This is a genomic window from Providencia sp. Je.9.19 (assembly GCF_051129765.1).
Taxonomy (GTDB): domain Bacteria; phylum Pseudomonadota; class Gammaproteobacteria; order Enterobacterales; family Enterobacteriaceae; genus Providencia.
Map to the genome: position 1 here is coordinate 173,015 of NZ_JBCPSS010000003.1, position 115,343 is coordinate 288,357.

The 115,343-nt window shown below is 38.5% G+C and carries 107 protein-coding genes, 2 tRNA genes, 1 pseudogene and 1 riboswitch (2 of these 111 running past the window's edge); of the genes and pseudogenes, 33 read left to right on the forward strand and 77 right to left on the reverse strand.

Annotation, left to right across the window (positions count from 1 at the left end; all coding sequences use genetic code 11):
- Nucleotides 1-126, forward strand: partial view of a YbaK/prolyl-tRNA synthetase associated domain-containing protein gene (locus AAZR93_RS13355; protein ID WP_434720246.1) — the end only. Its footprint begins 351 nt before the window's first position; 126 of the gene's 477 nt are visible here — the last part of the coding sequence; the start codon falls outside the window, past its left edge; the stop codon is at nt 124-126.
- 208 nt (nt 127-334) lie between these two features.
- Here the strand turns inward: AAZR93_RS13355 and AAZR93_RS13360 are convergent, their stop codons facing one another.
- The 10 genes from AAZR93_RS13360 to gndA form a co-directional block, all read right to left on the reverse strand.
- Nucleotides 335-976 (reverse strand): CatB-related O-acetyltransferase, encoded by a 642-nt coding sequence (locus AAZR93_RS13360; protein ID WP_434720076.1) that lies wholly within the window; start codon nt 974-976, stop codon nt 335-337.
- Between the two features lie 292 nt (nt 977-1,268).
- On the reverse strand, nt 1,269-3,392 hold the full coding sequence (locus AAZR93_RS13365; RefSeq protein ID WP_336428543.1) for a metallophosphoesterase family protein: 2,124 nt from the start codon (nt 3,390-3,392) through the stop codon (nt 1,269-1,271).
- A gap of 31 nt (nt 3,393-3,423) precedes the next feature.
- Nucleotides 3,424-4,131, reverse strand: coding sequence for an oligogalacturonate-specific porin KdgM family protein (locus AAZR93_RS13370; protein WP_434720077.1), 708 nt, complete (start codon nt 4,129-4,131; stop codon nt 3,424-3,426).
- Between the two features lie 229 nt (nt 4,132-4,360).
- Nucleotides 4,361-5,917, reverse strand: coding sequence for an HPr family phosphocarrier protein (locus AAZR93_RS13375; RefSeq protein WP_434720078.1), 1,557 nt, complete (start codon nt 5,915-5,917; stop codon nt 4,361-4,363).
- 18 nt (nt 5,918-5,935) lie between these two features.
- Nucleotides 5,936-8,521 carry a glycoside hydrolase family 38 C-terminal domain-containing protein gene (locus tag AAZR93_RS13380; RefSeq protein WP_434720079.1) on the reverse strand — a complete coding sequence of 862 codons (2,586 nt, stop codon included), beginning with the start codon at nt 8,519-8,521 and terminating at the stop codon, nt 5,936-5,938.
- Between the two features lie 96 nt (nt 8,522-8,617).
- Complete coding sequence (locus tag AAZR93_RS13385) at nt 8,618-9,733, reverse strand: PTS fructose transporter subunit IIC (RefSeq protein WP_294101257.1); 1,116 nt, start codon at nt 9,731-9,733, stop codon at nt 8,618-8,620.
- Nucleotides 9,720-10,040: a PTS fructose transporter subunit IIB gene (locus tag AAZR93_RS13390; protein ID WP_294101260.1), complete on the reverse strand. Its 321-nt coding sequence runs from the start codon at nt 10,038-10,040 to the stop codon at nt 9,720-9,722. The genes AAZR93_RS13385 and AAZR93_RS13390 overlap by 14 nt, the downstream gene beginning before the upstream one ends.
- An 18-nt stretch (nt 10,041-10,058) precedes the next feature.
- A complete protein-coding gene (locus tag AAZR93_RS13395) occupies nt 10,059-10,508 on the reverse strand; it encodes a hypothetical protein (RefSeq protein WP_434720080.1) in 450 nt (149 codons plus the stop codon).
- A gap of 499 nt (nt 10,509-11,007) precedes the next feature.
- Entirely contained in the window at nt 11,008-12,195 is a 1,188-nt protein-coding gene (locus AAZR93_RS13400; protein WP_434720081.1) for a multidrug effflux MFS transporter, read from the reverse strand.
- Between the two features lie 264 nt (nt 12,196-12,459).
- Nucleotides 12,460-13,866, reverse strand: coding sequence for an NADP-dependent phosphogluconate dehydrogenase (gene gndA / locus AAZR93_RS13405; protein ID WP_294101266.1), 1,407 nt, complete (start codon nt 13,864-13,866; stop codon nt 12,460-12,462).
- A gap of 274 nt (nt 13,867-14,140) precedes the next feature.
- On the opposite strand from gndA, the gene AAZR93_RS13410 reads away from it, so the two are divergent.
- Together AAZR93_RS13410 and AAZR93_RS13415 are read left to right on the forward strand one after the other, a co-directional pair.
- The gene (locus AAZR93_RS13410; RefSeq protein WP_294101269.1) at nt 14,141-15,724 is read left to right on the forward strand and encodes a TerC family protein; all 1,584 of its coding nucleotides are present in this window, start codon (nt 14,141-14,143) and stop codon (nt 15,722-15,724) included.
- A 181-nt stretch (nt 15,725-15,905) separates the two neighbouring features.
- The gene (locus tag AAZR93_RS13415) at nt 15,906-16,592 is read left to right on the forward strand and encodes a hypothetical protein (RefSeq protein ID WP_434720082.1); all 687 of its coding nucleotides are present in this window, start codon (nt 15,906-15,908) and stop codon (nt 16,590-16,592) included.
- A 62-nt stretch (nt 16,593-16,654) separates the two neighbouring features.
- On the opposite strand, the gene asmA is transcribed toward AAZR93_RS13415, so the two are convergent.
- The 6 genes from asmA to apbC all read right to left on the reverse strand — a co-directional run bounded on the left by asmA (nt 16,655) and on the right by apbC (nt 23,108).
- Nucleotides 16,655-18,499: an outer membrane assembly protein AsmA gene (gene asmA / locus AAZR93_RS13420; RefSeq protein WP_434720083.1), complete on the reverse strand. Its 1,845-nt coding sequence runs from the start codon at nt 18,497-18,499 to the stop codon at nt 16,655-16,657.
- Between the two features lie 133 nt (nt 18,500-18,632).
- Nucleotides 18,633-19,214: a dCTP deaminase gene (dcd, locus tag AAZR93_RS13425; protein WP_336428562.1), complete on the reverse strand. Its 582-nt coding sequence runs from the start codon at nt 19,212-19,214 to the stop codon at nt 18,633-18,635.
- A gap of 114 nt (nt 19,215-19,328) precedes the next feature.
- A complete protein-coding gene (udk, locus tag AAZR93_RS13430; protein WP_294101276.1) occupies nt 19,329-19,973 on the reverse strand; it encodes a uridine kinase in 645 nt (214 codons plus the stop codon).
- A 172-nt stretch (nt 19,974-20,145) separates the two neighbouring features.
- Entirely contained in the window at nt 20,146-21,102 is a 957-nt protein-coding gene (gene htpX, locus AAZR93_RS13435; protein WP_434720084.1) for a zinc metalloprotease HtpX, read from the reverse strand.
- A 105-nt stretch (nt 21,103-21,207) separates the two neighbouring features.
- Nucleotides 21,208-21,768 carry a LemA family protein gene (locus tag AAZR93_RS13440; RefSeq protein WP_294101282.1) on the reverse strand — a complete coding sequence of 187 codons (561 nt, stop codon included), beginning with the start codon at nt 21,766-21,768 and terminating at the stop codon, nt 21,208-21,210.
- A 227-nt stretch (nt 21,769-21,995) separates the two neighbouring features.
- A complete protein-coding gene (gene apbC / locus AAZR93_RS13445) occupies nt 21,996-23,108 on the reverse strand; it encodes an iron-sulfur cluster carrier protein ApbC (RefSeq protein ID WP_434720085.1) in 1,113 nt (370 codons plus the stop codon).
- A gap of 249 nt (nt 23,109-23,357) precedes the next feature.
- On the opposite strand from apbC, the gene metG reads away from it, so the two are divergent.
- From metG to cdd, 4 genes are all read left to right on the forward strand, one after another.
- On the forward strand, nt 23,358-25,385 hold the full coding sequence (metG, locus tag AAZR93_RS13450) for a methionine--tRNA ligase (protein ID WP_294101287.1): 2,028 nt from the start codon (nt 23,358-23,360) through the stop codon (nt 25,383-25,385).
- 298 nt (nt 25,386-25,683) lie between these two features.
- Nucleotides 25,684-26,151 (forward strand): CidA/LrgA family protein, encoded by a 468-nt coding sequence (locus AAZR93_RS13455; RefSeq protein WP_294101289.1) that lies wholly within the window; start codon nt 25,684-25,686, stop codon nt 26,149-26,151.
- Complete coding sequence (locus AAZR93_RS13460; RefSeq protein ID WP_294101292.1) at nt 26,151-26,846, forward strand: CidB/LrgB family autolysis modulator; 696 nt, start codon at nt 26,151-26,153, stop codon at nt 26,844-26,846. The genes AAZR93_RS13455 and AAZR93_RS13460 overlap by 1 nt, the downstream gene beginning before the upstream one ends.
- Nucleotides 26,847-27,035: 189 nt before the next feature.
- Nucleotides 27,036-27,923, forward strand: coding sequence for a cytidine deaminase (gene cdd / locus AAZR93_RS13465; RefSeq protein ID WP_434720086.1), 888 nt, complete (start codon nt 27,036-27,038; stop codon nt 27,921-27,923).
- A 156-nt stretch (nt 27,924-28,079) separates the two neighbouring features.
- Here the strand turns inward: cdd and AAZR93_RS13470 are convergent, their stop codons facing one another.
- From AAZR93_RS13470 to AAZR93_RS13515, 10 genes are all read right to left on the reverse strand, one after another.
- Entirely contained in the window at nt 28,080-28,736 is a 657-nt protein-coding gene (locus tag AAZR93_RS13470; protein WP_294101297.1) for a hypothetical protein, read from the reverse strand.
- 10 nt (nt 28,737-28,746) lie between these two features.
- Nucleotides 28,747-29,388 (reverse strand): hypothetical protein, encoded by a 642-nt coding sequence (locus AAZR93_RS13475; protein ID WP_434720087.1) that lies wholly within the window; start codon nt 29,386-29,388, stop codon nt 28,747-28,749.
- A 156-nt stretch (nt 29,389-29,544) separates the two neighbouring features.
- On the reverse strand, nt 29,545-30,273 hold the full coding sequence (locus AAZR93_RS13480; RefSeq protein WP_434720088.1) for a hypothetical protein: 729 nt from the start codon (nt 30,271-30,273) through the stop codon (nt 29,545-29,547).
- Between the two features lie 117 nt (nt 30,274-30,390).
- On the reverse strand, nt 30,391-31,596 hold the full coding sequence (locus AAZR93_RS13485; protein ID WP_434720089.1) for a hypothetical protein: 1,206 nt from the start codon (nt 31,594-31,596) through the stop codon (nt 30,391-30,393).
- Nucleotides 31,589-32,338 carry a hypothetical protein gene (locus tag AAZR93_RS13490; RefSeq protein WP_294101312.1) on the reverse strand — a complete coding sequence of 250 codons (750 nt, stop codon included), beginning with the start codon at nt 32,336-32,338 and terminating at the stop codon, nt 31,589-31,591. The genes AAZR93_RS13485 and AAZR93_RS13490 overlap by 8 nt, the downstream gene beginning before the upstream one ends.
- Before the next feature lie 72 nt (nt 32,339-32,410).
- Complete coding sequence (locus tag AAZR93_RS13495; protein WP_434720090.1) at nt 32,411-33,016, reverse strand: hypothetical protein; 606 nt, start codon at nt 33,014-33,016, stop codon at nt 32,411-32,413.
- 602 nt (nt 33,017-33,618) lie between these two features.
- Nucleotides 33,619-35,727, reverse strand: coding sequence for a hypothetical protein (locus tag AAZR93_RS13500; RefSeq protein ID WP_434720091.1), 2,109 nt, complete (start codon nt 35,725-35,727; stop codon nt 33,619-33,621).
- Nucleotides 35,728-35,740: 13 nt separating this feature from the next.
- Nucleotides 35,741-36,457 carry a hypothetical protein gene (locus tag AAZR93_RS13505; RefSeq protein WP_434720092.1) on the reverse strand — a complete coding sequence of 239 codons (717 nt, stop codon included), beginning with the start codon at nt 36,455-36,457 and terminating at the stop codon, nt 35,741-35,743.
- A 116-nt stretch (nt 36,458-36,573) separates the two neighbouring features.
- Nucleotides 36,574-37,290: a hypothetical protein gene (locus AAZR93_RS13510; RefSeq protein ID WP_434720093.1), complete on the reverse strand. Its 717-nt coding sequence runs from the start codon at nt 37,288-37,290 to the stop codon at nt 36,574-36,576.
- Between the two features lie 72 nt (nt 37,291-37,362).
- The gene (locus AAZR93_RS13515; RefSeq protein WP_434720094.1) at nt 37,363-37,968 is read right to left on the reverse strand and encodes a hypothetical protein; all 606 of its coding nucleotides are present in this window, start codon (nt 37,966-37,968) and stop codon (nt 37,363-37,365) included.
- A 428-nt stretch (nt 37,969-38,396) separates the two neighbouring features.
- Between AAZR93_RS13515 and AAZR93_RS13520 the strand changes: the two genes are divergently transcribed.
- Nucleotides 38,397-40,094, forward strand: a complete 1,698-nt coding sequence (locus tag AAZR93_RS13520; RefSeq protein ID WP_294103203.1) for an NAD-dependent malic enzyme — start codon at nt 38,397-38,399, stop codon at nt 40,092-40,094.
- 72 nt (nt 40,095-40,166) lie between these two features.
- Here AAZR93_RS13520 and AAZR93_RS13525 read toward each other — a convergent pair whose 3' ends face one another.
- From AAZR93_RS13525 to AAZR93_RS13545, 5 genes are all read right to left on the reverse strand, one after another.
- Nucleotides 40,167-40,949, reverse strand: coding sequence for a sulfite exporter TauE/SafE family protein (locus AAZR93_RS13525; protein WP_294103205.1), 783 nt, complete (start codon nt 40,947-40,949; stop codon nt 40,167-40,169).
- Complete coding sequence (locus AAZR93_RS13530) at nt 40,949-41,794, reverse strand: MurR/RpiR family transcriptional regulator (RefSeq protein WP_294103207.1); 846 nt, start codon at nt 41,792-41,794, stop codon at nt 40,949-40,951. Before AAZR93_RS13530 ends, AAZR93_RS13525 begins: the two co-directional genes overlap by 1 nt.
- A 15-nt stretch (nt 41,795-41,809) precedes the next feature.
- Entirely contained in the window at nt 41,810-43,174 is a 1,365-nt protein-coding gene (locus AAZR93_RS13535) for a PTS transporter subunit EIIC (RefSeq protein WP_434720095.1), read from the reverse strand.
- A 24-nt stretch (nt 43,175-43,198) separates the two neighbouring features.
- Entirely contained in the window at nt 43,199-44,119 is a 921-nt protein-coding gene (gene murQ / locus AAZR93_RS13540) for an N-acetylmuramic acid 6-phosphate etherase (protein ID WP_434720096.1), read from the reverse strand.
- Between the two features lie 205 nt (nt 44,120-44,324).
- The gene (locus tag AAZR93_RS13545) at nt 44,325-45,017 is read right to left on the reverse strand and encodes a carbohydrate-binding family 9-like protein (RefSeq protein WP_294103211.1); all 693 of its coding nucleotides are present in this window, start codon (nt 45,015-45,017) and stop codon (nt 44,325-44,327) included.
- Between the two features lie 486 nt (nt 45,018-45,503).
- Here AAZR93_RS13545 and sanA point away from each other — a divergent pair, with 486 nt between their 5' ends.
- Nucleotides 45,504-46,208, forward strand: a complete 705-nt coding sequence (gene sanA / locus AAZR93_RS13550) for an outer membrane permeability protein SanA (protein WP_294103213.1) — start codon at nt 45,504-45,506, stop codon at nt 46,206-46,208.
- Between the two features lie 51 nt (nt 46,209-46,259).
- On the opposite strand, the gene yeiB is transcribed toward sanA, so the two are convergent.
- Both yeiB and folE read right to left on the reverse strand, forming a co-directional pair.
- Nucleotides 46,260-47,435, reverse strand: coding sequence for a DUF418 domain-containing protein YeiB (gene yeiB / locus AAZR93_RS13555; protein WP_294103214.1), 1,176 nt, complete (start codon nt 47,433-47,435; stop codon nt 46,260-46,262).
- A gap of 3 nt (nt 47,436-47,438) precedes the next feature.
- Nucleotides 47,439-48,098, reverse strand: a complete 660-nt coding sequence (gene folE / locus AAZR93_RS13560; protein ID WP_294103216.1) for a GTP cyclohydrolase I FolE — start codon at nt 48,096-48,098, stop codon at nt 47,439-47,441.
- A 456-nt stretch (nt 48,099-48,554) separates the two neighbouring features.
- Between folE and moeA the strand changes: the two genes are divergently transcribed.
- The 3 genes from moeA (at nt 48,555) to AAZR93_RS13575 (ending at nt 51,071) form a co-directional block, all read left to right on the forward strand.
- Nucleotides 48,555-49,796, forward strand: coding sequence for a molybdopterin molybdotransferase MoeA (gene moeA, locus AAZR93_RS13565; RefSeq protein ID WP_434720097.1), 1,242 nt, complete (start codon nt 48,555-48,557; stop codon nt 49,794-49,796).
- 5 nt (nt 49,797-49,801) lie between these two features.
- The gene (gene moeB, locus AAZR93_RS13570; RefSeq protein WP_434720098.1) at nt 49,802-50,563 is read left to right on the forward strand and encodes a molybdopterin-synthase adenylyltransferase MoeB; all 762 of its coding nucleotides are present in this window, start codon (nt 49,802-49,804) and stop codon (nt 50,561-50,563) included.
- 172 nt (nt 50,564-50,735) lie between these two features.
- Nucleotides 50,736-51,071, forward strand: coding sequence for a zinc ribbon domain-containing protein YjdM (locus AAZR93_RS13575; RefSeq protein ID WP_294103222.1), 336 nt, complete (start codon nt 50,736-50,738; stop codon nt 51,069-51,071).
- Nucleotides 51,072-51,163: 92 nt separating this feature from the next.
- Here AAZR93_RS13575 and AAZR93_RS13580 read toward each other — a convergent pair whose 3' ends face one another.
- From AAZR93_RS13580 to AAZR93_RS13590, 3 genes are all read right to left on the reverse strand, one after another.
- Nucleotides 51,164-52,762, reverse strand: a complete 1,599-nt coding sequence (locus tag AAZR93_RS13580) for an ABC-F family ATPase (protein ID WP_434720099.1) — start codon at nt 52,760-52,762, stop codon at nt 51,164-51,166.
- A 494-nt stretch (nt 52,763-53,256) separates the two neighbouring features.
- Entirely contained in the window at nt 53,257-53,718 is a 462-nt protein-coding gene (locus AAZR93_RS13585; protein ID WP_434720100.1) for a GNAT family N-acetyltransferase, read from the reverse strand.
- A gap of 34 nt (nt 53,719-53,752) precedes the next feature.
- Entirely contained in the window at nt 53,753-54,328 is a 576-nt protein-coding gene (locus AAZR93_RS13590; RefSeq protein WP_434720101.1) for a TIGR00730 family Rossman fold protein, read from the reverse strand.
- A 414-nt stretch (nt 54,329-54,742) separates the two neighbouring features.
- Between AAZR93_RS13590 and rhtA the strand changes: the two genes are divergently transcribed.
- On the forward strand, nt 54,743-55,630 hold the full coding sequence (gene rhtA, locus AAZR93_RS13595; protein WP_294103230.1) for a threonine/homoserine exporter RhtA: 888 nt from the start codon (nt 54,743-54,745) through the stop codon (nt 55,628-55,630).
- A 322-nt stretch (nt 55,631-55,952) separates the two neighbouring features.
- On the forward strand, nt 55,953-56,456 hold the full coding sequence (gene dps, locus AAZR93_RS13600; RefSeq protein ID WP_294103232.1) for a DNA starvation/stationary phase protection protein Dps: 504 nt from the start codon (nt 55,953-55,955) through the stop codon (nt 56,454-56,456).
- 210 nt (nt 56,457-56,666) lie between these two features.
- Here the strand turns inward: dps and AAZR93_RS13605 are convergent, their stop codons facing one another.
- Complete coding sequence (locus tag AAZR93_RS13605) at nt 56,667-56,996, reverse strand: DHCW motif cupin fold protein (protein ID WP_294103236.1); 330 nt, start codon at nt 56,994-56,996, stop codon at nt 56,667-56,669.
- A gap of 3 nt (nt 56,997-56,999) precedes the next feature.
- Nucleotides 57,000-59,111 (reverse strand): ATP-dependent DNA helicase DinG, encoded by a 2,112-nt coding sequence (gene dinG, locus AAZR93_RS13610; RefSeq protein WP_434720102.1) that lies wholly within the window; start codon nt 59,109-59,111, stop codon nt 57,000-57,002.
- 229 nt (nt 59,112-59,340) lie between these two features.
- Between dinG and AAZR93_RS13615 the strand changes: the two genes are divergently transcribed.
- A complete protein-coding gene (locus tag AAZR93_RS13615) occupies nt 59,341-59,511 on the forward strand; it encodes a hypothetical protein (RefSeq protein WP_434720103.1) in 171 nt (56 codons plus the stop codon).
- Nucleotides 59,512-59,543: 32 nt separating this feature from the next.
- Nucleotides 59,544-60,383 carry a 3-mercaptopyruvate sulfurtransferase gene (sseA, locus tag AAZR93_RS13620; RefSeq protein WP_434720104.1) on the forward strand — a complete coding sequence of 280 codons (840 nt, stop codon included), beginning with the start codon at nt 59,544-59,546 and terminating at the stop codon, nt 60,381-60,383.
- A 116-nt stretch (nt 60,384-60,499) separates the two neighbouring features.
- On the opposite strand, the gene AAZR93_RS13625 is transcribed toward sseA, so the two are convergent.
- The 3 genes from AAZR93_RS13625 to rhlE all read right to left on the reverse strand — a co-directional run bounded on the left by AAZR93_RS13625 (nt 60,500) and on the right by rhlE (nt 63,209).
- On the reverse strand, nt 60,500-60,748 hold the full coding sequence (locus AAZR93_RS13625; RefSeq protein WP_294103247.1) for a GlsB/YeaQ/YmgE family stress response membrane protein: 249 nt from the start codon (nt 60,746-60,748) through the stop codon (nt 60,500-60,502).
- A 134-nt stretch (nt 60,749-60,882) separates the two neighbouring features.
- Nucleotides 60,883-61,842 carry a tRNA dihydrouridine(16) synthase DusC gene (gene dusC / locus AAZR93_RS13630; protein WP_434720105.1) on the reverse strand — a complete coding sequence of 320 codons (960 nt, stop codon included), beginning with the start codon at nt 61,840-61,842 and terminating at the stop codon, nt 60,883-60,885.
- Entirely contained in the window at nt 61,842-63,209 is a 1,368-nt protein-coding gene (gene rhlE / locus AAZR93_RS13635) for an ATP-dependent RNA helicase RhlE (protein ID WP_434720106.1), read from the reverse strand. The genes dusC and rhlE overlap by 1 nt, the downstream gene beginning before the upstream one ends.
- A gap of 285 nt (nt 63,210-63,494) precedes the next feature.
- On the opposite strand from rhlE, the gene cecR reads away from it, so the two are divergent.
- The 5 genes from cecR to AAZR93_RS13660 all read left to right on the forward strand — a co-directional run bounded on the left by cecR (nt 63,495) and on the right by AAZR93_RS13660 (nt 69,283).
- Nucleotides 63,495-64,193: a transcriptional regulator CecR gene (cecR, locus tag AAZR93_RS13640; RefSeq protein WP_434720107.1), complete on the forward strand. Its 699-nt coding sequence runs from the start codon at nt 63,495-63,497 to the stop codon at nt 64,191-64,193.
- 93 nt (nt 64,194-64,286) lie between these two features.
- Nucleotides 64,287-65,282, forward strand: a complete 996-nt coding sequence (hlyD, locus tag AAZR93_RS13645; protein WP_434720108.1) for a secretion protein HlyD — start codon at nt 64,287-64,289, stop codon at nt 65,280-65,282.
- Nucleotides 65,283-65,291: 9 nt separating this feature from the next.
- Complete coding sequence (locus tag AAZR93_RS13650) at nt 65,292-67,031, forward strand: ATP-binding cassette domain-containing protein (protein ID WP_434720109.1); 1,740 nt, start codon at nt 65,292-65,294, stop codon at nt 67,029-67,031.
- Complete coding sequence (locus AAZR93_RS13655; protein WP_434720110.1) at nt 67,028-68,167, forward strand: ABC transporter permease; 1,140 nt, start codon at nt 67,028-67,030, stop codon at nt 68,165-68,167. Before AAZR93_RS13650 ends, AAZR93_RS13655 begins: the two co-directional genes overlap by 4 nt.
- Nucleotides 68,168-68,176: 9 nt before the next feature.
- Complete coding sequence (locus tag AAZR93_RS13660; protein ID WP_434720111.1) at nt 68,177-69,283, forward strand: ABC transporter permease; 1,107 nt, start codon at nt 68,177-68,179, stop codon at nt 69,281-69,283.
- Between the two features lie 156 nt (nt 69,284-69,439).
- Here the strand turns inward: AAZR93_RS13660 and AAZR93_RS13665 are convergent, their stop codons facing one another.
- The 8 genes from AAZR93_RS13665 to AAZR93_RS13700 form a co-directional block, all read right to left on the reverse strand.
- Entirely contained in the window at nt 69,440-70,147 is a 708-nt protein-coding gene (locus tag AAZR93_RS13665; RefSeq protein ID WP_294103261.1) for a Bax inhibitor-1/YccA family protein, read from the reverse strand.
- Nucleotides 70,148-70,279: 132 nt separating this feature from the next.
- Nucleotides 70,280-70,732: a molybdopterin synthase catalytic subunit MoaE gene (moaE, locus tag AAZR93_RS13670; protein ID WP_294350789.1), complete on the reverse strand. Its 453-nt coding sequence runs from the start codon at nt 70,730-70,732 to the stop codon at nt 70,280-70,282.
- A gap of 3 nt (nt 70,733-70,735) precedes the next feature.
- The gene (gene moaD, locus AAZR93_RS13675) at nt 70,736-70,981 is read right to left on the reverse strand and encodes a molybdopterin synthase sulfur carrier subunit (RefSeq protein WP_294103265.1); all 246 of its coding nucleotides are present in this window, start codon (nt 70,979-70,981) and stop codon (nt 70,736-70,738) included.
- Complete coding sequence (gene moaC, locus AAZR93_RS13680; protein WP_434720112.1) at nt 70,981-71,457, reverse strand: cyclic pyranopterin monophosphate synthase MoaC; 477 nt, start codon at nt 71,455-71,457, stop codon at nt 70,981-70,983. The genes moaD and moaC overlap by 1 nt, the downstream gene beginning before the upstream one ends.
- A 25-nt stretch (nt 71,458-71,482) precedes the next feature.
- Nucleotides 71,483-72,463: a GTP 3',8-cyclase MoaA gene (moaA, locus tag AAZR93_RS13685; RefSeq protein ID WP_294103268.1), complete on the reverse strand. Its 981-nt coding sequence runs from the start codon at nt 72,461-72,463 to the stop codon at nt 71,483-71,485.
- A riboswitch (molybdenum cofactor riboswitch) is annotated at nt 72,453-72,593 on the reverse strand. Its footprint overlaps the gene before it by 11 nt.
- A 907-nt stretch (nt 72,594-73,500) precedes the next feature.
- On the reverse strand, nt 73,501-76,176 hold the full coding sequence (locus AAZR93_RS13690) for a TonB-dependent receptor (RefSeq protein ID WP_294103270.1): 2,676 nt from the start codon (nt 76,174-76,176) through the stop codon (nt 73,501-73,503).
- A gap of 135 nt (nt 76,177-76,311) precedes the next feature.
- On the reverse strand, nt 76,312-77,271 hold the full coding sequence (locus tag AAZR93_RS13695; RefSeq protein WP_434720113.1) for a FecR family protein: 960 nt from the start codon (nt 77,269-77,271) through the stop codon (nt 76,312-76,314).
- 2 nt (nt 77,272-77,273) lie between these two features.
- A complete protein-coding gene (locus tag AAZR93_RS13700) occupies nt 77,274-77,771 on the reverse strand; it encodes an RNA polymerase sigma factor (protein ID WP_434720114.1) in 498 nt (165 codons plus the stop codon).
- A gap of 354 nt (nt 77,772-78,125) precedes the next feature.
- Between AAZR93_RS13700 and AAZR93_RS13705 the strand changes: the two genes are divergently transcribed.
- From AAZR93_RS13705 to glsA, 3 genes are all read left to right on the forward strand, one after another.
- Nucleotides 78,126-79,034: a gluconeogenesis factor YvcK family protein gene (locus tag AAZR93_RS13705; RefSeq protein WP_294103277.1), complete on the forward strand. Its 909-nt coding sequence runs from the start codon at nt 78,126-78,128 to the stop codon at nt 79,032-79,034.
- Nucleotides 79,035-79,302: 268 nt separating this feature from the next.
- Nucleotides 79,303-80,265 (forward strand): AEC family transporter, encoded by a 963-nt coding sequence (locus AAZR93_RS13710; RefSeq protein WP_434720115.1) that lies wholly within the window; start codon nt 79,303-79,305, stop codon nt 80,263-80,265.
- 46 nt (nt 80,266-80,311) lie between these two features.
- The gene (glsA, locus tag AAZR93_RS13715; protein ID WP_434720116.1) at nt 80,312-81,247 is read left to right on the forward strand and encodes a glutaminase A; all 936 of its coding nucleotides are present in this window, start codon (nt 80,312-80,314) and stop codon (nt 81,245-81,247) included.
- A 90-nt stretch (nt 81,248-81,337) separates the two neighbouring features.
- On the opposite strand, the gene uvrB is transcribed toward glsA, so the two are convergent.
- From uvrB to bioB, 5 genes are all read right to left on the reverse strand, one after another.
- Complete coding sequence (uvrB, locus tag AAZR93_RS13720) at nt 81,338-83,353, reverse strand: excinuclease ABC subunit UvrB (protein WP_434720117.1); 2,016 nt, start codon at nt 83,351-83,353, stop codon at nt 81,338-81,340.
- A gap of 637 nt (nt 83,354-83,990) precedes the next feature.
- A complete protein-coding gene (bioD, locus tag AAZR93_RS13725; RefSeq protein WP_434720118.1) occupies nt 83,991-84,665 on the reverse strand; it encodes a dethiobiotin synthase in 675 nt (224 codons plus the stop codon).
- Entirely contained in the window at nt 84,658-85,443 is a 786-nt protein-coding gene (bioC, locus tag AAZR93_RS13730; protein WP_434720119.1) for a malonyl-ACP O-methyltransferase BioC, read from the reverse strand. Before bioC ends, bioD begins: the two co-directional genes overlap by 8 nt.
- Nucleotides 85,421-86,578 carry an 8-amino-7-oxononanoate synthase gene (gene bioF, locus AAZR93_RS13735; RefSeq protein ID WP_434720120.1) on the reverse strand — a complete coding sequence of 386 codons (1,158 nt, stop codon included), beginning with the start codon at nt 86,576-86,578 and terminating at the stop codon, nt 85,421-85,423. Before bioF ends, bioC begins: the two co-directional genes overlap by 23 nt.
- The gene (gene bioB, locus AAZR93_RS13740; RefSeq protein ID WP_434720121.1) at nt 86,579-87,616 is read right to left on the reverse strand and encodes a biotin synthase BioB; all 1,038 of its coding nucleotides are present in this window, start codon (nt 87,614-87,616) and stop codon (nt 86,579-86,581) included.
- A gap of 92 nt (nt 87,617-87,708) precedes the next feature.
- Here bioB and bioA point away from each other — a divergent pair, with 92 nt between their 5' ends.
- Complete coding sequence (gene bioA, locus AAZR93_RS13745; RefSeq protein WP_434720122.1) at nt 87,709-88,977, forward strand: adenosylmethionine--8-amino-7-oxononanoate transaminase; 1,269 nt, start codon at nt 87,709-87,711, stop codon at nt 88,975-88,977.
- 315 nt (nt 88,978-89,292) lie between these two features.
- On the opposite strand, the gene pgl is transcribed toward bioA, so the two are convergent.
- Nucleotides 89,293-90,270 (reverse strand): 6-phosphogluconolactonase, encoded by a 978-nt coding sequence (gene pgl, locus AAZR93_RS13750; protein WP_434720123.1) that lies wholly within the window; start codon nt 90,268-90,270, stop codon nt 89,293-89,295.
- Nucleotides 90,271-90,616: 346 nt separating this feature from the next.
- Between pgl and AAZR93_RS13755 the strand changes: the two genes are divergently transcribed.
- Complete coding sequence (locus tag AAZR93_RS13755) at nt 90,617-91,435, forward strand: pyridoxal phosphatase (protein ID WP_434720124.1); 819 nt, start codon at nt 90,617-90,619, stop codon at nt 91,433-91,435.
- Nucleotides 91,436-91,534: 99 nt separating this feature from the next.
- Here the strand turns inward: AAZR93_RS13755 and AAZR93_RS13760 are convergent, their stop codons facing one another.
- The 5 genes and pseudogenes from AAZR93_RS13760 to modA form a co-directional block, all read right to left on the reverse strand.
- Nucleotides 91,535-91,849, reverse strand: coding sequence for a HigA family addiction module antitoxin (locus tag AAZR93_RS13760; protein ID WP_434720125.1), 315 nt, complete (start codon nt 91,847-91,849; stop codon nt 91,535-91,537).
- Nucleotides 91,849-91,962 (reverse strand): annotated as a pseudogene (locus tag AAZR93_RS13765) (type II toxin-antitoxin system RelE/ParE family toxin); the annotation flags it as partial. The gene AAZR93_RS13760 and the pseudogene AAZR93_RS13765, both read right to left, overlap by 1 nt.
- Nucleotides 91,963-92,047: 85 nt before the next feature.
- Nucleotides 92,048-93,115: a molybdenum ABC transporter ATP-binding protein ModC gene (gene modC, locus AAZR93_RS13770; RefSeq protein WP_434720126.1), complete on the reverse strand. Its 1,068-nt coding sequence runs from the start codon at nt 93,113-93,115 to the stop codon at nt 92,048-92,050.
- 1 nt (nt 93,116) lies between these two features.
- On the reverse strand, nt 93,117-93,806 hold the full coding sequence (gene modB / locus AAZR93_RS13775; RefSeq protein WP_336428945.1) for a molybdate ABC transporter permease subunit: 690 nt from the start codon (nt 93,804-93,806) through the stop codon (nt 93,117-93,119).
- Between the two features lie 31 nt (nt 93,807-93,837).
- A complete protein-coding gene (gene modA, locus AAZR93_RS13780; protein WP_434720127.1) occupies nt 93,838-94,608 on the reverse strand; it encodes a molybdate ABC transporter substrate-binding protein in 771 nt (256 codons plus the stop codon).
- Between the two features lie 275 nt (nt 94,609-94,883).
- Here modA and AAZR93_RS13785 point away from each other — a divergent pair, with 275 nt between their 5' ends.
- A complete protein-coding gene (locus AAZR93_RS13785) occupies nt 94,884-95,966 on the forward strand; it encodes an ElaD/SseL family deubiquitinase (protein ID WP_434720128.1) in 1,083 nt (360 codons plus the stop codon).
- 99 nt (nt 95,967-96,065) lie between these two features.
- Here the strand turns inward: AAZR93_RS13785 and AAZR93_RS13790 are convergent, their stop codons facing one another.
- The gene (locus tag AAZR93_RS13790) at nt 96,066-96,218 is read right to left on the reverse strand and encodes an AcrZ family multidrug efflux pump-associated protein (RefSeq protein WP_294103311.1); all 153 of its coding nucleotides are present in this window, start codon (nt 96,216-96,218) and stop codon (nt 96,066-96,068) included.
- 316 nt (nt 96,219-96,534) lie between these two features.
- On the opposite strand from AAZR93_RS13790, the gene modE reads away from it, so the two are divergent.
- The 5 genes from modE to AAZR93_RS13815 all read left to right on the forward strand — a co-directional run bounded on the left by modE (nt 96,535) and on the right by AAZR93_RS13815 (nt 101,876).
- A complete protein-coding gene (modE, locus tag AAZR93_RS13795) occupies nt 96,535-97,323 on the forward strand; it encodes a molybdenum-dependent transcriptional regulator (protein ID WP_434720129.1) in 789 nt (262 codons plus the stop codon).
- Between the two features lie 141 nt (nt 97,324-97,464).
- Nucleotides 97,465-98,934 carry a molybdate ABC transporter ATP-binding protein ModF gene (gene modF, locus AAZR93_RS13800; protein WP_434720130.1) on the forward strand — a complete coding sequence of 490 codons (1,470 nt, stop codon included), beginning with the start codon at nt 97,465-97,467 and terminating at the stop codon, nt 98,932-98,934.
- A gap of 243 nt (nt 98,935-99,177) precedes the next feature.
- On the forward strand, nt 99,178-100,005 hold the full coding sequence (locus tag AAZR93_RS13805; RefSeq protein WP_434720131.1) for a lysostaphin resistance A-like protein: 828 nt from the start codon (nt 99,178-99,180) through the stop codon (nt 100,003-100,005).
- A 195-nt stretch (nt 100,006-100,200) separates the two neighbouring features.
- The gene (gpmA, locus tag AAZR93_RS13810; RefSeq protein ID WP_294103319.1) at nt 100,201-100,953 is read left to right on the forward strand and encodes a 2,3-diphosphoglycerate-dependent phosphoglycerate mutase; all 753 of its coding nucleotides are present in this window, start codon (nt 100,201-100,203) and stop codon (nt 100,951-100,953) included.
- A 182-nt stretch (nt 100,954-101,135) separates the two neighbouring features.
- A complete protein-coding gene (locus AAZR93_RS13815; RefSeq protein ID WP_434720132.1) occupies nt 101,136-101,876 on the forward strand; it encodes a hypothetical protein in 741 nt (246 codons plus the stop codon).
- Between the two features lie 67 nt (nt 101,877-101,943).
- Here the strand turns inward: AAZR93_RS13815 and aroG are convergent, their stop codons facing one another.
- The 3 genes from aroG to nadA all read right to left on the reverse strand — a co-directional run bounded on the left by aroG (nt 101,944) and on the right by nadA (nt 105,293).
- Nucleotides 101,944-102,999: a 3-deoxy-7-phosphoheptulonate synthase AroG gene (gene aroG / locus AAZR93_RS13820; protein WP_434720133.1), complete on the reverse strand. Its 1,056-nt coding sequence runs from the start codon at nt 102,997-102,999 to the stop codon at nt 101,944-101,946.
- Between the two features lie 458 nt (nt 103,000-103,457).
- The gene (gene pnuC / locus AAZR93_RS13825) at nt 103,458-104,180 is read right to left on the reverse strand and encodes a nicotinamide riboside transporter PnuC (protein WP_434720134.1); all 723 of its coding nucleotides are present in this window, start codon (nt 104,178-104,180) and stop codon (nt 103,458-103,460) included.
- A 72-nt stretch (nt 104,181-104,252) separates the two neighbouring features.
- On the reverse strand, nt 104,253-105,293 hold the full coding sequence (nadA, locus tag AAZR93_RS13830) for a quinolinate synthase NadA (RefSeq protein ID WP_434720135.1): 1,041 nt from the start codon (nt 105,291-105,293) through the stop codon (nt 104,253-104,255).
- A gap of 249 nt (nt 105,294-105,542) precedes the next feature.
- On the opposite strand from nadA, the gene AAZR93_RS13835 reads away from it, so the two are divergent.
- Complete coding sequence (locus tag AAZR93_RS13835; RefSeq protein ID WP_434720136.1) at nt 105,543-106,421, forward strand: aminoglycoside 6-adenylyltransferase; 879 nt, start codon at nt 105,543-105,545, stop codon at nt 106,419-106,421.
- A gap of 214 nt (nt 106,422-106,635) precedes the next feature.
- On the opposite strand, the gene AAZR93_RS13840 is transcribed toward AAZR93_RS13835, so the two are convergent.
- The 13 genes from AAZR93_RS13840 to cydA form a co-directional block, all read right to left on the reverse strand.
- Nucleotides 106,636-106,711, reverse strand: a tRNA-Lys gene (locus AAZR93_RS13840).
- Nucleotides 106,712-106,756: 45 nt separating this feature from the next.
- Nucleotides 106,757-106,832: transfer RNA gene (locus AAZR93_RS13845), tRNA-Lys, on the reverse strand.
- 332 nt (nt 106,833-107,164) lie between these two features.
- On the reverse strand, nt 107,165-107,953 hold the full coding sequence (gene ybgF / locus AAZR93_RS13850; protein ID WP_294109999.1) for a tol-pal system protein YbgF: 789 nt from the start codon (nt 107,951-107,953) through the stop codon (nt 107,165-107,167).
- 22 nt (nt 107,954-107,975) lie between these two features.
- Nucleotides 107,976-108,473 carry a peptidoglycan-associated lipoprotein Pal gene (gene pal / locus AAZR93_RS13855; protein WP_047756402.1) on the reverse strand — a complete coding sequence of 166 codons (498 nt, stop codon included), beginning with the start codon at nt 108,471-108,473 and terminating at the stop codon, nt 107,976-107,978.
- Between the two features lie 42 nt (nt 108,474-108,515).
- Entirely contained in the window at nt 108,516-109,808 is a 1,293-nt protein-coding gene (gene tolB / locus AAZR93_RS13860) for a Tol-Pal system beta propeller repeat protein TolB (protein WP_336431006.1), read from the reverse strand.
- Nucleotides 109,809-109,953: 145 nt separating this feature from the next.
- Nucleotides 109,954-111,066 carry a cell envelope integrity protein TolA gene (tolA, locus tag AAZR93_RS13865; protein ID WP_294109989.1) on the reverse strand — a complete coding sequence of 371 codons (1,113 nt, stop codon included), beginning with the start codon at nt 111,064-111,066 and terminating at the stop codon, nt 109,954-109,956.
- A 56-nt stretch (nt 111,067-111,122) separates the two neighbouring features.
- A complete protein-coding gene (gene tolR, locus AAZR93_RS13870) occupies nt 111,123-111,548 on the reverse strand; it encodes a colicin uptake protein TolR (RefSeq protein WP_294109987.1) in 426 nt (141 codons plus the stop codon).
- Between the two features lie 17 nt (nt 111,549-111,565).
- Nucleotides 111,566-112,249 carry a Tol-Pal system protein TolQ gene (gene tolQ, locus AAZR93_RS13875; protein ID WP_294109984.1) on the reverse strand — a complete coding sequence of 228 codons (684 nt, stop codon included), beginning with the start codon at nt 112,247-112,249 and terminating at the stop codon, nt 111,566-111,568.
- The gene (gene ybgC / locus AAZR93_RS13880) at nt 112,246-112,641 is read right to left on the reverse strand and encodes a tol-pal system-associated acyl-CoA thioesterase (RefSeq protein ID WP_434720137.1); all 396 of its coding nucleotides are present in this window, start codon (nt 112,639-112,641) and stop codon (nt 112,246-112,248) included. Before ybgC ends, tolQ begins: the two co-directional genes overlap by 4 nt.
- A gap of 262 nt (nt 112,642-112,903) precedes the next feature.
- Complete coding sequence (gene ybgE, locus AAZR93_RS13885) at nt 112,904-113,191, reverse strand: cyd operon protein YbgE (protein ID WP_294109980.1); 288 nt, start codon at nt 113,189-113,191, stop codon at nt 112,904-112,906.
- A gap of 5 nt (nt 113,192-113,196) precedes the next feature.
- Nucleotides 113,197-113,319, reverse strand: coding sequence for a cytochrome bd-I oxidase subunit CydX (cydX, locus tag AAZR93_RS13890; RefSeq protein WP_068441571.1), 123 nt, complete (start codon nt 113,317-113,319; stop codon nt 113,197-113,199).
- Between the two features lie 12 nt (nt 113,320-113,331).
- Nucleotides 113,332-114,471: a cytochrome d ubiquinol oxidase subunit II gene (gene cydB / locus AAZR93_RS13895; protein ID WP_294109970.1), complete on the reverse strand. Its 1,140-nt coding sequence runs from the start codon at nt 114,469-114,471 to the stop codon at nt 113,332-113,334.
- Between the two features lie 14 nt (nt 114,472-114,485).
- On the reverse strand, nt 114,486-115,343 hold the 3' portion of the coding sequence (gene cydA, locus AAZR93_RS13900; RefSeq protein ID WP_294109967.1) for a cytochrome ubiquinol oxidase subunit I. Its footprint extends 711 nt past the window's final position; 858 of the gene's 1,569 nt are visible here — the last part of the coding sequence; the start codon falls outside the window, past its right edge; it ends in the stop codon at nt 114,486-114,488.

Below are 115,343 nucleotides of genomic sequence, written 5' to 3' on the forward strand. Positions count from 1 at the left end.
GGTCGTTTTGATGAACTCGCTTTCAACGCTGGCACATTAGAACGCTCTGTAATTTTAAATACAGAAGATTACCAAAGAATTGCATCACCAACGCTGGTTAATTTTATTCGTACTGAAGAAGCATAATTTACGGTTATTAAAAATAACCCTCAGACTACTGTCGAACATATTTTATTTGGCGGCAAGTCTAATAGGTTTTGAAAATAAATTAGGAAAATCAATTCATTGATTTTCCTCTGATAACACAAGGCGGGAAAAACCACGTTTTTATCCCGCTTTGTCAACAACCTCAGGGTTATTAAAAATAACCCTTTAAAAAATAGACTAAAACAACTTACAGATTGAATTTTTTATCATATTCAAGGCTAGCCATTTTTAATGCTATAAAATCTGAGCTACAAATAAACGGTTTTAACGCAGTAAACTTCGCTTCAGGCCAATCATAAATTTTGAGCTGCAATAATTCGCCAATAACGTCGGCAGAAAAACGATAATTAATCAGCTTAGCAGGGTTTCCCCCCACAATACTGTATGGCTCGACATCTTTAACAACCACACTATTGGCAGCAATAACCGCACCTTCGCCAATTTTAATACCTGGCATAATAAAAGCACGCATACCAATCCAAGCGCCGTCACCAATCACGGTATCGCCCTTGCCAATGTAAGACTCTTCAATATGCTCTAAAAATGGATATAAACAAAACCAATCCATACGATGGGTATGATTGCCGCCCATTAAAATGACCGCTTCACTGCCAATACAAACATAGTCGCCGATATAAAGTTGATCGACATCCCATGCAAGTTGCCAATCTCGACTTTGCTCGTCCCCTTGTAAATAGCGAACCACTGATTGTTCAAAACCATCATCCCAGCAATCACTATAATAGCTATGTTGCCCTTTAATATGGATATTCGGATTTTGTACAACTTCATGCAGTAATTCGTATTTCGACCAATGCTTTTTATTCATGGTAACAAACCTTTTAATAACTTTAGTAGTACCATAGAAGAACGCTATCTATGGTGATGTATTCACGTTCAAAACACATCACAATCAGCAATTTGTGGTCGCTTTAATAAAGGGGTTTCCATAAAATAATCCTTAAATTAAATTTTGATAATATTTTATTGCTTAATGACTATTCTACTTTAAAAATATCATAAATAAACGGCTAAAAAAAATCATCGGCTACGTATTGCAACCGATGATTTAATTACATATCTAATTTTACTTATCAATGCGTTAAGCTATTTATTTTTAATCACTTCTTAACTTTACCCAAATTAAGCGGCGTGATCTCACCAGTTTCAACATTGATATAAAAATCACGGCTAGGATTACCTTGCAAATATTTATCTATTACAGTGAAAATACTACCAAAACGTAATTTAAAAATATTTTCAAACGTACTATCTGCATTAATCTTATTCGTTGAGCTCGGTAATGACGCTAATAATGTTCCCGTCAGTAACTGATACTGGTTCAATCGCTCCGCAGGAATATCCTGCAACGCCAACTCATCGGCATTACGTAACCGGTAAAAATCAACTGCAAGGTCGAATCCATTCCATTTCGCAAAATCATTTAATTTAAAACCGGCTTTATTAGCAACTAATGCCGCTTTTTGGCTAGCCTTTTTCCATGCATCTGCATTTTTATTTAAATAAACCTGCGTGATATCGATGTTCTCAGGGTTCACACCTTTAGCACATATTTCATGATTTTGACTTAACGGTGCCGTTAATACTTCATTATAAGCACTTTGGCTTTCTAACTGGCTGAGTATCAACATCTCTTCGCCATTCATACTAAATAACATTTGGCGAATTTCACATGGCCACTCTTCTGGCAGAAAACGTAAACGTGTTAATTCCGTAATATGCCAGTTAGTAAAATCATAATAATTATCTGCTTTAAGAATATCGCTATTCCAAAGATGTGGAGAATTGGTTTGTTTTAAATGATCCCACTCTTGTTGATAGTGCTCGAATAATTCATCAAAACGCGGCACATTATCAATAATTACAGTTTGCACATCGATTTCATTGGCATTTTTAAAATTCAGAATCTTATATGCCGGAACATACGCTGCCATTGATGGAGCTTGGATATTAAACAATAAGCTACCATCGGGATATTTGCGCACACCAGTATCATTAAAATGCATGTGACCGCCAACATGCACACCAATACCGGTTTTAGCCATTGCATGACTGGTATCTTCTTTTGGCGCTCTTTCTAATTGGAATTTACCTTTACCAAAAATAGTTTCAAGGTCATCCGCAGCACCATTATCAAACTCCACCATTGGGAAATGGCTAAATGTAATCAACGTTTTATTTTGCTCTTTTGCACGTTTTGCAACTGAAGTCATCCACTCTACAGTTTGCTGTTTATGCGTTAGCATTTTGTTGTAGCCCGCGTTTCCTGAACCTGCAAAATTCTTGGCAGCCTTTGGGTTATTAATATCTGCTTTTTCAGAAGGCACATACACATTTGCATCAACAGCCATCAACCAAAGACCGGGAACAGGTTCAACAAGATAGCTGCTATCGGCGACATTAAAGCAAGGACCATAACCTGCTTGCTTATATTCACCCCCAGTTCCTTGTGTACAAATTTCATACTGTCTTTGGCTAAAATCACTGGCTTTTACAGCAGCGTCATAACTATAACCTTTTGAGCCATAATCAGAATAAGGAGTTTCCCAATAGATATCGGCTGGCAATGGATTGATGCCAAAAGATTTCATGGCATCCATTACATTACCATAGCCACTGTAAACCATTTCTTCGCTACAGATAGTTGGTAATTCAGCACCTGTATCAATAACTGCTGTTTTACCTTGATACCCCGTACACTCGCTAGCACCTAAACTAAAGATACGCTGAGTTTTCCCCTCTACACCCAAAAAGTCCTCTTTTCCTGCGGGCATATCAAATGGACGGTTAGGATCATGATTCCCTGGCGTAGCAAAAAAGCGCATGCCATATTTTTGTTCGTACTCTTGTAAAACTTTAACTAAACCACGTAAATGAATTGGCTGACCATCATCCGTAAAATCCCCCGGTAATGCGATCAACTTTATTCCTTTGCTGCCGGCATCTTCAAGGGCGGCACGTAGTGCAAAATAGTTTTCGTTAAATAAACGGGTCGATGTCAACTGCGCGTACATCGACCGAATAACCGCATTTTGACCGCTTTTACTATTTTTCAAACCATCAAACGAACCATCAGAAAATTGCCCATAAACATCATGAAAATGAATATCAGGCATAAATGCAACGGTATAATTATAGGCTTTATTATCGGTGGTCGTTGCAATCGCCATATTTCCTGTCGAAATTAATGCAAGGGCAAGACCGTATTTAATTTTATTGTTCATGTTTATTCCCTTTTATAGTGACCTATTTCTATCAGAAATTATATGCAATGCCAACGCGATAACGCATTTGCCATGCATCACGATAGGTTTTTCCATCTTTCACATAAGAACCATCGTCATAAGAGACATAACCTAACTCGAAGTAAGGCACCCATGTTTTATTACCAATCCACGAAACATTTAAGTTATGTGCGTAATCTTTTTCTTTACCTTTATAGGCAGGGTAATCTGTATCGAATTTATATTCAAAATCATAACTCAAAGAAATATCTTGTATTTTATAACCTAAATAAAAATTACTTTGCCAATAATGTTGATTATCCTTTGCTGGTTTATTTGAATTATCAAAATGTCTAACACCGTAACGTAAACGTGTTCCAACATTAAAATCATCCGTCAGGTTATAAGCCGCTTTAACACTAAATTTATATGCGGTATCTTTTTCACCAGAATCTAAAGCAAAAGAAGGTGTTAATACAAAATCTTTAGTTACTTTATATTTATAACCCGCTTCAACCTCATTACCTTTTGAAGATAAATTTTCCATAAAGCCGCCATCTTTACTTCTCCATTTACCTTCAAGGCTAAAATAAGTGCCATTTTGTAAACTATGCCCAATTTTAATTCTATCTTCGTGGCGATGTTCATCACCTAACCATTCATGACGATAATCTACATATGTTGCATTAGCAGCAGAACAAAAAATAAGTGTAGAGATAGCTAAAGTAAAATGTTTCATTAATTTTTCCTATATTTATGTGTGTTGTTATATTTAATTTTTATTTATGTTTTTTAATTATTACTCGTTAGTTAGGACAGCCTCCATTCAATTGTTTTCATTTAAATAAGAATAACCAGTGCAATTTTAAGCAAAGTTATCCCTATCCTTTAAATTTAAAGAATTTACATTACGGACTAATATTATTAATTTTCTAAATCAAACAATAATATTTAATTTAAATGTTTTTTTATAATCCTAATTCATATTTTAATAGTTCAACGATTGCATTAGGATTTTTTGCACTCATTATTTTTTCACGAAAAGATTCATGCATTAACTTACGAGCAAGAACCGAAAAAATTCGCATATGTTGATTTTCTTCATTCTCATTAATGGTTAACATAATAATTAATCTAACATCAACATTATCCCCCCAAGATAAATCCTCTAATAACCGCATAACGGAAATACTGCTGTGCTTAACCGCGAGTGATTTACAATGCGGGATCGCAATAGAAAAACCTAACGCCGTACTGAAAACCTCTTCACGTTGCCAAATAGCATGTTCAACATCTGTGGCTGAATCTGTACGACGATTTATCTCTAAATTATCCGTTAGTAATTTGATAGCCTCATCTTTACTCGCCACTGTACTATCTAACAAAACTAATTCAGAAGTTAATACCGGATAATTAGAATCAAGGTGTTTATTTGATAATGTTAAACGTGCTAATTTCGCTTTTTCCAGTGTTAACCAATCTTCTGCATACTTGTCTGGTTCAATAATTAACGCATTGAAGCGGGTATCTAACAACAAAGTTTGGTTATTTTTAATTTGGTCAATAACCGCAGTACTTGCAGATAACAGTGGAATTGAATAAGTACGCGCTAAAATTACCGTATGTGATGTTTCTGCACCTTCCGCCATCACAATACCTTGTAAATTAGTATTATTGCCTTTTAAAGTCAGTAATTGTCCTGGGGTTAATAATCCTTGGCACACAACAATCGTATCGTTATCTAATTCTGGTAACTGTAATATCGGCGCTACACTAAGATGAATCGCGATCCTCAGCCCTAAATCTTTAATATCTAACTCGCGTTGGCGCAAATATTCATTACTGCTTTCACGAAATGGTAAACTTAACTCATCAATGGCCATCGCTAATGCAGACATTGAATTACGAGCCTGATCTTGCTCAAGTAAACAAGCCTCAACATCTTCATCATCAAGTAGCTGGCTTTGCGCTTCGAGTATATTGGCAACTTCACCCACAACCTTCTGAATATCTTGACGTAATTGTTCTCTCGCCAACAGTAATGCTTTTTTCAGTTCTTCATACTGTTGAATGCGTGAACTTTCAGGCTGCTCTTGCCCTAAACTGCGCAGCTCAGGTACCTTTATCAGTCGTGATTGCCCTTTTGCCAGCCCTTGGCTAACGCCATTCCCGCGTACTATTTTAGATATTGAACGGCTAAGAAAAACAGGCAATACTTGTTGCTCTGTTTTTGCCTCTTGAGCCAGAGGCACATCACAGTGAAGAAACTCTTGCTCAATAAAGACTTTTAGCCTTTCATAAGCCATATTTTCATCACGTCCTTCAATTTGAAAATAACATTCATCACCAAGCGCAACATCTGTACCCACTAACGCCAAAACGCTTTTAGCATTTCCTTGGCGCGCTTTGGTTTTATTAAACAGCGTTATTTCAGATTGAAAACTCACTGTTTTTTGCTCCAATGCGCTGGCAGGCCTTGCATGAATACCATTCGGTAACTGGCAACAAAAAGAAAGTGTTTGCATAAATGATACCTTTAATTATTAACTCATTAGCCATGACACAGGGGCACAAGGTGCTGCTTTACCTGCGTTGACGCATTCCGTTTCAGCCAAAGTCACTTGCTGAATTTTAATGTCAGATTTAGGTGGCTCATATAACAATGGTTCGATACTTGGATTCCAACCGCGTAATACTAGTGCATCTACATTTTGGGCTTTTTTAAGCGTACTAAAATGTAAGTCACAGTCCCAAGTTAAAAGGCTATAACTTTCAGGAAAAACAAGGTTATGTGGGTTCATTTTAAATTGCGACCAACCTGAATCTAAATAGCCAAATGCAGGCGTGCGCCAATGTTCAACATCTCGCCAGAAATCAGGATGCTGGCCTTGATGCATTGGTAATACCGCAAAATGAAAATGATGAATGCCAAATATTTGTGAATCAGGAGATGGCAAGACCATGCCAGAAGCACGACCAGGCCGCCAAGTCAGGTTAGCCTGCCCTAACCAACCAACGCTACGCAATAACGTCAATGCAATCATATCTTGGCGAGATTCAGGGATTTGATACTCTCTCAAACCTTCCGTCACAAGACATATGCCATGATTATCATTATGTTGCATAACAAGACTTTGCATTGGCCAAAGAGATGTCGGAGCCTCTGTCCAGTTTTCTTCTTGCCAATACGCTAAGCTTGTTGGCTGATTTTCTCGTTTAATTAAGCCAAATGGTTGATCTGCAAAATGAAATGCTTGCTGAATCTCTGTCGGTATCTCAATTTGTAAACGATGGTCTTGAATTGTATTGTTGACTGTAATTTCAATATCTAACCAAGGTTTATCATGAGGCAGCGAAATTTTCATTGAGATATCTAAATACGCATTGAGCTGGTGCTGCTGACGAGCTTTCGCATCGAGCGGAGCCGGGATATGCCAGTCCAAAATAAAAGCATCAATTAATGGCGCTCGAATACACTCAAATTGTTGTAGGTGTCCATCGCTACTCACCAGCCAATCATCTACAGGTGGAGAATAATTGTAGTTATCTCCGGCATCCCCACCATCAACTAAACGCAAAATATTTGAATAATGCTGTTGATTTCGTTTATCAATTAGTCTCAATTGACCATCATTTATTTCAATTTTTAACCATTGATTTTCAAGTGTATTCTCATTTTTTATCTGTAGCGGAAATTCAAAGTTAGCCGGCTCACCTTCATGAAGATAAAATGTACGGTAACCACAAGATGGCAAATCAGTCGCTTCAAGCAATACGTCACACTTGCGATACCATGTTGTGGTTGTACTATTTGCTAACTCTTGAACAATCAACGACATATCTTGAGGCTGTTCTTTAATTAGCTGCCAACGACAAGTTTTACCTTGGTCATCTTTAATACAAAAATCAGCTTCTGGCGTATATAGCGTGATACTAATTTGCGCATCACGTTGATGAGGTAGTGAATTAAAGACAATAATTTTTTTGCCTTTTTGAGTTGCCTCTATCCCTCCCGCTAACATTTTCATGTTGAGAGAGAGTAGTTGATTTGCACTTTCTAACCCATTGGTTAGTCGTGCTTTAACCATACTATTGACCCTATCAGAATTACATCCACCAATACTGTCATGAGCATGAGACTGCATGGCATCACGCCAAATATTTTCCACCGCACTTTGTGGATAAGGTAGACCTAATCGCCAATTAATCGAAAGTAATGGCTCAAGCTGCTGACTCACAAATTGCTCTAATTTGGCATTGAGTAACTTAATATCCATACGCGTGGAAAAAATCCCCCGATGAACACGCATATATTTCGGACTCAATAACTCACCACTAAATTCAGGTAATTGTTGGCCACTTTTCTGTAATGCGGTGAAAAAATCACTAAAACTACTTTTAACAAAATGATAATCCTTTTGCTGCTCATTCAATTTATTGAGCATTGCAGGCACAGCATATTCAAAAGGAGATTGATCATTTCCATTCGGCAATAAAATTTGTTCTGAATGTGCAAAACGCGCCTGTTTTTCTAAAATTGCAGGCAATACTATTGAGGCTTTTTCCGTATTATCAGGCAACCACTTAGCGCAGCCATAGCCCCACGGAAGCACCGCCGTTGTTACCGAATCCCCTGAATCTGCACGCCAAATAAACTCACTACTCGCAACGTCACGTTCACACCAGCCACGCCAAATCACTGCATATTTAATATCGAACTGTTGTAAAAACATTGGAAGTTGCGCACTTTGCCCAAATGAATCAGGGACATAGCCCACAGGCATATAACTACCCCAAGTTTCACAATCTGCTTTACCTAATAATAAATTTCTTGCAATAGACTCTGCACCCACTACCAAAAAGTCCGTTTGTGTATACCAAGGACCAATTAAAATTCGACCTTGTTTTATTAATTGCTTTAAACGGTCACATTGCTTGGGGGCAACTTTTAAATAATCCTCCAATACCACAGTTTGTCCATCTAGAATAAATGGTCCAAGAGTTGTATCTTGCTCTAAGCGATCCATTAAATCATTCATAAAATAATAAAGAATAATTTTGGAATCATTTTCGGTAAAATACCATTCTCTATCCCAGTGTGTATGTTGAATTAAATGTACGGTTTTCATTATATAACCTTTAAATAATCTATTTTCAGAATGAACGAGTCCGTGGCGTTATAAACGCTGATTAAAACTTATTTAAGTTAATAAATAGAAATACGATTAGCGTCCTACTTTAAATTTAGGCGCAGCTTCTACTCCTTTAGCATTAATAGGTTCATTCCCACGAAAAATTAATAATGAGCCAATCGTAATAATGGCTGAGCCCACCGCTACGGATAAAATATAAATTGGCCATTTATCTACTGCTAACCAACCATAAAAGCCGGAAATTGGAGCGTGGTTCATTGCGCCAAGTCCAACAGCCATTGCGGCTCCAGTCGCAGCACCAATAATATTAATAATAATGATCCTAGGATTTGCTAACGCAAATGGAATCGCCCCCTCAGAAACACCAATCAAACCCATTAGTGTAGAGGCTTTACCCGCTTCACGTAAGGATTCAGGAAAACGTTTTGCCCATATTAGTGTTGCTAACCCAATACCAATCGGTGGGATAATAATTGCAACTTGTGCCGCTGTATTTGGTTCATAAATTTCAGATGCCAAAAGCGCCATTGCAGTTGTAACCGCCGCTTTATTTACCGGGCCACCAAGATCAAAACCAACCATCGCACCAATGACCGCAGCCAAAATAACTTTATTCGAACCAGACATGGATAATAACCAATTTTCCATTCCATGATTAAGAGCCGCTAGAGGTGCGCCTATTACAAAAGCCATCACAATACAGGTTAATAATGTTCCACCCACTGGTAAAATGAATATTGGGCCAGCGGAAGCTAGTGATTTTGGTAACTTAGTATATTTCGCTAAAAAGCGAACTATGTACCCTGCAATAAAACCTGCGGCAAGTGCACCAAGAAAACCTGTGCCTAAATTACTCGCCAATAATCCACCGACCATGCCAGGCGCTAAGCCGGGCTTATTGGCTATTGCAAAACTAATATAGCCCGCAACAATCGGCAACATCAAAGACAGTGCTAATCCGCCAAAACCATCAAATTTATGCAACATTTGAATAATATAGTTTGTTGCCTCCGCATGGCTTGAATCCCAAATATTATCAATACCATACATTGAAGCACCAATACGAGAGATCCCCATAATGACAGCGCCAGCAATCACAAATGGCAGCATCCATGATACCCCTGTCATGATGGCATTTTTGATCTCAGTTCCCACGCCCGGCTGCGAACCGCCTTTAAACTTCACCATCACTCATCTCCTGCTCTAACGCATCAAAAATTGCCTCACCAAATTTGATAGGATCGGCAACACTGCACTCAAGTTTGATCATGCCATCAAAGCGCTCTCTATTAATAATGGCGACATCCGCTGCAAGGATAACCGCATCTGCACGAGCCAAATCGTCACTGGTGATTTCATTTTCAACGCCCATACTTCCTTGAGTTTCAACTTTAATCTCATGCCCACGCTTTTTCCCTGTGATATCAAGAGACTCCGCAGCCATATAAGTATGAGCGACACCGGTGGGACATGCTGCGACACAAACTATAAACATAACAACTCCTTAAAAAATTTAATTCAGAGAATAAAAAAAGCACAATGGCGAAAACGCGCATTGTGCTTTTAAAGGTATTAACCCTGATTGACGAATATCACCAGGTGCACCACTTGTATGACGACAGGTCATTAATTGACGTAAACTTGAAGCCAGAAATAGAAATAATAACTCGTAAATTTTACGGGTATGCAAAGAAATAGATGGCTTATTACGACCTTTATTTTCGATTTTTTCAGGTGAACTAGAACAAATAGAAACATAAAGTTTTTGTGCGCTATGCCATAATTGAGACCAATTAACCGAAATATCACTATCGGATTGTTGGTGAGTATCCGCCTCATCTTTTTCTAAAGAAGTAATAGGGACAAACCAACAAATTTTGCTCAAAAAAGCCCTGCTTTTACTATCTAAAGATAGCAAAAATATAAAACTGGCTTTTAAAAATGGAGCAAAATGTTTGAGCATAGACCCCTCCTAAAGATTAACCGCATTCTAGTATTAAATAATAAACAATTACTGTGATTCCACGCTCACTTATTAAAGTTAGTATAAAAAAAACAAAAAAAATATTTTCATTAAAAATTAAACCGCTAAAAATTAAAATATTACCTTAAATACCCATTCTTATTTTAAATATTTTTTTAATTTTAAAATAAATATACAAAAATCAAGAAAAGCATAATATAGGGCTAATTTAACAATTAAAAACAACATTAATCCAGCTTAATTAGATTATTCTAATATAAGTTTTATAATCGCTATTTTATATGAAATGAAGCTTTTAATTATATAGAAATACATTAGTTTTATTGAAACAGAAATACAGTATTCACTTAAATTTGGATTATATCGTTATTTTTCGCTAAATGTTAAATTATATATTCTCCCTTTCATTGTATATTCCACCAATAAAAGGGAGAGAAAAGTTGGCCTATAGCCAATGCTCTAAATTACTGAAATAAATTTATTTCTGCACTGTAACCGCCAACCCTAAGCTCGTTTTTCGTGCAATTAATCCAAAAATACAACCCATTAACATAACTAACGCTAAAGATAATTTAGGGGAAATAGGCAACGAAATAGCAAGAAGCCCCAATGTGGCACCACCCGCCATTTGAATAAAGCCGACCAATGCCGACGCGGTTCCTGCTTCATTACCAAAAGGCTCTAATGCGTAGCTAGTTGCCGTTCCCATCATGAATGCCAATCCACTGCAAGCACAAATAACGGGAAGCATATAAACAAGCCAATGATTTTGCACATCGATAGGCAGCAGCATAAAACCTAACAATAATCCTAAACTTCCCAAAGCCATCATCGAACTACCGATTAATAAACAGGTTGGTCGTCCTATCTTATGAATAAAATAGTTAGCAATATAGCTGACAAACATGATCCAAAATCCATTAATCCCAAAAACAATAGAAAAAGCTAACGGGCTTAATTTTGCATCCCCCATTAAAACGCTTGGAGCGAGAGAAACATACGTCAATGCCATACCCATAGTTCCAGCATTTACTAATGCAAAAATCAGAAAATGATGGCTAGATATAATGCGAATATAATTTTTAAGTTGGATTTTCTTCACACTTTGCAAGCTAGCGGGTCGTGTTTCAGGTAAAAATCGAATAACTAAAATTAAAATCAAAATAGCATACAGAGCAAGGAACCAAAATGGTGCTCGCCAACCCCAAGCTTCTGCGAGTAACCCACCAAGCAATGGCGCTAAAGCCGGAACAATATTTAATGTGCCATTCAAAAAACCAAATGCTCGTGCCGCTGCTGTGCCATTCATACGGTCACGGACACAACTGAAAGCCACCACAGAAGTACAACAAACCGCAATCCCCTGTAATAAACGTGAAACGATAAATACCGTTGAAGTTGTTGCTGATATAGCAACCAAAGCACCAATAATATAAATAATAATTCCCGCTATCGCGACAGGTTTACGCCCATATCGGTCAACCAACGGCCCTGAAACTAATTGCCCAACCCCAAGTACTAATATAAACAAAGCAATAGTCGATTGAATTACCGACTCACTACTCCCTAAGTCCTTTGCAATATCAGGTATGGTAGGCAAATATAAATCAATCCCTAACGGGCCGAGTAAAACTAAAAGGAGTAACAAAACCAAAAATTTACGCATATAAACAGTTCTAAAGTTGTGAATCTATTGGATTAACGCTCAATATATTTATGTCATATTGAGAATAGCCATGATGGCGATAAGAATAATAAATAGCGGATAATAAATAAGGATGCTATCAGGGTACTGGTCTAATACTCTAATTCAATTATATGCAAAAAAGCCTAACGTGAAGTGACTTATTTAAGAGTAACTAAACTTGAATAGCAAATAGGCGCTAATAAATAGCGCCTATTGACGTCATAACTTACAAGCTATAATAGATTATTCCATCCACTCAGTATGGAAAACACCTTCTTTATCAGTACGTTTATAAGTATGAGCACCAAAATAGTCACGCTGAGCTTGGATCAAGTTCGCAGGTAATACTGCTGAACGGTAGCTATCATAATAGGAGATAGCCGCCGAGAATGTCGGCGTTGGAATACCATTTTGAATGCCGTAACAAACAACATCACGTAGAGCTTGTTGATATTCATCAGCAATTTGTTTGAAGTAAGGCGCTAACAGTAGATTGGCAATTTTGCCATTATCATTGTATGCATCTGTGATTTTTTGTAGGAATTGAGCACGGATAATACAACCTGCGCGGAAGATTTTAGCAATTTCACCGTAGTTCAGATCCCAATTATATTCATCTGAAGCTGCTTTTAATTGCTGGAAACCCTGAGCATAAGAAACGATTTTACCTAAGTACAATGCACGACGTACTTTTTCGATAAACTCTTTTTTATCGCCTTCAACCGCTTTTAATACTGGACCGGTTAATACTTTAGATGCAGCAACACGTTGGTCTTTCAAGAAAGAAATATAACGAGCAAACACAGATTCAGTAATTAGGGTAACAGGAATACCTAAATCAAGAGAACTTTGGCTAGTCCACTTACCGGTACCTTTATTTGCCGCTTCATCTAAGATAACGTCAACAAGGTAAATACCATCTTCATCTTTTTTCTTGAAGATATCAGCGGTAATTTCAATAAGATAGCTACTTAATTCTCCGTTATTCCATTCAGAGAAAGTCGTTGCTAGCTCTTCATTGTTTAATTTTAAAGCGCCTTTTAGCAGTGAATACGCTTCTGCAATTAATTGCATATCGCCATATTCAATACCGTTGTGAACCATTTTCACATAATGACCAGCACCATCTGGACCCATATAAGCGACACAAGGCTCGCCTTCTGCTTTAGCGGCAATTTGTTTTAAAATTGGGGCAACAAGCTCATAAGCTTCTTTTTGGCCACCAGGCATAATTGAAGGGCCTTTCAATGCACCTTCTTCACCACCTGAAACACCAGTACCGATGAAGTTAAAACCTTGCGCTGATAGCTCACGATTACGACGAATGGTATCTTTATATAAAGTATTACCACCATCAATTAAGATGTCACCTTTGTCCAAATGAGGCGTTAGCGCAGCAATTGTTTTATCCGTCGCTTCGCCAGCTTTAACCATCAACAAGATGCGGCGTGGTTTTTCCAGAGAGTCAACAAACTCTTCGATAGTATAGTTGGGAACTAATTTTTTCCCTGGATTTTCGGCAATAACTTCATCTGTTTTATCTTTAGAACGATTAAAGATAGAAACAGAGTAACCGCGGCTTTCAATATTCAGCGCTAGGTTGCGCCCCATGACAGCCATTCCGACAACACCAATCTGCTGCTTTGACATGAAAAACTCCCGTCTGATTTGGATCAAGTCAGCCTCTATTGTGCTGACATTCTGTTAACCTGATCACATGTTAACTCAGGATTGTGCTCCTTGGTAGTGATTGATGCACTGTTATTGAGTCAATAATAACTATTGCTGCTATTGATAAGCTCTAACTAATAATTTTTTTCCAGAATCATCCAACTTAGATGAATTTGTATTGAAATTTAATAAAACAAACCGCATTATTCACCTGTCGGCATAAGCCGTTATCATAGAAGGTAAAACAAACTGTATGGAATGGATCGCAGATCCTTCGATTTGGGCTGGTCTCGCAACCCTTATCGTTCTAGAAATCGTTCTTGGTATTGATAACCTCGTCTTCATAGCCATTTTGGCAGATAAACTCCCGCCAAAGCTACGTGACAGAGCCCGTGTAACTGGATTAATGCTTGCGCTAGTAATGCGAGTGGTTCTCCTGTTTAGCCTGTCATGGTTAATAACGCTAACCAAGCCCATAGTTACCCTATTCGAGCACCCTTTTAGCGCCCGCGATCTCATTATGTTAATCGGGGGATTATTCCTATTGTTTAAAGCCACAATGGAATTAAATGAACGGCTCGAGGGTAAAGACGAACACGCGAGTGCCCAACGAAAAACATCGAATTTCTGGGCGGTGGTTGCACAAATCATCGTCCTTGATGCCGTATTCTCCCTAGATTCTGTGATAACTGCCGTCGGTATGGTTGACCATATTGGTGTCATGATCGCCGCCGTAACCATTGCTATGGCACTGATGATCTGGGCAAGTAAACCGTTGACGAGTTTTGTTAATCAGCACCCAACTATCGTTATTCTCTGTCTCAGCTTCTTGCTGATGATTGGTTTTAGCTTAGTGGCAGAAGGATTTGGCTACGCTATTCCGAAAGGCTATCTATACGCTGCGATTGGTTTCTCTATCATGATTGAGATGCTAAATCAGTTCGCACAGTTTAACCGTCGTAAGTTTCTTAAAGGTGCTCGCCCACTGCGTGAGCGTACCGCCGAAGCGGTTTTACGTATATTAAGTGGTAAGCATGAAAGAGCTGACCTTGACCCTCATACCTCTAATTTAATCGCGGATAACCAATCTGTTTTTGACCCACAAGAACGTTTGATGATTGCCCGTGTATTAGGTATGGCTCAGCGCAACGTCGAAAGCATTATGACCTCTCGTCATGATGTGGATTATTTAGATATCAATAAGCCATCAAGTGAATTATTACAGTTGATGGAAAAAAATCCGCACTCTCGTTTTGTCGTCGTCGATGAAACAATCAGTGATGAACCTGTTGGTATTGTTTATATTCTTGATTTAGTAAAACAACAACTAAGCGGTCAACCATTAAATTTACGCGAATTGATCACACAGCCGCTAATCTTCCCTGAAGGGCTATCACTGTTAAAAGCATTAGAACAATTCCGTAAGGCCCATACCCACTTTGCTTTTGTGGTAGATGAGTTTGGTTCTATAGAAGGTATCGTGACATTAACTGACGTGATGGAAACTATCGCCGGTAACTTGCCTGTTGGCGAAGAAGAGAATGACTCACGCCACGATATTCAAAAACTCGATGATGGCACTTGGATAGCCAATGGCTTTATGCCACTGGAAGACTTGATTATGTTTATTCCAATGGAGCTGGATGATAAACGTGAATACGAGACTATTGCAGGGCTACTAATGGAACATCTACAACGTGTTCCACAAGTTGGCGAACAAGTTACTATCAATGGCTGTATTTTCCAGCCGCTAGAAGTAAATAGCCATCGAGTCAATAAAGTATTGATCACCCCTCCTGCGCCAGTAGGAGATGGTTATGAATATGAAGATGACTAATTAGCTCTATTTTTACTGATACCGACCTATATGGTCGGTATTTTTTTGCCTAAAATCCGAAAATATTACGCCTTAATCTCTATAAAGAATAAAAATAGTAGCGTTTTTTAAAAGCAACAATCATTTAATTATTGAATAATTCGATGAGTTTAATAATGCAATTTTAATGAGAAAATAACCAATGAAAATAGCGTCAAATACAGTCACAACACCGACTACTAATGTAAATCATAAAAATACGACTAAAGGCATATCTTCTGAGGCGATGAAATCAGTAACAAATAAAACTGAATCATTTCCTCAGTCAATTCTGAAAAAAAACGAGCATCAAAAACTGCCCGTAGAGTCACGACATGTGACATTTTCCAACAAAACCCAAGTAAAAGAGTTTCACTCCTCTATTGAAGCGCAAGGTAACTTACAAACAAAAACAGATATAAACGAAACAAAAGTGAACACGACTGCGAAAACAGTCCATCTGAAAGAAATTAATCAGTTAAAAAAGAACATTACTAGTTGTATTGATAAAATTACTCAAGATATAAAAAATAATAACAACAAACATCTAGGCCGTTCTTTCAGTTACTCCCCTGCGGATATGTCTAAAAAATTAGTAAACCTAAATACGCAAATTCAAAGTTACCAGAATAAATTAGATAGCTCCTCTTATAAGCACCATGACAGCAAACAAGCTACATTAACCAAACTTCAAGAAAATATAAATAAAGCTAAAGAAAACGTAGGAAAAGAAATAAATAAACAAAATTATATTCGAGGTCAATCAGAAATTAAAACAACCAGTTTATTAGAACGTATGAGTTCAGCAGCACAAAGAGCCACAGATTATGCCGAGAATGGTAGCAAATAATCTTCCTATGATAAAAAACTCCGGCAATAAGCCGGAGTCTAATTTAATTATTTAATCTATTTTTATAACGCATTTAATAAATTATTCAGCCCTTGTTTTTCTTCTTTTTTAAGCCAATTACCCAATGCTTCCTTGGCCTGTGTTCGTAATTCATTACGTAACAGTTTTTCCACATCTAGCTGATATTGCAAACTATGCCAACTACCATAAATACGTAAAGGAACAGTCATGGCTTGGAGTTGCTGGACAAGGCGTGAATCACCGCCCCAACCACCCGCAATATTCACGCCTAAATTTACATCAATAGTTTCTTTAGGCACATTAACACGCCCTTGCCCACTAATGTTCACAAGCGAAGATGTAGCACGTAAAGATGATATATTCATATCGCCTTTATTCAAACGACCTGAGACCGTGAATAAATCGACCTCAGTATAATTACCCGTATTAACCGGAGCATTAATCTTATTGGTTACCCGAGAAATAGATTGCTGAATAAGTTGTGGGATATTTAACCCAGCAAGTTTGGCATTGGTTAATTCAAAATTGAGCGGCCCTTGCCAAAGATTTTTAACTGCATAATCATCATAACCGACACCGGATAACGAGGCTTTGAGCGAAATAATACCACTAAGTTTTTCAGGCATTTTAAACGCCTGTAATAGCGGCGTTAAATTGATATTTTTGAAATCAGGTTTTGCCGATACTTGAGCAGGAATAGCGCTGTAATTGAATGTAACGGGTAAAGAAAATTGCCCACCGAACGCTTTACCTTCTAATGTTGAAATCGTAAAGCGTGGTGTTTGATTTTGTGCACTAAACTTCACATCAGTGACAGACATACCCCGATAAATAAGATTGCCCACTGTTAAATCAATATCTGCTGTAAATGACTTTAGACCCGACAAATCATATTTTTGTGCATTCGAACCCGATATAACGGGTTTCACTCCCACTCTTGCAGAATTATCTACGGCTGCTGCTGGCGAGGTCGCTGATGAATGCGGCATGCCTAATAAACTATCTACATTTAAACTATCGGATGATAGCTTAATGATAATCGCAGGAATCTCCGTTAAATGAATACTGATATTACCTTTTAATTCACTTTCATTAGCCTTAATCATTAAATTATCAAGACTTGCAGTTCCTGAATCTGATTTAACATACAGAAAATCGGTTGTTATCTGCCCCGTTATACCAGCCTGAGGTAAATCAACACCACTAAATTGATAATCAAATTGGGTCAGTTGTCCACTGATTTGCTGGTTAAATTTAGACAGGTCAATGTCGGCTTGGGTATCAAAACTCAGTTCTTGTTGGTTTTTATTCAGGTTTCCACTGAATTTAACGGTCACTATCTTATCATCACTTTTTTTCAATGATAAATTGATATTACGTAGGTTATATTCATCTTTTTTAGTTTGCCAAATCACTAAGCTATTAGAGATATCTATTTTTTCGATGTCTAACAACCATTTACTTTTATCTGTCGAATCAACATCTACATGACTACCCTCAGGCGGAACTGGAGAGTTAAGCTTAATTTGTGATTCGCTTTCAGGCGTTTTACGGATAACCGCACCATCTAAAACAATTTGTTCAACAGATAAACGATGGGAAATTAACGGCCATAATTCAACATCTAAGCGCATATTATCTGCACTAAGAATAGGTTGAGTTGCCTCAGGGGCAGTGATAGAAATAGGACCGGTGATAATACTTAATGTCGGCCAAACATGCCAACGCATATCACCTTTAAATTCAAGCTGATAACCACTTTTTTTCTCTACTTGCTCGACAAGATAATGCCTAAAATCATTCGGATTTACTAACATAACTAGCGTTGTTAAACCCGCTACCACGACCACAAGTAAAATAATTAATGTCGTTAAAAAGCGTTTCATTCATCCCTCTCCTAAACTATTATGCCTGCTTTGCCATTAAATTAGGCTCACACCATATTTATCCTTGAAAATAAGTAAAAATCATCTCTCTAATATCCATTACAAGAGATAATTTCCACCGTAGCCGACTTAATCAGTCTTCACTAATGCGACTACCAACAGCACCTTGTTGGTTTTTATACTTAGCATCTTGCCGACTATTATAAGGACGATCAGCGCTGCCTGACAATGGTTCAAAACTAAGAGCGCCAATAACCATACCTGGGCGTAACGCCAACGGCAATTTACCTGAATTATAAAATTCTAGCACAATTTGACCACGCCAGCCGGGATCGATACGGTGTGCAGTTACATGCACCATCAAGCCTAGTCGGGCTAATGATGAACGACCATCTAACCAACCTACTAGATTATCAGGCAACGTAACAGACTCAAGGGTAACGGCCAGCGCTAACTCTCCTGGATGGAGAAAAAATGCTTCATCGTTTTTAAGTACGATTTCATCACTCATTACACGTTCTAAGGCAGCATTAACTTCATCTTTTGGGCCACTAAGATCAATAAATGCCGCAGTGTGTCCTCGAAAAACACGAAATTGATTTCCAAGACGTACATCTGCAGTCGCACCACTGATCCGTTCAATCGGTGGGCGTGGGCTTATCTCTAACCGACCTTCGTCCATCCACTGAATAATATCGCGGTCACAAAGACGCATAATTGTTTTCCCCTTCATTATTTATGCCTATATTCACGTTTATGCCAATATAGGCTTTTAAATCAAAGACAGTTTCATCGCCATTAAAACTGTCAGTTGATTAACCTGACGTCATTAATCCTTACAAAACTCACCAATTTTAGCTTTCAAGACGTCAATCGCCACACGGTTTTTACCACCTCGTGGAACAATAATATCGGCGTATTGTTTAGACGGTTCAATAAATTGCAAAAACATAGGACGAACAGTTCTATTATATTGATCAATGACGGAGTCCAATGTTCTGCCTCTTTCATTTACATCACGTTTTATACGGCGCATCAAGCAAATATCAAGCGGAGTATCGACAAATATCGAAAAATCCATTTCCTCGCGCAGGCGTTTATCCGTTAATAACAAAATACCTTCAATAATAATCACTTTTTTAGGTCTAAAACTGAGCGTTTTGGCTTTGCGGGTGTGAGCGACATAGTCATATTGAGGAATTTCGACGGATTGACCACTTTTGAGTAGTTTGAGGTGTTCATAGAGCAGACTGTGATCCATCGAGTTGGGATGGTCATAATTCACTTTAAGGCGTTCTTCCATTGGAATATTTGTTTGATCTTTATAGTAACAGTCTTCTGGAATAACACCGATATTATGATCGCCAACTTGTTCTCTTAACTCCCGATATAAGGTACTTGCGATAAGGCTTTTGCCCGATGCAGAGGCTCCTGATATACCTACAATGGTACATTGATGCGCTATGTCAGTCATAAAATGGTAACCTGGTTAAATAATTCTAAAATGAAATGCATAACAGTAAAGTGTTATGGTTTGCGGAATTATAGGAGGTAATGGCGCGCTGTTCCAGCATCAGTGAACAAAGACCGATAAAAAACGCGCCTAATTTGATAAATAGCCCATTTGCGAGGTGAAATACTTCAATTTAAAACTGTTTACGACCTTCTAAAGCAGCAATTCGATTTTCAATTGAGGGATGGGTTGAAAAAACCGAATCGCCTTTATTAAAAATATAGGCAGCTTTACGATAAGCTTGCCCTGTACTGGAATGCTCATATTCATTAGATTCATGCTTACCCGATATTTTCTTTAAAGCACTTATCATGGCTTGGTTATCTGACGTTAAATCAACCGCAGCGGCATCCGCCATATACTCACGCGTACGCGATAAATAAAAATAAAGAATTTGAGTTATCCAAGGCAAAATAAAATTAAGCACCAGTAAAATAATTTGCGCTTTATTTGCCGCATTATTGCGACTACGCCCTGCACTACGAATAAAAATCTGACTAAAGATATTGGTAATAGTTAATATCACGTTCGCCAGTATTCCCACATATAAAGTGAGCTTAGAATCACCATGAATAATATGCCCGACTTCATGGGCCATTACCGCTTGAACTTCTTGGCGATTTAACGATTGTAAAAGACCACGAGTGACACCAACGAGACCATTTTTTGAATTCCAACCCGCAGCAAATGCATTAGGTTCATCACTTTCTAAGATATACAACCGCGGTATATAACCTAATGTTGCACTTAAACTTAGCTCTTCTAAAATGTTAATTAGCTGTTTTTCTTCAGGTGTACTAGCATTTTCTAAGGTAATTTCTTTGGTATCCATACCTGCCAACATCATTTTATGACCTCTAAAATGAATATAAATAAGCCCAAAAAAGGTCAATGCTAAAATAATAAAAGTCGCCATAGGCAGTTGTTGGAAAGTGATAAACGCTAACATATTATCTAATAGGTCAATGCGCTCATCAGGATGTGTTGCCGAATCAGCAAGCAATCCAATAATCAGCATCAACAATATATAACTCACAACGACTAATCGTGTACGAATGTTGTTTTTACGTATAACGTTTCTAAAATCCATAAACAATCCTGTCATCTGAAGACATTTACTATCGAGATGCAAAAATGCATCTCGATTTTAACCTGTATTGCTAATTATTTTTCGTCATTTAGATGAGGCATTTAGTTAGTCGAAATTAATACGGCGAGACTCTTCCGTTTTAATCGTTTCTTCATCAAGACGCCAGTATTCTTTAGAGATTTTTAAGCTAGGAATTATGCCAACAATAATGGCGGCTGGCATAGACGCAATATACGCATTATAAGTTTCTAACGCGCGATTATAACCACGTTTAGCAAATGACAATTTATTTTCAGAAGAGATAATCTCTTCTTGTAAATTGGCCATAATAGCGTCTGATTTAAGCTCAGGATAAGCTTCTACCGCAACATTAATCGCACCACTTGTCACCATTTTTGACAACGCATTTTCAGCTTCGCGAGCGGTATCACCCGTTGCGTTTTGTGCCTGTGTTCTCAGCTCTGTAATTTTGCTGAAAACCTCAGTTTCGTGACTCAAATACTTTTTAACTGTTGCCAACAAGCTATCAAAAACTTTTCCGCGGCGATCTAATTGGACGGAGATCTCTGTCTCGCTCGAAACAACAGCTTCACGTAATGCAACAATGCGATTATAAAAATAAATAACAATCAGCACTAACACGACAATAAAAATTAAAAATTTCATAATCACCTTTTAGGCATTCGCCATAGGAATAAAATTTGTTATCAATATTTATTGATACAAGCATCTATAAATAAGTTCATAGGCACATTCTACCCATCATCGGGAAATAAAGAAACAATCGAGAAATAAATCAGAAAAGAGGTAAAACAAGAAGAAAAATGACATCAATAATAAAAGAGGCTATCTGAAATAGCCTCTACCAATCTCTATACATTTAAACTATTTATTTAAACTGCACGAAAAGAGATCTCAGTCGGGATTTTATCCCCTTCCCAATACATTAATGCAGAAATACCAGAAGCAATTTCACGGTATATATCCGCAAACTCACCTTCAGGATCACGCATTACTGTTGGTTGTCCACGGTCAAGATCTTCACGCAAAGAGATATGCAAAGGAACTTGCCCTAACAATTTAGTATTGTATTTCTCCGCGAGTTTTTCAGCACCGCCAGTCCCGAAAATAGGCTCAACATGCCCACAGTTACTGCAAATATGTGCGCTCATGTTTTCGACAACGCCAAGTACTGGCACATTGACTTTTTTAAACATGACAATCCCTTTCATCGCATCCACTAGTGCAATATCTTGCGGAGTGGTCACAACAATAGCGCCCGTTACAGGAATATTTTGAGAAAGTGTTAACTGAATATCACCAGTCCCCGGAGGCATATCGATAACTAAATAGTCTAAATCAGGCCATAAAGTATCTTGCAACATTTGCATTAATGCTTTGCTCGCCATCGGGCCACGCCATACCATCGCGTTATCGTCAGTGACTAAATAACCAATCGAGTTAGTGGCGATGCCATATGCCATAATTGGTGCCATATGTTGGCCATCAGGTGATGATGGACGTTCAAGCGTGGTACCTAACATATTTGGAATTGATGGACCATAAATATCCGCATCCAGAATACCAACTTTAGCACCTTCTTGAGCAAGCGCTAATGCCAAGTTAACGGAAGTGCTGGATTTCCCCACACCACCTTTACCAGAACTTACCGCTAAAATATTACGAACGCCCTTAATGCCGGCTAAATCGTTCGCACGTTTTAGGGTAGTGATATCATGACGAAGCTTCCACTCAACGGCGTGAGCACCAGTAAGCTGTTTCAATTCTGCCGTTTTTTCGCTGATTAGTGCTTTAAATGGCCCTTTCCAAACGAATGGCATAACTAATTCGACATGCAGCACATTATCCAACATAGCACAGTGGTATAACGCTTTGATTGAAATCAGATTACGCTGTAGTGTTGGGTGTGTAAATGAAGCCAAAACAGTGGAGACTTGTTCAGTCAGCAGTTCTGGTTTGTTCTGCTCGGGAGATTTATCGCTCATCCCTGCTCCTTTATTTTATATTTTTAAACTATTTTAAACTACTTTTTAACTCTATTACTTTTACTATGATTAATCATAACAGAGAACATAAAAAATAGTGACCGCCAAGCTAACTAAAAACCACTAAGTGTAAAAAATTTCTTTTCTTTTTCACAATAATTACCGATTAATATTGTATTACCCTAGCGACATCAGTTTTGATGAGTTAACATCAAAGACCCTTATAATAATGGAAGTAAGAAAGTTACTATGTCTCAAGTCGCGAATAAACTACTGGTAACCTGTGCGTTACCCTATGCTAACGGTTCAATCCATCTCGGTCATATTCTGGAGCACATTCAGGCTGATATTTGGGTCCGTTATCAGCGAATGCGCGGCAAAGAGGTTCATTTCATCTGTGCTGACGATGCGCACGGAACACCAATCATGCTTAAAGCTCAACAACTGGGTGTTTCCCCAGAAGATATGATTGCCGAAATGAGCCAAGAGCATCAGAACGATTTTGCTGATTTCGCCATTAGTTACGATAACTATCACTCGACTCACAGTGAAGAAAATAAAACGTTAGCGGAACATATTTATACACAGTTGAAAAATAATGGTTTTATTAAAAACCGTACAATTTCTCAACTGTATGACCCAGAAAAAGGCATGTTCCTGCCAGATCGTTTCGTCAAAGGTACTTGCCCAAAATGTAAGTCAGAAGATCAATACGGCGATAACTGTGAAGTCTGCGGCGCAACCTACAGCCCAACAGAGCTTATCAACCCGCGCTCTGTGGTTTCGGGTGCGACACCTGTTATGCGTGATACTGAACACTTTTTCTTTGATTTGCCTGCATTTAGCGACATGCTACAAGCATGGACTCGCTCTGGTGCCCTACAAGAGCAAGTCGCTAATAAAATGCAAGAATGGTTTGAGTCTGGCTTACAGCAATGGGATATCACCCGTGATGCGCCTTATTTTGGTTTTGAAATTCCAGATGCGCCGGGTAAATACTTCTATGTATGGCTAGATGCGCCAATCGGTTACATGGGTTCATTTAAAAACTTATGTGATAAACGTGGCGACTTAAGCTTTGATGAGTTTTGGCAGAAAGATTCAAAAACAGATCTTTATCATTTTATCGGTAAAGATATTGTTTATTTCCACAGTTTATTCTGGCCTGCCATGCTTGAAGGCAGTAATTACCGTAAACCAACCAATATATTTGTTCACGGATATGTCACGGTTAATGGCGCTAAAATGTCTAAATCGCGCGGTACATTTATTACTGCTCGCTCCTATTTGGATCATCTCGATGCTGATTGCCTGCGTTATTATTATGCCGCTAAGCTTTCTTCACGCATTGATGATATCGATTTAAATTTAGAAGATTTTATTCAGCGCGTAAACAGCGATATCGTCAACAAAGTCGTCAATCTAGCCTCACGTAATGCTGGCTTTATTACAAAACGTTTTGATGGCAAGTTATCCGCCAAATTATCTGAACCTGAGCTGTATCAACAATTTATTGATGCCGCACAAACCATTGGTGATGATTATACTAACCGTGATTACGGTAAAGCTATTCGTGAAATCATGGCATTAGCTGATATTGCTAACCGCTATATTGATGAGAAAGCACCTTGGGTGGTCGCAAAACAAGAAGGTAAAGACCAAGAGCTACAGGATATTTGCTCTATGGGCATTAACCTGTTCCGTGTATTAATGACCTATTTAAAACCCGTTCTGCCAGGTCTAACTAAACGCGTTGAAGCTTTCTTGAATGTTGAATTGACTTGGGATTCTATCAACTCACCGTTATTAGACAGCCATGTAGCGCCGTTCAAAGCGTTATTTAATCGCATTGAAATGTCTAAAGTGGAAGCGATGGTTGAAGCCTCAAAAGAGAGCATTAAGCCCATCTCAACACTGACGGGCCCACTTGCTGACGACCCGATTCAAGAGACAATCACCTTTGATGATTTTGCAAAAATTGACTTACGTATTGCATTAATTAAGCAAGCTGATTTTGTTGAAGGCTCTGATAAGCTGCTGAAATTATTGCTTGATATTGGTGGAGAAACGCGCCAAGTGTTCTCAGGCATTCGTTCTGCTTACCCTGATCCTAAGCTGTTAGAAGGTCGCTTAACCGTCATGGTTGCAAACCTTGCTCCACGTAAAATGCGCTTCGGTATTTCTGAAGGTATGGTGATGGCAGCAGGTCCTGGCGGTAACGATATCTACCTACTTAGCCCTGATAACGGTGCTCAGCCCGGTATGCAAGTAAAATAAAATAACGAAACCCAATTGGGCATGCGTTAATGACTAAGTGAAAAGCGGAGAAACGATACTCTAAATAGTTTAAGTTGTATGTGAATAGTAAGCGAAGATATTCCAAGGTGCATAGAAATGCTATGTGACTCAGAAATCTGAAAATTAACTATAACCAAAGCAACTTGAAGTATGATGAGTATTCAGTTCTCCGCTTTTTTTTTTACAGCTTTTTTTTTACAGCTTTTTTTTGTGATCCCTAGCACAATTACAAAGTTAATTGTATGATGAATGAATATAGAGTAACAGGACAAGTCTCATGTCATTTAAACAGGTGATGATAACTGGATGGCAATACTTGCGAGCTTTCGCAATTCTTTACCTCTGTCTTATTGTCGGAAACCTAATTTCTACACTTCTTCCATTCGCTATTCCCGGCAGTATTGTTGGTATGTTAATTCTGTTTATATTACTGGCATTCCAGATTGTTCCCGCACATTGGGCACAACCAGGCTGTAGTATCCTATTAAAAAATATGACAATACTTTTCGTTCCTATTGGGGTTGGGATCATGAATTACTATGATCTTTTAAGCCAACAAATGATCCCCATTTTAATTTCATGCTTAGCAAGCACACTCATTGTGATGATTGTCGTTGCCATCAGTTCTAACTATGTTCATAAAGAACGCCCAGTTGTTGGCGTAAAACCTGACGAAGTTTCACTCCCCCCTGAAGAGACCCTGTCTTCTGTTATCGATAATGATAAAACTAAGGGGAATGAATAATGTTAGAGCATATTTGGTGGTCACTGCCGCTAACTATTGTGGTGTTTTATCTTGCTCGTCTGCTTTCGATTAAATGCAAATTACCTGTGCTTAATCCTTTGCTCATTACTATTGCGGTTATTATTCCATTGCTTATTGTTACCAATACTTCTTATGAGCATTATTTTGCAGGTAGTAAGCTTTTGAATGATTTATTGCAGCCTGCGGTAGTAGCATTAGCGTTCCCGCTCTATGAGCAAATGCATCAAATTCGCGCACAATGGAAATCACTATTTAGTATTTGTTTTGCAGGTAGCCTTGTCGCTATGTTTACAGGTGCCGCGATTGCATTATGGCTTGGAGCAACACCTGATATTGCGGCATCTATCCTACCCAAATCGGTTACTACTCCAATCGCCATGGCTGTCGCAGATTCTATTGGTGGAATACCTGCTATTAGTGCCGCCTGCGTACTTTTTGTTGGGATACTCGGTGCAATGTTTGGTCATAGTTTATTCGATGTCTTGCGGGTTCGTACACATGCATCAAGGGGATTAGCAATGGGAACCGCTTCTCATGCACTCGGTACTGCACGTTGTGCTGAGGTCAATTATATTGAAGGGGCGTATAGCTCACTGGCACTAATGACTTGTGGTGTCATCACATCATTAATTGCCCCATTTATATTTCCTGTCATTATTCATCTTTTTAGCTAAACTCATTAATAAGATAAATAAGAGCGATTACATATCCTCTTATTTATTCTTTAAACGATAAAAACATGAGATACATCTCTCATTTGTAATATTTGTTTCATTCATTTCATTGTAAAATAGACTTAGATCACATTTTGTTAGGTGACTAATTGAATAGAATGAGAGTAATTAAAATAGGGAGGGTAATTCATGCATTCAAGATTTAAAGCCGCTTGGTCCCAGCTTCCAGAAAAACTACAGTCTGTACTTAGACCTATTATTGATCAACCTAATTTCCCAGCGATGCTAACCGCTGAACAAGTCAAACACATTAAAACTGAATGTGATTGTAGTGATTCTGAACTTGCATTTTCACTCCTACCATTTGCCGCATCCTATGCGATTACCCCCATTTCTCACTTTTATGTAGGCGCAATCGCTTGCGGTGAAAGTGGTAATCTCTACTTTGGTGCCAACATGGAATTTAGCCAAGTATCGATGGGACAAGTTATTCACGCAGAACAATGTGCAGTCACTCATGCATGGTTAAAAGGTGAGAAAAAACTGACTTCAATTACAGTGAACTATACCCCTTGTGGCCACTGCAGACAGTTTATGAATGAATTGCGTGAAGGTGGCAACATCATGGTTCATTTGCCAGAGCGTAAACCCGCAACCTTACATGAATATTTACCTGATTCATTTGGTCCAGCGGATTTAAATATCACCACACTGTTAATGGATACCACTGACCACGGCTATAAAACACCAAGCCGTGACAGATTATTATGTGCTGCTATTGAAGCCGCAAATCAATCTCATGCTCCTTATAGCGAGTCCCATTCTGGTATTGCATTGCAATTGAAAGATGGCTCTTTATTTACAGGGCGCTATGCTGAAAATGCCGCGTTCAACCCGAGCTTACCACCGTTACAAGCTGCATTGATCATGATTAATCTTGCAGGTAAAGATATTCATGCTATCGACCAAGCCACTTTTGTTGAAAAACAAGATGCTATTGTTAAACATTGGTGTGTAACTGAAAATACATTAAAAACATTAGGCTGCCAGCAAGTTGAGTTGGCTTATATCAATTAATTTAATGATTATTTAAAGTAACGGTTATTGCTGGAAGTTTGAATAAACAGCAATAACCGTATAGTTGCTATTAGACTTTAATTTTGTTCATAAAACCATTTACAAATAAAATGAACATCATAATAGCCCCCATAATTTTAATTAATAATTAACCTCTTAGTATATAAATTCATTAACCAGTTTTTCTGTTTCATTTATCGTGTCTTCTAATGTAATAACTAAAGGGATTTTTCGCATTTTCTCTAACCAAGCTTGGCTTTGTTTTCGTTTCATCGAGGCTGGCTGCGCAGCTTCTTCTTTCATATCTAGCCAAATACTAACAAATAGCTTTGATTCACCACTAAGTGATTTATTAGAAAAGCTATTTAATAGCTCGCCTATAATTTTCATTTGTTTATCTGTAGATAACACTTCAAATACATCTTTAAACAACCAACCTTCATATGGAATTCCTGAATTTAACCTCGCTTCTTTATTGATATTAATATATTCTTGATAGGTAATATCACCAATTGGAATATTATCACTTTCTTTACGATTTTTCATAACTCGGTCATATGCTAATTTCAGCTCATGTTGATACTTACTTCGTTTTTCACTAGTTAATGAATCACCTCGCTCCTTCATGTGATTATTTAGAAATTCTTGTTCTAGATAAATGAAAATACTAAAATATTTATCATCTGAATTATTGACCTTGTGAAGGCTATATCTATCATTAAAAGCATAACTTTTATTTGTGATAATTAAAAATAATATATTTAGCAAAATAAATATTAATATAGAAATAGATTTAAATTTTAAAATCATCATTAGAACGCCTTTAGTTTTCATTAGAAAGTTTTGAATCATTAATCATTTCTTCGAATACAAAATCTAATTTTCTCTCTATATTATTAACTAAAGTAATCTGCCTCATTTTCATCAACCATCTTTTACTTTTAATTTGCTTATCTGATAATGGCTTAGCTGCTTCCCTTACCATTGTGTACCAAAGTATCATGAATAATTTAATTTCCTCTGCTGGATCATCCTTATTCATAACATAAACAAACTGTTGCCATAGCGTCTCTCTGTTTCTCTCATTAACAACATCTAAAACATCTGCTAAAATCCAAGCATTATATGGCATTCCCATTTCATTTAAATTCTTACGATAAAAATATATTGCCTTTTCATGGTTTAAATTTTTAACAAATGCTTCCTTTGGGTACTTTATAAAATTGAAAAATGGATTGTCTTCTTTTTTACTCTTGAGTCTGGCACATTTTTCTCTATCTAATACATCCTTAAATTCATAAAAGTATAACATCTGTAGCTTAAAAAATAGACTAGGTGTTTTAATATCTTTTCTTTCAGAAGAGCTAATTATATTTCCATCATTTTCTTTACCTTTATTTCCTTGAAAAGTTTGACAAGCACCTAGAAGAAAAACTGAAAAAACAACCATTAACTTATAATTCATATACATCCTTGTCACTAATAAATTTAATAATCCACAATCTTAAAAATTATTTATATAAAGAATACATCACTTACATAATAAATAAACATCAGCAATCACTATGCTATTATTAGTAATAAAAATAGTTTATTTTAGTATAAATAGATTTTTAAAATATTAATTAAAGCTAAATGATCCACCCGAAGAATAACCTCTATAACTAAACTCAGGTATACTTGGCATTTGAGGCATTGAATATCTATCTTCAAATGAACCCATTGAGTTATTCATTGATGACATATTATCACTTAACTGACCAACCATATTCTCGAAGTGATGAGTATTTTTCATTGTTTCTTTAGGGAAATCTTTAAAGCCTGGAGTGCCAGGAAGAACAACACTCGGGCGTTCTAGATAATGATTTGTTGTTACTGGTTTTTCATTTACTTTTAATCTATCAAGTAAGCCTGTGGTTAGTGGTGCTAATTGTCTATTCGGTTCAGCTTTTGGATACGTATTTTCCAATATCGATTTCTCTACCATATTATGTGGATACTTAATTGGAGGAGGTGATGATACTCCTCGATTTATAGGCTGAGTTTCAGTCGGTAATATTTTTCTCTCGACCCCATAAATATCTAAATCGCTTTTAGGTATAACCTTTTTTAATTCGTTCACGTTAGCTGCTATAAATTCTTTGAATGTCATTCCTCTTTCTACAAGGTATTCACCGAAGACAGATCCCGTTTCTTTCATATTATCAATGGTTAATAATGTTTCCCCCCAATTAACATAAGATTTTATCGATTCTATCTTTGGATTTTTAATTATTTCAAGAAACATTTCATCACTTAAGTAAATAGAAAATTGAAATTCAGCCAGATCATTGCCTGCAGATTTTAACATTTGAAGATGAACTTCTTCATGTTTACTTTCTGGCAATATCTGGTAAGGAATTGTTAATGTCCATCCATACCTTGATATGCCATTACGCTTAAAAGCATTATAATGAATATGTTGTGCTTATTGTGATGTTAAATCTCCCCGTATAACTCCATCACTATCACTTCGTGATATGAATGTTAAAAGAGTCTCTTCTGCCAAATCAATTTTTAATTTATCCAAAATAACTTTATTTCCATTTACTTCATTTTTTTCTAACTCTTTAACTATATAATTACTTGCAACCTTTCCAGATAAAGATTTTTTTTTAATCAATCCGTTTGCAATAACAGCATAATTAGAACCTTCTCTTTCTAAGTAATCATAAATAAATTCAGGTTTTTGTATTTTCTTAAACTCTTCATGTACTCTAATAGCTTCATCTGTTTTCACAACAAACTCATCAGTATAATTGCCAACTGACCTTTTTTTCCTTCTACTTTTAATATCTTTTTCCAACACCTCTAATTTAATTTTATTTTTCAAATCAACCTCATTAGAACGAAATAATTCATTTTCTTGATAGTTTATCAAATCATACACACTCCCTATTTTAATATCAATTTCATCTTTGTATTTAACATACCTCATATGAACAGAATATATTAAGTCACAAACATATTTATCTTTTAAGATTATATATTTCTGCTCTTCAATTAGCTCCCCCCCCTTTTCATACATAAATAAATCATAGTTATTTTTCAAGTACCGCGCTATATGAGCACTTTTTTTATCAGTGTATTTATCATAAATATCCAATAGGGAATTTATAGTTTTAAAATAATGAATCACTTGGCCTTTGAATGAATCACTATTATTTAATTTACTATTCCAATACTCCCTTCGTTCTTCAGTAGTAAAAAACAACATTGCTATATTAGTATCCCAATATCTCATAAACATATTATTTTTTTCTAAAACATTCAGATAGTGTTTATAAATATCCTCACTAGATATATTTATAAACCCTCCTTTACTCATATTATTTTTAAACTTACTTTCTATTAACACCATGTACTCTTTAGCTAGGTCCTGTTGAACCCTATATAATTGTTCTCTTAAATACATGTATTTCAGATCATCACTATAAACATCTAAACCATAATGAAAGTGCAATCGACTTAAGAAACTATGCTCATTATAACTCCCAGGTGCTGTTAATGAATACATACCACCCTTATCAGCAAGATATCTGTAAAACTCTTCCAAATCTCCTTCATTTAAAATAGCCTTCAAATTTACAATATCATTATAATTAATTGAAAAGCTAGCCATATCTTTACTCATAATATTCATCCTTAATAAAATCAATCACAAAAACCTTAGTTTCTTTCATTATATCTCTCCATTTTTTATGTTTATCAAAGCTAAACCTAACCTCTGCTAATATTCTCATTTCCAATATTAAAAAACTCATATTACAACTTAAATATTTATTTTCCAATGGTAACCATAAGCATTCTAAGATAGCAATAACTTCATTTTCATTTTCGAACCAAAAAAAAGTTCTTTTCTTTTGAGTTTTTTTTCCACTATATAGTTTTTCAGATACGTTATAATCATCAAAATATTCAACATATTGAAGTTCAGAATCATCGTCATAAAATATTTGACTTCTCTTTCCTAAATATGATGCATTTAGATAATTACTCATTTTCTGTGTTAATGAATAATCTTTCTCTCTAATTGGCTTCAATATAATTCTTATCGTTTTTTCATCTATTTCAAGATGAAATTTTTTTTTGGAATCAACACTTGTCATATAAGGCCAATACGTGGTTAGTGTTAATTCTCTAAAATTAGCCTCACACCCTTTTTTATTTTCAATAAATCTTGGGTCAAAATAGCTATACCCTTCATATTCCGCAAATGGAAAAGCATACTTGACAGGAACCTCTATAACAGTGCCATTAAACTTACCACAAACAAAGCCCGGTCTATTTTCTGCATAAACATTTATAGAAATTAATAATAAAAACATATTAATGATAAATTTAATTATGTAATTAATAAAAATACAAAATCTCATAATTTCACCTATTCAGCTAATTTAACAATACCTAAATTATAAAAAATGAGAATAATAAAATATAATTTCTAATCATGCTTTAAATGAAATAATTACACGTTCAAGTCTATTGATCCATCTTTTGCTTTTCTCGATCTTATCTAAGTCCGATACATTTTTCATTTTATCCCAAAGAAATAAAAATACTTTTTTTTCACTTTCATGGGAATCATTCGCCAGTGCATTTAGCATGTCATCCCAAATCTTTTGATTAGTTTCATCATCTAAGACATCAAAAACATCTGCAAAGAACCAAGCATCAAAGGGCATGTCACAGGCTGTAAATGCTTTTTTATTTATCTCAGCAGCCTCTTGATAACTAATATCCCTGCTAGTCGTAGTACTGCCATTTTCAAAACGTTTTGAAAGCACTTCTAGATGAGCTAATGCGTGTTCATAATGGTATTTTTTAAAATCTTTATTTGATAATGGTTTATTATATTCAACCATCACTTGCTTCATATATTCTCTGATCAAAATAATAAAAATACCTATTTCTTTCTTACTATTATAAGAGTTTTCAATATTATCTGATTTTACTTTCTCTTTTTTGTTTGTTAAAAATCCATTTCCATATGAAAGATTGCAAAGAGAAACAATCAATAATATGGGTATTATTAATATGTTTTTAATTTTCATCTATAATTTACCCCAAGATTAAAATATAAATTAATAACCCTAAGCTAGAACAGTTAAAAACTTGCAGCAATATATGATATTTGAAAATATAATTTAGCTTATAGTAAACTAATTTTTTTACTCACTAACTCATTAAAAACAGAGAAAAAAACATTAAGAAAATTATCCATAAGGAAGTTAAACACTTGTTTAAAAATATGTTGAGATAAAAACAATTCATTCATACTTGACTAACCGTGATCTACCCATCGTAATGACGACGTGAACAGCAGCTAAAATTCCCTTCTTCCCATAAATTCCTTATCATATAGGTAATATAAATCGGTAAATATTTTAACGCTTTTTTATCATTATTTACTGTACATATTTGCTGTTTAGCTTAGGAATTTGTTGAAAAGCAAGATGCGATTATCAAACATTGGTGTGTTACCGAAAATACATTACAGGTACTGGGTTGCCAAAATATTGAATTAGCTTATTTGGATTAGTTCTCTCGTTTCTATTTTCCATATATGGTTATTTCCAACAAATTAATTGTTGCAATAACCATTTTTTATGTTTCATAATGAGCTTAAAAAATTGAAAATACTTTAATTTAACAACTAACTAAAAAACGAATTTGATGAATAGCAAGAAAATCGAGAGGGAATATTTGATGCTGTCCTGTCTGAAAAATAGTTATTAGAAGAACCATCGAATGGATCCATTGATGACATATTGTCGCTTAGCTGACCAACCATATTCTCGAAGTGATGAGTATTTTTCATTGTCTCTTTAGGGAAATCTTTAAAGCCCGGAGTACCTGGAAGAACAACGCTCGGGCGTTCTAGATAATGATTTGTTGTTACTGGTTTTTCATTTACTTTTAATCTATCAAGTAAGCCTGTGGTTAGTGGTGCTAATTGTCTATTCGGTTCAGCTTTTGGATACGTATTTTCCAATATCGATTTCTCTACCATATTATGTGGATACTTAATTGGAGGAGGTGATGATACTCCTCGATTTATAGGCTGAGTTTCAGTCGGTAATATTTTTCTCTCGACCCCATAAATATCTAAATCGCTTTTAGGTATAACCTTTTTTAATTCGTTCACGTTAGCTGCTATAAATTCTTTGAATGTCATTCCTCTTTCTACAAGGTATTCACCGAAGACAGATCCCGTTTCTTTCATATTATCAACTGTGGATACGGTATTAGCCCACTCAACAAATAAATTAAATTTTTCTTTAGAAGGATTTTTTATTATCTCTGTCATCATCTCATCGGTTAAATAAAGCCCAAACTCAACCTGTTGTTTATTACTTCCTGAATTTGATATCATTTCATCATAAATTTCATTATGTTTTTCAATAGGGATAATCTGTAGTGGAATTGATAATGTCCAGGCATCTTTAGGTAAATTTTCACTTATAAATACGTTATCATGTATATCTTCAATATCCCGAATAGTAAATTTCTCACGCAAAACTGTCGTTTTTTCATTATCAAATTTATCAAGTAATTTTTGTCTCGTTTCTAATGCCACCTTAAATTGTATTCTTTTTAAATCATTATGATTTAATATTATATTATACTGTTTTGCTCTTTCAACTAAGAAACTTGTTGCCATTTTTCCTGCAGACGAGTCGCCTCTAACAAGTCCATTGGGGATCACTCCATACTCTTCATTATTTGCTTCTAAATAGTTATATAAAATTTGAGGATCTTTTTTCTCTTCTAATTTTTCACCCATCTTCTGTACATCTTTTAAATGCAATTCAAATTTATCCTGATCATTCGCATCAAGTAATGCAGCACGTTTCTTCCTGCGATTATACCTATTTACACTAATTTCATTCATTATAGATTTTAATTTTTCTTCTTTATCCTCCCAAAATAGTACATTTTTATCTTTCATTAATGTGATAGCATCTTGGGTTAATAGATTATCAGAGATTACATAGTGAAATGTCCATGGAATAGTATCACCAAGGACTTCTTCCTCTATTTTTATACTTTTATTTACGCTATCAATAAGGTCTTTTAGCTCAGAATCCGAACTTATAATATCTATATAGTTATCAATATTAGAATTAATTAAGCCTCCATATTGTGTAATATAAAAATTATTATTTAGCCATACCTTTACTCTTTCTTTCTCATCTCCATTGCTTAAAATATATTTCTTAATCATCATATTATATATTTTATAATGATGACTAACTTGTTCTTTAAATCCAGAGGTAGAATTTAACCTATGCTCCCAAAGCCCCTGTCTTTCATTCGGAGATAGTAACTTAAATACTCTATTTAAATACCAATCATCAATACTAAACCAACTGTCAGAGCAAGATTTTTGATTAATTTCAAATAACTCTTCATAATTAATTTCAGTTAGCTCAACAAACTTACCCCCTGAGTTATTTAGTTTTTTTTCCAGCAGAATAAGATACTCACTTGCTAATTTAAAATCTATTTCCTTATACTTATCATCACGAAATTTCTCATCTGAAATAAAATCACTATTGAATGAAAAATATAACGTCGAACGCCCCCAAAAATTAGTATCACTCCCACTCACTCCTGCAAATAGTGCATATCGATCACCTTTATTGGCCAAATATTGATACATTTCCTTCGAGCTTTTATTTTCTCTTAATAGTTTTTTAGTTGTAATAAGATCATTTTCTGTAAATATCCTGCTAGCACTATATATTGTATTGTTTGACATTAAAAATCCTTTTCTATTTGAGATGATTTATTACAAACCCCTTTGATTTTAATAAAATTGTCCTCCACTGATACAACTGTTTCCAGTTTATATTCACTTGAATATAAGTATCAACTTCAGGTATTCGCCCATTAACTTCACAGAAGTAATATTCATTTTTTACTTGTACCCAATCACAACGAATAACACCTATTACTTCACTTTTACTTTCAGACCAATAAACTCTTCTTTTTCTCTGATAATATTCAGTTTCACTCACCATTAATCCTTTACCTTCATATTCAACAAAATATAAATCAAGTTCATCATCATAATAAACACCACTTCTTTTACCAAAAAAATCGTTATTAATTGAATTATCCCTAAGTTCGTTCATTGTTGCCGTATCATTTGTGATTGGTTTTACTGTTATTTTTATTTCCTCTATATTTGGGTCTAACCCCATTCTATCAACGGGTTTCATTTCCGTCCATGTCATTCTTAAAGGCAATACGGTAAAATTAGCATCACACCCTTTTTTATTTTTAACCGCTCTCCGATCAAAATAACTATACCCCTCATACTCAGCAATAAAATCAACATAATTCACAGGTACTTCAACAGTGTGTCCATTAAACTTACCACAAACAAAGCCCGGTCTATTTTCTGCATAAACATTTATAGAAATTAATAATGAAATAGTATTAATAATAAACTTAATTGTGTAATTAACAAAAACACCAAACCTCATAATTTCACCTATTGAACTAATTCAATAATAATTATGCTATGAAAATAATAAAATTATTCCCTGTAAATACCCTGCTAGCACTATATATTGTATTATTTGATATTAAAAATCCTTTTCTATTTAAGATGATTTATTACAAATTTTTTTGATTTTAATAAAATGCTTTCCCACTGTGTTAACTGTTTCCATTTAATAACTACATTAAAATAAGCATCAACCTCTGGAATACGACCATTAACCTCACATAAGTAATATTCTTTTTTTGATTGCATCCAGTCACAATCTATAATACTAATTACCTCATCATTATGCTCGGACCAATAAACTCTATATTTATCTTGATAAATTTCATCTGAATAAGTTGTTGCCTCGTCTTTTAAGTACTCAACAAAATACAAATCAAGCTCATCATCATAATAAATGCCACTTCTTGCCCCCCAATAATAACTATTTATTAAATTATCTCTAAACTTATTCATTGTTGCTTTATTATTCGTCATTGGCATTACCGCTATTTTTATCTCCTCTGCATTTTGATCCAATCCCATTCTATCAACGGGTTTCATTTCGGGCCATGTCATTCTTAAAGGCAATACGGTAAAATTAGCATCACACCCTTTTTTATTTTTAACCGCTCTCCGATCAAAATAACTATACCCCTCATACTCAGCAATAAAATCGACATAATCCCTAGTTACTTCAACAACATTACCGTTAAACTTACCACAAACAAAACCCGGTCTATTTTCTGCATGAACATTTATAGAAATTGATAATAAAAAAATATTAATGATAAATTTAATTATGTAATTAATAAAAATAAAAAATCTCATAATTTCACCTATTCAGCTAATTTAATAATACCTAAATTATAAAAAATGAGAATAATAAAACATAATTTATAATCATGCTTTAAATGATATAATTACGCGATCGAGTCTATTAAGCCATCTTTTGCTTTTCTCGATTTTATCTAAGTCCGATACATTTTTCATTTTATCCCGAAGAAATAAAAATACTTTTTTTTCACTTTCATGGGAATCATTCGCCAGTGCATTTAGCATATCATCCCAAATCTTTTGATTAGTTTCATCATCTAAGACATCAAAAGCATCTGCAAAGAACCAAGCATCAAAGGGCATGTCACAGGCTGTAAATGCTTTTTTATTTATTTCAGCAGCCTCTTGATAACTAATATCCCTGCTAGTCGTAGTACTGCCATTTTCAAAGCGTTTTGAAAGTACTTCTAGATGAGCTAATGCGTGTTCATAATGGTATTTTTTTAAATCTTTATTTGATAATGGTTTATTATATTCAACCATTACTTGCTTCATATATTCTCTGTTCAAAATAATAAAAATACCTATTTCTTTCTTACTATTATAAGAGTTTTCAATATTATCTGATTTCACTTTCTCTTTTTTGTTTGTTAAAAAGCCATTTCCATATGAAAGATTGCAAAGGAAAATAATTAATAATATGGGTATTATTAATATGTTTTTAATTTTCATCTATAATTTACCCCAAGATTAAAATATAAATTAATAGCCCTAAGCTAAAACAGTTAAAAACTTGCAGCAATATATGATATTTAAAAATATGATTTCACTTACAGTGAACCCACTATTTTAATCAGCAACCTACTAAAAATAAGGAGGAAATGTTAAAAAAACTCACCTAAAAAAAGCAAAACTAACGTTTAAAAACGTAAAAATAACGATAATACATTCATTATTTAACCAAGCGTGATCTATCCATCGTAATGACTACGCAAATAGCAGCTAAAATTCCCTTCTGTCAAAAAATTCCTTATCATATAGGTAATATAAATCGGTAAATATTTTAACGATTTTGCATCAATATTTACTGTACATATTTTCTATTTGGCTTAGGATCTAACCTGACTGTTGTTAATTAATCGTCCGAAGAGTGATATTTCATGGAACATGAACACGAAACAAAACGCCCTCTCTATATTCCCTACGCTGGTCCAATTTTGCTAGAATTTCCTTTACTTAACAAAGGAAGTGCTTTTACTGAAGAAGAACGTGCCAATTTCAACTTACATGGTTTGTTGCCAGAACAAGTTGAAACTATCGAAGAACAAGTAGAACGCGCACATCGTCAGTTAGTTGATTTTAAAACTGATATTGATAAACATATTTATTTACGAAACATTCAAGACACCAATGAAACCTTATTTTATCGTTTAATTGATGCCCACCTAACCGATGTAATGCCTGTCATCTATACGCCAACAGTAGGTGAAGCTTGCGAACATTTTTCTGATATCTATCGCCGCGCTCGAGGTTTGTTTATCTCTTACCCAAACCGCGCACATATCGATGATATGTTACAAAACGCCACTAAACAAAATGTAAAAGTTATTGTGGTCACAGATGGTGAACGTATTTTAGGGCTTGGTGACCAAGGTATCGGCGGGATGGGCATTCCTATTGGTAAGCTTTCCCTTTATACCGCTTGTGGTGGTATCAGCCCAGCCTATACATTACCTGTTGTTATTGATGTGGGAACTAACAATCCACAACGCCTTAATGACCCGCTTTATATGGGATGGCGCCATCCGCGTATTACCGGTGAAGAATATAACGAATTTCTTGATGAATTTGTTCAGGCCGTTAAACGCCGCTGGCCAAATGTATTACTGCAATTTGAAGATTTTGCACAAAATAATGCCATGCCATTGCTAACACGTTACCGTGATGAACTTTGCTGCTTTAATGATGATATTCAAGGCACTGCATCCGTCGCCCTTGGTAGCTTAATTGCAGCTAGCAATGCCGCTGGAAGTAAGCTTAGCGATCAACGCGTCACCTTCTTAGGTGCAGGTTCCGCTGGCTGCGGTATTGCAGAGCAAATTGTCTCGCAAATGAAATCTGAAGGTTTGAGTGATGAGCAAGCTCGCTCGCGCATCTATATGGTTGACCGCTTTGGTCTACTCACCGATAAGCTGCCTAATTTACTCGATTTCCAAAGTAAACTAACTCAAAGCAGTGAAAATATTAGTGGCTGGGACGTCAATAGCGATTCAATTTCTCTGCTCGATGTTGTGCGTAATGCAAAACCAACGATTTTAATTGGTGTTTCGGGACAAGCAGGTCTGTTCACTGAAGAAATTATTAAAGAAATGCATAAACACTGCGCTAGACCGATTGTGATGCCGCTTTCAAATCCAACTTCACGTGTCGAAGCTCGCCCAGAAGACATTATTAATTGGACAGAAGGCCAAGCACTTGTTGCAACTGGTAGTCCATTTAGCCCTGTTTCATATAAAGATAAAGTGTTCCCAATTGCTCAATGCAATAACTCATATATCTTCCCAGGCATTGGTTTAGGTGTTATTGCTTCTGGGGCAAAACGTGTTACTGAAGCAATGTTAATGGCCGCCAGCCGTGCACTGGCAGGCTGTTCGCCATTAGCGAAAGATGGAGAAGGCCCGTTATTACCTCTTCTGTCTGATATCCAAGAAGTTTCACGTATTATAGCGAAACAAGTGGCTAAAGAGGCGCAAGTTCAAGGCGTTGCAACTGTGACTTCTGACGATGCATTAAATGAAGCTATTGAACGGAATTTCTGGAAACCTGAATATCGTACTTATAAAAGAACTTCATTTTAAAATATTTTTAATATGAATGGATAAGGAGTGCCGTAAGGCGCTCCTTTTTTATTTAATTCTGAGTTGTGATTTTTAAAAAGAAAATAGATTTAATGTCATCATAATTGCACTGCAAGCAATTAATAATAGCGTGATATATTGAAAAGCGCGTTCGGATAAATGGATCAGTAAATATTTAGCCAGTGGCATAACGATTAATGCGCCAACACATAGGATTAACGCTAATTTAAAATCTGTATAGCCATCTTGTGCATAAGCAAATGCAGATGAACCCGATAGTATCGTCGTCACCAGTATTGATGTGCCAATAGCCTGCTTAATATTAAGTTGCATATAACGTAATAACATCGGTAATACCACAACGCCACCACCTACCCCCGTTGCACCTAACACAATTCCGGCGAGAATTGCGGGTATTGCCATTGCACGCAATTGGTTCGTTTTGACTAGTTGTTTTTTAATTGGTGAAGAAAAAAACATTCGCTGAATAAATAAGTAAAGTGAGAAAATAATAGCCGTCGCAACCAGCAAATTAATCCCCCACTCAACCTGTTTTTCATATTCAGGTAAACTTCCCAGCCAAGTCACCAAGAGGCTAGAAAGAAAAGTACTTGGAAGCATAATCGCAAGTACAATCATCGCCCCTTTAAGCGGAATATTCCCTAATCGAAAATGCATATATGAAGAAGAAACCTTCATTAGCATTGATAGAAAGTTGGCGGTTGCAACCGCAGCAAGGGCATTCAGCCCAAAAAAATACGTTAATATCGGTAAAACAATAACCCCGCCACCAACACCGGTTGTACTAATTATCAGCCCAATCACAGCACCGATCGCCAACTCAGTCAAAATCATTAGCTCTTGCCTTGTATCAGAGCGCGTCGGCCTTTTTGCAACGCAATATCAGCGTCACTGTCTGCTAACGTGAGATATTTAAAAAATAAAGTATCAAAAGCTACCATCTGTAAAACTTGCGGTGTAATGACACCCAACTGTGAGTGCTGCTCATCATAGAAATAAGGTAGTGTGAAATCGGCTATTTTAGTTGCATCGTCTTGCCCAAAACGCGTTAAAGCAACTGTCGTGCAACCCGTTTCTTTGGCTGAACGTAACATATTGTTTACTTCTTGCGTATTACCTCGAGCAGTGACTGCAATAGCGAAATCATCAGGACTTAAATTTGCCGAATAACTGAGCTGAACATGTAAGTCATAACTGAACAAAGTATGCTTATTAACGCGAATTAATTTATGAAAAATATCACTAGCAACAATAGCTGATGAACCAATACCAAATAATACAATACGTTTTGCACTGACCATTTTTTGGGCTATTTCATCAACAATTGAAGGTTCAAGTAATTCTAGTGATTTCTCGATGGCAGAAATAAACATTTGCCCCGTTTTCGCAATTATCTGAGCCGTATCATCACTACGACTCAAATTGCCATATAAACTCTCAGCTCTATGCTGTTTTTCATCCGATAAATAATCAACTTTAAACTCGGGATAGCCACGGTAACCCATCTGGCGAGAAAAGCGGATAACCGAAGCACTACTGACACCTGCGGCTTGCGCAAGCTCAGCAGCATTCATCGCAATCAGACTATCTCGATGCTCCAGCAAAAAACTAGCGATGCGCTGCTCAGTTCCTTTACCTCTTGTCAGTAAGCTTTCCAATTTTACCGTCAGTGTCGACATGGCTATTCCTTTTAATTATTTTTCTGGGTCAGTGAAGCCTAGTATCATACTGGCAATGAAACCGACAATCCATGCACCGACAACTGCAATGAGAAAATCCAGTATTTGACCGTCACCGACTAATGGGATTAGAGACAAACCAGCCGTACCAAATGGAATAATGATACCAACATGGAAGAAGGCCATCAGTGCACCACCTGCCGCGCCACCAATACAACCGGCAATAAATGGTTTTCCCAAAGGCAATGACACACCGAATAATAACGGTTCACCGACACCAAAGATACCCACAGGCAACGCACCCACTAAGGTTTTTTTCAAACGTTGATTTTTGGTTTTTAAGAATACCCAGAAGCATGATCCTACTTGCCCCATTCCGCCCATTGCCAATATTGGGAATAGATAATTAAGGCCAAATGTTTGCAAAATTTCTGCATGGATCGGGATAAGCCCTTGATGCAAGCCAGTCAATAATAGGAATAAAAAACTGCCCCCTAAAATACCGCCCGTCGCCACCGCGCCACCGCCGCTATCTAATAAAGCGACGGAAACACCTTGTGCCAAGATTTGATTTAAATAATGACCTGCGGGTTGGAAGATGATAATCGCCACCATAGCGGAAACGAGAATCGTCACAAAGGGTGTAATAATCAGGTCTAAACTTTCTTTGATAATGCTTCTAAACCACACTTCAAATTTGGAAGAGAAAACAACCACCATCAACACAGCAAAAATACCCCCGCTGTTAGGTTGAAGTTTATCGCCAAATAACGTGATATCGGCCAAGCCCGGCATTGAAAGTAAGCCTGCCATTACCGCACCTATTGAAGTTGAAGCGCCAAGCTCTTTTGCCGTATTTACCCCAATCATGATAGATAAATAAACAAAAACGGAGCTACCAATTAATTTCAATAGTTTGAATAATTCAGGAAACTGGTCAACAACACCCGGCGCGACCAAACGAATAATATTGATTAGCCCCATAATAAGACCGCAACCAATTAACGCCGGAATGGTCGGAACAAAAATTGCAGCTAACGTATTCAATGTGCGACGAATTGAAAAACCTTTTTTTGCAGCTACAGGCGTTGCATTGTCAGTATTCACCGATGCACTTCCCTGCATCCGCTTATTCATCACCGAAAATACTTTTGCTGCAGTGCCCATGCCGACGATAACTTGTTGTTGTTCACCATTAAAGATAACCCCTTTGACACCTTCAATTTGTTTAAGCGCTTCTGCGTCAAATTTGTCATTATCTTTTAAAACTAAACGGATGCGGGTCATACAGTGAGTTAATGTTGCAATGTTCTCAAAGCCGCCCGCATATTTTTCTATTTCTCTGGCGAGTACTTCCAGATGTTCTATTTTATTAGCCATATCATTCCCCTGGTGTTGACGATATCAAGACTGTTTAGTTTTCAACATATCATCCAATGCTGTGTGTGGATGCTGTGACACAATATCCGTCGCTTGTTGTGCATTAATATTAAGTTCATGCATTAGAATTGCGCGTCGCGGATGGTAATCGACTTGTTTTAATAAGTTGGCGGCAGTTTGAGTATCAATCATGCAGACTTCGCCAACGATACGTTCTGCTCGACGTAATAGTTTGATATTACTGGCAACCACATCCACCATTAAATTGGTATGAATTCGGCCTAAACGCCCCATTACGCAAGTGCTGAGCATGCCGAGGATCATTTTTTGTGCGGTGCCACTTTTCATTCGCGTTGAGCCAGATAACACCTCAGGCCCCACATCTGGTGCAATCGCAAATCTTGCCACTTCACTAATTAGGCCTCGTCCTCGCGTCGTAATAGCAACCGTTAAAGCCCCTAATTGGTTCGCATAGTCAATCGCGGCGAGGGTAAATGGTGTACGACCACTAGCTGCAATACCGACAACGACATCTTTTTCACACAAACCACGTTTGATTAATTCATCAATGGCAGCCTGTGTTGAATCTTCAATATTTTCAACCGCTTTTAACATCGCCTCTTGGCCACCCGCAATGATGGACTGTACCATTTCAGGAGCAGTACCAAATGTTGGAGGGCATTCAGCACTATCGAGTACAGCAAGTCTGCCACTGGTTCCTGCGCCTGCATAAAATAGGCGACCACCCTGCTTTAAACGTTCCGCAATGGCATCAACCGCTTCAGCAATCGCAGGTAAAACAGTTTGAATTGCACCCGCTACCGTGCCATCAGCTTGATTAATTGCGCTGACCATGGCGAGTGTCTCCAAACGCGAAAACTGTAATGTTTCCTGATTGAATTCATTTTGTAGGCAATCACTCAGTGTATTTTCGGCTAGAGACATAAAACACCTCAAATCATTTGAAATTATATTTCATTAAAAATTACATTATATGAATTTAAATTTCAATTTATATTACCAGAAATCCTTCAGCAGCATTGGCTAACGTGATGCTGTTCACAACTATCGTGTGAATCATTAACTATTTAAGATAAATTGAACCAATAGAAAGAGTATAACCGGCAGTAACTCACTGCCGGTAAACGTATTATTTAACCAACTTACAGCTACCAAATGCAGAAGGGATATGAAAATCAGGTTTTACTGAATCAGGATGGATCCAACTTATCCATTTACGAACTTGTTTTGGCTCACCCGCACTAAATTCACCACGTAAAATGGCACACATTAGCGTTTTTTTGTCTGCATCTTGCCATAAGTTAAGACGAGTAAATTCATCGAGATCAATTTTACCCGTTAACACATAGCCTTCAGGCGTGATTTCACCGACAGTTTGCAATGTTTCCCAATTCCAACTTGGATCAACTTCACGATAAAAATTAGCTTTCGCATCAAAAGTACGACCTTTAGGGTCCATTTCTGCCGTGTAATAAGGTTTTAATTCGGGGCTAGTCGCAAAAAATAATTCAACGCGATCCGAATCTAATACCGCCTGATCTTTATCAGGATCATTGCCGAGTTGGATATCTTTATCATCGGCGATAAAACGGAAATATAAGGTATTATCACTCCATAATGCACGGAAATCTGTTTTTGGTGGTGTCTCTTTTTCCCATGGATAACTAAAATCAGTTAATACCTCAGCTTGCTCCCATACCGCGACATTTTTCGCATCACTCAGCGATTTTATCTGAGCCGTATGATTAATTTGATACTCTTTTGCAGCAACACTCGCCGTTACTAACATAGCTGCCGCGGCTAACAAGGTTTTTAATTTCATAGTTTCGTTCCTCACGTATCGAATTACAGTCTCTATTCTTATTGAATATGTTTTTCATGTACTATTTTTGCTGTTTCAACTTATCACTAAATGGCTTTATAACTGAGTTATGTGCATTGATGAAGAAATAAAATTTCATAACTTATAATCAATATAGAATTAAAATTTCAAAACAAATAGGCTTGTTAAATAAAAACTACTTCTTTGTGAAGCGGCTCACTATTCAATAACGGATATAATCTATTCACCCACAAGGATATAGGCTATTTTTCATACGAAAAATTGAGATTCTATTATTAGAAATTATTCATTTGATTGGATGATAATGAGGAATTATTCGCAATTATAAAGAAAATATCAGCCCTGCCCCTTAGTCAACTTGAATATTGTTCATTATATTGACATGACTTTACGTTACGCGACTTGCGTCACTAATTTAACTCAAGTAGCCTAATCGCTATGACTATTTATTTTCAAGGCTAGGACATGAGGAAGCGTCTGCTTTATGGTCTGTTACTTTTCGTAGGGATAGCTTTTGCCACCGTTATTTTACTTGATCGTTGGATTGGCTGGGACACTGCGCCCTATATCTATGAAGATATAGAAAAATTACCTGCGCGGGATGTCGGGATGGTACTTGGCACATCTAAATATTATGCCTCTGGAGTCACAAATCTATATTACACCTATCGAATCAAAGGTGCCGCAGATGCTTATCACAGTGGAAAAGTGAAATATTTGCTACTGAGTGGTGATAATGGTGCTCATAATTACAATGAACCCATTAATATGCGCAAAGACCTGATAAAAGCGGGAGTACCTGCATCTAAAATCGTACTTGATTTTGCGGGTTTCAGAACCCTTGATTCCGTTGTTCGCACCAAAAAAGTATTTGATACAGATAATTTCACTATTATCACACAGCGCTTTCACTGTGAAAGAGCGGTATTTATTGCCAAACATAAAGGGATTGATGCCCAATGTTTAGCCGTACCAACACCGCAAGGCATGTACAAAGTCCGTGTTCGTGAGGTTTTTGCACGCCTTGGTGCCCTTGCTGACTTATATATTCTCAAACGCGAACCCAAATTTTTAGGGGAACAAGAATCAATTCCTGCCCCCATAAAAATGCCTGATGGAATTAAAGGTTACCCTGCGGTTTCACCTGAAGAAGCAAGTAAGTTAAGCTAACAACGGCACCAATTGATATTAAAAAAACATAGAAGTTAAAGCGCCTTAATACTACTGAGTTTTATCAACCGATAAATGATACAGTTTTTCAGTCAATTTACGCCAACTCCATTCAATGGGGCCTTGTTTGAAAAACTGTAACCAATAATAAGAGAAAGCTAAATTCACTCCCCAAATGGGGACAATAAAAACTAATAATTCAACACGAGTAAAAGAACCAAAATAGCCTAAATGATAAAATATTGTCGTACAAATTAGCGTTTGCAGTAAATAGTTACTTAATGCCATCCGTCCAATATTTTGTAGTAATCTTGCAATAACGCTTTGTTGAAAACTCCGCCAAAATCCATAAATTAACGCAATATACCCTAATGATTGCAAAGGTATCATAAGCTCATTAATGATATACCCGACAATAGAAGTAGCAAAAAAACTCCAACCAAATAAGCTTTGAATATACAGTGAAAGTATTTGTACAAGTAAAGCCGGAGGGATCAAAATCAGCGCCATCAAGCGATAATGTGATTGGCTAAACTGTCCACGAAGCCAACCATTTTGCATCAATAAAGCCCCCACAGTCATCAATGCTAATAATTGCCATCCATATTGCACCAATAACATTTCTATCATAGTTAACATACCATCAGCACGATGCAGTAAACTTTCCATTCCACCGATAGTTTTTTGAGATGCTTCAAAAAAAACCTGAGCATCAGTGACTTGCCAAAAATAGGAGGGGTCAACACCGCTTCCCAAAACCCATAAAATCACTAATCCAATCAGGTAAATTGCAATTGCAATCTTCAATAATGTGATTTTACTGCCGTGATTTAACATATAGAGTGCGACAAACCCAGTTAGCGAATAAGCCAATAAGATATCGCCATCCCAAAAACCGACACCATGAATTAAACCAAAAATAGCTAGAACTATTAACCGACACTGATTCCATCGATATGAGCGTTGATGTAGCAGAGCCAAAGTTGCACCAAATAATAAGGTGAAAATAGCAAGAACTTTACCTTGAAAAAATAGATTGAAAATCCCCCAAACAATCGCTTCAGATGGCTGCACCGTTGGGCTATAAAAAGGATTTAGATAAGCAGTTTGCGGCAAAGCAAAAGCAAAAATATTCATCAGCAGAATGCCTAAGATTGCTATGCCACGCACGGTATCGAGTTGCTCAATTCGCCCTTTTGGGGCGATTGAATATTCGGTTGTTGTCATTGATTAATTATGGCGAACTGCACGTAGAAATTCTTGGCGGGTATTTTGGCTCGATTTAAACAAGCCACCTAACGATGTTGTGGTTGTTGCACTGGTAGCATCTCTAATACCCCGTGCTTTTACGCAATAATGCACAGCATCAATCGATACTGCGACATTATTAGTTCCAAGCAGGGTTTGTAAAGCAACGAGAATTTGTTGAGTCAAACGCTCTTGCACTTGCGGACGCTGAGAAAAGAACTGAACAATTCGATTAATTTTAGACAAACCAATGACTTTATCTTTTGGAATATAAGCCACGATTGCTTTACCATCGATAGTCACAAAATGATGTTCGCAAGTACTTGTCAGCGTGATGTCGCGGACAGTCACCATTTCATCAACTTTCATTTTATTTTCAATTAAAGTGATTTTCGGAAAATTAGCGTAATCGAGCCCCGAAAAAATTTCATCAACATACATTTTTGCTATACGACGCGGGGTATCCGCTAAGCTGTCATCCGTTAAATCTAAATTCAATAGCTTCATGACCTCAGCCATGTGCCCTTCAATCAGTTGCTTACGTTCTTCACCTAATTTTGGTTGAATACGTAATGGGGTCTCAAGCCCTCTAGCTTCCAAAGCTGCATGTACTAATTCGGCCTCTTTACTCAGCGATGACATGTGATCCTCCACAGATAATTTAGTTATTTTTATTTAAATACAGGCGTGTGCGGTACTCTAAAACAGCAGGTGTAGATAATCCAGCACAACCTCCGAGATCGGGATGAAATATTTGCATATCCCGCCATACACTTATTCACCATAACTATTGGACTTTTAAATAGATATATCATTATTTAAAAGTGTGTAATAGAACGCAGTAAACTATTTTGAGTAAAAATCATTTCTTGTTGAATAGTTTATTCTTATATTTGTTAACATCAATACAACAACACAATTTTCTCTCTATTATGACTTTTATTGCCTATTGCCTTAAGCCAACAACGCAAAAATTCGTTTAAAAGCTATCCCTAATCAATTTCTATTCATTCACCCATCCGGTGATATCTGACATAATATGTATCATAGATATATTTTAAGCCTCGAAGGCGAATAACAATAATAGGGGTAACTATTTTGGAACAAAACCATACTAACGATTTGATTTCTCTTGATGTTGCACTAGAAAAGCTTCTTTCTCAAACACAAGCAATGACCCAAACAGAAATCATTCCATTGACCAAGTCCGCCCAACGTGTGATTGCAACAGACCTTATTTCACCCATTAATGTTCCCCCATTTGATAATTCTGCAATGGATGGTTATGGGCTCAATTTTGCCGATTGGGATGGAAAAACACCTATGCCAATAGCAGGAAAGTCATTTGCAGGCAATCCAATGCAAGGAAGATTAACTCAAGGTTGCTGTGTGCGAATTATGACAGGCGCTCCTATTCCAGAAGGTGTAGATACTGTCGTTATGCAAGAGTCTACTGAGCAAACAGAGCAAGGTATTGTCTTCACTGAGTCTTTTAAAAAAGGCAATAACGTGCGTAAAGCAGGGGAAGATATCACTCGAGGAAATCCTGTTTTTCCTGCAGGTACACTGCTTTCTACCGCACAATTACCTTTAATTGCCTCATTAGGTATTTCTGAGGTCACTGTATACCGCCGCTTAAAAGTAGCTGTGTTTTCAACTGGTGACGAATTACAAGCGGTCGGCCAACCACTGGCTGACGGACAAATTTATGATACCAACCGTTTTGCAGTCAGTTTGATGCTAGAAAAACTCAATTGTGAAGTGTTAGATTTTGGTGTGATCCCTGATTCACCTGAAAAACTCAAACAAACTTTTATTGAGGCAGATAGACAAGCAGATTTAGTCATTAGTAGTGGTGGCGTTTCCGTTGGTGAAGCCGACTATACAAAACAAATTCTCGACGAGTTAGGTCAAATCGGTTTTTGGAAATTAGCAATTAAACCGGGTAAACCTTTCGCATTTGGTAAATTAAGCTCAGCATGGTTTTGTGGACTGCCGGGCAACCCAGTATCCGCGGCACTCACTTTCTATCAATTAGTACAACCGCTGATAGCTCGCCTTAATGGTCATAGTCAATGGCGCGCTCCTATTCGATTTAAAGTTCCCACAATTACCCCATTAAAAAAATCGATTGGACGACTGGATTTTCAGCGTGGTGTATTAAGCACCAATGAACAAGGCCAACTACAAGTTGCCACGACCGGACACCAAGGTTCCCATATATTCAGCTCGTTTAGCCAAGCTAACTGTTTTATTGTTCTTGAAAGAGAGCGTGGCCATGTTGCTGCGGGTGAAATGGTGGAAGTTGAAATGTTTAATTACTTACTGAAAAGTGAATAACAACAGTGCAAGAACTTAGCGATGAAGAAATGCTGCGTTATAACCGTCAAATTATTTTACGTGGATTTGATTTTGACGGGCAGGAAAAATTAAAAGCCAGCAAAGTGCTGGTTATTGGTCTTGGTGGTCTTGGCTGCGCAGCAACCCAATACCTTGCCGCCGCAGGGGTTGGCTATTTAACTTTAGTGGATTTTGATACTGTTTCTTTATCGAATTTGCAAAGACAAACGCTACATCGCGATGCAGCCATCGGCGCACCCAAAGTTGATTCTGCAAAATCGCAATTAACGGCAATCAATCCACACATTCATATTGAAGCGATAAATGCACAACTTGATGATAATCAGCTCGATGCATTGATAAAAACGCATCAAGTTATACTTGATTGCACAGACAATGTTGCAATACGCGAACAGCTAAATCGATTATGTCTTTCGCATAAAAAACCGTTAGTTTCCGGCGCGGCAATTCGTATGGAAGGTCAACTGTCTGTTTTTACATATGAAGATAATACACCTTGCTATCATTGCTTAAGCCGTCTATTTGGTGAAAACAGTTTAACTTGTGTGGAAGCTGGGGTAATGGCGCCGCTTGTCGGTACAATCGGTACCTTAGAAGCCATGGAAACAATTAAATTACTAACGCAATATGGCAAAGTGAATGTCGGTAAAGTCCTGCTATTCGATGCAATGAGTATGGATTTTCGTCAATTTAAACTAGCAAAAGATCCTCATTGTGAAGTCTGTTCTCAAACCGCTTCGTCATAATAACCTCGTTTATGGTGAGTGAACGCTCGCCATTTTTTTGCACCATTTATTAAGAATAATCCGAAAAAATGTTTTAATTAGTCTTTAACCTTATACTATGCCTCTTTCGTGGTGATAGTGAATAAGACTATAACCACTTTTCATTTTTTGATAAGTCACTGAGAGTACTAATATGCAATTCCCTCCTTGCCCTAAATGTCAGTCTGAATACACCTATACTGATAACGAAATGTATGTCTGCCCTGAGTGTGCACATGAATGGAATGATGCCGAACCTACAGCAGATCTTGACGAATTAGTCGTTAAAGATGCCAATGGTAACTTGTTAGTTGATGGCGATACAATCACTGTAATCAAAGATCTTAAAGTGAAAGGCAGCTCATCAATGCTAAAAATTGGAACACGTGTGAAAGGAATTCGTCTCGTTGAAGGCGATCACAACATCGATTGCAAAATTGATGGTTTCGGCCAAATGAAATTAAAATCTGAATTTGTGAAGAAAAACTAAATTAGTTTTCCTTATCTTCATCAATAAAATAGCCCCTTCATCTTCACAGAAAAAGGGGCTATTTATTTTTTATTTTTTGCTAAATTAAAATATTATAAAACAACACCTTGACTCGTTAGATACTCATCATAAGTACCTTTAAAATCAATGATTTTATTATCTTTAATTTCTAAAATACGGCTAGCGAGCGAGCCAACAAATTCACGGTCATGGGAAACAAAAATCAGCGTTCCTTCATACATCTCAAGAGCCATATTAATTGACTCAATAGATTCCATATCCAAGTGGTTAGTTGGTTCATCCATAATAAGAATATTTGGTTGCTGCATCATCAGCTTACCAAATAACATACGGCCTTGCTCACCACCAGATAACACCGATACTTTTTTCTTAATGTCATCTTGGGAGAACAGTAAGCGACCTAAAATACTGCGAACCGCTTGCTCGTCATCCCCTTCACTTTTCCATTGACTCATCCAATCAAAAACATTGAGATCGGTGTCGAAATCTTCAGCATGATCCTGTGCATAATAGCCAATACTGCTATTTTCAGACCATTTAACGCTACCACTGGTCGGTGGTTTTTCGCCAACGAGTGTTTTCAAAAATGTTGTTTTACCGATACCATTCGCACCAATAACAGCAACTTTTTCACCCACTTCAAGCAGTAAATTCAAGTTTTTAAATAAAGGCTCTTGACCGTAACCGTTCGCTACACTTTCTAGCTCAAGGGCATTACGGAACAATTTTTTATCTTGCTCAAAACGGATAAATGGATTTTGACGGCTAGAGGCTTTAACTTCATCTAACTGAATTTTATCAATTTGGCGAGCTCGTGACGTTGCTTGCTTTGATTTAGATGCGTTAGCACTAAAGCGGCTGACAAATGATTGAAGTTCGGCAATCTGTGCTTTTTTCTTCGCATTATCGGAAACTAAACGATCTCTTACTTGTGTCGCGGCAATCATATATTCGTCATAGTTACCTGGGAACAAACGTAGTTCACCGTAATCTAGATCGGCCATATGCGTACACACTGTATTCAAAAAATGCCTATCATGGGAAATAATAACCATGGTGCAATCACGTTCACTCAGGACTTGCTCTAACCAACGAATAGTATCGATATCAAGGTTATTCGTCGGCTCATCAAGTAACAAAATTTCTGGGTTTGAAAATAGTGCCTGTGCTAGAAGCACACGCAGTTTCCAACCTGGAGCGACTTCGCTCATTGGACCGTAATGTTGCTCTACGGGAATACCAACACCAAGTAATAATTCACCTGCACGCGATTCTGCGCTGTAGCCATCCATCTCACCATAAGCAACTTCAAGATCAGCGACGCGATAGCCATCTTCTTCGCTCATTTCAGGTGACGCATAAATACGATCGCGCTCTTGTTTCACATCCCACAGTTCACCATGCCCCATGATGACGGTATCAAGAACGGTAAATTCTTCGAATGCAAATTGATCTTGGCGTAATTTACCAATACGTTCATTCGGATCAGTAATGCTCACGTTGCCTGAAGAAGGTGTTAAATCGCCACCTAATATCTTCATGAAGGTTGATTTTCCAGCGCCGTTAGCACCTATCAAACCGTAACGATTTCCTGTTCCAAATTTAACTGAAATATTTTCAAACAGTGGCTTGCTGCCAAACTGCATAGTGATATTGTTTGTCGTTAACACTTCTAGGCCTTAAATTAATCATATGTAGAGTTGCCCCACCACTATACTTTAAATAAATCGAGTAGCATGCAGGCCGCGAGCGTTACTATCCCACCCTGTGAGTATAGATGAACGATGTGATCCGGCTAGCCTAGCGAAGTTAACGCACATGCAACTTGAAGTATGATAGGTACAAATAGCGGCGCATTATGCCACAATTGGACGCTTAGATCTTGTGCTGTTTTAATTAACCTTATAACTTTGAAACATGTTCTTTGAAAATAGTGAATACTTTCAATATGCTCCATCATTTAAAATCATAAAACAGCACATAATTTGCTGATAAGACAAGCTATTTTGTATTGCATGATACTGAAATAGAAATATCTGTTATATCATTTTATATTTGTGCTTATATTTACCTTAGTGACTTTATTTAGCCAATTAACATGACAACTAAAGTAATATTAAAGATGAAATGAGAAAATTGACCTATGACAGGCCGATTAAATATTTTATAGCTTAATTCCCATTGTACGAGTTATCTCGGTTAGGCCTTCTCTTTCATAAAATTTAATCGCTTGATGATTTTGTGAAAAAACAGAAAGCTCCAAATGACTTAACTTATTTTCTTTTGCCCAACCTTTCATTTCATTAAGTAATTGATGGCCTATTTTTTCACCCCGAGAATCAGGCGCAACCACGAAATCAAAAACATAAGCAAAATCTCTGGGAACCATACAATTATAAGCGGGAGCTGACTGCTTCTGAGCAATACAGAACCCTTTAATTTTATTTTCGATGGTAGCAACTAAAAAATGAAACTTAGGATTTTCGATTGCATCGTGAATAAACTCAGATGATTGTTCAACCGGTTTCATCCTCTCAGGATCAAGCGCTGCCATTTCAAAAAATAGCAGTTGGTATAAAACAAAAATTTCATCAAGGTCATTTTTTGCTGCTTTTCTTATCATCATAACCTCACAACTAACGTCATCAACGAATTTGTTATCAATCGTAAGTTTTCACAGGTGGTGCAATATAAGTTTCAAATTTATCTAATATTGCCGTTGGCGTAGTTTCTACAATCGCCATATGACGATATTTTTCATGTAAAAAACCTTCATCCACCATTTTGTTGGTCATATCAATCAACGGTTGCCAGTAATTATTAATATTAAATAATGCACAAGGCTTTGTATGTAAACCAATTTGGCTCCAAGTAAACACTTCACTGTACTCTTCAAGAGTACCGTATCCACCTGGTAAAGCGACAAAAGCATCGGCGAGCTCAATCATTTTACTTTTACGCTGATGCATAGTTTCAACTTTATATAATTCAGTCAGATTTTTGTGCGATATTTCCCGCTCTTCGAGTAAAGATGGGATAACACCAATGACTTTACCGCCAAGAGATAATATTGTATCCGCAATTGTGCCCATAATTCCAACACTCGCACCACCATAAACTAAAGTAATATTGCGCTTAACCATTTCTTTTGCAAATTCAATTGCTTGTTGCTGATAAATTTCATTTGACCCCATACTAGAACCACAATACACAGCTACACTTTTAATTTTTCTCATTACTTCCTCATGCCTTAATTTTCTGTCATTTTTTAAACGATAACTATTTTTAAGCCATAACTATAGGGTACCTGAAGAAAAGCTCAACATACAAACCACATAATTAATAGCGCCCCTATTCTGGTTACAGCCAAGACCTGCTAAACCGCCATATTTCAGCAGTCTATATCATTGAGCTTTCATCTTGATAAACCATATTAACTAAACCTATTCTATGACATAATTCTGATAAATATTTTCACATCGAGTGAATATCACTTTAGATGTCATCATATTGTTCTATTTTCTATTGCGAAATATTATTTTTTAGAACTGTTTGCTTACACAAAACGTTCATTTATAAAACAACCAATTGCTTTAAATTAAGTAAGTTTTCGCCTGATTAATAACGTATTTTCTGAGGTTTAATTATTCATGTCTGCCGATATTAAAAAGAGTGTTTTGCCACTATTACCTATAGGGTTGCTATTATTAGCAATGGCTTCTATTCAAAGTGGCGCATCTTTGGCTAAAACATTATTTCCCGTTATCGGCGCTCCTGGTGTAACAGGCTTACGTCTATTACTTGCAACAATCATTCTATGCGCTATTTTCAAGCCTTGGCGATTAAATTTTAGAAAGAATTCGATAATCCCCCTACTAACTTATGGTATTTCACTCGGCACAATGAACTACCTATTTTATCTCGCTCTTGAACGAATTCCTTTAGGTATTGCCGTGGCATTAGAATTCACGGGTCCGTTGGCTGTTGCCATGTTTTCCTCACGCCGACCAATTGATTTTCTCTGGATAGGACTCGTTATCGCCGGTCTACTCTTTTTGTTACCCATTGGCGATAACATTAACTCATTAGATCCCGTTGGGGTGCTGTATGCTCTAGGTGCTGGTGTCTGTTGGGGAATTTATATTATCTTTGGTAAACGTGCTGGCGCCGGATATGGTGCAGCAACGGTGGCTATTGGATCCTTTATTTCAGCACTAATTTTCTTTCCTATAGGCTTAATGCAAACGGGAGTCGAGGTGATGTTTGATCCCGCTATTTTGCCTCTGGCATTAGCCGTCGCCATACTGTCTACCGCATTTCCTTATACCTTAGAAATGATTGCATTAACCCGTCTTCCCGCCCGTACTTTTGGGACATTAATGAGCCTTGAACCCTGTATGGGCGCATTCTTAGGTATTATCTTCCTACAAGAACATCTAACTAGCACACAATGGCTTGCACTGCTCTGCATCGTTTGCGCTTCAATAGGGTCGACATCAACCGCAACGCCTAAACCTAAAATAGAGAAAGTGGCCTAGCAAATAAGTTGAATAATAAAGTATTTTAACATGCTAATAAGGCTAATAAGGCTAATAAATTCATACATTCATATTTATTAGCCTTTTTTCTTGTAAAAATTTCTTCATAAATTTGAAATGTTAGTTAATTTCATTTACCTTAATATAACAGTTACATGCGCTTAAAATTAAAATAGCCCTTAATGAAAAAAATCGGTGACACTATATTGGATTTACCTATTAGATCAATCGATTATTACTCTATGACAAATTACAATTTATGTTTTATATTTATTAACAGATAAAGTTACTAAATAAATTAATATTAAAAAGAGGATGAATCATGAGTACAGCTAAATTATTTAAAACATCTTCAAAAGAACTGTTATATACCCGTAATGATTTAGAAGATAGTGTAAAATTAGAAACCATTGATATCCTTAATATCATGGTTATCCATTTTACTGATCTATCTTTAATGACTAAACAAGCACATTGGAATATGCGTGGACGTAATTTTATTGCCGTGCATGAAATGCTCGATGGCTTTAGAACCACAATTGTTGAGCATCTAGATGAATTTGCAGAACGTGCAGTTCAGCTTGGTGGTGTGGCTATCGGCACAACCCAAGAAGTAAATAGATTAACATCTTTAGAAGCTTACCCAACCAATATTCACACTGTGCAAGATCACTTAAAAGCATTAGCGGATCGCTATGCTGTTGTCGCAAATGATCTCCGTAAAGCGATAAATGAAGTTGAAGACGAAGATACTGCTGATATGTTTACCGCAGCATCACGTGATCTAGACAAGTTCCTCTGGTTCATTGAAGCCAATATTGAATAAAACTGTATTTTAAATTAAGCAGTCCCAAGTACAAGAGCAATGTCGTTAAACAGAGTCAATTTAAATTGACCAAGAGGCCACTAAATGTGGCCTCTCTTTTTAGGTATTAATTATGTGGCACTAATTAATACCTAAAAAATGCACAAAATCCACATCAAATAATAAATAGCACATTATTCATTATTAAAAAAACATATTAGCTGTTTCTCTTTAGTCCACAATAAACAATTTAGCGCCCATTGGCGTTGATGAGCGATGTGCTTCAGCGTTATCCGCTACTTGGTAACTAATCCCAGGCGTTAAAATAAACGTTCGACCATCATCCAGCTCAGAATGTAATTCACCTTCTAAACACAACAAAATATGCCCTTTTAAACACCAATGATCCGCAATATATCCCGCAGAGTATTCAACCATCCTTACACGGATGTCACCATATTTTGCAGTGCGCCATAATGCATAACCCTGTTCACCTTGATGAGTTTCTGGCTCAATTTCGGCCCAATTAGTTAGGCCAAATGGAATATTATTCATTTGCATCAGCTATTTCTCGCTATCAGGCATTTCAGGTCGCTCTATTGGGAAAATAGGCAACGCATTTAATAAACGCTTCCCATAATTTTTAGTGATCAAACGTTTATCATAGATAATTATTTCACCGTAACATTCATGGCTCCGAATAAGCCGCCCTGATTGTTGGATCAAGTTAAATGACGCACTGGGTAAACTTTGAACCTCAAAAGGATAGCGTTTCAATGATTTTAGCCAGTCTCCCTCAGTGATAATGACAGGATTTGTGACAGGTGGAAATGCAATTTTATGGATGTGTACCTGAGTCAGATATTCGCCTTTTAAATCTAATCCTTCAGCAAAAGATTGTAACCCCATTAGCGCACTTTTTTGCCCTTGATCAATTCTTTCGCAATGTGTTTCAACTAAACGATAACGAGGTTGATCCCCTTGAACAAGTAGCTGTAATCGTAAATCTTTTACATGCTCTAAAAATCCATCCATCGCTCTTTGGCTACTAAATAAAACTAATACACCACGATGGGTTTCTTTAATGAATTCACTACGAAAGAAAGTCGCCATTTCAGCTAAATGGTTTGCTTCATTATCCATAGTGGGTTCATATTTCATTTGTGGAATGATCAATTTTCCTTGCTCTGTATGATTAAATGGCGAGGAAAGGGTCACAAAGCGGTCATCGTTTTTTTCAGACAAACCACTTAGCTCCATAAATCTTGAATAACTATTGAGTGATCTAAGCGTTGCAGAAGTAATCACAATATGAGGGATATTACGCCATAATAAGTGCTGAAGCTGCTCACTGACTCTAATACCCGCACAATGCATAAAAAAGCGAGATTGATTTTTCTCATAACGGCGACTTAGCCATTTAGAAACTGGCGCACCTGAGCTTTGATCAAGGGCAGCTAACCGCCATAACTTAGCCATATTTTCAAAATAACCCATTGCTCTGCTAGTTGTCAGTATAGAACGATGCAAACGCACGATATCTTGTTTGGCGGTTTGCTCTGTTAAATCACTGAGTATTGCTTCTGCAAGTCCTTTAAAACCATCCGTTAGCTTAAAGAGTTCCTGACAACTTAATTGCATAGATTCAGGCAATACACCTAAAGGAAATAAATATTCTGTATCTTTTGATGTTTCAGGTAATAACGCATTTGCTAACACGGAAAAATCACGAAATGTTTCTCGTAGCTTTTCTGCGTGCTTTTGTAATTTCTCTGGATTTGCTAACTTTGGTGGTTTTGCTGGACGAAATTGAGCAACATACTGCGCAACATGTTGAATAAAGCTATCAACTTGTGCAGTTAATTGAACTAAAGTAATCTCACCTTCAACTTCAAGGGCATCTCTCGCAACATCAGGCACATGATGACCTTCATCCAGTACAAGTAATAATTTTTTAGGATCGGGCAATACGGACTCAGTTTCCATTGCCGCCATGACGAGTGCGTGATTTGCAACGACAACGTCCGCATCATCAATTTCACGTCGAGCAATAAAAAATGGACAACGTTGATAAAACTGACAATTTCGCCCTAAACAATTCATTTTATCTGTACTAACTTTACGCCATAAGCTATGGCTAAAAGCGCGTTTATGATGATCTCTTAACCCATCCCAAGCAAAACTATGAAAATCATTACGTAATTGCTGGCAAATCGCACGTTCTTCACTATTGGCGATTTCGGTTTTATCCTCAACCAACAACATTAAATCAATTTGATCTCCTTCTGCGGCACAAATTGCTTCTAGATTTCGCGGACAAACATAACGTGCACGGCCGAATGCGCCAGTAAATTTAAGATCTGGAATAATTTTGCTTAGTAGTGGCAAGTCTTTACTAAAAATTTGGTCTTGCAGCGCGACATTGGCAGTACTCACTACCAGGGTTTTACCTTCTTCACGCGCTACCGCAATCCCCGGAATTAGGTAAGACAGTGTTTTACCAACCCCAGTAGGAGCCTCTATCACTAAATGGCGCCCATCGGCATCAGCTAAGTTTTTAGCCACCTCAGCAATCATTTGACGTTGAGGCTCACGGGAAACAAACCCGTCAATTTGTAGTGATAAGCCTTTATACCACTCCGTTATTTGTTCTTTTATTTTATTAGACAGGGACATAAATTACGCGATAACCAAATTTGAAATGTACGATAACCTAGTAGATAAATAGCACAAAAGTAAAAAGATTACTTTTGCCAACCGCTTCGCAAAACTACTGTATTAAAACCCATTATACATTAAAATTGGGAAGCGATTTGCAAAAGCGTATAAAATGTCGCTTTTAACTTGTTTGCAACAACCATCCAGTTATACTTTGTGTTCTAAAATTTAACGCAGGCTATAAAATATGAAAAAATTAGCAATCGCTATATGCGCCTTATTTGCTTTTGGTTCAGTAGGCGGCATTGTTTTAGCAGGTATGAATATTTATACTCGCTCAACAACACCTTTAGAACAGGGACAACCTCAGACTCAATCCCTTATCCCTGCCCCTAACCAAATGCAGCAACCAAACTAAAATAATGTATTAGCTCAGGATGGAGATAGTTTATGTACAACGATTTTTTTGTTACACCGCAATGGTTAAACGCGCATCTGTTTGATGCAAATATTATTGTACTCGACGCTTCATCTCCGCCGCCAACAGCCCCTTATGATTGTCGCCAAAGTTATTTACAAGAGCATATTCCTAATGCGCAATTTTTTCATCAAGATGAAATTGCCGATAAAACCTGCGATCTGCCCCATATGCTACCGAGTGCAGAAACCTTCAGCCAAGCAGTAGGTGCTATGGGTATTGATAATAATACTCAGGTTATTATTTACGCCCAAAATAATTTATTTTCATCCCCTCGTGCTTGGTGGACATTCACGACAATGGGCTGCAAAAACGTCAAAATATTGGCAGGTGGAATTGATGCTTGGAAAACAGCTGGATTTGAAACTCAAACAGGTGAAGTTATTCCACCAGCAATCAAAGAATTTAAAGCAACTCGAAAAGAAACGAATGCTTTGAATCAAAAACAAGTATTAGATATCGTTAACGAAGGTAAAATTCAAATTATCGATGCTCGTGCAGCGCCGCGTTTTCTAGCACAAGCACCCGAACCACGTCCGGGTCTACGTATGGGACACATTCCGGGAAGCAAAAATGTTCCTTGGGATCTACTCGTTGAAAATGGAGAGTTCAAGTCCCCTGAACAGCTAAAAGCCATTTTTGCTCAGCAAGGCGTCGATATCCACGCTCCCTCAGTCACTTCTTGTGGCTCAGGAATGACCGCTGCCGTTGTGCTAATGGCGTTAACCCTACTTGGCAACACAGATGTACGTTTATATGACGGTTCGTGGGCAGAGTGGGGACAGGATAATGGTTTGCCGATTGAACCTTAGGTTTCAACTTGCAAAAATAAAGGCTGCTAATATTTAAATTGCAGCCTTTATTAAATTCTTGAGATCTTGACTAAAATAGTCAGTATCTCGTTATTGTGACGTATATTTAAGCAAAACTATTTAGCAAATATACCCGCCAAGAAGAGCACTGCAATTGCACCGATAACGGCGACCACAAAGCTACCAAAATTGAAACCATCAACTTTACCTTTACCAAAGAAAGTACTGATATACCCCCCGACAACGGCGCCGACAATCCCTAAAACTGTGGTCATAATAAAACCCATCTGATACGTTCCAGGCATGAGCCATTTTGCTAGAACACCCGCAATCAGACCAAAAATAATCCAAGCAATAACGCCCATATTACGCCTCCAAAAGACTAGGTTGTATTAAGTAATAATATCTCAACAATAATAGTGATTAACTTAACTTAATGACTATCATACTTACTAAGTAAAGACCTAATAAGTTATTTTCGCAAATAAAAATTCTTTTTTTAAGACTTTTTATCAATATTTACATCTACAATATGCGAAATAACATCAGAAATTTGCTGTGCATTTTTCAAAGATCGCACTTGTTGAAACAGTTCATCCGCAGATTGATATTCTTTACGTAAATAGCTCAACCATTGCTTAATACGAGCGGCATGATAGTGACCAGTATCACCAAGTTTTTCCAGTTCAGTATATTTTAATAATATCTGATTAACCTGTTCCCAAGGCATTTGCCGATGGTTATTTTTAATCACTCGGCTTAGATTCGGTGTATTTAATGCACCCCGCCCAATCATAATGGCCTCGCATCCCGTTATTTCAATACAGCGTTTAGCACTTTCATAGTCCCAAATTTCACCATTTGCGATAACAGGTATTGATAACCGCTTACGAATGTCACCGATAGCTTGCCAATTAATACGCTCAGCCTTATAACCATCTTCTTTAGTGCGTCCATGAACGGTTAATTCAGTGGCTCCCCCCTGCTCTGCTGCATCAGCAATTTCGTGGGTAAATTCACCGCTATCCCAACCTAGTCTAACTTTCACAGAAACAGGTAATGATTTAGGAACAGCATCACGCATGGCTTTAACAGCACGGTAAATGAGATCGGGTTGCTTCAACAGCGTAGCACCACCACCATGGCCATTTACCGTTTTTGATGGGCATCCACAATTCAGATCGACGCCCCAAGAGCCTAATTCAATGGCTCTATTTGCATTTTCGGCTAACCATTCGGGGTGCTGCCCTAACAACTGCACCCTAACTAAAGTTCCTGATGGCGTACGACTTTGATTACGTAATTCGGGGCACAAACGATAAAAGGTTTTAGCTGGAAGTAACGTATCTACTACACGAACAAATTCAGTAATGCAGAGGTCATAATCATTGACCTCTGTGAGCAATGAACGAACGAGTGAGTCTAAAACCCCTTCCATAGGGGCTAGTAGCACACGCATTAACCTTCACCACGTCCTTGTCTTACTTTGCTTTGTGCATTTCTCCAAGGTGAACCTGATGACTCAGATTTTCCTTTTGCAGCTGGCGCGCTAGAACGACGAGGTCTGTTACTACCTTTATCGCCTCTATCACTTCCACCTCTATCACTGCGCTCACTAGGACGTCTATCAGATGAACGTCTGTCATTGCGCTGCGGTGATTTTTGAATAGGTTCAGCTTTAATTGAAGGATCTGGCTCATAACCTTCAGTTGTCATTAGCGGAATTGATTTTTTCAATAGTTTTTCAATATCTTTGAGAAGTTTAATTTCATCGACACAAACTAAAGAAACCGCCATACCCGTTGCATCTGCGCGACCAGTACGACCAATACGGTGAACATAATCTTCTGCCACATTCGGTAATTCATAGTTCACAACATGAGGAAGTTGTTCAATATCAATACCACGCGCAGCAATATCAGTAGCAACTAAAACGCGAATATCACCCGATTTAAAATCAGCAAGTGCACGAGTACGCGCGCCCTGACTTTTATTACCATGGATAGCCGCAGCTTTAATACCATCTTTATTAAGATGTTCAGCAAGGCGGTTAGCACCATGCTTAGTACGCGTAAACACTAAAACTTGCTGCCAATTATCACGGCCGATCATGAATGATAAAAGATCTGCTTTACGTTTTTTATCAACAAGATGTACATATTGTGTCACTTGTTCTGACGCTGAATTACGTGGCGCCACTTCAATGGTCACAGGGTTAGTTAGCAATTTATTGGCGAGCTGTTTAATGTCGTCAGAGAAAGTTGCTGAGAAAAGTAAATTTTGACGCTTTTTAGGGAGTTTACTAATGACACGACGGATATCGTGAATAAAACCCATATCTAACATGCGATCAGCTTCATCAAGCACAAGAATTTCAACTTGAGATAGGTCAACTGCATTTTGATGCTCTAAATCGAGTAAGCGTCCAGGTGTTGCAATCAAAATTTCAACGCCACTGCGCAATTTCATCATCTGTGGATTAATGCTTACCCCGCCAAAAATAACCATTGAGCGGATTTTCAAATGACGACTGTACTCTTTTACATTTTCAGCAACTTGAGCTGCCAATTCCCTTGTAGGTGTCAGGATCAACGCCCGAACGGGTCTACGATTGTTCCCACGCGGGGTTTCAATGAGTTTTTGTAAAATAGGCAACGTAAAGCCTGCGGTTTTACCCGTACCTGTTTGAGCGCTTGCTAACAGGTCTTTACCTGCAAGCACTGCAGGAATAGCTTGTTGTTGAATAGGTGTAGGACTTTCATAGCCTAACTCATTAATGGCAAGCAAAATTTCCTCGTTTAAAGCGAGGTCTGAAAAATTAGTCAAATTAAATTACTCCGGGCTTCACCGTATCAAATTATTGAGGCAGTTCTAAGGGGAAGTGAATCAGAAGAAGAAAAAAGCGCAAACTGCCGTGCGACATGTCGAAATTCTAACATTATTTGATGACGATAAATATATTAATTTAGTTTGCCTCACAAATTAATATAAAATGCCCTTCATATGGTATATATACTTATATGACACTATGAGTTGTCGTTTTCTATCCCTTATAAAAATGAAAAGCCGCTTAGAGCCTATTTGGGTGTTATTTAATTCTGATTTAAAGGAATGTTTATGATTATAAATTCATCGTCAACTTTGCGAGGAGAGAATGCGAGACAACAACTACTTCTCGCAGCTGCTGATGTTTATGGAGAAAAAGGACTTGATGGGGCGACTACACGCCAAATAGCACAAGTTTCTGGTCAAAATATCGCAGCAATTTCATATTATTTTGGTTCGAAGGAAGGCCTTTACCTTGCTGTTGCACAGATGATTGCCAGTAACGTCAAAGAAAGCTTCTATGAAACGTTTAACCTGATAGATAATTTTCTTAACCAACCTGCTGAGGCTCAAACACCTCAAAAAGCCCTTGAGCTATTACAAAAAACCGTTATTGCTTATAATTACTTTCAGTTGGAGAAAAAAAACCTCAGTTTTTCGCGAATATTAGCACGTGAACAGCTGAATCCAACAGAAGCCTACACCATCATCCATGAACAAGCTTTAGGCCCAATACACTCGCGTTTAAATCATCTAATCGCCACTTATATCGGCGCAGATCCCCATAATTTAACTACGTTAATCCATACCCATGCCATTCTTGGCGAAACGCTTTCATTTCGTATTGCACGAGAAACATTACTCAGACAAACGGGTTGGAAACATATTAATGAGAATGAATTTGAAATTATTAATCAAGTTCTTATCGAACATACAAATATCTTATTAGAGGGGTTACGTCATCGCAAACAAGCAGAAAAGTGATATGATAAATAGATAAAGAAAAGTAATACTTTTAGGTTATAACTAACTCAGTATAACTTTTTTATCATTTTATCCTCTTGAGTAAGGTTAGCTATGAACAATAAACGTCGTTCGGTTTTTATTCTTCTTATTGTCATATTAATCGGTGTTGCTGTAGGTGGTTACTACTACTACCAATCTAAGCAAGATAAAACATTAACCTTATACGGAAATGTTGATGTCAGAACCGTTAACCTTGGTTTTCGAGTAGGGGGAAGGCTCGCGTCTTTGAATGTAGATGAAGGCGCGCGCGTGACCGCAGGGGATAAGCTTGGCAAACTTGATGATGCCTCTTACATCAATGCGCTTAATAAAGCGAAAGGCATTCGAGATAGCGCTAAAGCGCAACTAGCTTTAAAAGAAGCGGGTTATCGAACTCAAGAAATTGCTCAAGCAGAAGCCGAAGTTGCTCAAAAACAAGCGGCTTGGCAATATGCTGATAATTTTTATAAACGCCAGCAAGGCCTTGCAGCTCAGCGCGTTATTTCAGCTAATGATTTAGACAATGCAAAAAATAGTCGTAATCAAACCCTCGCGGCCCTGAAAGCCGCACAAGATAAACTCAATCAATATCAAAGTGGATTTCGTCAAGAAGAGATCGCCGCAGCAAGAGGTGAATGGCTACAAGCTGAAGCCGCTGTTGCACAAGCTGAACTTGATTTACAAGATACAACACTCACTGCGCCATCAGATGGCACTATTTTAACCCGCGCTATTGAACCAGGTACCATTGTTGGTCCAGGCAACACGGTATTTAGTGTTACCCTAACCCACCCTGTCTGGGTTCGAGCCTATGTCAGCGAGCCTAATCTTGGTGTCGCCGTTCCCGGTAGTGATGTGTTGCTATATACCGATAGCAGACCCGATTCTCCTTACCACGGGAAAATAGGTTTTGTTTCCCCTACTGCTGAATTCACGCCTAAAAGCGTACAAACACCTGATTTACGTACTGATTTGGTATACCGTTTACGTATTATCGTGAGCGATCCTGATGACGCTCTGCGTCAGGGTATGCCCGTCACCGTCCGTTTTCCTGAAACAAAACAGTAAATGCTTGTCATGAATAATGATTACAACATACGCCTTCAGGGTATTGAAAAAACATTTTCAGGTCTAGATTCACCGGCAGTCGAGAGCTTAACGACTGAAATTCATGGTGGCTCAGTCACGGGACTCGTGGGCCCCGACGGCGCAGGTAAAACAACCCTCATAAGAATGCTAGCTGGATTGTTAAAACCTGATTCCGGCACAATCAGTCTAATGGGTTTAGATCCCATCAAAGACAGTATTGAAGTGCGGGCAAACTTGGGCTATATGCCACAAAAGTTTGGTTTATACGAAGATTTAACCGTGCAAGAGAATCTCGATTTATACGCAGATTTGCGTGGTGTTATCGGTGATGAACGCAAAAAAACCTATCAACAATTACTGACATTTACCAATCTGACCGATTTTACCTCTCGTCTTGCGGGTAAACTCTCAGGCGGTATGAAACAAAAACTGGGGTTAGCCTGTACATTACTAGGCAAGCCTAAGGTATTGCTGCTCGATGAGCCGGGAGTAGGAGTCGATCCCATCGCTCGTCGTGAATTATGGCAAATGGTGCATACCCTTGCTGATGATGGCATGTTGATCCTCTGGAGCACCTCTTACCTAGATGAAGCTCAGCAATGTAAAGAAGTTCTGCTACTCAACAAGGGGAAGTTACTGTATTCAGGAAAACCTGAATTACTGACTCAAAAAATGGTTGGACGATCATTCTTACTCAACGTCCCTGCCACACAAAAACGCACTCAACTACAAAATGCATTAGTATTACCTGAAACTACCGATGGCGTAATTCAAGGTCGCTACATCCGTTTGATCTTAAAACCTAATGCTTCCCAACAAAATTTACTTAATGCGCTCAATATGGGCGACCAAAAACTAATTGAAGCAGAACCCCGCTTTGAAGATGCGTTTATTGATTTACTTGGCGGTGGCCCATCACATCGTTCAGAGCTGGCTTCTATTGTCCCGCAAATCCCACCAAATCCGAATGAAACCGTCATTGAAGCTCGCAATCTCACTAAAAAATTTGGCGATTTCGCCGCCACTGATACGGTTAATTTTCAAGTCAAACGCGGTGAGATTTTTGGCTTGTTAGGCCCTAATGGTGCAGGGAAATCAACCACATTTAAAATGATGTGTGGCCTAATGAAACCAACTGAAGGACAAGCTTTGGTATTGGGAATGGATTTAAAAACCAGTTCAAATAAAGCACGTCAGCATTTAGGTTATATGGCGCAAAAATTCTCGTTATATGGCAACTTAAAAGTGAAGCAAAACCTAAAGTTTTTTTCTGGCGTTTATGGCCTTCACCACAAAAAACAATCAACTAAAATGCAAGAGATGATAGATGCATTTAGTTTCACGCCAATTATTAATCAAATCACAGATTCATTACCTTTAGGTTATAAACAGCGCCTCGCTCTTGCCTGTTCATTAATGCATGAACCCGATATTTTGTTTCTTGATGAACCCACTTCGGGAGTTGACCCACTAACTCGTAGAGAGTTTTGGTTACATATTAATGGGATGGTCGATAAAGGCGTCACTGTGATGGTAACCACTCACTTTATGGATGAAGCTGAATATTGCGATCGTATTGGTTTGGTATATCACGGTAAAATTATTGCCGCAGGCACCCCCGATGAACTAAAACAACAAGTTGCCAGCGCTGAAAATCCAAATCCTTCAATGGAAGATGCTTTCATAGAGCTTATCTTTAATTATGATCAACAACAGGGGGAACGATGACCGTAGCAGCCTCCCATTTTTCGTGGCGCAGACTCAAAGCTCTGTGCTTTAAAGAAACTAAACAAATCGTTCGCGATCCGAGCAGTGCACTAATCGCTGTTGTGATTCCACTCATGCTGCTGTTCATTTTTGGCTATGGTATCAATCTAGATTCGAGCAAGCTGCGCGTGGGTATTTTAATGGACCAACAAAGCCAAGAAGCGCGAGAACTCGTCGATGCGTTTACCGGCTCGCCTTTTATTGATGCAACTATCAGTGATAACCGCCAGCTTTTAGCCAATAAAATGCAAGCAGGAGAAATTCGCGGGATCGTTGTTATTCCTGTCAATTTTTCCGCTCAGCTATTGCGCTCAGAAGGCCATGCGCCGATTCAAGTCATCACTGACGGTAGCGAACCAAATACAGCAAACTTTGTGCAAGCCTACACCAAAGGGGTTTGGCATACTTGGTTAGTTCAACAAGGGGAAAATAAAGGTTATGCAACAGACCCATTAATTGAATTAAATATGCGCTATTGGTTTAACGAGGCTGCAATTAGCCAGCATTTCATTATCCCAGGCGCGATTAGTATTATCATGACAGTTGTAGGTGCAATTTTGACCTCCCTAGTGATTGCTCGTGAATGGGAACGTGGCACCATGGAAGCGTTATTATCGACGCAAATCACCCGCACTGAACTACTGTTATCTAAGCTATTGCCTTATCAGTTACTTGGCTCGTTTGTTATGATCCTATGCATGTTCGTCACCACGTTTGTTCTGGATATCCCCTATCGAGGCTCATTGGTTATCTTATTTGTGATCACCAGTCTCTATCTTGCTACGGCATTAGGGATGGGGTTATTAATTTCGACGATCACCCGAAACCAATTCAATGCCGCTATGATAGCGCTGAATGCGGCCTTTTTACCTGCCATCATGTTATCGGGTTTTATTTTTGAAATTGATAGTATGCCTGCCATCATTCAAGCTGTTACTTACTTCATTCCTGCGCGATATTTTGTCAGTAGCTTGCAAACACTATTTCTCGCCGGCGATATCTATCTCGTGTTACTCACTGATTTTCTTTTATTGATTGCTTCGGCAATTCTATTTATTGGTCTAACGGCGCTTAAAACCCGTCGTCGACTGGATTGAGGTGAAACTATGTTTTATCGTCTATACACCTTAATTATGAAAGAGTTGCAATCTTTGTTGCAAGAACCACAAACGCGGATTATTTTAATTTTGCCCGTTATTTTTCAGATGATTTTATTTCCGCTAGCGGCAACATTAGAAGTCACCAATACCACAATTGCAATTTATGACCAAGACAGTGGCCAACATTCTATTGAGCTTACCCAGCGATTAGCCAAAGCTAGTGCATTTTCTCATATCTTGTTACTGAAAAGTGAGCACGACATTCGCGAGACGCTCGATAATCGTAAAGCGCTGTTAGTAGTACGTTTCGAACAAAACTTTAGCGCTGATATTGCGAGCCAGCACAAAGCTAACATGATGCTATTGTTAGATGGGCGAAATTCAAATAGCTCTCAGATAGCCGCTAACTATATTGAACAAATTGTCATGCAGTATGAGCAGGAGCTCACACAAGGTCAGCCTCGCCCCAACAATAGTGAATTGGTTGTTCGCAATTGGTACAACCCGAATTTAGATTATAAATGGTTCATCGTACCCTCATTAGTCGCATTAATTACAACCATTGGTGTACTTATTGTCACCTCTCTTTCTATTGCCAGAGAGCGTGAGCAAGGCACACTAGACCAATTGTTAGTTTCGCCTCTGACCACTTGGCAAATTTTTATTGGCAAAGCCATTCCTGCATTGATAGTCGCAACGGCGCAAGCAACACTGGTCCTCGTCATCGGTATTTTTTGTTATGAAATTCCCTTTGCAGGTTCATTGCTACTATTTTATGGCACGATGCTATTTTACGGCTTATCGTTGGTTGGCTTTGGTTTATTAATATCTGCGTTATGTTCCACGCAGCAACAGGCATTTATTGGGGTGTTTGTCTTTATGATGCCTGCCGTCCTGTTATCGGGCTATATTTCTCCTATTGAGAATATGCCTGTTTGGCTACAAGATATTACTTGGATAAATCCGATTCGGCACTTTACAGATATTACTAAACAAATTTATCTAAAAGATGCTGATTTTTCAGTAATTTTCCATAGCTTATGGCCACTACTTATTATTGCGTTAGTCACAAGTAATGTAGCGTACTATTTATTTAGAAAGAAAATAGCATAGACCATTAGATTAGATGAGTCGCTCAAGGCTGTTTACTTCACTAATAATCCCACAATTAATTATTAGCTTATTATTTTTCAAGCTTTAATTAGCGCAAAAGCCCTTGTGACTATCATCACAAGGGCTTTTAATTATTTATACTGTACTAATCGCTAATTAGCGACGGTCACCGAAAATACGCAGCAACATCAGGAACAGGTTAATGAAGTCTAAATACAGAGATAATGCACCCATAATTGAGTATTTACGCATTGTTTCTCTATCATTTTCATCAATTTGTGAACCCATTTCTTTCAACTTCTGAGTATCATAAGCAGTTAATGCAGCAAACAGCAGCACACCACCATAAGTGATAACCCAGTACATCATTGAACTTTGCAGCCAGATATTAACCAGTGAAGCGACAACGATACCAATCAATGCCATAAACAGAAAGTTACCCATTCCTGTTAGGCTACGTTTAGTGGTATAGCCATAGAAGCTAAGCGCACCAAACATCACCGCAGTGATGACAAAAGTGCCCGCAACGGATTCACCGGTATAAACAGCGAGAATAACGGAGATAGTTAAACCGGTTAGCAACGCATAAAGCATAAACATACCGGTTGCCATCATGCCATTCATTCTTGGAAGTAAGAATGACAAACCCATCACTAAACCAAGCTCAGCGATGATCATGCCAAAAAACAAAATTTTATTCGTTGCGATGGTAATGTACAAACCACTGCTCAATGAATACATAGCTACAAATGCAGTCAACAGTAAACCGACTGTCATCCAGCCGTATACTTGTGACATAAATGCCTGAACGCCAGTGTTGGCACCCTGGACAAGAGAATCATTACGTTGATCAAACTGACCCATGATGGTTACCCTTTAAGAAAAAGAAAAAAGACCCAGTAAAAATACTGTAATCGGACAAATTATAGCAAAGTTTATCACAATACTTTCACAATACATTCAGCAAATTCGTATTTTTTAGGGGAAAAAATGCGATTACCAGCGCTTTGCTGATGCTTCATCACTCTCTTTCGCTTCAACCCAGCGTTCATTTTCTGGCAATGCTTCTTTTTTCCAAAAAGGTGCTTTCGTTTTTAAGTAATCCATAATGAATTCAGCAGATTGAAATGCAGCATCGCGGTGAGCACTGGTCACCCCCACAAATACAATCTCTTCACCCGGTTGTAATGTACCGACTCGATGAATAACACTCACGCGCTGCAAAGGCCAACGCCCTCTTGCTTCTTCAACAATATTATTTAACGCTTTTTCGGTCATTCCTGGATAATGCTCAAGTGTCAACGCTGCAACACTGTCACCAAGGTTATGATTACGCACTTTTCCTGTAAACGTGACAACAGCGCCGTCACTATCACACTGCGCTAACCACTGGTATTGCTCACCAACACTGAAATTATCCGTTTGTACCGCAATATGAGTATTGTTCATAACTTAGCCCCCAGTGACGGGTGGAAAAAATGCCACCTCATCACCTGAAACCAATGAATGTTCCAGTGAAACAAATGATTGATTGACAGCTGCGAGTAATTTTCCGTCTTCTAAAGCAAGCGCCCAACGATCGCCTTTTAGTGATAGTGCTTGGCGTAATTCTTCAACCGTTTGATAATTTTCAGTCAGCTCCAAACGATCTGTGCCGACTAATTCACGCACTTGAGCAAAAAATAAAACTGTAATCATCATTCCGCCTTAAAATGTCCAGACTTACCGCCGGTTTTTTCAAGTAAGCGCACCGGACCAATAACCATATCTTTTTGAACAGCTTTACACATATCATAGATAGTTAATGCCGCCACAGAGGCCGCCGTAAGCGCTTCCATTTCAACACCCGTTTTACCCGTTAAACGACAACAGGTATCAATGCGTACACGGTTATGTTCTTGTTCAGCTGTAAGAGTCACTTCAACTTTAGTCAATAATAGGGGATGACATAAAGGGATCAGTTGCCACGTATTTTTTGCGGCTTGGATTCCGGCAATACGCGCTGTCGCAAAAACATCACCTTTATGGTGACTGCCATCGACTATCATTGCTAACGTTTCTGGGTTCATGGTGACATACGCTTGCGCTCGCGCCTCACGGATAGTTTCAGTTTTTGCAGAAACATCAACCATATGGGCCTCGCCCGACGCATTAAGGTGAGTCAGCTGGGACATATTTTCTCCTGAAAATCAAAAATGGTTAGCCGCCAATGACGGATAAATTTGGGGTAATGCCACTATCGCCCATATGTAAAAAATGGGTCTCACGTTTAGATTTCAATCCACTTTGAAGACGCGCTTTTAACGCTTCATTTTGATTATCATCGCCAAGCAAATCACGCAATGGAATACCATTCTCACCGAATAAGCATAAATGCAGATTTCCCAAAGAGGAAACACGTAGGCGATTACAACTTTGGCAAAAATCTTTTTCGTACGGCATGATAAGCCCGATTTCGCCTTGATAATCAGGATGGCTAAAGACTTGGGCAGGGCCATCGCTACGAGAGCGTGGCTGCATATACCACCCCTCTTCAATTAAGCGATCGCGAATGGTTTCACCTGATACATGGTAACGTTGAAATAGATCACTTCCATCACCCGTTTCCATTAATTCAATAAAACGTAATTGAATTGGGCGATGTTTAATCCAATTTAGGAATGACTTCAACCCAATATCATTGACATTTTTCATCAATACCGCATTAACTTTAACTTTTTCAAAACCTGCCTCAAAAGCAGCATCAATCCCTTTCATCACTTGAAAAAATTTATCTTGTCCTGTGATCGCAGCAAATTGACGTGGATCGAGGCTATCAAGGCTAACGTTAATTGCACTAAGCCCTGCGTCTTTCCACTCTTTAACATCTCGCGCCATACGATAGCCATTGGTTGTTACCGCTATTTTTTTAATTGCTTTGTTTTCATTAATTGCGGCAATAATATCGCTAAAGTCTTTACGCATCGTTGGCTCACCACCCGTAATACGGACTTTTTCCGTACCTAATTCAGCAAAAGAACGACTAATGCGACGAATTTCATCGAGTGTTAAGAATTCATGGCGGCCACTTGGTTTATAGCCATCAGGGAGGCAATATGTGCAACGAAAGTTGCAAACATCTGTTATAGAGAGACGAAGATAATAGAATTTACGGTCAAATTGATCGACAAGCTGTTGCATAATCACACCTTTCCAAATACGGGAGATGCAGACATTTCTATCTCGCACCCTGGTGGCTCATAGACCACGGCCAGAGCATCATATTCGGGCTACCGAACTTAGACACAAAGGCTAGGAGTTTTATTGAGAACCCAGCAGTCGATTAAATTCATATCATTAAATTTAAAACAACCCACTACGTTCACTTATTAACTGTAAGGATTCTAGCGTATAGAAAAATAAAAAGCGAATCGCAATTCGATATATAATATAATATACAACGACTTACAGAAATTATAACATAGTGGCCGAAGCCCTTATTATCACAGACAATTTTCGATTAATTTAAGAATAGGTAATGGGATTAGATAAGAAATAGATCGTAGTTTGTTAATATTTAATTATCAATTTATTGATATAGATCTAAAACGAAACACTCATCACCTCATCTTATTGTTTATATTGTAAATATTTAAGTTAAGCTCAATAAACTATATTAATAAAGCGGTGAGTAAGCATTTAATATCAAAACGTCTTTTCTTTTAAAATAAGAAAAAAATTATAACCAACAAATACTCTAAATAATTTGTGTTGTGACTAGCGGCAAAGAAGCTAGACCCTAGGAGCGTAGGCAACTACGTGACTAGGGCTAGCGAGTGCAGCCAATAACGTCACAGCGCAAAGTATGACGAGTATTCACCATCAAAAAGCCGTTTCTTTTAAGAAAAAAATGATAACCAACAAATACTCTAAATAATTTGTGTTGTGACTAGGCGGTAAAGGAGCTAGACCCTAGGAGCGTAGATAACTACGTGACTAGGGCTAGCGAGTGCAGCCAACAACGTCACAGCGCAAAGTATGACAAGTATTCACCATCAAAAAGCCGTTTCTTTTAAGAAAAAAATTATAATCAGCAAAGTACTCTAAATAATTTGTGTTGTGACTAGGCGGCAAAGGAGCTAGACCCTAGGAGCGTAGATAACTACGTGACTAGGGCTAGCGAGTGCAGCCAACAACGTCACAGCGCAAAGTATGACGAGTAAAAGTATGACGAGTATTTAGAAACGGTACTCAACCCCCCCACTAATAGTCCTACCCCGTCCTAACGTATTCGATAAACTTTCACCAAAACTCACTACATAGGCGCGATCCATTAAATTCTCAACGTTCCCACGTATAATGAAATTATCGGTGAAAGCATAACTGGCATATAAATCAATTAGCGTATATTTCGGCCAATCAGCTAAATAGGGTTGGTTACTTTGTGCTGAGCTATCTTGGAAGCCCGGCGTAAAGCGAACAACTACGCCGCCATCCAGTTTACGGTCAAACGCTCGCCCACCGAGGGTAAATGATCCTCTATCTCCTGGTAAATTGGCTGCGCTACTAAAAACGGCACCATTATGGCAATCAACATAGTTGCTTTGCTGTTCATCTACTTCCATGTACCAGTTACCCGGACCGCTATTCGCGCCCCCTTTCAATACTCCGCCTAACCATGCTGGATGAGCACAGAATTTATTTTTACCGAGCATATGAGTAAACGTCAGATCTGCATAAGCAAAGCCTGCATCATAGTTAATTTGATACTCGAATCCTCTGAAGCGCGTGACATTTAAGTTATTGCTGTAGGCCGCATTACCAATACTTGGGTTAACCATACCTGGTTTTGTTCGATTGATGGCCAAATTAATGTAGTTATCCACCCGCGTATCAAAGTAAGCAACTTTTGCGACAAGGCGGTCTTCTTCAATTAATAACTGTGGATAATTAACATTCATCCCCAGTTCCCATGCATTCGAGCGCTCAGCTTTTAAATAAGGGTTAGGAAATTGAGTCGACGAACTATGTGCGCTGCCCGTGGTGAGGGTTTCAGTAATCGCTGGCGGACGCCATGAACGACCATAACTAGTAAATAATTCCATCCATTCGAGACCTGGGTGAACCGCCAATCGAATATTAGGTGAAAACGCCCCTTCTGACTTATCAACATCCCACGATTGAATGATATTAACACCCTGACATGCCCTAGAGCTCATGGCTTTACAAGGATTATCCTTGGTGTAAGGGTATGTCCGATACCCCATACTGGTTTGGCCTTTAAGGGTATAATAATCATATCTCATCCCCCCTTCCAACGTTAACCAATCGTCATGCTCATAGGTCAGTGTTGTAAATAATGAACTAAGTGAACGCTTACCATCAGGTGTGACATTACCCGCGGAAGTCTGGGTTGAGCTACTGGAAGCCTTATCTTGAAATGTCTCAAATCCATAATGTGCTTTTAATACATTATTACGGTTAAATTCAATTTCTGAATGGTTTTCAAGTTGCAAGCCCTGCGTCTTAACTCGAGTATCAGTTTGATAGCCATTTTTAAACACTACACTCGTCGCATACGTTTCGCTATCATCTTTCGTATCAACAAGATAAACCTTAGCTTTAAACTCAGTACTCCATGGGCTATCACTATAACGGGTATAATCTAAAGAATAGTTCTTGGTATTAACATCACTAAATCCGCTGCTTTTCCAACCCAATGTATAGGGCCATGTATTCGACAAATTGGTCAATGTACCCGCATTCGGTGTCGCCACTTTTGTTTCTAGATAGTTAAACTGAACGCGTTGTGACTCATCAATATTCCAGCCTGCTTTGGCCAAATAAGAGGTCATTTGGTAATTACTATCAGTTATTTTATTATGCTTTAAATCATGGACCATCTGGTCATACAGGCCTATATCATTATTAATTCGAATATTACCAATATCACCCTGTGTACCTGGCTTATAATCTCCGAGTCGTCGCTCACTCGCAGCAAACAATAAATCTGCTTTTTCATTGCCTAGCGCGATAGCGCTACTGCCGATGAAGTGTGTATTATTAGTGCCAGTGCTGGCATGTATTTTACCGCCAAAGGTTTTGTCTTTAGTCAGAAAATCGGACGCATTGACGGTATTAAAAGTCGCCACACCACCCAAAGTACCACCACTGCCCATTCCGCTACTGTTGCCTTTTTGAATTTCCACACCAGATAGAAGTTCTGAGTCGATATACATGGTGCCATTACGCTGTCCATGACCACTCTTTTGGAAGTTTTGTCTCATCCCATCAATATTCATATTGACGCGTCCATAATCTTGGACACCACGAATATTGACAGATAAAGACGGATCCTGCTGGCTGACACTCGAGTAAACACCCGTTGTTAGTTCGAGCAAATCAGCAATGTGTTTAGGTGGTCTGTCTTCAATTTGTTTTTTACTGATGACACTCACAGAAGCTGGAGTGCTGTATACCCAATCGCCTTGTTGAACTTGCGCAGCGGTAACAGTGATTTTATCTAACACCACTACTGATTTATCAGTGGATACTGTGGGTATACGGCTAATTGAAATACGGTTATTTTGAATATTATAATAGATTGGATTTGAGCCAATCAGTTGCCGTAATCCTTCCTTAAGCGATAAATTCCCCTGTATTGCATGGCTTTTTAGTCCAGCAACATCTTGGCTCTCAATTAATATTTCAACGTTTGCTTGTTGTGCATACTGTAAAAGTGCCTGCTCAAGAGATTGAGCTGGAATAGAAAACGAGATATTCGATTTCACTTGTTCAGTTTGCGGTAGTTGTTCTGTCTGTGCATAACCCATAAACGGAACTGCAGGTAATGCCATCAATGCAAGGTGAACACAAAGTACGGATTTTTTATAATAATGTTTCTTCTGAGTCATTTCCCATCCCCAAGATGATAATGGTAATAAAAATCATAATCACTTAGATTAAGACGTAAAAAATAAAAAAACCCGTAAACAATTTTTTAATTAATTGTTATTTAATTATTGATTTAGTATATAAAACATAGAATATCAATAAATTAACGTAAAAAATGGCATTTCATAAATCGCTAAATTACGTGATGCCGCTAAGTTGGATAAAGCACCTTCAATTGATTTAACTTGAAAGACACCACTGACTCGCTGATCCGTTTGTGTCCCCAATAAAAAAACCGGCTTATCACGATAACGACTAATCTCAGCCACAACATCAGCTAATATACGTTGATGAAAAATAATTTGTCCCTGACGCCACGCTGTCGAATGTCGCTCTTCAAAGGTCGAAACAGGCCAAATCTGTTGTTGATAATGTGTCGAATCACCAGTATTAACTGTAACTTCTTGTCCCGATAATAAGTAAATTTTGACGCTGTGTTGATAAACACTGACATCAACTTGTTCATCATTATTGTCGACTAAAAATTCAGTACCCAGCGCTTGAATAAAGCCTTCCTTTGCAGCAACACGAAAGGGGCGAGACTCGACCTTAGACACAGGGGCTGCGGTAAAATAAGCACGGCCTGCCAGTAAGTTCACTTGTCGAAAATTATCATTAAAAGCAATGGTTAATTTCGCCCCGCTATCCAGATCAACTAGGCTGCCATCAGGAAGCGTAATGTGCATTACTTCACCAACTTTTGCTTGATAATCAGCAACCTCGTGAGTTCTTTCATACCAAAAAAACACAGATAGCACACTAAAAATGACTGCCGCAGCCATAGACAGCCAACTATAATGCCTTTTGGTTAGCGCTTTTGAGTTTATTAATTTCCGTGTAGAGGTGGATGTAGGTATTGATTCTCTCGGCATTGATTCAGTCAAAGACCATAATTGTCGAGCATGGCAATAGGCATCAAAATGCTGCTCTGATGCATTCATCCATAATTGGAATTGAAGTTCTTCTTCTGCCGTTAACTTATCTTGTGCAGTTTTTATCACCCATAATGCAGCCGTAGAATTAATATCTGAAGGTAAATCAGAAAAGTGAGCCATATTTAGTCTCTCCACTTATGAATGAGAACAGCCAATGCATTGGCTAAATGTTTCTCAACCGTACTCAATGAGAGATTTAGTAACTCAGCAACATCCAGTTGCGAAAGCCCTTCTTCACGATGTAATCGAAATATTTCTTGAGTTCTCTGAGGTAATGTACGCATTATCGACTGTATTTGGTTAATTTGCTGCTCTCTAATAGCCTGTGACTCAAGGCTTTTTGTATTTGCAGGCAGAGCTTGCCACTGTTCATCACTGATAAGTACCGAGGGCTGTTTTTTTTGCTGCCGAAAATGATCTATCATTAGATTTTTTGCAATGCGATACAAATAAGCATCAAAATCTTGTACTGAAGAGTGTTTCATCAATTCAGCCATACGCACAAAACTTTCCTGTGCAATATCCATACTTAAGCTATGGTCTTTAAGATACCCGTTCAGATAACGGCATAATGAAGAAGAATGACGTGCAAATAGGCACTGTAATTCAGAATCTGACATATAAGACTATAACGCCAATAATGAAAATGAGAATTATTTACATAATATCGTTAATTTCTCAAAATGGGAACTCCATGACGATTTTTTGTTCATCTTGATTAAGGTAAATACGGAATGTTCTCTTTTATTGTTTTTTATCACAGTAAATCAGCTAGCGATGATGTTTTATGGTAGATTAACGCCCAATAATTATAGACACGGCTTGTAAACCCGATTTATAGACCTATTTTCACTTGTTTATAAATTGCTTTTACCTATTTTTCATAATGATATTTTTCGTTTCGTTCATTCATTATGATAATAGGAAGTAGCTTAGCTTTATGGCGCTGAAAAATTAACTGATATAGGAATACTATGACGAATCGCAGTCTGACTGATCTCAGACATGTTGTCGCTCTTGGCGGCGGGCATGGACTTGGTCGTGTGATGTCTTCACTTTCATCTTTAGGCTCTCGTTTAACAGGTATTGTTACCACCACAGATAACGGTGGCTCAACAGGTCGAATTCGCCGTGCAGAAGGGGGAATTGCTTGGGGTGACATGCGTAACTGCCTAAACCAGTTAATTACAGAACCGTCTATTGCATCTGCCATGTTTGAATATCGTTTTGTCGGTAATGGTGAGCTTTCAGGACATAATTTAGGCAATCTAATGTTAAAGTCATTAGATCATCTTAGTGTTCGTCCACTTGAGGCGATTAATTTAATTCGCAACATGCTTAAAGTAGATGCACAGTTGATCCCAATGTCTGAGTCTCCAGTCGATTTAATGGCTATTGATGATATGGGTAATGAAGTTTATGGTGAAGTGAATGTCGATGCATTGATTGAACTCCCTAAAGAACTACGACTATATCCAACAGTCAAAGCCACCTCTGAAGCACTTCAAGCCATTCATCAAGCCGATTTAATTATTATTGGTCCGGGTAGTTTTTTTACGAGCTTAATGCCATTACTGCTGCTCAATGAGGTTGCGACTGCATTACGTGAGTGTAAAGCCCCGATGATTTATATTGGCAACCTCGGTAAAGAACTCAGCTCTTCCGCTGCGAATCTATCTTTACCTGAAAAATTACAAATGATGGAAAAGCATATTGGTTGTAAAAAAATAGATGCTTTAATCTTAGGTCCTCGCACCGATATTAGTACGATTAGCCATGACAGAAAAATCATTCAGCGCGTACTCGAAGCAGATGATATTCCTTATCGTCACGACAGAAAGTTGCTGCTTCAAGCCATCGAACAGACAGTGCCATTGCTATAAACACTCACATCGCTAGTCTCACTTAAAATTAATTATTACCGCCTTTCCCTGAAAGGTGGTTTATCTCCCCCTCCCCATTAAAACCGTACAGAAATAGTACAATAGAAATAAAAATAAGCGAACTCATCTCAATTATTTTATTTTCTATTTCTATCTATTTGCACTATATTTTAAACATACCAATGTAGGGACTTATTAATTTAACTCGATAATAACAAACTTCTTAATATGACGACTCCATCATAAAACCATTTAGTTTTTAGGAAGTATGATAAAAATAAATTTAATTGGAGGATCAATGTTACAGGATTATGCTAATATATTAGTGCTTTTTCTGATAGTTGGAATCGGATTCATATTAGGAAAAATAAAATGGTTTAATCAAAATAGTAATAATGCGATGACAAAATTATTACTCAATATTACGCTACCCTTAACACTTATATTGTCAATAATTCATGATTTTTCAAAAAAAGAATTCTTAACGTTATTACCCAATATTATCCTACCTTTTAGTTCAATACTCATACTGATGCTTCTTTCTTTTATTACTGCGTTAATCATTAAAATACCGAGAACAGATAGAGGGCTATTTGTTGGCCTCTGCTCAATGAGCAGCACAATTTTTTTTGGTATTCCAGTTGCACTTGCTGTTTACGGCTCTCATCTACTTCCTTATGCTTTAATGACCTATATCGCTCAGACTATCTTATATTGGACGCTAGGTATTTATTTACTCAAGAATGATAATGACACTCAAAAATTCGACCTATTCGTTACAATTAAAAATATTTTTACGCCACCTTTAATTGCCTTCATTATTGGTGTCATTTTGTTATTAAATCATATTGAAATCCCTTCATTTTTATCTTCGTTTGCTCACTATTTAAGTGGGATGACAGCGCCTATTGCAATGTTAATTATTGGGACAATAATTTATATTACTGGATTTAAAAACTTAAAGATAACACCCTATATTATCGTTATACTCATTTTTAGGTTTATCATTACTCCCGCAGTGGTTTTGTCACTAGGACTCTTACTACACATGCCAGTAATGATGATAAAAATTACTATATTAGTTTGTTCTTTGCCTATTCCAAATACGACGGTAATTTTAGCGAGTAAATATAAAGCCGATGTCATCCTTGCGACTCAATCACTCACATTTTCCATTATTTTTTACTTATTATATATACCTATAATCCTATTACTGATTCATAAGATTTAGTCCACTGTCATTGAAAATAATATATATTTATTAAGGAATAACTTCTATGAGAGAGATAACAAAGCTTCAAAGCGCTGTAGATAAAGCATACCAAAATTTTCGTCATGATAATAGTGGGGCTAACGCTGACTACATCCCATTTTTAGCCCAAATAGACAGTCAACTTTGCGCATTATCAATTGTAACGGTACAAGGGGATGTTATTACCGCAGGAGATACACAGTACCGCTTTGCGCTTGAATCTATTTCAAAAGTTTGCACCTTAGCATTGGCGCTTGAAGACTATGATGCAAATACCATTCAAGAAAAAATAGGCGCGACACCAACAGGACTGCCGTTCAATTCAGTGATGGCATTAGAATTACACGGTGAAAAACCTTTATCTCCTCTGGTTAATGCCGGTGCAATGTCGGCAGCGAGTATTATTAAAGCGCAATCAATCGAGGAACGCTGGCAACGAATTTTAGCGATACAACAAAAATTAGGTTCAAAAGATATTTATCTTTCAGATGAATTAAATCAATCCGAACAAACAACTAATTTCCATAATAGAGGTATTGCTTGGCTATTGTATTCTGCGGGTTATCTTTATTGCGACACAATGGAAGCCTGTGATGTTTATACACGCCAATGCTCAACACTCGTCACTACTGTAGAGCTAGCAACAATGGGGGCAACAATTGCTTCCGGAGGAAAAAATCCAATCACCCAAGAACAAGTACTAAAACCCGATAATTGCACTCGAATACTGGCCGAAATGACGATGGAAGGAATGTATGACAGCTCTGGCGATTGGGCTTACACGGTAGGACTACCTAGTAAAAGTGGTGTCGGTGGAGGAATATTAACTATCATTCCTGGCGTAATGGCTATCGCCGCATTCTCACCACCATTAGATACCGTAGGTAACAGTGTTCGAGGACAAAAAATGATTACTTCAGTAGCTAAAGAGTTAGATTATAATTTATACAAATGTATTTAATATAAATATCATTAATGTTTATATTAATGAGTTAACACGCATTCTGCCCAAAAGATCGAATGCGTGTAACTCAATATAAAGCAAAGCTATTTAAGAGTTTGCAATAAATTGATTTCTGAGTGTCTGTAGTTCATCTCGCACTTGCGCCGCCGCTTCAAATTCAAGATCTTGTGCGTGTTTATACATCTTCGCCTCAAGCTGAGAAATGCATTTTTCCAGTTCTTTTGTCGACATTGATTGCACGTTAGCAACATTTTCATGCTTCGCATTATCTTTATTTCGACCTTTACCTTTACCAACTTTATGACCAATTTGTAAGATATCGCCAACTTTCTTTTTCAATCCTTGAGGTGTAATGCCATGCTCTTCGTTAAATGCCATTTGTTTAGCACGACGACGTTCAGTTTCAGAAATGGCTTTTTCCATTGATTTAGTAATTTTATCGCCATATAGAATCGCTCGGCCATTCAAGTTACGTGCAGCACGCCCAATAGTCTGTATCAATGAACGTTCTGAACGTAAAAAACCTTCTTTATCTGCGTCTAAGATGGCAACGAGAGATACTTCCGGCATATCTAGCCCTTCTCTCAACAAGTTGATACCCACCAGCACATCAAATACGCCAAGTCGTAAATCACGAATAATTTCAACCCGTTCAACCGTTTCAATATCTGAATGAAGGTAACGTACACGTTCGCCATGCTCTTCAAGATATTCAGTTAAATCTTCTGCCATGCGCTTGGTTAATGTTGTGACTAAAACACGCTCTTCTTTTTTCACTCGAATACGTATTTCAGAAAGCAAATCATCCACCTGAGTGGTCACTGGACGAACTTCAATAATTGGATCGAGTAACCCTGTCGGCCTAACCACTTGCTCAATAATATCGTTACCTGATTTATCTAACTCATAGTTACCCGGCGTGGCTGAAACATAAATGGTTTGAGGTGCTTGAGCCTCAAACTCTTCAAAACGCATTGGTCTATTATCAAGCGCTGAAGGCAGACGAAAACCGTATTCAACTAATGTTTCTTTTCGTGAACGGTCACCTTTGTACATCGCACCAATTTGAGGGATAGTGGCATGTGACTCATCGACTACCAATAAGCCGTCAGCAGGCAGGTAATCAAATAAGGTCGGTGGCGGATCGCCCGGGGCACGCCCTGAAAGATAACGAGAGTAGTTTTCTATCCCAGAGCAATATCCCAGCTCGTTCATCATTTCAAGATCAAATTGTGTACGCTGTGCTATTCGTTGTTCTTCAAGTAATTTATGGTTATCAAGTAATACTTTACGCCTATCAACAAGTTCAACTTTGATTTGCTCCATAGCTTCGAGTATGCGCTCTCGCGGTGTGACGTAATGCGTTTTAGGGTAAACAGTAAAACGTGGTACTCGGTGCTGGATCTGCCCAGTTAGAGGATCAAAAAGGGACAGTCTTTCGACTTCTTCATCAAATAATTCAATTCTTATTGCGTATTCATCAGATTCAGCAGGAAAGACATCGATCACTTCACCACGCACACGGAATGTTCCTCGCGTAAATGCCTGATCATTGCGCGTATATTGCAGATCGGCTAATCGCCTTAAAATTGAACGCTGATCGATAATCATGCCGTCGGAAAGATGCAGCATCATTTTTAAATAGCTATCAGGATCGCCCAAACCGTAAATAGCGGATACAGATGCCACGACAATGACATCTCGACGCTCAAGTAAGGCCTTAGTAGCAGATAAACGCATTTGTTCAATATGTTCGTTTACAGAGGCATCTTTTTCAATAAAGGTATCAGAGCTAGGTACATAAGCTTCAGGCTGATAGTAATCATAGTAAGATACGAAATATTCAACCGCATTATCTGGAAAGAAAGCTTTCATTTCACTATAAAGCTGAGCGGCTAATGTCTTATTATGCGCCATCAGCATAGTAGGTCGGTTTTGGTTTGCAATCACATTGGCGATAGTAAAAGTTTTACCTGAACCCGTCACACCTAATAATGTTTGATGAGCAAGTCCATCCTCTAACCCTTCAGTTAATCTGCGTATCGCTTCAGGCTGATCACCGCCCGGCTGGAACTCGGAATACAGCTTAAAATCCTTACTCATATCTGTGCCTCTTAACGAATCTCTCCCGCTATAATACTGGATAAAAAACCAGCTTCAAGTGCTATGATTAAATTTTCTGTGTCAAGTAGTTTTAATCTATCTGTAAAAATGTTATCCCCAAAATAATACTTGACCTTTTAGAAACCATATATTTTATGCTATGACCTTTTTTAGCTTTATCGCAAATACAAATTCATGTCTTGATTTTATTTAACTCATTGATTTTTAAATTTATTACTTTAAAGTCCAGAATGACATCAAATAAAGACGAAGCCGCAGCTCACCTAGTGTTGCACCCAATTTTATCAGTTAATGCACAAGGTTATCCACAGAAATGGTGGATAACTCTGGGAGCCCTTAGTACTCATGCTTCGGCGCGAATTACAAAATTTGTTAAACATGAATTAAATGACAGGAAGATGACAAAAAAACGAAAAATTTTCATGCCGCATATTCGCTAAAAAAGAGATTTTATCTGATTTGAAGTATATTCATTAATATTAAAGGTAATCAGCTTGACAGAAAATGGGATTTTCTTATTTAAAAAGATCGGATCACGATTTAAAAAATGATGATCCTCAGCTAATTTGTATGCAGAGGATCTTATTAGATTTATTCGTAAATTGATTTCAGTATCTTATAACAAAGAGAAATCAATGTACTGACCAACTTCATTTATCGGTTTTGTAACTTGATAAGGAATTAATCCGACACAAGGTGCATTAATCATTTGATTAAGCGTTGTAAGATATTGATCCTGAAATGTGCCGGCGGGCTCTATTTCATTGGCTATCCAACCAGATAGCACTAATCCAGACGCTTTGATTGCCTGAACAGTTAATAATGCATGGTTGATACACCCAAGTTTGACCCCTACAACCAAAATCACAGGTAACTGCTGTTCTACCACCCAATCAGCAAATGTATTTTCTTTCGATAACGGTGTATACCAACCACCAGCACCTTCTACCAATACCCATTGCGCTTGTGATTGTAAGTACTCAAGCCCCTTTGTCATCACTGAAAATTCGATAGGTTTGCCCATTTTCTCACTGATGATATGCGGTGAAGTTGCAGCTTCAAATACGATAGGATTAACTTCATCGTAAGATACTTGAACGGTACTATTGGCTCGCAAAAGAAGAGCATCGTCATTACGTAGCCCTTGTTCAGTAAATTCACTCCCTGACGCAACCGGTTTGTAACCTACCGTTTTTAAACCTTGAGATTTCGCCGCTTGCAACAACGCACAGCTTGCTACCGTTTTACCAACCTCAGTATCAGTACCTGTTATAAAATAAGTTTTAGTCACGGTAAATTACTCCAAAAACAGTTTGATAAGTTAAAGGTAGACCTTGATCTGTTATTGGATAAACAGATGCAAGTTGCTGTAGCCGCTGACGTGTCATTAATCCTTTTCGACGCCCCTTCGTTAAATGAGTCGCACCAATGCCTTTTAGTGAATTTAATAGAGCATGGATATCAGAAAAATGAACGGTATCTGCCTGCAAATTCAATTTATTGCGCCATGTTTGGCAACTTTTGAAAATAGATGAATAAGGCAAAAAAGAATTAACGTGAGAAGTACCATCAAGGATTTGCCATGCCTGAGATAATTCATTTAATGAATTTTCAGCTAATGTGGTAAATGCAATCAATCCGCCCGGTTTTGTAACGCGATAAAGCTCACTTAAGGGCTGATAAATATCTCGACACCATTGAATTGAAAGATTAGAAAATACCATATCAAATGTTTCGTGGCGAAAAGGTAATGATTCCATATCGGCGCAAAGATAATGTGCTGCTGAATTTTTATTTTTAGCCACATTCAGCATACCCGCAGATAAATCAAGCGCAGTCACTTCATTACCTCGCGCCTTCAATCTTTGGCTAAAAAACCCCGTCCCGCAACCGGCATCCAAGACTTTTAGTGGGTATATACGTTGATGCTTTTCGAGTTCAATATCTAACTGTGCTAATAGCTGTTTACCACTATTTTGTTGATAATTAGCTAAAGCATCATAACGCATTGCGGCACGGCCAAAAGCGGCCGCAATTTGCTGTTTTTCACGATATGAAGACAAAATCATGCATTGCCTCCAATAACCGTTCTATATCATACTGTTGATGGGCAGCGCTAAGCGTAATTCGTAACCTTGCACTATTTGGTGGTACTGTTGGTGGCCTAATCGCTTGTACCCAAATTCCCTTTTCGCGCAAGAAATTAGCGAGTTGTAGGCTCTTATCATTATCACCAATAATTAATGGTTGAATCGCAGTCATTGACGATGCTAATTGCATATCAGGTACATTGATATTATGTCTAAAATAGTCAATATTATGCCTGAGCTGTTCTCTCGCAACATCAGCCTGTTTAACCTGCTTCACGGCTTCAGCAAGTGCAACAGCCTGAGCGGGTGGCATCGAGGTGCTATAAATTAAATGACGAGCCGTTTGAATAAAAAAATCAGCCGTATTTTCATCACAAAGAACAGCGGCACCGCTTAATCCAAATGCTTTACCGAATGTCACAACCAAAATCTCTGGTTTAATTCCTTCAGCATCACAACTTCCTCGTCCTTGACTACCTCTTACGCCAATTCCGTGAGCATCATCCACCATCAACCAAGCTTGGTGCTGTTTAGCAACTTGTTGTAATTGTTCAAGTGGCGCACCATCACCATCCATACTAAAAACACCTTCAGTAATAACCAATGTTTTACCTGACGTTGTTTGCGCAAGACGTTTTTCCAATGATTCAACACTGTTATGCTGAAAGCGTCGTAAATTAGCCCCCGAATGCATTGCTGCGTCTAAAATAGATGCGTGACTTAATTTATCCGCTAATATGCGATCGCCCTGAGACATCAATGCAGTAATCACCGCTTGATTCGCGGCAAAACCAGAAATAAACAATAAAGCTTTTGAATAACCTAACCACTCAGCTAATTCTTTTTCGAGATCGTAATGCGCTTTGGTATAACCCGTTATATGACCTGAACCACCACTACCGACGCCATATTGCTCCGCGCCTTGTTGCCATGCTGTCACGACGTCAGGGTGATGGCTGAGTCCTAAATAATCATTTGATGCAAAATTTAAATAATGCTTTCCCTGATAATTAAGCTCTCGACCATTAGCGCCATCAATACAGCGACGTTCACGCCAAGCAAAATTCTGTTTGCGCTGTTCTAGCTGTGTTTGAATAAATGATTGCCAACTCATTTATACTGCCGCATTATAAAACTGTGAGTTATCAGCCGTTAACAAGGTTTGTGCCAATTTTGCCGCTTGCTGATTATCACCTTCCACGGTATCGATACGTTTTGGGTTAATATTCAATTTACGAAATAGTGCTAAATCTTTGTTTTCATCCGGATTTGGTGTCGTGAGTAATTTGCAGCCATAAAATACGGAATTCGCTCCTGCCATAAAACACAGCGCTTGCGTTTGCTCATTCATGTATTCACGCCCAGCAGAAAGCCGGACATACGACGCAGGCATCATGATACGTGCAACAGCAATAGTTCTAATAAAATCAAAAGCATCCACATCTTCATTATCGGCCATTGGCGTACCTTCGACTTTCATCAACATGTTGATAGGCACACTTTCCGGCGGCTTAGGTAGATTTGCTAATTGCACTAATAATGCCGCACGATCGCTGACCTTTTCCCCTAACCCTAAAATGCCGCCGGAGCAAACTTTAATCCCCGCCTCACGGACATTTTCTAACGTATCTAAGCGGTCTTGATAGGTTCTGGTGGTGATAATATTGCCGTAAAACTCAGGGGAGGTATCAAGGTTATGATTGTAATAATCAAGTCCAGCTTCAGCTAACCGACTCGCCTGCGTATTATCAATCATGCCAAGGGTCATGCAGGTTTCCATACCTAAGGATTTTACCTCTTTAACCATCATCTCCAAATAAGGCATATCTCGCTCTTTCGGGTTACGCCATGCGGCCCCCATACAAAAGCGTGTTGAGCCTGCTTGCTTGGCTTTTTTCGCCGACTCAAGTACTTGTTCAACTTCCATTAATCGCTCAGTTTCTAGTCCTGTTTTATAACGTGCGCTCTGTGCACAATATTTACAGTCTTCAGGACAAGCCCCCGTCTTAATTGACAACAACGTACTAACTTGAACTTGTTGCGGGTCAAAATTTTGACGATGAATTTGCTGTGCTTGAAATAAAAGTTCAAAAAAAGACATTGCAAACAGTTCGTTAGCTTGTTTTATTGTCCATTGTTTTGCTTGGCTCACGGAAAGTCTCCCATTTAAAAAGTTGTTGCCAGTTTAAATATTGCGATTATCATGTCAACTAAATTAATTTAAAAAAGTTGACGATAGATTAAATGGATAGTTCTGATATTGCTTTTGATGCTAAACACATTTGGCATCCCTATACCTCAATGAGCCAGCCAATTCCTGCTTATCCAATCAAAGCAGCACAAGGTGCCGAGCTAATAATGGCTGATGGAAAAAAGTTAGTAGACGGAATGTCTTCTTGGTGGGCGGCAATTCATGGCTACAATCATCCTAAACTAAACTTAGCTACTGCTAATCAATTAGAAAAAATGTCCCATGTGATGTTTGGTGGAATAACTCATCCACCCGCAGTTAACCTGTGTAAACAATTAGTTGCTATCACCCCTGAACCTCTTGAGTGTGTTTTTCTTGCCGACTCAGGTTCTGTTGCTGTAGAGGTTGCGCTCAAAATGGCTTTGCAGTATTGGCAAGCTAGAGGGGAGAAACGTCAACGCATATTAACGCTGCGCCATGGATACCACGGTGATACTTTCGGCGCAATGGCGGTTTGTGACCCTGACAACTCCATGCATGGCTTGTACAAAGGCTATTTGCCACCACATATCTTTATTGATGCACCAAAATGTAGATTTAACGACGAATGGGATAAATCAGACTTACTGCCACTTGAGCAACAATTAGCAGAAAATAATCATGAAATAGCGGCGATCATCCTCGAACCTATCGTTCAAGGCGCTGGTGGAATGCGTTTTTATCACCCTCAATATTTAAAGGGGGTACGCGACTTATGCAATCAATATAATTTGCTCTTAATCGCTGATGAAATTGCCACCGGTTTTGGTCGTACAGGTAAACTTTTTGCTTGTCATCACGCTGATATCGCTCCTGATATTATGTGTTTAGGCAAAGCATTAACGGGAGGGTATATGACCCTCTCTGCGACTATCACGACTCGTCATGTCGCTGAAACGATCAGTAACGGTGAAGCGGGTTGCTTTATGCACGGCCCAACATTTATGGCTAATCCACTCGCCTGCGCCGTCGCTGATGCCAGTATCACGCTATTACTTAACAGCCCTTGGCAACAAACCATCGCCAACATTGAGCAGCAATTAATTAGCGAACTAATGCCTCTAGCAAACTACGCGAGTGTACAAGATGTACGCGTGCTTGGTGCAATTGGTGTTATTGAAATGAAGCAGCCAGTAGACACCGCTGCGCTACAAAAGGTTTTTGTTGCAAATGGCGTCTGGATCCGTCCATTCGGTAAACTCATCTACGTGATGCCGCCCTACATCATCACCCCAGAACAACTAAGTAAAATCACCCAAACGATCAAAAAAGTTTTAAGTTAACTCATTATTTTAAATATTCTATTTAACATACTGTTCAAATAATACTCTAAATAGTTCGGGCTGTCGCAATGCGGCCAACGAGCGAGACTCTAGGAGCGTAGATAACTACGTGACTAGAGCGAGCAAGTGCAGCCAACACAGCGACAGCCCGAAATATGACGAGTGCTTTTTTTCACATACACTCTAGAGCAATACTCTAAATAGTTCGTGTTACAGGTAGGCGGCCAACGAGCGAGACTTTAGGAGCGTAGATAACTACGTGACTAGAGCGAGCAAGTGCAGCCAACACCCCTGTAGCGCGAAATATGACGAGTATTAGATTAAGACCCACATAGGGCCTTTCCCGACCCCATACCTACCTATTTGCGTCAATTTCCCCGTAATCGAGTCAATTTCAGAGACTGAGATGTGGTCTGATTTTTGCCCACTCGAAATTAAGAAGCGCCCTGTTGCATCAATATTAAAGCCCCTTGGGTGTATCTCTGTTGGGTAACGCGCTTCTAATGTTAGCTCACAACCGTTATCAGAAACCAAATAGTGACTGAGATAGCTTTCGGAACGTTCACTGACATATAAATGACGGCCATCTGGCGTAATATGGATATCGGCCGCCCAGCGCTGGCTTTCGTTGCCTAATGGGTAATTTGCCAAGGTTTGCATGTTACGATAGCGAGTGAATTTACGATACACGCCCACCGTTGAATCTAGCTCATTCACACAATAAATAACTTTTTCTGTTGGATGGAATGCGAGGTGGCGAGGACCAGATTGCGTAGCAGTTGTAATTTGGTCTGCGGTTGCTTCCGTTAAATAACCATTTTCATGTAAATCAAACAAACGGATATGGTCTTCACCTAAGCACGGCACCCATAATTGTTGATTATCTGCATCAACATGGGATGAATGGGGATTACGCAGCCCTTCTATCACTTGGATTGCAGAATTTGGTACGCCATCATTATTAATGGGTAATACCGCGAGATTACCTTGGTGATAAGAAGGGACAAACAGGTATCGGCCGCTATTATCCAAAGATAAATGAACTGGCGTTCCGGGGATGGATGTTTCTGCTTTTAACTGTAATGTCCCTTTGTCTTCCACTTCATAAGTCACAACACGAAAATTAGGGCGCACACCTATATAAAGATGTTTTTTATCATGGCTCAAGACCATCGGCTGAACCTGTCCCGGCGTCGTAACAGTCTGTATAAGTGTGAGCTCACCAACTTCGTTCATCGACCACACGTGGATTTGATGACTTTCGGGACTTGCAATATAAACAACCTGATCCATCTTGGCTCCTTGATTCATGATGAAAATATTAAAATAATACTCACTATTTCTTACTATACCCTAAGGTTAGACCGCAAGCTAAAATATACCAATAAGCACATTACACCACGTTTAATATCGCGCTAACTTAGAGAGATAAACACGGACAACAATACCGCTGATCAAATTATAAAAGATTGAATAATAATGATACTAAAACGGTTCAGTTACCGTTAAGATGCTAAAACAAACAAAACTAGCTTAATGTTAAAGCTAATAGACTTATTGCTACACCCTAAACATTTTTTACCCCTATATTTACTATGTCAGTAGTATAGGCAACCTCTCAAATCACGTGGAGCCGTTTATGTCATACCGCGTTATTGCGCTCGATCTCGATGGAACACTGCTTGATCATCAAAAGAAAATTTTACCTGAATCTTTAGCAGCCTTAAATGAAGCTCGTCGCCAAGGTGTTAAAGTCATTATCGTGACAGGTCGTCACCATGTGGCTATCCATCCTTTTTACCAAGCTTTAGATCTTGATACCCCTGCAATCTGTTGTAATGGGACTTATCTTTATGATTATTTGGGTAAAAAAGTACTCAAATCAAATCCTATGACGCTAGATTCAGTCACCAGTATGATTGATAAATTACGTGGCTCTGATATTCAACATCTAATGTATGTTGATAACGCAATGCTATACAACGCACCGACTGAGAGCATCAAACGCACGCTCAATTGGGCAGAAACATTACCACAAGCTCAGCGTCCAACGATTGAATTTGTTGAAGATTTTGCTCATGTTATGCATGACTATGACTCTATTTGGAAGTTTGCAGTCAGCTCACCTGACCTCGACCAACTTAACCAAGTGATCCATGAAATCGAAACCGATCTCGGTCTTGATTGTGAATGGTCTTGGGTTGATCAAGTGGATGTAGGTCGTAAAGGTAACAGTAAAGGTCAACGCTTAAAAGAATGGGTTGAATCACAAGGTATGACGATGAAAGAAGTCGTTGCTTTTGGTGATAACTTCAATGACTTAAGTATGTTAACCACCGCAGGTTTAGGTGTCGCTATGGGCAATGCCGTTGATGAAATCAAACAACAAGCAGCTCTCGTCACCCGTGAAAATACCGAACCCGGCATCGCCGAGGTTATCCGTAAATACGTTTTATAGCAGTTTGTTTGAGGTTTTTCACTATCTCAGCTTAACTCGCCTTTTAATGAAACCGCTTAAATTTAGGCGGTTTTTTCGTTTATGTTATTCACTTTTACATCAATGAGTTGATGAAATCTTATTTGTTTCTGTATTTTCACCATATCGTTCAATTTTCGAAGTATCAATTTTGTCCTCCAATTGCCTTAAATCATAAGCAGTTTGAAGACGTAACCAAAACTCAGGAGTACTCCCTAAAGCAGCTGCAATTCGAATAGCCAGTGAAGGTGTTAAGTTCGTTTTTCCAGCCAGAAAACGAGATACTGTTGCAGGTGTAACACCAATATTTAATGCAAAACGACGACCACTGATATCCATATCGTCCAAGTCGCGAGCAATGATCTCTCCAGGATGTGAAACTTTAAACTGTCTCATTAATGATAGTCCTCATAGTTCAGAATATAAGTATCGCCCTTTATAAACTGAAAATTAATACACCAATTCGCTCTCACAGTAATAGACCAGTATCCCTCACGATTACCTTTCAACAATACCTCGGGGAGCATACATAAGTACGTGACCTGAATAACTGAGTGAAGCCAACAACGCCACAGCGAGAAGTACAACGAGTCATTATAATTGGCGAGAGAGAGAGACCGCCTTAACCTGAGCATAGACTTTTCGCCCCTTACGAATAGAAAGCTCATCTCGCGCCCAGCGGGTAATTCTCGCCCAAAGATAATGTTCATCGCCTAAATCTAATTTAACATCGACTTGTTCACCATCTTCAATCCATTCCACCACTTCTGCTGATAGAATATTACGAATACTACTAACCTGCGGTTTTTCTAAGACCAGTGAAACGTCCGATGCATCGATACGTATGCGTAATTCACTGCCTTGCACAGTATTCACTCGAGGGATCCATAATTTTTGCCCACCGACCATCACCGCAGTCATCGCATAATCTGGGTGCTGGCTATGAACAACGACACCAATGACGCTACTTAGCGTTTCTTGCTGCAACCACGGCCGTAATGCACTACTTGCCCATACGTCTTCTAATGGGCCAAAGGCTTTCACTTTACCTTGAGCCATCACGATAACTTTATCCGCTAATCGTAATATTTCATCAAGGCTATGACTAACATACAAAATTGGAATTTTAACGTCTTGTGATAGCTTTTCTAAATAAGGTAATAATTCACGTTTACGAGGTAGATCCAATGAGGCCAAAGGTTCATCCATCAATAAAATTTCTGGCGCAGTCAATAATGCGCGACCTATCGCTACCCGTTGCTTTTCACCACCGGATAACGTGATAGGAAAACGATGAAGTAACTCTTCAATACCTAATAATTCCACAATATCGTCAAAGCGAGCTTTCATTGCTGGCGCCATACCATAGCGCAAATTGCCTTTAACTCGATAATGCGGAAACAACCGTGCATCTTGAAATACATAACCAATGTGCCGTTTCTCTGGAGGTAAACAAATGCGTTTTTCAATATCGACCAAGGTGCGTCCATTGAGCACAATTCGCCCTTTATTGGGCTTGGTTAATCCGCCAATTACATTGATTAATGACGTTTTTCCGGCACCTGAAAGTCCAAAAACGGCAGTTATACTCTCGGTGGGTAACTGAGTTTTAACTTCTAGTTGTAATTCACCCAGTTTTTGGGAGAAATCGAGTTCTAACATATCAAGCAACTCCCAAACGCTTTTTACCCCAACGGGTCAGCCACTCTGAAATTAATAAAGAAACCAAGGCTAAAATAATCGCGATAATACACAAACGCGCTGCATCCACTTCTGCGCCAGGGGTTTCTATCAAAGTGTACATAGCGAGAGGAATAGTCTGCGTTTCACCAGGAATATTGGAAACGAAAGTAATCGTCGCACCAAATTCACCAAGAGAACGTGCAAAAGCTAACACGGTACCGACAATAATACCCGGTAAAGAAAGAGGGATCGTAATGGTAAAGAAAACCATTAGAGGTGTTGCCCCTAATGTTCTAGCAGCTTGCTCCAATTTTCTATCGACTGCTTCAAGAGCTAAACGGATAGCCCTAACCATGAGCGGAAAAGCAACCACCGCGGAGGCTAATGCCGCGCCGCGCCAACTAAAGGTAAAGCTAAAGCCAAACCAATCATATAGCCATTCACCAATAAAACCGCGTTTTCCCATACTTATCAATAACAAATAACCCACTACCACCGGCGGTAATACCAGTGGTAGATGGATAATGCTATCGAGCAGTGTTTTACCCGGAAAATTACAACGGACTAATATCCAAGCAACAAGAATGCCAAGAGGCAGACTAAATGCCACCGCAACTCCCGACACCTTTAGACTTAGATAAATCGCTTCCCATTCATAAGCACTTAACATCTGCAATACGATAGTCTCTTAACAAAAATTATTAACGTGGAGTAAAACCGTAACGTTTGAATACTTCTGAAGCCGCTGGGGTTTTCAAATATTCATAATAGTCACGAGTCGCTTTATTATCCTGATCTTTCACAATAGCCATTGGATATTCAACGGGTTTATGTGAATCAGCAGGAAAGATACCAACTACTTTAACTTTTTGACTTGCTACTGCGTCTGAACCATAAACAATGCCCAGTGGAGCTTCTTGACGTTCAACCAGTGCCATTCCACTACGCACGTTATTAGTACGCGCTAACAATGGATTGACTGTATCCCAAGCACCTAAACTGGTTAATGCTTCTTTTGCATAGATACCGACAGGAACATGATCAGGATCGCCAACTGCTAAGCGACCGCCATCTAAAAGTTTTTTCCAATCAGTTTGTTTATTAATTTCAACTTTATCAATTTTAGAATCTTTCGGCGCAATCAGTACTAATTCGTTACCTAGCAAAGTATAACGCGTATCAGCAACCATTATTTTTTTATCAATAACATAGTCCATCCACTGCTGATCAGCCGAAATAAACATATTCGCAGGTGCGCCCTGCTCGATTTGGCGAGCTAACGTTGACGATGATGCATAAGAGGCCACCACTTCAACATTATGTTCTTTTTTGTATTGCTCAGAAATTTCATTCAGTGCGTTCGTCAGTGATGCCGCAGCAAATACCGTAATTTTTTCAGCCGCAAAGCTATGACTTGCCATCGTCAATGTTAGCGTGGCGCCAGCGAGCAGTTTTACTAAACCTTTTTTCATTTTAATCCACCATAGTATGAGTTAACTCGCTATATATATCAGGACACAACGATAACTTAAAGACAAAGTATGAATAAAAGTGTGCTAACGCAATAAAATAGGCAATTTAGTGCCCCGCTATACTTACAAAATCATGGATAGCTTGGTTATTTTTCCAACAAAATCGCTTTTATATAGTTGGCTATTTATTTTTCTTGTAATTTTACAATCGCTAATAATAAGCATAGCAATATTATTTACTGACGATTACCTGCAATATATAAAAGGAAAAAATAATGATAATCCCCTCTTACCTTCCTTCGCTAAATGTTAATCAGTTTAATCACTTATTCATGGACATAATCAAACCTGAAATTTTTGAGACATTATGTATATCGGCAAGAAATGGTGATTTTTATAGTATTGAAGCACTAAATAATATCGCATTACGACAAGATGCCATTGGTCAACAAGCTGAAAACGAGTTATTCGATTTATTTAGCGGAAATCAATCAGAAAAAAAGGGAAGTGCTAACAAAATACAAAAGGGAGTTGATAGTGAAATACAAAAAGCGAGCTTAGCGCTATATAACATAGCTCTTTATAATAGAACCAAAAATAATAATGATATGCAGAAACTTCATGCACCGTCGAAACTTCTTTATATCGCGGGCTCTACCCTCACCAATATAACCGAGAAACAGGCATTATCGATGCTTTTAATAGGAAATCAATCCGCTCAATCACCCAATGAACAACTTGGTGAGCTTGATATTTGGGGGGAGAATCGGATGCTGCAAACAGATGAAATTAATGCAACGACTAAAAAAATAGCTCGTGGTACCCCTGATATTTCAATTAACTTCCCTATTGGCATCACACATTCACATGACAATATGTTAAATGAAATAATTGAAGAAAAACAAAAAGATAAAAATTTTCTTAATCAGCCTGAATTATTTCCAATCAATACAGGAAATCACTGGATTTTATTTATGCTCTATAAAGATCTATCTGATAATAAAGTTAAAAATATCGTATTTAACTCCTATCATGAATTAGATCAATCCATAAAAGTGAACCTAATCAGATCAGCAAAAAATGCGGGACTGACAGAAGAGTCTGATATCACATTTATCGAAAGGAACATTCAAGATAACGCGCCCAATGGCTGTGGGCTGTTTGTTGTTAAAGCTATTGAACTGATTTGTCAGACACCAGAACAAAATCCAGAGGATAAATTAAAATCATTTACCCAAGAGTTCGTGAAAAAATCTATTGAAGAACAGCGATTATTCAATCAACAAATCCGTCGTCAGCTATACGGCGTATATCATGATGATATTTTTTATAAAACTAAGGAAACTGAGCGCCTATAACTTATTGAGCAAGGTAACACAATGCTAAATGATATTGCCCCCTGAACATTGAAATATTCAAGGGGCAAATAATTAGATAGAAAACAAATTAGCTAAGCGCTACTTGTTCTCAGAATTGTGATGATGTGGAACGTGTGCTTTTGACAACAAGTTAAAGAAAGCACCAAGACCATAAATCAGTCCCATAATCAAAAACATCACAACTGGAACCATCATGAGGGCGAAGCCCAAACTTTTTATCAGTTCTAACATTAAAAGCCTCTTCAGTGATACTGTGCCCACCAGCCTACTGATACGCTGACGAGGAAAAAATAACCGAATTTAAATAATAACGCATAATCAGATGATATACCCTATATAATTTAAATTGCATGTAAATGCTAAGGAAAGCAGTTCCAATAAACACACCTAACTAAGTGATTTAAATGCCTTAGCAATAACTACACTCATGTAATTTGAAGTAAGACAGGTATAATGCAGGCTATTTTAGCGATATTATCACTATAACGTCATGCTAAACGTGCTTTTTAGGTCCATCTCGACCAATCTGACAAAAGGGGTCAATATTATGCAGGCAGAAATTTTACTCACATTGAAATTACAGGGTAGTTTATTTGCTGACCCTCGTCGTATTGCACTGTTAAAACAAATAAAAGCGACAGGTTCAATTAGCCAAGGCGCTAAATTGGCAGGTATTAGCTATAAAAGTGCGTGGGATGCAATTAACGAAATGAATCAACTCACCGATGATGTTCTGCTAAATAGAGCAACTGGTGGCAAAGGTGGCGGTGGCACCACATTAACACCTTATGGTGAGCGCTTACTTCAACTTTACGATTTACTGGCACAAATCCAGCAAAAAGCCTTTGATGTACTCAAAGAAGATAATTTGCCTCTCGATAGCCTGCTCGCCGCAATTTCACGTTTCTCGTTACAAACCAGTGCCCGTAATCAATTTTTCGGCACCTTAATCGCTCGTGACCACAACCATGTCCAACAGCACGTACAAATTCGCCTTGCAGATAACCGTACCGTTATCAATGCCGCGCTAACGGAACAAAGTGCGAACCGTTTAGGCCTTATTGAAGGTAAAGAAGTTCTAGCGCTAATCAAGGCTCCTTGGGTCAAACTGACCAAACAAACTGACTCACATAATTTTGATAACCATTTACCGGGTAAAGTCACCACATTAGAGCGCGGAAAAGAAAACAGTGAAGTATTACTAACCCTATCAGGTGGCGAAACCTTGTGCTCAACATTAAGCAATTCAGACGTCGATACACTAAAATTGAATATTAATGATGATGTTACTGCCCTATTCAATGCAGATCAGGTCATTATCGCAACACTTTGTTAAATCTTGCAGATTTTATTATCTTACAAAATTAACGCGCATTCGCTTTATTTAGCCTGAGATATCGTTCAACTGTTGACTTTGTCTTCAATCCTGATTATTTGTGATAGAAGGCATGGTCAATAATAACGATAAGGAAGCTTGATGAGCACAATAACAATACAGCATGGCAGCTTTAAGCTCAGTGACACCCAGACTCTCAACATCCCTGAATTAACCATAAATAAAGGGGATAGTTGGGCATTTATTGGCGCCAACGGGAGTGGTAAATCTTCCCTCGCACGCGTTCTTTCCGGTGAGCTTCTTCCTCTTTCTGGTGTTGTAAAAAGTACCTTTAACGCACCTGTTCGCCTTTCTTTTGAGCAATTACAAAAAATCATTAGTGAAGAATGGCAGCGCAATAATACCGATTTGCTCAGTGATGATGAAGATGACACCGGCTATACCGCAGCTGAAATTATACAATTCAATCATAAAGATAATGAATATTGCTTAGAGCTTGCTGCCAAATTTGGGATTAGCGACTTACTTTCTCGCCGGTTTAAATACCTCTCATCAGGGGAAACGCGCAAAGTATTACTCTGCCAAACCTTAATGGGGCAACCTGACCTTTTGATTCTCGACGAACCTTTTGATGGCCTTGATATTTACTCAAGAAACAATCTTAGCGAACTATTATATTCGTTATCTGAAAAAGGCCTCACCCTTGTTTTAGTACTCAACCGTTTCGATGAATTACCTGAATTTATTGAAAATATGGGAATTGTCGCAGATTGTTCTCTAAGCCTTTGTGGAAAGAGAGAGTCAGTACTCGCTAACACGCTTATCACGCAGTTACAGCACAGCGAAAAAATTAAACAGCTTTCGATTCCCGAAACAGAAGATCCCACCAACGATAATGGACTTGATAACGAAACGCCTCGCATCATTCTAAAAAATGGGGTGGTAAGTTATAACGATAAACCTATTTTGCATGGTTTGAACTGGCAAGTGAACCCAAATGAACACTGGCAAATTATTGGTGAAAATGGTGCAGGAAAATCAACCTTATTAAGTTTGATTACAGGTGATCATCCTCAAGGCTACAGCAATGATTTAACCCTCTTTGGCCAGCGCAGAGGCACTGGTGAAACTATTTGGGATATCAAACGTCATATTGGTTATGTCAGTAACAGTATTCACCAAGAATATCGCGTATCCACTAATGTAATTACCGTGATTATCTCAGGATTTCATGACTCTATTGGCTTATATCAAACCCCTTCAGATAGGCAAATACAATTGGCTCATGAATGGCTGAGGCTATTGGGTTTTCCTGCGAAAACAGCGCAACAACCATTTCATAGTTTATCCTGGGGACAGCAACGATTAGTTTTAATCGCTCGGGCATTGGTTAAACACCCTGCGATGCTTATTTTAGATGAGCCTTTACAAGGATTAGATGGAATTAACCGTTTGTTAGTACTGCGTTTTATTGATGTTATGTTGAGCCAAGGGACAACCCAACTTTTGTTTGTGTCTCATCATCAAGAAGATGCACCATCTTGTATTACTCATCGGTTGATCTTTGTTCCTGAGGGAAATAAATATCGCTATGATATTGAAACACTTTAAATAGAAACTCTGTTTTCTGTTCTTCACTCTGATCTGCGCCGGTAAGCAATAACTCACTGTTTATCGGCGAATTTAATCCAATGATTAATAATAAGTATCAAATATATAAATAGCTAATCTACTAATTTTTAAAACCTTTCTGTGGAATCAATAAGATTAATTCAATTTCAAGTCGAAATGAGAATGAAAATCCTTAAACTCTTTCGCTCTTAATAATTTCAAATACTTATCTAGGTGTTTTTTATGGTTTGGTTAACGTTGGCCTCTTCACTTGCAATACTTTCGTCACATCGATTAATCGCTGCTTTGCTACTATTAGTTTCTATTGGCTTAGCTTTTTTTGCTCATATCATCAACTGGCAAGTAATTTTACTTCTGACTTTTATTGTTATTATTGGAGGGATTCATTTCTACTTTAAACATAACTTAATCTTAAAAATTAGTAGTGAAATTATACTTATTGTCTGCGCCGTTGGACTCTTTATTCATCTTTTTCCGGGCTTTAATAACACAAAATATTTAGATAAAGTGATCGTAGGGCCACAAAGCTCACCCTTTAGCATGTATTTTAATTTTGATAAGGCGCTGATCCCTTTTATTCTATTAGCCTGTTTACCAACACTATTTTCTTCTCGTCCAACCAAAACTGCGACATGGCGCCAATGGGGATTACTTGTCATCGCGGTTCCCATTCTACTTCTCGTTGCCACTTTTGCAGGCGGCCTTGGCTTTGAATTACACTTTCCTACATGGCTACCCGCTTTCATTCTTTGTAATCTATTTTTTGTATCGTTAGCTGAAGAAGCACTATTTCGAGGATATTTACAGCAACGCCTAACGTTATGGCTTGGCTCTCCTTACCTTGCTCTGATACTCAGTGCGCTATTATTTGGTGGCTTACATTTTACTGGTGGCCCATTATTAATCCTCTTTGCAACCCTTTCTGGTGTCATTTATGGTCTAGCTTGGATGTGGAGTGGTAAATTATGGCTTGCTGTATCGTTTCACTTCGGGTTAAATCTAGTTCATCTGTTATTTTTCACTTATCCAGTAAAAATGTTTATTGGATAAAAAAACAACAGCTCGAACCATTTTTTTATCGCTTTCTAGGTTAAATTTTCACTTAGAAATAGGATTGGCGATGAGTTTTTTGATTTGGTTTGGGTAAATAGTCAGTTGCTACTAGCGTTCGGTTTGACTATCCCTATAATATAAGTCAGCAATGATTTATTTCTAATTTTGAATGTACTGATAGGAGTTTTAGCTATGGCTGTAACTAAACTGGTTTTGGTAAGACACGGTGAAAGTGAGTGGAACAAAGAAAACCGTTTCACAGGTTGGACTGATGTAGAATTGTCAGAAAAAGGCCGTGAAGAAGCAAAAATCGCAGGTCAACTGTTAAAAGATGAAGGCTTTGTTTTTGATTTTGCTTATACCTCAGTACTAAAACGTGCTATCCATACCTTATGGGGCATTCTTGATCAGGTTGAACAGCAATGGCTGCCTGTTGAAAAAAGCTGGAAATTAAATGAACGCCACTATGGTGCTCTGCAAGGTTTAGACAAATCAGAAACTGCCGCTAAATACGGTGACGAGCAAGTTAAACTGTGGCGCCGTGGTTTTGCAATCACACCACCAGAATTAACCAAAGATGATGAACGTTACCCAGGTCACGACCCACGCTACGCAAAACTTTCAGACAGCGAATTACCTGTTACTGAAAGCTTAGCAACGACTATCGAGCGTGTTATTCCTTATTGGGAAGAGGTTATCAAACCACGTGTTGAAAGTGGCGAGCAAGTTATCATTGCTGCGCACGGTAACTCACTGCGTGCATTAGTAAAATACTTGGATAACATGGGTGAAGATGAAATTCTAAACCTGAATATCCCGACAGCCGTACCGATGGTTTATGAATTCGATGAAAACATGAAACCTATCAAACGTTACTACTTGGGCAACCAAGACGAAATCGCGGCAAAACAAGCTGCTGTAGCGAATCAAGGTAAAGCTAAGTAATTTACTTTCTTAACCTCTGATACTAAGGATTGAGCTAATCACTCAATCCTTTTTTATTTGATATCAGTTATCTATCAATAAGCGTCCATATATCTTTGATAAGAATAATGTCACTATGGTTTTAGAAAAGGCCAGAACCGACTATCATAGAGAAAAATAATTGAAAGGCTTATAAAACAAAAATGAATAAATTTAATCTCTATGTTTGGGTGGGGCTAGTACTGAGCGCCAGTATTTTAGGAACGCTAGTTTATATGATCCAAACCGGTGAGCTTATCGTCGATGGCTCGAATGGCGCAGCAAACGCTGAGCTAATGAAGACCTTAATGATTATCGCCTGTGTCAGCTTTCCCATACAACTTCTCAGCATGATGTTAATGAGCTATAAGCCTAGACTATCCATTGCGGTAGCCATCATTAGTAGCATAGCATTAATGCCAATTACAATTGTATTTGCGATGGGTATGGTTTTTTCAGCGATCCGCTGGCGCTACCATCAATTAACCCCTTTTGATACCACCATCAATGTCGATTTTGATATCAGTCTACCATTTAATAAACGCCAAAATACCCTGATTGTCATCCCATTAGCCATCGTCAGCATTGCCTTCATCATATTGAGTCAAAGCTTAGGTATGTTCTTATTCGTACTTACGATATTTATCGGATTTTTTGGTAAACGTGCCAGCAATAGTATTTATTTAGCGATTAAAGATGCACACTTTTATATTCGCCCGAATATTTTTGCCCATTGCTACCGTATACCATTAAAAGATGTCACTTACGTGAAAGGTGAAAAAGGGAAAGTGTATTTCGATGTTCAGACGGATACTGAAGTACTGCAATTAACGGCAACTCCAGCGAATGCAACACCTGAAGAGCAAACTAAACTGGAAGAGTTATTAAATAGAATTCAAAAATAGATAAAACAATAAAGCCAGTTTAACGAGGTTATTTCATAGCGATAACTGGCTTTATTATGACTAAATTTTATCGATTACGGCGAGCAATTACCGCATCAGATAGCTGACGTAACACTTTTTCAGTATCATCCCAACCAATACATGCATCAGTAACACTTTTGCCATAAACTAGTGGTTCGCCAGATTCCAAGTTCTGGTTACCTTCAACCAGATTACTTTCAATCATAATACCTGTAATTGAACGGTCACCTTGGCTGATCTGTTGGCTAACATCAGTGGATACTTCCATTTGTTTTTCAAACTTTTTGCTACTATTAGCATGGCTAAAGTCAATCATGATACTAGGTACTAAACCTGCCGCTGTTAAGTTTTCACCTACTGCTTTTACATGCTCCGCACTGTAATTAGGCGTTTTACCACCACGTAAAATAATATGACAATCAGGGTTTCCGCCTGTATTCACAATTGCAGAATGCCCCCATTTAGTGACCGATAAGAAACAGTGCCCAGAGCGTGCAGAATTAATCGCATCAATAGCAATTTTAATTGTGCCATCTGTACCATTTTTAAACCCAACCGGGCAAGAAAGCCCAGATGCTAATTCACGGTGAATTTGTGATTCAGTGGTGCGCGCACCGATTGCGCCCCAGCTCATCAAATCAGCCACATATTGTGGGCTAATCACATCCAAAAACTCACCAGCAGTCGGTAAACCTTGATCATTAATGGTTAATAATAATTCACGAGCAATACGCAAACCATCATTAATATTAAAACTATTATCCATATGAGGATCGTTAATAAGCCCTTTCCAGCCTACTGTTGTTCGCGGTTTTTCAAAATAGACACGCATAACAATTTCAAGTGAACCTTTTAGCTCTTCACGCAGCTTCATTAAGCGTTGGGCATATTCCAATGCCGCTTTGGTATCATGAATAGAACAAGGACCAATCACCACAACTAGGCGATCGTCTTTACCTACTAAAATATTATGAATAGCAAGGCGTGCTTCATGAACGGTAAACGCCGCTTTCTCAGTTGCTGGAAATTTTTCAAGCAAAGCAATCGGAGGTAATAACTCTGTTATTTGTTTTATTCTAACGTCATCGTTCTGAAAATTCATACCTGTATATCCAATGTTTATTATTTTTACTTTAGTTGATTTGCATACCCAATTGATTTCAAGTTTTCATACAGTAAACTTCTCACGCAATAGATTTGTCACATCACAAATCATAAAGCGCTCTTGGGCAAATAACTGAAGTTCCTTACAGCGCCCAAATTCATAACCAAAAACTTGAAGATCACAGGCATCGAAATTTCAATCTAACTGTTCAAACGCCTCCTGTAAACAGTCAAATACCGGATGAAATGACTATTTATTCTGCTTCTGATTATAAAATGAGGTCATATGTTATTATTTAGCACAATAACTAGGCTTATAGGTCATCTAACAGTGCAAAAAAAAGAAAAAACGGCAAAATAACGATAATGTTACTTTAGCCGTTTTAAGTTGTTTTTTTGTACTTTCGTACAATTTAACGCTTAAATATAACTAGGCGGCTTAATCCTCATTGAGAACTACTTGCGCGCCAATGGTGAATAGCCATTTTCTTTTGCGGAGCGAATCCACAGTCTTGAGCCATTTAGTGCGATACCAAGCAATATCAAATACTCTAAAGACATTGCGTAAACACCCTGAATAAAGAAAATCACAATACTAATAACATTGATAACCACCCATACTAGCCAGTTTTCAACATATTTGCGTGTCATCAACACCATGGCAACAACTGATAATACCGTCATTGTCGAATCCCAGAATGGGAATGCATCAGGTTCAATAGTTGGCATAGCCAGGTTAGCGCCAAATGCATTCAATAATTCAACAGCCCATGTCGCTAATACACCAAATACTGCATCAATATTAAAGGTTAGGTAAGCTATAGCTAACACTGACACGACTAATGTCATCATTGCTTTAGGTAAACTTAACCAGCGAATTTGTAGCTCCGCCTGTTGGCTGCTGGTAACTCGACTCCAGGCATACCACCCATAGATATTTGCCACAAAGAAAAAAACCTGTAGTAGCAAATTTGCATACAGCTGAATTTGAAAGAAAATTACCGCAAATAACGTAACGTTAATCAGTCCAAACAAGTAATTAATCGTTTTCTCAAAGCTTGCCAGTAAAATGCAGAGTAAACCTGCAATAGTACCGACGGCTTCAATATACGATAGATCATAAACTGAATCCCATAACGGAATTTGAACTAACGTATTGGTTGTGCTAAAGAAATCCATCCCTAAATCCTATATAAGTTTGTGTTAAAATAGCATTGCTCATTACGACCATGACCACTAAATTGTGTACGCCTATTTTAGGCTCATGGCAAAATCCAACATTTTATTTAATGGTAACATAGCTTTTTGTCGTAGCTGCTCGCTCACTTGAATTTGATGCTGTTGTTCACGTCCCTCTAGCGCCTCTGCAATCGCTTTTAAACCATTCATTGCCATCCAAGGGCAATGTGCACATGTTCGACAAGTTGCTCCCTCACCAGCCGTTGGAGCGATATATAATGACTTATCAGGACATGCCTGCTGCATTTTGTAAAAAATGCCTTTATCGGTCGCCACTATCATAGAAGAATTCGGTAAGGTTTGAGCTGCTTTAATTAATTGGCTAGTCGAACCAACCGCATCAGCAAGTTCAACAATAGCTTGAGGAGATTCAGGATGAACAAGCACTGCTGCTTCTGGATATAACGCTTTCATTTTTTCCAATGATTGCGTTTTAAATTCATCGTGAACGATACAAGCGCCATCCCAACATAAAATATCCGCACCTGTTTGCTGTTGCACATATCGGCCTAAATGACGGTCTGGCGCCCAAATAATTTTTTCACCTAGGCTATCGAGGTGATCGATCAGCTCAACGGCAATACTAGATGTTACCACCCAGTCAGCTCGAGCTTTGACAGCAGCAGATGTATTCGCATAAACAACAACCGTTCTATCTGGATGTTCATCGCAAAAACGAGCAAATTCGTCTTCTGGGCAACCCAAATCTAATGAACATTGAGCGTCCAATGTTGGCATTAATACATTTTTTTCTGGACTCAAGATTTTAGCGGTTTCCCCCATAAATCGAACCCCAGCAACTAATAATGTAGACGCGGGATGAAGAGAACCAAAGCGCGCCATTTCTAATGAGTCTGCAACACATCCACCAGTTTCTTCAGCTAAAGCTTGGATTTCTGGGTCGGTATAATAATGGGCCACGATCACCGCATTTTTTTCAATCAGCAACGATTTGATTCGTTCCCGATAAAATGCTTTTTCATCCGAGCTTAGTAACGCAGGTTTAGCCGGGAATGGATAAATTGACTGGTTAAAATCAATAAACTCGCTCATCTCTTGCCTCTGTTTAGCATAACGCGATTTTATAACGACAATCGAGAATTAAATCACTCAATACGCTTATTTTTGTTTTATATACTAAACACGATACCCCACTTTAACGAACAAGTCTTTACCATTTTTAGCAAACCAAACTGTTTTTATCTATACCTGATACCCTTTACTTGATTTACATTAGTTTTTTCGCTTTTAATCCACTTTATCGGTATCGTAGTCGTTCTTGTTATACTAGATAGGTTAGTTATGGAATCACCTGCATCGTTAATAAATAAAATAATTTCTATTTCATTACTTGATCCTAGAATTGAGGCTGTTGTGCTGACCGGCTCTAGAGGACGAGAGCAACATATAGATAGCTATTCAGATATAGACATCGAATTAATTGGTCACGGCGTTACTGAGCTATTTACTGAAAAGGAATGGATTAATCATTTTGGGCAACCACTCGTTGCATTACATCTCTTAAATGGTGGTGAAAACGAGCCAGAATCACCAACTTGTTTAGTCATTTATGAGGAAGGTAGAAAAGTTGATTTCACCTTCGCAGAACCTGAACGCCTTAGTAAGATGAAAAAAGAAGGTTTAGACGGTACTTTTTCTCGTGGCTATGCCGTTTTATTAGATAAAAGTGGCATTACTGATGGGCTGCCAACTAAATCAAATAATACATCACTACTGCCTAGCGCACTGACTGAAACAGAGTTTGAAGAACTAATTTCTGATTTTTGGTATGAAGCGCATCAAGTTGCGATTGCATTAACACGTAATGAGCTGTGGATGGCTTGGTCTCGAAGTGCAGATATGAAGCAAAATTTCTTATCTTTATTAGAACTTTTAGTTTCTAACAAAAGTATGACTGAACAAAATGTTTGGTATGGTGGTCGAAAATACCATGATTGGATGCCTGAACATTTTATCAATGCACTCGAAACTATTTTCGATTGTAGTACCGCCCAAAAAGCAGCGCTATCACTTAATTGTTTAATGGCATGTTTTCTTGAAGTAGCAACCGAGTTGGCCCCATTATTAGGTTACGACGGAAAACTAGCGGTAGGAAATAAAATGCAAGATTTGGTCAGAGATATTCTAATGGACAACGGATTAATCGCTGAAGATATTTAGCACTAGAAATGGCATCAAGTATATGGCAAAGGACTGCTATATTTTGTGAGCCGTTAGATGGCAATACTTATCGAGGTATCTGCGAGTTTGCTACTGATAAGAACTAAGATGGTGGGCCGTGCGGGATTATTCAGCCTTCGGCTTCAACCCTACGGGTCGAACCTGCGACCAGCTTGTCGAGGTATCTGCGAGTTGCTACGAATAAGATCTAAGATGGTGGGCCGTGCGGGATTCGAACCTGCGACCAATTGATTAAAAGTCAACTGCTCTACCGACTGAGCTAACGGCCCATCTTGAAACTTTCTACTGCTTTTACAATCTAAAAAACTTTAAGATGGTGGGCCGTGCGGGATTCGAACCTGCGACCAATTGATTAAAAGTCAACTGCTCTACCGACTGAGCTAACGGCCCATCTTAAAACTTTCTATTACTTCGAATGATTCGCTTCGCTCATTTCGAACCTGCAACCAGCTTGCAAAAACTCGACTAATCTACCGACTGAGCTAACGGCCCATCTTAAAGTTTTCTAGTTAATTAAAATCTTACTAATTAACTCTCGTTTATACGGTTAAAAACCTAAGATTATCACAAACATCTGAGTAAACTTATTCTCGTATCAACGGCGGCTAATAATACTGATTTCTGACGATGGTGCAATGATTTTTTTGAAAAAAAAGACTGAATGCACACTTATCATACGGATAACCCCGAAATATTTGGGAATATGTCTTCGGGGCTATGAATTAAAGTGTACTCAACTTTTTTTCAGCAAGTTTTGAACCAGAACTATTCGGGTACTGTTTTAACACCTGTTGATAAACAGCTTTTGCTTTATCTTTTTGTCCCTTATCTTGCATGATCAGCCCAACTTTATATAAAGCTTCACTGCTCTTTTGGGATTTTGGATATTGCTTCACTACAGTCGCAAAGTAGAATGCAGCATCGTCTTTGCTACCTTTATTGTAGTTTAACTGCCCCAACCAATAATTAGCGTTAGATAGATATCCCGATTTAGGATAGGTTTTAATAAACCCTTGTAGTGAACCAATCGCTTCGTCAATTTGAGCTTTTGATTTACTGTTCATCGCAAGTTGAACGGCCGCATTATAATCATCTTTTTCATTACCACCAGCATTGGAACCCGCTGCTGGTGTGGCATCTGAAGGTGATTGTGCGTTAGATGCACTTGTATCTGCTGCATCTGTTGAGTTAGTTGAATTACCGCCACCAGCATTGTCTAATTGCATGTACAAATCTTTTTGACGCTCGACAACTTGATTCAATTTGTATTCACTTTCTTGAATCTGACCACGTAGCATATCAATGTCACGTTGGTTATCAGCGAGTTGTTGCTGGATTTGATACAGAATTTGACCTTGAGAGCTAACAGCAGTCTCAAGCTGGGAGAGACGGTCTCCGGGCGAACCCGATCCGACATTGTTGATTGGCGCTTGGGCAATAGCGGTCCAAGGGACCGCTACGCCAACCAATAACGACAGACCAACTAGGAGTTGTCTGAAGTTACTGTTCATAATAGATAATTTCGCTTATCTATTAGTATGCAATGACTGCACGACGGTTTTTCGCGTAGTCTGCTTCAGTATGACCTAACACAGCTGGTTTTTCTTTACCGTAAGAAACCAGTGAAACTTGGTCACCAGAAACACCTTTGCTTTGCAGGTACATTTTAACTGCATTAGCACGACGTTCGCCCAACGCGATGTTGTATTCTGGAGTACCACGCTCATCCGCATGACCTTCAACTACAACACGTACTGATGGGTTGCTGCGCAGGAATGCTGCGTGTGCATCTAACATATCAGCGTATTCTGGAGATACGTTGTATTTGTCAAAGCCAAAGTAAACAGTGTTGTTCTGTTGCAGCTGTTCCATTTGCTGACGTGCCAGCTCTTCCGCAGACAGACCAGTGTTAGTTTGATTTGTAGAAGTATCAACACCATCTTGGTCATTGTTTTTGTTAGAGCTACAAGCTGCGACTGCCATGATTGGTAACGCGATCATCAGCCCTTTAAGCACTTTATTCAGTTGCATCGTTTAGATCCTTAATATTTTGCCACACATTATTATTATGCATCACAGATACGGCGACCAGGCAGGAAATTTTACCTGTCCATCGGTAGCCGGAAGACGCGCTTTGAAACGCCCGTCGGTCGAAACTAGCTGCAATATAGTCCCCAAGCCTTGAGAGGAGCTATAAATTACCATAGTGCCGTTAGGTGCGATACTCGGCGTTTCATCTAGGAACGTTTTCGTTAAAAACTCAACGTTATTCGTTGCCAGATCCTGTTTGGCGATATGCTGTTGACCGCCCCCAGAGCTGACCATCACTAAGAAAGTTCCATCCGGGCTTACATCAGCATCCTGATTTTGCGTTCCTTCCCAAGAAACACGTTCAGGGCTACCACCATTAATATTCATTTTATAAATTTGCGGGCGTCCCGCCTGATCTGAAGTATAGACTAAAGTTTGGCTATCTGGCATCCAAGTTGGCTCAGTATTATTACTGCGACCATCGGTTACCTGACGAATTTGCCCACTTGCTAGTTCCATAATATATAAATTCAGGCTGCCTGTTTTTGACAGAGCAAAAGCTAATTTAGTCCCATCAGGTGAAAACGCAGGAGCACCGTTATGACGCGGGAATGATGCAACCTGGCGAATAGCGCCACTTGATAGAGTCTGAATAACTAAAGCTGAACTACCGCTTTCAAACGTTACATAAGCCAGTTTTTCACCATCAGGTGACCATGCTGGCGACATTAAAGGTTCTGGTGAACGGTGAACCGTAAATTGGTTAAAACCGTCATAATCAGAAACTCGTAATTCATAAGGATATTGACCGCCTTTATTCACCACAACATAAGCGATACGGGTACGGAAAGCACCACGGATGCCAGTCAATTTCTCAAATACTTCATCACTTGCAGTATGTGCTGCATAGCGTAACCATTCTTTGGTTACTTTAAACTGATTTTGAGCAAGTACAGCGCCAGGGTTAGCCGCAACGTCCACTAACTGATAACTGACAACATAACTACCATCAGCAGCAGGCTGTACCTGACCAACAACAACCGCGTTAATCCCTAACGCAGTCCAAGCATCAGGAATAACTTCAGAAGCCGTGCCAGGTTGTTGAGGCATACGACTTGGCTCAATTGGGTTAAACTTCCCACTATTACGTAAATCAGCACCAACAATCATGCCAACCTCTTGTGGTGGTGCACCAGCACCTGCCCATTTAAAAGGCACGACACCAATCGGCTGAGCGGTATTAACACCCTCAGTGATTTCAATACGTATTTCTGCTTGAGCAATAGTAGCCCATAACATTAGGAACCCTAAAACTACTTTAAAAGCCTGCTTCATCCGTAATCTCCCTTACTGCAATATTCATCATCGCAATAATTCGCTGAATTTTAACAAAGGTATAATAACAAAACTAGATAGCACAGAAACTATTTATGCTTTTGCGATGAGTTTTTCAATGACAAAAACACTTACTCATTGAAAACTAAGGCTTAAACACTACAGTGCTACCTGCTTTATTAAATGTATCATAGACCTCTCGACTAGGTGGTTTCGGCATTGTAGCAAGTTTAGCTGCTCTAATTGCCGCATCACATAGTGCCGCGTCATTAGTTGGACTATTTTTTGGTGTAATACTAACCAATAATCCATCCGGCGCAAGCTTCAATTGGAGATCACAAGTTCGTCCACGATAACTTTCAGAATCATAGAACTTGCTTTGGATCGCCGCTTTCACTTTCCCTGCATAGCTATCCACATCTGAGTTGGAAGCGCCTGATTTTTTACCACCGCCACTTCCTGCTGCGGCTTCTCCACCTTGTTTACTTGGGCCTGATGCGGTTAAGTCACCCAGTAAGTCATCAACGGATGATGCACTTTTCGCAGCTTCTGCTTTAGCCTTAGCGGCCTTAGCTTTAGCATCTTTAGCTTCTTTGTCTGCTTTAGCTTTAGCGTCTTTAGCTTCTTTGTCCGCTTTAGCTTTAGCCTCTTTTTCAGCTTTAGCTTTAGCATCGGCTTCAGTTTTTGCTTTCGCTTCTGCATCGGCTTTAGCCTTAGTGGCTTCAGCTTCTTTCTTAGCTTGGGCTTCGGCCTTAGCCTTAGCTTCAGTTTGTTCTTTAACTAATTTTTCTTTTTCAGCTTTTGCTTGTGCAGCAGCTTCTTCAGCAACTTTTTGCTCTTCCTTGGCTTTTTTCGCTGCTTCTTTTGCTTGTTTTTGCTGTTCTTCTGCTTCTTTTAACTGCTTATCTGTTTCGCGCTCTGTTTTAATGCGCTCCTCTTCAAGCTTTTGCAGACGTTTTTGTTCCTGCTCTTGCTTTTCCCTCAGCTCAGCATCTTGTTTCTGTTCTTTCTCTTTACGCTCTTTAGCTGCCTGCTTGGCACTATTTTGCTGTTGCTGAGTTTGATTATATTGCTCAACAATCGCACCGGGGTCGACCATCACGGCATCTATAACCGTGCCTTCTTCTCCCCCACCGCCAAGTTTGACGACAGAAACTAAAGAGCCTATAACAATTAGACCAATCAAAAGAACGTGCAGAACTATCGACACGATCAATGAACGGTTTAAGTTATCTTTTTTCTCTTTTGTCTTTCCCACGCTGGCTTCCAAAAAAAGAATCGTGACTAATTCGAATTCAAACTAAACAATTCAGTCTAGATAGCCTGAGTCATCAAGCCGACAGATTTAATTCCTGCACGATGCAAAATATTAAGCGCCTTAATGACTTCATCATAAGGAACTTCTTTAGCGCCGCCAATAAGGAAAACCGCTTTCGGATTTTTCTCTAGCTGTGCTTTAGCCTCAGCTGCAATCTGTTCAGGTGGAAGTAGCTCTAAGCGATCTCCATCAATCAACATATTATATTGATCCACGCCGGCTACCTCTAAGATAATCGGAGGATTATCACTCGATGATACAGTTTGCGTATCAGTAGCATCCGGTAGGTCAACCTCCACGCTCTGAGAAATAATTGGTGCGGTCGCCATAAAAATCAACAGCAACACCAACAAAACATCCAGTAATGGAACAATGTTGATTTCGGATTTCAGCTCACGTTTGCGTCTACTATTGCGCGCCATTCGCTTTTCTCCCCGTCTTATTTCTTATCAGCTGAGAATGCCTGACGGTGCAATATTGCCAGAAACTCTTCCGTGAAGTTGTCATAGCTTTGCTCTAATTTGTTTACGCGCAAGTTTAAACGGTTAAAAGCCATAACCGCAGGAATAGCAGCAAACAAACCAATAGCAGTTGCAATAAGTGCTTCAGCGATACCCGGTGCAACCATTTGCAGTGTTGCTTGCTTTACCGCACCAAGTGCAATAAAGGCGTGCATGATTCCCCATACAGTACCAAATAGACCAATATAAGGGCTAATCGACCCTACGGTACCTAAGAAAGGAATATTAGCTTCCGCCGATTCAAGCTCACGGTTCATTGAAATGCGCATAGCTCGAGAGGCGCCGGTAAGGACAGCATCAGGAGCATGAATATTCGCTTGATGTAAACGAACAAATTCTTTAAATCCAGAGTAAAATATTTGCTCTGTTCCGCTTAAGGCATCACGGCGAGCTTGGCTCTCTTTATACAGGCGAGATAACTCAATACCTGACCAGAACTTATCCTCGAACGCTTCGGCTTCACGCGTTGCCGCATTTAAAATTTTTGTTCTTTGAATAATGATGGCCCAAGATGCAATAGAAAAACCCATCAAAACGAACATTATAAGCTGAACCAATAGGCTAGCTTTTAGGAATAAATCCAGGATATTCATGTCAGTCACTGTTTAAACTCCGCGACAATAGACTTAGGAAGCGCTTTAGGCTTCATTTTTGATATGTCCACACAAGCAATTAAGGCGGTTGCCCCACAAAGTAGATTACCTTGTGAATCAACTAACCTTTGATTAAAGATTAATGAGGCACGTTTCATTTCAACAATTTGTGTTTCAACTTCTAACAGATCATCTAATCGAGCACCTTTAACAAAGTCGATAGTCATACTACGCACGACAAAGCCAAGGTTCTCAGTAAGCATGCTTTGCTGATTGATCCCTTTATTTCGCAACATTTCAGTTCTTGCCCGCTCAAAAAAAGCTAAATAACGAGCATGATAAACTACACCGCCCGCATCTGTATCTTCATAATACACGCGAACAGGCCAGCGAAATAACATAGCAACCACTCCGTCTTAGGTTAAATCAATTAACGGTGCCACTATACGCAAGACGGTGCCGCATTGGAATCACTTTGAAAGTAAAGATATCAAAAATAATTATGGGTACGATGACCCATAATGAGTAAATATACGCAAAATAATTAAAATTATAGGTAATCGACAAACGAATACAGCCAAATATCACACTTAACTTAAATTAACCTGATAACTTAATACGTAAATGTAATCACCATACAACTCAAATTATAGCGGATATAGATTAACTAAAGACTCTAATCAGTCCCCAGATAAGGATGATAGCAGCAGGAAGAGGATGAAAAACTGCTCGCCAGATGACTTTTTTAGGTTTAAAACCCACACCAAAAATCATCGAACTACAAGTTGCCCAAATTAACAGCAACCCTTGCCAAATTAAAAATGAACTGGTACTGGCTGCAAATAGGGTTGGATCCCACATCACAGCACCGGCAGTCACTAGCGCTAAAATAAGGATAAGGGCCCTTATTAGCCCCTTATCCATTAGCTGATAGGTTTTATCCACCAGCATATTATTTACTCACCATCTTTAGCTGTTTTAGCAGCTTTAGAGTCTTCAGAATGCTCTAGCGCTAATGCTGCAATCACTGCAAAACTACAAGCTAACAGAGTGCCGAGAATCCAGGCGAAATACCACATATGTTATGCTCCTTAATACAGTGAATGCTTGTTGCTTTCGATGAAGTTTTTGTCCAAACGGCCAAACATTTTGTAGTAACACCACGCAGTGTAAGCCAATACTAGCGGAACAAAAATGATAGCAACAACAGTCATAACCTGTAGAGTAAACAAGCTAGATGTTGCATCCCACATGGTCAAGCTTGCATTAGGCATAATGCTTGATGGCATGATGAATGGGAACATCGCAACGCCACATGTCAAAATAATACATGCGATAGTCAGAGATGAGCTAACAAATGCTAATCCATTCTTATCTGCTTTCGTGAACAGCATTGTAAATAATGGCAGTGCTACGCCTAAAGCAGGCAGAGCCCACAGCGCTGGATAGTTATTGAAGTTAACCAGCCATCCACCAGAAACGACTTCTACAGTTTTGTTCAGTGGGTTAGATACGCCATAAGTATCAATAGTTGAGGTTATCGCATAACCATCAATACCCATAACTAACCATACACCCGCACCAGCAAACGCTAACAGTGTTATTAAAGCAGTTAGGTAAGTTGTCTTACGAACACGCAGATGTAACTCACCTGCTGTACGCATTTGTAGATAAGTTGCACCTTGGGTAACAATCATCATCAAACTTACAACACCCGCTAACAAACCATAAGGGTTCAGCAGACCAAACAGATTACCGGTATAAGTCAGATACTGTTGATTATCAATTTGCAGTGGAACACCTAATAATAGGTTACCAAACGCAACACCGATAACTAGTGGTGGAACAAAACCACCGATAAACAGACCCCAGTCCCACATGCTACGCCATTTTGGATTCTCCAGTTTTGAACGGTAGTCAAAACCGATCGGACGGAAGAATAATGCAGCTAAAACCAAAATCATAGCAACATAGAATCCAGAAAATGCAGCAGCGTAGACTTGTGGCCATGCAGCAAACATTGCACCACCCGCGGTGATCAACCAAACTTGGTTACCATCCCAGTGCGGTGCAACGGCATTAATCATGATACGGCGTTCAGTATCCGTTTTACCTAAGATAGGTAATAAGAAGCCAACGCCCATGTCAAAGCCATCCGTGACAGCAAAACCAATCAGCAGAACGCCGATAAGGATCCACCACACAAATCGAAGAACTTCATAATCAAACATAAGTGGACTCCTATTTACTGAACGTCGTGTGTTGAACTGTTTTTCTGTTCAAAATGGTAACGACCCGTTTTCAGGCTACTAGGGCCTTTGCGAGCAAATTTGAACATCAAGAACATTTCAGCAATTAAGAACAGCGTATACAGACCACAAATCAGGACTAAAGAGAAGATCAGGTCATGAGTAGTCAAGTTAGAGTGTGCAACCGAAACAGGTAACACCTCACCAATTGCCCACGGCTGACGACCATACTCCGCAACAAACCAGCCTGATTCAATTGCAATCCATGGTAATGGAATACCATATAGAGTCGCACGCAGTAACCATTTGTTTTGACCAATACGGTTGCGTACAACAGCTAAGAAAGACAATCCAATAATTAAGAGTAGTAAGAAGCCAACACCAACCATGATACGGAATGCCCAAAATAATGGACCTACGTTCGGGATACTGTCTTTCACTGCTTGTTGGATTTGTGCTTCTGTTGCATCAACAACGTTTGGTGCATATTGTTTCAGCAGAAGACCATAACCGAGGTCGATTTTGCTTGCTTCAAATGCTGTACGTAGAGCAGGATCTTTGTCACCAGCTAAAAGCTGTTGCAACTGACCATAAGCAATCATACCGTTACGAATACGAACTTCATGCTGTTTCATTAAGTCTTTCAGACCTAAAACAGGTGTATCCAGTGAACGTGTTGCGATGATACCCATTGCCCAAGGAATAGAAATAGCGAATTTATTCTCTTGCTTTTCAGTATCAGGCCATGCAATCAGATTAAATGAAGCCGGAGGTGGGTGAGTTTCCCATTCTGCTTCAACTGCAGCGAGTTTAGTTTTTTGCACGTCACCCATTTCGTAACCTGACTCATCACC

What these genes read in the sequence shown, in the direction of transcription:
- AAZR93_RS13360 (WP_434720076.1), bottom strand. Translation starts at nt 976, where the DNA reads ATGAATAAAAAGCATTGGTCGAAATACGAATTACTGCATGAAGTTGTA.
- AAZR93_RS13365 (WP_336428543.1), bottom strand. Translation starts at nt 3,392, where the DNA reads ATGAACAATAAAATTAAATACGGTCTTGCCCTTGCATTAATTTCGACA.
- AAZR93_RS13370 (WP_434720077.1), bottom strand. Translation starts at nt 4,131, where the DNA reads ATGAAACATTTTACTTTAGCTATCTCTACACTTATTTTTTGTTCTGCT.
- AAZR93_RS13375 (WP_434720078.1), bottom strand. Translation starts at nt 5,917, where the DNA reads ATGCAAACACTTTCTTTTTGTTGCCAGTTACCGAATGGTATTCATGCA.
- AAZR93_RS13380 (WP_434720079.1), bottom strand. Translation starts at nt 8,521, where the DNA reads ATGAAAACCGTACATTTAATTCAACATACACACTGGGATAGAGAATGG.
- AAZR93_RS13385 (WP_294101257.1), bottom strand. Translation starts at nt 9,733, where the DNA reads ATGGTGAAGTTTAAAGGCGGTTCGCAGCCGGGCGTGGGAACTGAGATC.
- AAZR93_RS13390 (WP_294101260.1), bottom strand. Translation starts at nt 10,040, where the DNA reads ATGTTTATAGTTTGTGTCGCAGCATGTCCCACCGGTGTCGCTCATACT.
- AAZR93_RS13395 (WP_434720080.1), bottom strand. Translation starts at nt 10,508, where the DNA reads ATGCTCAAACATTTTGCTCCATTTTTAAAAGCCAGTTTTATATTTTTG.
- AAZR93_RS13400 (WP_434720081.1), bottom strand. Translation starts at nt 12,195, where the DNA reads ATGCGTAAATTTTTGGTTTTGTTACTCCTTTTAGTTTTACTCGGCCCG.
- gndA (WP_294101266.1), bottom strand. Translation starts at nt 13,866, where the DNA reads ATGTCAAAGCAGCAGATTGGTGTTGTCGGAATGGCTGTCATGGGGCGC.
- AAZR93_RS13410 (WP_294101269.1), top strand. Translation starts at nt 14,141, where the DNA reads ATGGAATGGATCGCAGATCCTTCGATTTGGGCTGGTCTCGCAACCCTT.
- AAZR93_RS13415 (WP_434720082.1), top strand. Translation starts at nt 15,906, where the DNA reads ATGAAAATAGCGTCAAATACAGTCACAACACCGACTACTAATGTAAAT.
- asmA (WP_434720083.1), bottom strand. Translation starts at nt 18,499, where the DNA reads ATGAAACGCTTTTTAACGACATTAATTATTTTACTTGTGGTCGTGGTA.
- dcd (WP_336428562.1), bottom strand. Translation starts at nt 19,214, where the DNA reads ATGCGTCTTTGTGACCGCGATATTATTCAGTGGATGGACGAAGGTCGG.
- udk (WP_294101276.1), bottom strand. Translation starts at nt 19,973, where the DNA reads ATGACTGACATAGCGCATCAATGTACCATTGTAGGTATATCAGGAGCC.
- htpX (WP_434720084.1), bottom strand. Translation starts at nt 21,102, where the DNA reads ATGGATTTTAGAAACGTTATACGTAAAAACAACATTCGTACACGATTA.
- AAZR93_RS13440 (WP_294101282.1), bottom strand. Translation starts at nt 21,768, where the DNA reads ATGAAATTTTTAATTTTTATTGTCGTGTTAGTGCTGATTGTTATTTAT.
- apbC (WP_434720085.1), bottom strand. Translation starts at nt 23,108, where the DNA reads ATGAGCGATAAATCTCCCGAGCAGAACAAACCAGAACTGCTGACTGAA.
- metG (WP_294101287.1), top strand. Translation starts at nt 23,358, where the DNA reads ATGTCTCAAGTCGCGAATAAACTACTGGTAACCTGTGCGTTACCCTAT.
- AAZR93_RS13455 (WP_294101289.1), top strand. Translation starts at nt 25,684, where the DNA reads ATGTCATTTAAACAGGTGATGATAACTGGATGGCAATACTTGCGAGCT.
- AAZR93_RS13460 (WP_294101292.1), top strand. Translation starts at nt 26,151, where the DNA reads ATGTTAGAGCATATTTGGTGGTCACTGCCGCTAACTATTGTGGTGTTT.
- cdd (WP_434720086.1), top strand. Translation starts at nt 27,036, where the DNA reads ATGCATTCAAGATTTAAAGCCGCTTGGTCCCAGCTTCCAGAAAAACTA.
- AAZR93_RS13470 (WP_294101297.1), bottom strand. Translation starts at nt 28,736, where the DNA reads ATGATGATTTTAAAATTTAAATCTATTTCTATATTAATATTTATTTTG.
- AAZR93_RS13475 (WP_434720087.1), bottom strand. Translation starts at nt 29,388, where the DNA reads ATGAATTATAAGTTAATGGTTGTTTTTTCAGTTTTTCTTCTAGGTGCT.
- AAZR93_RS13480 (WP_434720088.1), bottom strand. Translation starts at nt 30,273, where the DNA reads ATGTTAAAATCTGCAGGCAATGATCTGGCTGAATTTCAATTTTCTATT.
- AAZR93_RS13485 (WP_434720089.1), bottom strand. Translation starts at nt 31,596, where the DNA reads ATGAGTAAAGATATGGCTAGCTTTTCAATTAATTATAATGATATTGTA.
- AAZR93_RS13490 (WP_294101312.1), bottom strand. Translation starts at nt 32,338, where the DNA reads ATGAGATTTTGTATTTTTATTAATTACATAATTAAATTTATCATTAAT.
- AAZR93_RS13495 (WP_434720090.1), bottom strand. Translation starts at nt 33,016, where the DNA reads ATGAAAATTAAAAACATATTAATAATACCCATATTATTGATTGTTTCT.
- AAZR93_RS13500 (WP_434720091.1), bottom strand. Translation starts at nt 35,727, where the DNA reads ATGTCAAACAATACAATATATAGTGCTAGCAGGATATTTACAGAAAAT.
- AAZR93_RS13505 (WP_434720092.1), bottom strand. Translation starts at nt 36,457, where the DNA reads ATGAGGTTTGGTGTTTTTGTTAATTACACAATTAAGTTTATTATTAAT.
- AAZR93_RS13510 (WP_434720093.1), bottom strand. Translation starts at nt 37,290, where the DNA reads ATGAGATTTTTTATTTTTATTAATTACATAATTAAATTTATCATTAAT.
- AAZR93_RS13515 (WP_434720094.1), bottom strand. Translation starts at nt 37,968, where the DNA reads ATGAAAATTAAAAACATATTAATAATACCCATATTATTAATTATTTTC.
- AAZR93_RS13520 (WP_294103203.1), top strand. Translation starts at nt 38,397, where the DNA reads ATGGAACATGAACACGAAACAAAACGCCCTCTCTATATTCCCTACGCT.
- AAZR93_RS13525 (WP_294103205.1), bottom strand. Translation starts at nt 40,949, where the DNA reads ATGATTTTGACTGAGTTGGCGATCGGTGCTGTGATTGGGCTGATAATT.
- AAZR93_RS13530 (WP_294103207.1), bottom strand. Translation starts at nt 41,794, where the DNA reads ATGTCGACACTGACGGTAAAATTGGAAAGCTTACTGACAAGAGGTAAA.
- AAZR93_RS13535 (WP_434720095.1), bottom strand. Translation starts at nt 43,174, where the DNA reads ATGGCTAATAAAATAGAACATCTGGAAGTACTCGCCAGAGAAATAGAA.
- murQ (WP_434720096.1), bottom strand. Translation starts at nt 44,119, where the DNA reads ATGTCTCTAGCCGAAAATACACTGAGTGATTGCCTACAAAATGAATTC.
- AAZR93_RS13545 (WP_294103211.1), bottom strand. Translation starts at nt 45,017, where the DNA reads ATGAAATTAAAAACCTTGTTAGCCGCGGCAGCTATGTTAGTAACGGCG.
- sanA (WP_294103213.1), top strand. Translation starts at nt 45,504, where the DNA reads ATGAGGAAGCGTCTGCTTTATGGTCTGTTACTTTTCGTAGGGATAGCT.
- yeiB (WP_294103214.1), bottom strand. Translation starts at nt 47,435, where the DNA reads ATGACAACAACCGAATATTCAATCGCCCCAAAAGGGCGAATTGAGCAA.
- folE (WP_294103216.1), bottom strand. Translation starts at nt 48,098, where the DNA reads ATGTCATCGCTGAGTAAAGAGGCCGAATTAGTACATGCAGCTTTGGAA.
- AAZR93_RS13575 (WP_294103222.1), top strand. Translation starts at nt 50,736, where the DNA reads ATGCAATTCCCTCCTTGCCCTAAATGTCAGTCTGAATACACCTATACT.
- AAZR93_RS13585 (WP_434720100.1), bottom strand. Translation starts at nt 53,718, where the DNA reads ATGATGATAAGAAAAGCAGCAAAAAATGACCTTGATGAAATTTTTGTT.
- AAZR93_RS13590 (WP_434720101.1), bottom strand. Translation starts at nt 54,328, where the DNA reads ATGAGAAAAATTAAAAGTGTAGCTGTGTATTGTGGTTCTAGTATGGGG.
- rhtA (WP_294103230.1), top strand. Translation starts at nt 54,743, where the DNA reads ATGTCTGCCGATATTAAAAAGAGTGTTTTGCCACTATTACCTATAGGG.
- dps (WP_294103232.1), top strand. Translation starts at nt 55,953, where the DNA reads ATGAGTACAGCTAAATTATTTAAAACATCTTCAAAAGAACTGTTATAT.
- AAZR93_RS13605 (WP_294103236.1), bottom strand. Translation starts at nt 56,996, where the DNA reads ATGCAAATGAATAATATTCCATTTGGCCTAACTAATTGGGCCGAAATT.
- dinG (WP_434720102.1), bottom strand. Translation starts at nt 59,111, where the DNA reads ATGTCCCTGTCTAATAAAATAAAAGAACAAATAACGGAGTGGTATAAA.
- AAZR93_RS13615 (WP_434720103.1), top strand. Translation starts at nt 59,341, where the DNA reads ATGAAAAAATTAGCAATCGCTATATGCGCCTTATTTGCTTTTGGTTCA.
- sseA (WP_434720104.1), top strand. Translation starts at nt 59,544, where the DNA reads ATGTACAACGATTTTTTTGTTACACCGCAATGGTTAAACGCGCATCTG.
- AAZR93_RS13625 (WP_294103247.1), bottom strand. Translation starts at nt 60,748, where the DNA reads ATGGGCGTTATTGCTTGGATTATTTTTGGTCTGATTGCGGGTGTTCTA.
- dusC (WP_434720105.1), bottom strand. Translation starts at nt 61,842, where the DNA reads ATGCGTGTGCTACTAGCCCCTATGGAAGGGGTTTTAGACTCACTCGTT.
- cecR (WP_434720107.1), top strand. Translation starts at nt 63,495, where the DNA reads ATGTTTATGATTATAAATTCATCGTCAACTTTGCGAGGAGAGAATGCG.
- hlyD (WP_434720108.1), top strand. Translation starts at nt 64,287, where the DNA reads ATGAACAATAAACGTCGTTCGGTTTTTATTCTTCTTATTGTCATATTA.
- AAZR93_RS13650 (WP_434720109.1), top strand. Translation starts at nt 65,292, where the DNA reads ATGAATAATGATTACAACATACGCCTTCAGGGTATTGAAAAAACATTT.
- AAZR93_RS13655 (WP_434720110.1), top strand. Translation starts at nt 67,028, where the DNA reads ATGACCGTAGCAGCCTCCCATTTTTCGTGGCGCAGACTCAAAGCTCTG.
- AAZR93_RS13660 (WP_434720111.1), top strand. Translation starts at nt 68,177, where the DNA reads ATGTTTTATCGTCTATACACCTTAATTATGAAAGAGTTGCAATCTTTG.
- AAZR93_RS13665 (WP_294103261.1), bottom strand. Translation starts at nt 70,147, where the DNA reads ATGGGTCAGTTTGATCAACGTAATGATTCTCTTGTCCAGGGTGCCAAC.
- moaE (WP_294350789.1), bottom strand. Translation starts at nt 70,732, where the DNA reads ATGAACAATACTCATATTGCGGTACAAACGGATAATTTCAGTGTTGGT.
- moaD (WP_294103265.1), bottom strand. Translation starts at nt 70,981, where the DNA reads ATGATTACAGTTTTATTTTTTGCTCAAGTGCGTGAATTAGTCGGCACA.
- moaC (WP_434720112.1), bottom strand. Translation starts at nt 71,457, where the DNA reads ATGTCCCAGCTGACTCACCTTAATGCGTCGGGCGAGGCCCATATGGTT.
- moaA (WP_294103268.1), bottom strand. Translation starts at nt 72,463, where the DNA reads ATGCAACAGCTTGTCGATCAATTTGACCGTAAATTCTATTATCTTCGT.
- AAZR93_RS13690 (WP_294103270.1), bottom strand. Translation starts at nt 76,176, where the DNA reads ATGACTCAGAAGAAACATTATTATAAAAAATCCGTACTTTGTGTTCAC.
- AAZR93_RS13695 (WP_434720113.1), bottom strand. Translation starts at nt 77,271, where the DNA reads ATGGCTCACTTTTCTGATTTACCTTCAGATATTAATTCTACGGCTGCA.
- AAZR93_RS13700 (WP_434720114.1), bottom strand. Translation starts at nt 77,771, where the DNA reads ATGTCAGATTCTGAATTACAGTGCCTATTTGCACGTCATTCTTCTTCA.
- AAZR93_RS13705 (WP_294103277.1), top strand. Translation starts at nt 78,126, where the DNA reads ATGACGAATCGCAGTCTGACTGATCTCAGACATGTTGTCGCTCTTGGC.
- AAZR93_RS13710 (WP_434720115.1), top strand. Translation starts at nt 79,303, where the DNA reads ATGATAAAAATAAATTTAATTGGAGGATCAATGTTACAGGATTATGCT.
- glsA (WP_434720116.1), top strand. Translation starts at nt 80,312, where the DNA reads ATGAGAGAGATAACAAAGCTTCAAAGCGCTGTAGATAAAGCATACCAA.
- uvrB (WP_434720117.1), bottom strand. Translation starts at nt 83,353, where the DNA reads ATGAGTAAGGATTTTAAGCTGTATTCCGAGTTCCAGCCGGGCGGTGAT.
- bioC (WP_434720119.1), bottom strand. Translation starts at nt 85,443, where the DNA reads ATGATTTTGTCTTCATATCGTGAAAAACAGCAAATTGCGGCCGCTTTT.
- bioF (WP_434720120.1), bottom strand. Translation starts at nt 86,578, where the DNA reads ATGAGTTGGCAATCATTTATTCAAACACAGCTAGAACAGCGCAAACAG.
- bioA (WP_434720122.1), top strand. Translation starts at nt 87,709, where the DNA reads ATGGATAGTTCTGATATTGCTTTTGATGCTAAACACATTTGGCATCCC.
- pgl (WP_434720123.1), bottom strand. Translation starts at nt 90,270, where the DNA reads ATGGATCAGGTTGTTTATATTGCAAGTCCCGAAAGTCATCAAATCCAC.
- AAZR93_RS13755 (WP_434720124.1), top strand. Translation starts at nt 90,617, where the DNA reads ATGTCATACCGCGTTATTGCGCTCGATCTCGATGGAACACTGCTTGAT.
- AAZR93_RS13760 (WP_434720125.1), bottom strand. Translation starts at nt 91,849, where the DNA reads ATGAGACAGTTTAAAGTTTCACATCCTGGAGAGATCATTGCTCGCGAC.
- modC (WP_434720126.1), bottom strand. Translation starts at nt 93,115, where the DNA reads ATGTTAGAACTCGATTTCTCCCAAAAACTGGGTGAATTACAACTAGAA.
- modB (WP_336428945.1), bottom strand. Translation starts at nt 93,806, where the DNA reads ATGTTAAGTGCTTATGAATGGGAAGCGATTTATCTAAGTCTAAAGGTG.
- modA (WP_434720127.1), bottom strand. Translation starts at nt 94,608, where the DNA reads ATGAAAAAAGGTTTAGTAAAACTGCTCGCTGGCGCCACGCTAACATTG.
- AAZR93_RS13785 (WP_434720128.1), top strand. Translation starts at nt 94,884, where the DNA reads ATGATAATCCCCTCTTACCTTCCTTCGCTAAATGTTAATCAGTTTAAT.
- AAZR93_RS13790 (WP_294103311.1), bottom strand. Translation starts at nt 96,218, where the DNA reads ATGTTAGAACTGATAAAAAGTTTGGGCTTCGCCCTCATGATGGTTCCA.
- modE (WP_434720129.1), top strand. Translation starts at nt 96,535, where the DNA reads ATGCAGGCAGAAATTTTACTCACATTGAAATTACAGGGTAGTTTATTT.
- modF (WP_434720130.1), top strand. Translation starts at nt 97,465, where the DNA reads ATGAGCACAATAACAATACAGCATGGCAGCTTTAAGCTCAGTGACACC.
- AAZR93_RS13805 (WP_434720131.1), top strand. Translation starts at nt 99,178, where the DNA reads ATGGTTTGGTTAACGTTGGCCTCTTCACTTGCAATACTTTCGTCACAT.
- gpmA (WP_294103319.1), top strand. Translation starts at nt 100,201, where the DNA reads ATGGCTGTAACTAAACTGGTTTTGGTAAGACACGGTGAAAGTGAGTGG.
- AAZR93_RS13815 (WP_434720132.1), top strand. Translation starts at nt 101,136, where the DNA reads ATGAATAAATTTAATCTCTATGTTTGGGTGGGGCTAGTACTGAGCGCC.
- aroG (WP_434720133.1), bottom strand. Translation starts at nt 102,999, where the DNA reads ATGAATTTTCAGAACGATGACGTTAGAATAAAACAAATAACAGAGTTA.
- pnuC (WP_434720134.1), bottom strand. Translation starts at nt 104,180, where the DNA reads ATGGATTTCTTTAGCACAACCAATACGTTAGTTCAAATTCCGTTATGG.
- nadA (WP_434720135.1), bottom strand. Translation starts at nt 105,293, where the DNA reads ATGAGCGAGTTTATTGATTTTAACCAGTCAATTTATCCATTCCCGGCT.
- AAZR93_RS13835 (WP_434720136.1), top strand. Translation starts at nt 105,543, where the DNA reads ATGGAATCACCTGCATCGTTAATAAATAAAATAATTTCTATTTCATTA.
- ybgF (WP_294109999.1), bottom strand. Translation starts at nt 107,953, where the DNA reads ATGAACAGTAACTTCAGACAACTCCTAGTTGGTCTGTCGTTATTGGTT.
- pal (WP_047756402.1), bottom strand. Translation starts at nt 108,473, where the DNA reads ATGCAACTGAATAAAGTGCTTAAAGGGCTGATGATCGCGTTACCAATC.
- tolB (WP_336431006.1), bottom strand. Translation starts at nt 109,808, where the DNA reads ATGAAGCAGGCTTTTAAAGTAGTTTTAGGGTTCCTAATGTTATGGGCT.
- tolR (WP_294109987.1), bottom strand. Translation starts at nt 111,548, where the DNA reads ATGGCGCGCAATAGTAGACGCAAACGTGAGCTGAAATCCGAAATCAAC.
- ybgC (WP_434720137.1), bottom strand. Translation starts at nt 112,641, where the DNA reads ATGTTATTTCGCTGGCCTGTTCGCGTGTATTATGAAGATACAGATGCG.
- ybgE (WP_294109980.1), bottom strand. Translation starts at nt 113,191, where the DNA reads ATGCTGGTGGATAAAACCTATCAGCTAATGGATAAGGGGCTAATAAGG.
- cydX (WP_068441571.1), bottom strand. Translation starts at nt 113,319, where the DNA reads ATGTGGTATTTCGCCTGGATTCTCGGCACTCTGTTAGCTTGTAGTTTT.
- cydB (WP_294109970.1), bottom strand. Translation starts at nt 114,471, where the DNA reads ATGTTTGATTATGAAGTTCTTCGATTTGTGTGGTGGATCCTTATCGGC.